General features: G+C 62.1%; 66 protein-coding genes (1 of these 66 running past the window's edge). 25 read left to right on the top strand and 41 right to left on the bottom strand.

Annotated elements, in window-relative coordinates; translation table 11 throughout:
• Positions 1-250 precede the first annotated feature (250 nt).
• From P3T20_RS30040 to P3T20_RS29995, 10 genes are all read right to left on the bottom strand, one after another.
• On the bottom strand, positions 251-811 hold the full coding sequence (locus P3T20_RS30040) for a phosphonate degradation HD-domain oxygenase (RefSeq protein WP_074268207.1): 561 nt from the start codon (positions 809-811) through the stop codon (positions 251-253).
• 4 nt (positions 812-815) lie between these two features.
• Complete coding sequence (gene phnY / locus P3T20_RS30035) at positions 816-2,267, bottom strand: phosphonoacetaldehyde dehydrogenase (protein WP_429288674.1); 1,452 nt, start codon at positions 2,265-2,267, stop codon at positions 816-818.
• Complete coding sequence (gene phnA, locus P3T20_RS30030) at positions 2,264-3,532, bottom strand: phosphonoacetate hydrolase (RefSeq protein WP_429288673.1); 1,269 nt, start codon at positions 3,530-3,532, stop codon at positions 2,264-2,266. The genes phnY and phnA overlap by 4 nt, the downstream gene beginning before the upstream one ends.
• 22 nt (positions 3,533-3,554) lie before the next feature.
• A complete protein-coding gene (locus P3T20_RS30025) occupies positions 3,555-4,301 on the bottom strand; it encodes a phosphonate utilization associated transcriptional regulator (RefSeq protein WP_429288672.1) in 747 nt (248 codons plus the stop codon).
• A gap of 78 nt (positions 4,302-4,379) precedes the next feature.
• Positions 4,380-5,243 carry a 2-aminoethylphosphonate ABC transport system, membrane component PhnV gene (gene phnV / locus P3T20_RS30020; protein WP_429288671.1) on the bottom strand — a complete coding sequence of 288 codons (864 nt, stop codon included), beginning with the start codon at positions 5,241-5,243 and terminating at the stop codon, positions 4,380-4,382.
• Positions 5,243-6,169: a 2-aminoethylphosphonate ABC transporter permease subunit gene (locus P3T20_RS30015; protein ID WP_429288670.1), complete on the bottom strand. Its 927-nt coding sequence runs from the start codon at positions 6,167-6,169 to the stop codon at positions 5,243-5,245. Before P3T20_RS30015 ends, phnV begins: the two co-directional genes overlap by 1 nt.
• Positions 6,147-7,244, bottom strand: coding sequence for a 2-aminoethylphosphonate ABC transport system ATP-binding subunit PhnT (gene phnT / locus P3T20_RS30010; protein ID WP_074269404.1), 1,098 nt, complete (start codon positions 7,242-7,244; stop codon positions 6,147-6,149). Before phnT ends, P3T20_RS30015 begins: the two co-directional genes overlap by 23 nt.
• Positions 7,245-7,359: 115 nt before the next feature.
• Positions 7,360-8,454 (bottom strand): 2-aminoethylphosphonate ABC transporter substrate-binding protein, encoded by a 1,095-nt coding sequence (gene phnS / locus P3T20_RS30005; RefSeq protein WP_429288669.1) that lies wholly within the window; start codon positions 8,452-8,454, stop codon positions 7,360-7,362.
• Between the two features lie 162 nt (positions 8,455-8,616).
• Positions 8,617-8,859, bottom strand: coding sequence for a hypothetical protein (locus P3T20_RS30000; protein ID WP_429288668.1), 243 nt, complete (start codon positions 8,857-8,859; stop codon positions 8,617-8,619).
• A gap of 148 nt (positions 8,860-9,007) precedes the next feature.
• Positions 9,008-9,763: a DeoR/GlpR family DNA-binding transcription regulator gene (locus P3T20_RS29995; RefSeq protein ID WP_429288667.1), complete on the bottom strand. Its 756-nt coding sequence runs from the start codon at positions 9,761-9,763 to the stop codon at positions 9,008-9,010.
• A gap of 156 nt (positions 9,764-9,919) precedes the next feature.
• Between P3T20_RS29995 and P3T20_RS29990 the strand changes: the two genes are divergently transcribed.
• Positions 9,920-11,479 (top strand): ABC1 kinase family protein, encoded by a 1,560-nt coding sequence (locus P3T20_RS29990; RefSeq protein WP_429288666.1) that lies wholly within the window; start codon positions 9,920-9,922, stop codon positions 11,477-11,479.
• Between the two features lie 129 nt (positions 11,480-11,608).
• Positions 11,609-12,490: a DMT family transporter gene (locus tag P3T20_RS29985; RefSeq protein WP_429288665.1), complete on the top strand. Its 882-nt coding sequence runs from the start codon at positions 11,609-11,611 to the stop codon at positions 12,488-12,490.
• 46 nt (positions 12,491-12,536) lie between these two features.
• On the opposite strand, the gene P3T20_RS29980 is transcribed toward P3T20_RS29985, so the two are convergent.
• A complete protein-coding gene (locus P3T20_RS29980; protein ID WP_429288681.1) occupies positions 12,537-13,475 on the bottom strand; it encodes a L,D-transpeptidase in 939 nt (312 codons plus the stop codon).
• 414 nt (positions 13,476-13,889) lie between these two features.
• On the opposite strand from P3T20_RS29980, the gene nadE reads away from it, so the two are divergent.
• Positions 13,890-14,741 (top strand): ammonia-dependent NAD(+) synthetase, encoded by an 852-nt coding sequence (gene nadE / locus P3T20_RS29975; RefSeq protein ID WP_429288664.1) that lies wholly within the window; start codon positions 13,890-13,892, stop codon positions 14,739-14,741.
• Positions 14,742-14,889: 148 nt separating this feature from the next.
• Here the strand turns inward: nadE and P3T20_RS29970 are convergent, their stop codons facing one another.
• The 4 genes from P3T20_RS29970 to P3T20_RS29955 all read right to left on the bottom strand — a co-directional run bounded on the left by P3T20_RS29970 (position 14,890) and on the right by P3T20_RS29955 (position 19,739).
• Positions 14,890-15,156 (bottom strand): RNA recognition motif domain-containing protein, encoded by a 267-nt coding sequence (locus tag P3T20_RS29970; protein WP_074268198.1) that lies wholly within the window; start codon positions 15,154-15,156, stop codon positions 14,890-14,892.
• 481 nt (positions 15,157-15,637) lie between these two features.
• Positions 15,638-16,252: a hypothetical protein gene (locus P3T20_RS29965; RefSeq protein WP_429288663.1), complete on the bottom strand. Its 615-nt coding sequence runs from the start codon at positions 16,250-16,252 to the stop codon at positions 15,638-15,640.
• A gap of 120 nt (positions 16,253-16,372) precedes the next feature.
• Positions 16,373-18,028, bottom strand: coding sequence for a S10 family peptidase (locus P3T20_RS29960; protein WP_429288662.1), 1,656 nt, complete (start codon positions 18,026-18,028; stop codon positions 16,373-16,375).
• A 154-nt stretch (positions 18,029-18,182) separates the two neighbouring features.
• On the bottom strand, positions 18,183-19,739 hold the full coding sequence (locus P3T20_RS29955) for a S53 family peptidase (protein ID WP_429288661.1): 1,557 nt from the start codon (positions 19,737-19,739) through the stop codon (positions 18,183-18,185).
• A gap of 307 nt (positions 19,740-20,046) precedes the next feature.
• Here P3T20_RS29955 and P3T20_RS29950 point away from each other — a divergent pair, with 307 nt between their 5' ends.
• Positions 20,047-20,553 carry a DUF1993 domain-containing protein gene (locus P3T20_RS29950; protein WP_074268195.1) on the top strand — a complete coding sequence of 169 codons (507 nt, stop codon included), beginning with the start codon at positions 20,047-20,049 and terminating at the stop codon, positions 20,551-20,553.
• Positions 20,554-20,664: 111 nt separating this feature from the next.
• On the opposite strand, the gene P3T20_RS29945 is transcribed toward P3T20_RS29950, so the two are convergent.
• On the bottom strand, positions 20,665-20,985 hold the full coding sequence (locus P3T20_RS29945; RefSeq protein WP_074268194.1) for a YnfA family protein: 321 nt from the start codon (positions 20,983-20,985) through the stop codon (positions 20,665-20,667).
• Between the two features lie 138 nt (positions 20,986-21,123).
• Entirely contained in the window at positions 21,124-21,753 is a 630-nt protein-coding gene (locus P3T20_RS29940; protein WP_429288660.1) for a LysE family translocator, read from the bottom strand.
• Between the two features lie 134 nt (positions 21,754-21,887).
• Here P3T20_RS29940 and P3T20_RS29935 point away from each other — a divergent pair, with 134 nt between their 5' ends.
• Together P3T20_RS29935 and P3T20_RS29930 are read left to right on the top strand one after the other, a co-directional pair.
• Positions 21,888-22,352, top strand: a complete 465-nt coding sequence (locus tag P3T20_RS29935; protein WP_074268192.1) for an Lrp/AsnC family transcriptional regulator — start codon at positions 21,888-21,890, stop codon at positions 22,350-22,352.
• A 95-nt stretch (positions 22,353-22,447) separates the two neighbouring features.
• Positions 22,448-22,681, top strand: coding sequence for a hypothetical protein (locus P3T20_RS29930; protein WP_074268191.1), 234 nt, complete (start codon positions 22,448-22,450; stop codon positions 22,679-22,681).
• Positions 22,682-22,985: 304 nt separating this feature from the next.
• On the opposite strand, the gene P3T20_RS29925 is transcribed toward P3T20_RS29930, so the two are convergent.
• Complete coding sequence (locus tag P3T20_RS29925; RefSeq protein ID WP_429288659.1) at positions 22,986-23,306, bottom strand: DUF4148 domain-containing protein; 321 nt, start codon at positions 23,304-23,306, stop codon at positions 22,986-22,988.
• Positions 23,307-23,569: 263 nt separating this feature from the next.
• Between P3T20_RS29925 and P3T20_RS29920 the strand changes: the two genes are divergently transcribed.
• Together P3T20_RS29920 and P3T20_RS29915 are read left to right on the top strand one after the other, a co-directional pair.
• Positions 23,570-23,872 (top strand): ArsR/SmtB family transcription factor, encoded by a 303-nt coding sequence (locus P3T20_RS29920; protein ID WP_074268189.1) that lies wholly within the window; start codon positions 23,570-23,572, stop codon positions 23,870-23,872.
• Positions 23,873-23,956: 84 nt separating this feature from the next.
• A complete protein-coding gene (locus P3T20_RS29915) occupies positions 23,957-25,018 on the top strand; it encodes an alkene reductase (protein WP_429288658.1) in 1,062 nt (353 codons plus the stop codon).
• Between the two features lie 92 nt (positions 25,019-25,110).
• Here the strand turns inward: P3T20_RS29915 and P3T20_RS29910 are convergent, their stop codons facing one another.
• Positions 25,111-25,638: a GNAT family N-acetyltransferase gene (locus tag P3T20_RS29910; RefSeq protein ID WP_429288657.1), complete on the bottom strand. Its 528-nt coding sequence runs from the start codon at positions 25,636-25,638 to the stop codon at positions 25,111-25,113.
• A 233-nt stretch (positions 25,639-25,871) separates the two neighbouring features.
• Here P3T20_RS29910 and wrbA point away from each other — a divergent pair, with 233 nt between their 5' ends.
• Complete coding sequence (gene wrbA / locus P3T20_RS29905) at positions 25,872-26,474, top strand: NAD(P)H:quinone oxidoreductase (RefSeq protein ID WP_429288656.1); 603 nt, start codon at positions 25,872-25,874, stop codon at positions 26,472-26,474.
• Between the two features lie 270 nt (positions 26,475-26,744).
• A complete protein-coding gene (locus P3T20_RS29900) occupies positions 26,745-27,185 on the top strand; it encodes a hypothetical protein (protein WP_429288655.1) in 441 nt (146 codons plus the stop codon).
• Positions 27,186-27,233: 48 nt separating this feature from the next.
• On the opposite strand, the gene P3T20_RS29895 is transcribed toward P3T20_RS29900, so the two are convergent.
• The 10 genes from P3T20_RS29895 to P3T20_RS29850 all read right to left on the bottom strand — a co-directional run bounded on the left by P3T20_RS29895 (position 27,234) and on the right by P3T20_RS29850 (position 39,717).
• Positions 27,234-28,793 (bottom strand): DHA2 family efflux MFS transporter permease subunit, encoded by a 1,560-nt coding sequence (locus P3T20_RS29895; RefSeq protein WP_429288654.1) that lies wholly within the window; start codon positions 28,791-28,793, stop codon positions 27,234-27,236.
• 103 nt (positions 28,794-28,896) lie between these two features.
• Positions 28,897-30,186, bottom strand: a complete 1,290-nt coding sequence (locus tag P3T20_RS29890) for an HlyD family efflux transporter periplasmic adaptor subunit (protein ID WP_429288653.1) — start codon at positions 30,184-30,186, stop codon at positions 28,897-28,899.
• A 44-nt stretch (positions 30,187-30,230) separates the two neighbouring features.
• Positions 30,231-31,781 (bottom strand): efflux transporter outer membrane subunit, encoded by a 1,551-nt coding sequence (locus tag P3T20_RS29885; protein WP_429288652.1) that lies wholly within the window; start codon positions 31,779-31,781, stop codon positions 30,231-30,233.
• A 39-nt stretch (positions 31,782-31,820) separates the two neighbouring features.
• The gene (locus P3T20_RS29880; RefSeq protein WP_429288651.1) at positions 31,821-32,258 is read right to left on the bottom strand and encodes a MarR family winged helix-turn-helix transcriptional regulator; all 438 of its coding nucleotides are present in this window, start codon (positions 32,256-32,258) and stop codon (positions 31,821-31,823) included.
• A gap of 309 nt (positions 32,259-32,567) precedes the next feature.
• On the bottom strand, positions 32,568-33,152 hold the full coding sequence (locus P3T20_RS29875; RefSeq protein ID WP_429288650.1) for a hypothetical protein: 585 nt from the start codon (positions 33,150-33,152) through the stop codon (positions 32,568-32,570).
• A gap of 205 nt (positions 33,153-33,357) precedes the next feature.
• Positions 33,358-34,209, bottom strand: a complete 852-nt coding sequence (locus P3T20_RS29870; RefSeq protein WP_429288649.1) for a carbohydrate ABC transporter permease — start codon at positions 34,207-34,209, stop codon at positions 33,358-33,360.
• 10 nt (positions 34,210-34,219) lie between these two features.
• On the bottom strand, positions 34,220-35,182 hold the full coding sequence (locus tag P3T20_RS29865) for a carbohydrate ABC transporter permease (RefSeq protein ID WP_074268179.1): 963 nt from the start codon (positions 35,180-35,182) through the stop codon (positions 34,220-34,222).
• Between the two features lie 73 nt (positions 35,183-35,255).
• Positions 35,256-36,509, bottom strand: coding sequence for an ABC transporter substrate-binding protein (locus tag P3T20_RS29860; RefSeq protein WP_429288648.1), 1,254 nt, complete (start codon positions 36,507-36,509; stop codon positions 35,256-35,258).
• Positions 36,510-36,543: 34 nt separating this feature from the next.
• On the bottom strand, positions 36,544-38,532 hold the full coding sequence (locus P3T20_RS29855; protein WP_429288647.1) for a beta-galactosidase: 1,989 nt from the start codon (positions 38,530-38,532) through the stop codon (positions 36,544-36,546).
• 15 nt (positions 38,533-38,547) lie between these two features.
• Positions 38,548-39,717 carry an ABC transporter ATP-binding protein gene (locus P3T20_RS29850; RefSeq protein WP_429288646.1) on the bottom strand — a complete coding sequence of 390 codons (1,170 nt, stop codon included), beginning with the start codon at positions 39,715-39,717 and terminating at the stop codon, positions 38,548-38,550.
• A 191-nt stretch (positions 39,718-39,908) separates the two neighbouring features.
• On the opposite strand from P3T20_RS29850, the gene P3T20_RS29845 reads away from it, so the two are divergent.
• Positions 39,909-40,955, top strand: coding sequence for a LacI family DNA-binding transcriptional regulator (locus P3T20_RS29845; protein WP_429288645.1), 1,047 nt, complete (start codon positions 39,909-39,911; stop codon positions 40,953-40,955).
• Here the strand turns inward: P3T20_RS29845 and P3T20_RS29840 are convergent, their stop codons facing one another.
• Positions 40,956-43,283: an EAL domain-containing protein gene (locus P3T20_RS29840; RefSeq protein WP_429288644.1), complete on the bottom strand. Its 2,328-nt coding sequence runs from the start codon at positions 43,281-43,283 to the stop codon at positions 40,956-40,958.
• Positions 43,284-43,864: 581 nt separating this feature from the next.
• Between P3T20_RS29840 and bcsD the strand changes: the two genes are divergently transcribed.
• From bcsD to P3T20_RS29805, 7 genes are all read left to right on the top strand, one after another.
• Entirely contained in the window at positions 43,865-44,320 is a 456-nt protein-coding gene (bcsD, locus tag P3T20_RS29835; RefSeq protein WP_429288643.1) for a cellulose biosynthesis protein BcsD, read from the top strand.
• A 91-nt stretch (positions 44,321-44,411) separates the two neighbouring features.
• Positions 44,412-45,386, top strand: coding sequence for a cellulose biosynthesis protein BcsP (gene bcsP / locus P3T20_RS29830; protein WP_429288642.1), 975 nt, complete (start codon positions 44,412-44,414; stop codon positions 45,384-45,386).
• Positions 45,383-46,171, top strand: a complete 789-nt coding sequence (bcsQ, locus tag P3T20_RS29825) for a cellulose biosynthesis protein BcsQ (RefSeq protein ID WP_074268171.1) — start codon at positions 45,383-45,385, stop codon at positions 46,169-46,171. Before bcsP ends, bcsQ begins: the two co-directional genes overlap by 4 nt.
• Positions 46,168-48,372, top strand: a complete 2,205-nt coding sequence (gene bcsA / locus P3T20_RS29820; protein ID WP_429288641.1) for a UDP-forming cellulose synthase catalytic subunit — start codon at positions 46,168-46,170, stop codon at positions 48,370-48,372. The genes bcsQ and bcsA overlap by 4 nt, the downstream gene beginning before the upstream one ends.
• 57 nt (positions 48,373-48,429) lie before the next feature.
• Entirely contained in the window at positions 48,430-50,892 is a 2,463-nt protein-coding gene (bcsB, locus tag P3T20_RS29815) for a cellulose biosynthesis cyclic di-GMP-binding regulatory protein BcsB (RefSeq protein WP_429288640.1), read from the top strand.
• 1 nt (position 50,893) lies between these two features.
• Complete coding sequence (gene bcsZ, locus P3T20_RS29810) at positions 50,894-52,081, top strand: cellulose synthase complex periplasmic endoglucanase BcsZ (RefSeq protein ID WP_429288639.1); 1,188 nt, start codon at positions 50,894-50,896, stop codon at positions 52,079-52,081.
• Positions 52,072-56,841, top strand: a complete 4,770-nt coding sequence (locus P3T20_RS29805; RefSeq protein ID WP_429288638.1) for a cellulose synthase subunit BcsC-related outer membrane protein — start codon at positions 52,072-52,074, stop codon at positions 56,839-56,841. Before bcsZ ends, P3T20_RS29805 begins: the two co-directional genes overlap by 10 nt.
• 195 nt (positions 56,842-57,036) lie before the next feature.
• On the opposite strand, the gene P3T20_RS29800 is transcribed toward P3T20_RS29805, so the two are convergent.
• From P3T20_RS29800 to P3T20_RS29770, 7 genes are all read right to left on the bottom strand, one after another.
• Entirely contained in the window at positions 57,037-58,287 is a 1,251-nt protein-coding gene (locus P3T20_RS29800; RefSeq protein WP_429288637.1) for an SEL1-like repeat protein, read from the bottom strand.
• 3 nt (positions 58,288-58,290) lie between these two features.
• Positions 58,291-58,539: a hypothetical protein gene (locus tag P3T20_RS29795; RefSeq protein WP_429288636.1), complete on the bottom strand. Its 249-nt coding sequence runs from the start codon at positions 58,537-58,539 to the stop codon at positions 58,291-58,293.
• 34 nt (positions 58,540-58,573) lie between these two features.
• Positions 58,574-59,779: an SEL1-like repeat protein gene (locus P3T20_RS29790; protein ID WP_429288680.1), complete on the bottom strand. Its 1,206-nt coding sequence runs from the start codon at positions 59,777-59,779 to the stop codon at positions 58,574-58,576.
• Positions 59,780-59,857: 78 nt separating this feature from the next.
• Positions 59,858-61,774, bottom strand: a complete 1,917-nt coding sequence (locus P3T20_RS29785; protein ID WP_429288635.1) for a phospholipase D-like domain-containing protein — start codon at positions 61,772-61,774, stop codon at positions 59,858-59,860.
• Between the two features lie 2 nt (positions 61,775-61,776).
• The gene (locus tag P3T20_RS29780) at positions 61,777-64,413 is read right to left on the bottom strand and encodes a type VI secretion system Vgr family protein (protein WP_429288634.1); all 2,637 of its coding nucleotides are present in this window, start codon (positions 64,411-64,413) and stop codon (positions 61,777-61,779) included.
• 563 nt (positions 64,414-64,976) lie between these two features.
• Complete coding sequence (locus P3T20_RS29775; protein WP_429288633.1) at positions 64,977-65,798, bottom strand: YkgJ family cysteine cluster protein; 822 nt, start codon at positions 65,796-65,798, stop codon at positions 64,977-64,979.
• 67 nt (positions 65,799-65,865) lie between these two features.
• Positions 65,866-67,095: a DUF2252 domain-containing protein gene (locus tag P3T20_RS29770; RefSeq protein ID WP_074268160.1), complete on the bottom strand. Its 1,230-nt coding sequence runs from the start codon at positions 67,093-67,095 to the stop codon at positions 65,866-65,868.
• Positions 67,096-67,356: 261 nt separating this feature from the next.
• On the opposite strand from P3T20_RS29770, the gene P3T20_RS29765 reads away from it, so the two are divergent.
• The 5 genes from P3T20_RS29765 to P3T20_RS29745 all read left to right on the top strand — a co-directional run bounded on the left by P3T20_RS29765 (position 67,357) and on the right by P3T20_RS29745 (position 77,695).
• Positions 67,357-69,495: a hybrid sensor histidine kinase/response regulator gene (locus tag P3T20_RS29765; RefSeq protein ID WP_074268159.1), complete on the top strand. Its 2,139-nt coding sequence runs from the start codon at positions 67,357-67,359 to the stop codon at positions 69,493-69,495.
• 90 nt (positions 69,496-69,585) lie between these two features.
• Positions 69,586-70,494 carry a DUF72 domain-containing protein gene (locus P3T20_RS29760; protein ID WP_074268158.1) on the top strand — a complete coding sequence of 303 codons (909 nt, stop codon included), beginning with the start codon at positions 69,586-69,588 and terminating at the stop codon, positions 70,492-70,494.
• Between the two features lie 144 nt (positions 70,495-70,638).
• Positions 70,639-72,180, top strand: coding sequence for a methyl-accepting chemotaxis protein (locus tag P3T20_RS29755; RefSeq protein WP_429288632.1), 1,542 nt, complete (start codon positions 70,639-70,641; stop codon positions 72,178-72,180).
• A 215-nt stretch (positions 72,181-72,395) separates the two neighbouring features.
• Complete coding sequence (gene argS / locus P3T20_RS29750) at positions 72,396-74,135, top strand: arginine--tRNA ligase (protein ID WP_429288631.1); 1,740 nt, start codon at positions 72,396-72,398, stop codon at positions 74,133-74,135.
• Between the two features lie 824 nt (positions 74,136-74,959).
• On the top strand, positions 74,960-77,695 hold the full coding sequence (locus tag P3T20_RS29745) for a TonB-dependent receptor (RefSeq protein WP_074268155.1): 2,736 nt from the start codon (positions 74,960-74,962) through the stop codon (positions 77,693-77,695).
• 114 nt (positions 77,696-77,809) lie between these two features.
• Here the strand turns inward: P3T20_RS29745 and P3T20_RS29740 are convergent, their stop codons facing one another.
• Positions 77,810-78,454: an HD domain-containing protein gene (locus P3T20_RS29740; RefSeq protein WP_074268154.1), complete on the bottom strand. Its 645-nt coding sequence runs from the start codon at positions 78,452-78,454 to the stop codon at positions 77,810-77,812.
• A gap of 70 nt (positions 78,455-78,524) precedes the next feature.
• A complete protein-coding gene (locus P3T20_RS29735; protein ID WP_074268153.1) occupies positions 78,525-78,776 on the bottom strand; it encodes a hypothetical protein in 252 nt (83 codons plus the stop codon).
• Between the two features lie 147 nt (positions 78,777-78,923).
• On the opposite strand from P3T20_RS29735, the gene P3T20_RS29730 reads away from it, so the two are divergent.
• The gene (locus P3T20_RS29730) at positions 78,924-79,757 is read left to right on the top strand and encodes an AraC family transcriptional regulator (RefSeq protein ID WP_074268152.1); all 834 of its coding nucleotides are present in this window, start codon (positions 78,924-78,926) and stop codon (positions 79,755-79,757) included.
• 229 nt (positions 79,758-79,986) lie between these two features.
• Positions 79,987-80,412, top strand: coding sequence for a PRC-barrel domain-containing protein (locus P3T20_RS29725; RefSeq protein WP_074268151.1), 426 nt, complete (start codon positions 79,987-79,989; stop codon positions 80,410-80,412).
• Between the two features lie 234 nt (positions 80,413-80,646).
• Here P3T20_RS29725 and P3T20_RS29720 read toward each other — a convergent pair whose 3' ends face one another.
• Together P3T20_RS29720 and P3T20_RS29715 are read right to left on the bottom strand one after the other, a co-directional pair.
• On the bottom strand, positions 80,647-81,156 hold the full coding sequence (locus P3T20_RS29720) for a GAF domain-containing protein (protein ID WP_074268150.1): 510 nt from the start codon (positions 81,154-81,156) through the stop codon (positions 80,647-80,649).
• 99 nt (positions 81,157-81,255) lie between these two features.
• On the bottom strand, positions 81,256-82,023 hold the 3' portion of the coding sequence (locus P3T20_RS29715; protein ID WP_083611693.1) for a DUF899 family protein. 39 nt of this gene lie beyond the right edge of the window; 768 of the gene's 807 nt are visible here — the last part of the coding sequence; the start codon falls outside the window, past its right edge; its stop codon occupies positions 81,256-81,258.

Genomic DNA, 82,023 nt, shown 5'->3' with positions numbered 1-82,023 from the left:
TCCGCTACGTCGTCAACAGGTTTTTTGCACCAGCCTGACCTGCCCAACCCGCCGAAAGCCTTGCCACTGCTGGCTCTCCCGCTCCCCGCGCTCCGGTGTCCGAAGCGCGAAAGAACGAGATTCTAGCGACACAGCACATGGCTTGCAAGCGCTATTTGCACACTAGGAAAGGGACGTGAAAACGCAGCCGCGAACGTAAGCGACGCTTACATCACAGGGCCACCATAACCACAGAAATGAAGTACCCCGATCACGCCGTAGCGTGCGTCTCCATCACCCGTTCCACGACATCCAGGTAATGATCCACATCAGGGGTCGCGCGGTTCGCCTCTTTGGCGAGATCGTCCCAGCGGCGCACGCGTAGCGCATCTTCCGCAAAGGGTTTGTTGAGAAATTCATCCGCTTCCTGCCTGCTGAAGATGCCGCCCTGCAATTCAAGACTGCGCACAGAATCAGCCGAGAGGCGTCCAAAGTACGTATCGTCGATTGCGCACAGGCAACGCTTCGCGTCGACGTGCAGACGAATCGGCTCCAACACCGCATCCGGCAATACAGGACGCAGAAACGGCAACGCAAAATACTGATGCAGATCGTCGATACCACGTGCGGTAGGCGTCTCGCCGAAGCGGTTCAGCAAATGCCCAAGATCATGCAGGAAAGCAGCAGCGACCAGTTCATCGCTTGCGCCCTCCTTTTCAGCCAGCGCCCCACTCTGCAGCGCGTGCTCCAACTGCGTCACCGGCTCGCCGCTATAGGCGACGTTGCCGTACTGCTCAAACAATGTACGAATATCATGAAGACTCAAAGCCACAACATCACTCCCAAGGTAATGAAAACGTCTTGAGGTTGGTAAAGCTCTTCATGGCTTCCTGTACCCCTTCCTTGTAACCCAGGCCCGAATCCTTGATGCCGCCGAACGGCGTCAACTCGATCCGGTATCCCGGTACTTCCCACACATTCACCGTACCGACCCGCAATTCGTTGATGAATCGCGTGATCGCATCCTGACGGTTCGTACACACGCCCGACGATAGACCGAACACCGTGTCATTGCTGATCCGAATCGCGTCGTCGAGCGTGTCGAAGGTAATGATTGGCGAAACCGGCCCGAAGGTCTCTTCGCGAACCAGAGACATAGCCGGGTCCACCCGGTCGATAACAGTCGGCGCATAAAGCGCACCCGAGCGTTGGTTGCCCGTTAGCAAACGCGCGCCTTGGGCCACCGCCGCGTTGACGCGCGCTTCGAAAAGCTGCGCTGCGGCCTCGTCGATAACGGTACCCATCTGATTCGCAAGATCGAACGGGTCACCGTAGGACCATGCACGCGTCATTTCCACCACTCGTTCGGTAAATTCCGCGGCCACGCTCTTTTGCACGAGCATGCGCTTGACAGCCGTGCAGCGTTGACCCGAATTTTTGTAGGATCCCTGAACAGCCAGCGTAGCCGCGCGGTCGAGGTCAGCGTCTTCCAGCACGATCAACGGATCGTTGCCACCTAGCTCCAGCACAACGCGTCGGTACGCTGCTTTCGCAGCAATATATTTGCCAATCGCCACGCCGCCCGTAAACGTCACCAGTTCCGCAAGCGGATGCGTAATCAGTTCATCGGCGATTTCGTGCGGGTCACCGGTCAACACCTGCAGCATAGGCTCTGGCAAACCCGCTTCATAAAGAATATCGGCCAGGTAGAAAGCCGATAGCGGCACCTTTTCCGAAGGCTTCAACAAAACACGGTTATTGGTCGCAATGGCCGGTGCAATCTTGTGCGCCACCTGGTTCATCGGGTGATTGAACGGCGTAATCGCGACGATCACGCCCGCCAGCGGTTCACGCTGCGCGAACACCCGACGCTTTTTACCGTGCGGCGTCAGATCGCATGAAAAGCTCTGGGCATCGTCACGCAACGCTTCGATCGCCGCGAACTTGAATACATCGGCCACACGTCCGATCTCGTACCGCGTGTCCTGCTTCGACAGGCCCGATTCGAGCGAGATCAGATCCGAAGCCGCCTCGGCGCGCTCACGCAGCAAAACCGCCGCACGCTCGAGAGTCTGTGAGCGCTCGTAGCGCGTGAGCTTCGACTGATATGCGCCGGCGTACTGAAACGCCGCGCGCACATCATCGACGCTTGCCAACGGCACCGTGCCGACGCGCAATCCGGTGTACGGATCGAACACGTCGAGCGTGCGTTCGCGCAAACAACGCTCGCCTTCAAGGCGCAGCGCTTCGACGCGAAACGCGGGATGGTCCGTCAGCACCGCGTTCATGATGCCGCCACGTGGTTCAACGCTAGGTCGAACACGTCGAAGTTTCGCAAGCGCTTGCCGTCCGTAAGACCCTGAAGATGCCGGTTAAAAATCAACGGCACTTCCTGCTCGGAGATGCCACCGTGTGAACGAAGCGGCACGGTGAGGCCCGAAAGATCATGCTCGTCGCGCCGCGTGCCGAGCACCACATCGCGCTTGCTGACCACGACAATGTCGCCGACGCGGTCATTCGGCAACTCGAAGCGCTCACACGCCGCGCGGTTGTCCAGCACGACCTCCACGCCATCCAGACCGCCAATCCGTTCGATCACCTGCCTCACGTTCACATCATGCGGCAGATAGATGGTTGCGAACGAGCCCAGCGCGCCGTGGTGGACCACATAGGGATCCGTGATGGGCAGAATCACCCGAGCCTTGCGTGCGCCGAGCCATTCGTCCATCACGTCCTGCAGATAGATCACATTCGGCTCGCCAGTCTGCGGATTGTGCTTCGCGTTCATGCCGTGATCGGCCGTCAAACCGATCACCCAGCCAAGCGCATCAAGCTGTGCAAGATAGCGATCCATCATCGCGTAGAAATCGTTCGCGCCCTGGGTACCCGGCGCCCACTTGTGCTGAATGTAGTCGGTGGTGGACAGATACATCAGATCGAGCTTGCGCGTTTCCGCAAGACGCACGCCCGCGGCGAAGACGAACTCGGACAACCCCGCGCTGTACACATCGGGCACTGGCAAACCGACCAGATCGAGCACATCCGCGATGCCGTTGTCTGCCAGCGTCACCGTATCCGCCTTCTCTGCCGAGAAACAGATGCCCTTCAGTTGCCAGCCAAGCAGACGACGCAACTTGTCCTTGGCCGTCACTACAGCAACCGCAGCAACCGCTTGCGCCGCCTCTGCCAGCAGCGTTCCGGCGCGTAGGTAAGCGGGATCGTTCATCATCACCTCCGCGCCCTCGCCGCCATTGGCCTGCGGGTCCCAGAAGTAGTTGCCGCAAATGCCGTGCACCGAAGGCGGCACGCCGCAAACGATCGACAGGTTATTCGGGTTGGTGAACGAAGGAATCACGCAATCGCCCTTGAGCGCGGTGCCCTCTTTCATCATCTTGCCAATAAAGGGAGCGACGCCCGCGGCAACCGCCGCCTCGAGGTAGTCGTACTCGCAACCGTCGACGCACACCACGACCACCGGTTGCGACGACGACAGCCGGTAAGCACGGCCATTCACCTCGATGCTGCGCTCGCTCTGCTCGGACTGAATAGACATCGTTTCCTTCCTTGCGCGTCGATTACGCGCGTTCTGCGTCGATTGGAACTGACGACGGCACCAGCACACTGCGTTGTCCAGCCGACTCACAGGCTTCGTGCGCGCGTTGCAACCCACCGTTGACATGCGCATGCATCAGCGCAGCAGCGCGATCGGCTTCGCGCGATGCCAGCGCCTTCAGGATGGCGCGGTGCTCGGCCAGCGAGCGCTCCATCGCGTCGGCATGCACCACCAGCGCGGCGCGCCGGAACAGACTCAACTCACCCACGAGACGCCGATACGTCTCATACAGCTTGCCATTACCCGCCGCCGCCACGATGCCGTCGTGAAACGCTACATTGGCCCGTGCGTAGGCGTCGTGATCCTGCGCGTCGAGCGCGCTGCGCATGGCGTCGATCTGCGTGCGCAAACCCGCCAGTTGCGCCGCGTCGATGCTCGACGCCAGCATCCGGCACGCCGCCTCTTCAAGCACGGCCCGCACGGCATAAATCTCGTCAGCTTCCGCGAGCGACACCACCCGCACGAACACGCCGCGATTCTTTTCGGTCGTGACGAGTCCGGCCTGCTCGAGCGCGCGGAACGCTTCGCGCACCGGCCCTCGCGAAACCTGCAGGCGTGCGGCCCAGTCGGCTTCGTTGAGCTTCGCGCCGGGCGCCAACACGCCTTCAACGATGTTGCGCTCGATCTCGTCGCGCACCAACGCGGTGAGCGAATGCCGGCGTACGACGTCAATCGGATCGGCGGATGCTGTTTCCATATTTTCGGTCATTTCGACATTTTTTGCCACATCAACGTGCGTTGAACGTCGGCTTGACGTTCAACACCGGAAGTCAGGGCAATCCGCGGGTCAGTCGGCCCGGCGGCGCGGAACCCGTGCGGCAATCAACAGCAACGCCGCGAGCGAGACAAGCAGCAGAATCAGAGAGAGGGCCGAGGCCGGCAGGTAATAGCCGCGCTCGACCTGACCGACCACGACGATCGGCACCGTCGCAAATCCCGGCGGATACACGGTCAGCGTGGCGCCCAGTTCGCCGAGCGAAAGCGCGAAACCGAGCGCGAGACTCGCGCGGATGGCCGGCACCAGTTGCGGCAGGACGACCCGGCGCAGCACCATCGACGGCGGCGCGCCGAGGCTGGCAGCCGCCTCGCGCAGGATGGTCAGTTCCGGGCGCAACGCCGCGGCGGCACACCGGTAGCAGAACGGCAGGACTAGCGCGAGCTGCACCAGCACCACAATCGCGGCCGAGCTCGACAGATCGAGCGGACGTTTGTGATAAGCAATCAGCACCGCCAGCCCGAGCACCACGCTCGGCACCCCGTTGGGCATCATCGCGATCGTATCGACGAACGCACCGAGTCCGCGCCGATCGCGCCCTTCGAGCGCCAGTGCCAGCCAGAGCCCGAGGATGGTGCCAAGCACCGCGACGCCGAAGCCGATCTCGAGACTCGTACTGAGCGCATCGAAATCGCTCGAACCGAGGCGCTCGAACCAGCGCATGCTGAAACCATCGGGCAAGATCGTGCCGGACCAGTGAGCGGCCACGCTCGATAGCGCCACCACCACCACCGGCAATACGAACAGCCAGAAGCACAGCAACGCGGCGAACGCCATGAAGGCACCGCCAGCGACCCGCGTGGCAAGGCTACGCTGCACCGGACGCGCACGCTTGTGCATGACCGGCAAGACAGTGGGATCCAGTTCGACGGCCATTACCGTGCTCCTCTAACCTTGCGGCGGTTGACCTGGCGGTACAACGCATACAGCGACAGAGACATCATCAGCATCACGACAGCGCCGGCGGCCGCGGTCGGCAGATCCAGGTCGACGGTCGCGGAACTGTAGATGGCAACCGGCAGTGTGATCAGATGCGCACTGCCTAGCACCAGCAAAATGCCGAACTCGTTCAGCGTCAGCAGAAAGCACAGGATCGTGCCGGCTGCGATGCCCGGCCATGCAAGCGGCAGGATCACCCTGAACGCCACCATCAAGCCATTCGCGCCGAGACTGCGGGCGGCTTCGATCAGGCGCATGTCGAGGGTCGCGAACGAGGCGAGCGTCGGGCGCACCACGAATGGCGCGTAGAACACCACTTCCGCGAGAATCACGCCGCCCACGCCGAACAGGAAATCGAGCGGCGGCGCCTGCAGATGAAAGAGCCGCTGCAAGCCGATGCTGACCGAGCCTTGCGAGCCGTACAAAAAGATCAACGTGAAGGCGACAAGGAACGACGGAAAGGCAACGAACAGTTCAAGAAAACGCGTGACGAGCCGCGCGCCGGGAAACGGCTTGAAGAACAGCATCGACGCGAGCGCCACACCGAGCAGCGACGCCAGACCCGCGCTTGCGAACAGGATCCAAAGCGTCGTGCCGACCACGCCGCGCGTGTCAGGATTGCTGAAAAACGCCGCGTACGCCTGAAAACCAAAGCCGCCATGCGGCCCGGTCAGACTCAGTAGAAGCAGTCGCACCAGCGGATAGATCACCAGCGGTCCGAGCACCACCACGGTGAGGAACACCAGTTGCCACTGCGCCGCACGTTCGCGGCGGCGTACCGCAGCCGCGTGCGAAGCGAAGGTGGCCGCGCGCCGAGCGTCGCCGAGCGCGTCGGGACTATCAGGGGTTGATAAGGACGACATCGTCTGCCTCATAGCGCAAGGAGATACGCGCGCCCTTCTCGGGCAGCATGCCGTGGCCGCGTTGCATCGTGACGAGCACGGGCTCGCTGGGCATCGCGTCGAGCACGACGGACACCGACAGCACCGCGCCATACCACTCGACCGAGCTGATCATGCCGTGCAGATGCCCTTCGCCGAGCGGCACGATCCGCAGCGCTTCGGGACGCAGGCAGGCCACCCGCTCACGTTCGTTGTAGCGCGAATCGCCGAGCGGAAACGCGACGTGCGGCGGCAGCAGATTGGCTGCGCCGAGATAACGCGCCACGAAGCCGTCGTTCGGTTGATCGTAGAGTTGCTGCGGTGTGCCGAGCTGCGCAATGTGACCTTCGCGCATCAGCAGCGTACGGTCGGACAACACCAGCGCGTCGTCCTGATCGTGCGTCACGCAAACAATGGTGAGATTCGGCAGACGCTCATGCAGCGCCTTCAGTTCGGAACGCACCGAGGCGCGCAGATTGGCGTCGAGTGCGGACAGCGGTTCATCGAGCAACAGCACATCCGGCTCGATCACGAGCGCACGCGCGAGCGCGACGCGCTGCTGCATGCCGCCCGACAATTGTGCCGGCATCACATGGCCCGAATCGCCAAGCTGCACGAGCTTCAACGCATCCGCCACACGGCGGGCGATCTCCTTGGACGATTCACGACGCGCGCGCAAACCGAACGCTACGTTCTCGAACACCGACAGATGAGGAAACAGCGCATAGCTCTGGAACAACAGGCCGAGATTGCGCTTGTGCGGTGGTACATGCGTGAGATCGTGACCGGCCACCGTCAAGGTGCCGGCGAGACCATCCGCTTCGATGAATCCGGCGATGAAACGCAACAACGTCGTCTTGCCGCACCCGCTACGGCCGAGCACAGTCAGCAATTCGCCGCGCTCGATGTTCAACGACAGGTCATCGAGCACCGTGCGGGTACCGAAACGCACGGTCAGATGCTCGATCTGCACGCCGCCCGGCGTGCCCGGTTGCGCCGCAGCGAGCGCCTCCGGTGAGGCGCCGAGCGCGCCAGGGGCAAGAGTTGCGGTATTCACCGGATTCATCCTCCAACTAGGGTCTTGCGGGTGAAGGCCTCGCGGCGCGCGCGGCGGGTCAGCTCAACAGCATGGGCCGGCCGTCACGCGTCCTGCGAGGCGTACTACAAGCGATTTACTGCGCCGGCTTGACGACTTCAACCTGCTTGCCGGAATCGCCGATCACGTCGTTCTTCCAACGTGCGGTCCAGTCAGCCTTCTTCGCCATGACCTGGGTCCAGTCCACCGGAATCAGCTTCACGCCGGCAATCGCCTGCTTCACCGCTTCGCCGTTCTTGCCGGCCAGCGGCACGTCAGTGCGGCCCGGAATGCCGAAGATATCCGGCACCTTGGCCTGCACGTCCTTCGACATCAGGTAGTCGATCAGCTTCTTGCCTTCAGCCTGGTTCGGGCCGTTCTTGATCAGACCGATCGCGTACGGCAACTGGAAAGTCGTCGGCTTGCCGCCAGGCGCTGCTGCCAGGAAGATCGGCTTGAGCGACAGACCGCCATTGGCCTGGTCGTCCAGATCCATCTGCAGGTCGCCGTTGGCGAGCGAGATTTCATTGCGCGAGAGCAGCACGTCGAGGTAGCCGGTGCCCTTGGTGTGGAACTTGGCGCTCGCCTCGAGCTTCTTCAGATAGTCGAACGCCTTGTCTTCACCCATCAGCGAAGTCGTGAGGATGATCACGGCCATGCCGTCGCCGGCGGTCGCCGGGTTCGAGTAAGCGATCTTGCCCGTGTAATCCGGGTGCAGCAGATCGGCGAACGTCTTCGGTTCGGTCTTCACGACATCCGGATTGACCGCGAACGAGAAGTAGTTGTTCACGAAGGTCGCCCACGTACCATTCGGCGCCTTGGCGATGGCCGGCACGTTCTTGTAGTTGGCGCTCTGGTATGCCTGCAGCAGACCAGCCTGATCCGCCTGCTGGATGAACGGCGGCAACGTGACGAGCACGTCGGCCTTCGGCGCATCCTTTTCGATGGTCGCGCGATTCACCACTTCACCGCTACCCGCCGTGACGATATTGACCTTGACGCCTTCCTGCTTTTCAAAGCCCGGCAGCACGTCCTTGTAGAGGTTCTCGAGGCCATCGGCCGTGTACAGCACGACTGCGTCCGCGGCATGGGCCGGCAGCGCAGCGCCGCCGAATGCAGCAGCCGCAACCAGTGCCGGCAAGGTTTTGCGGACAATGCTGGCCGTCGCGCGAAGGTGATTCGTCTTTTTCATGTCGCTCTCTCCGAAAGGCAAAAAACCAGACGGTCGGGATAACCCGATACCTGTTGTGATTTGACGGCGGTAGCGCCGCGCCGATTGAATTCGCCCGCAGCGGCTGTCAGGTTCGTGCGATTGCAGATTGCTGACAACCTTGCTGCTTCTTTCCAGCCAGACTTACAGCCAACCTGACACTTTGGCGCTGCCTGCCTTGCCTGAACGGGCACGGCAAGGATTGCAGGTTTGCGTGACAGCGCCGTGACCATTCTGGCAATTTCCAACAAACGACACAATTCGCCAATAATATGCAAACGGAGATTGTTCAAAGCAGTGCGTCGGGAAGCCCTGCCCGATCCATTCGACGATATCGCCGCAGTATGTCAGCGGCACGGCAAGCACCTGATTGCCGACGCGACGCATTCGCCCCTCGCATTGCCGCAAACCGGCGGGCGCACGGGGCTCCAGTGAGGCGCCCAGGCGCGCGTTTTTGAGTTTGAACGTCAGACGAAAGCGCAGCGCCCGGGTAAGTGGCACGCTGATACCGTGCGTCGCGATCAGACAAACGACGTCACGCAATCAGCAGTTCCGGCCCGCGCGTGGCGATAGCCTTGGCAAGCGTGCGGTCCGGTGCGAGTTCGGTCACCAGATAACGGGTGCTTTCGAACCCGTTGATCCGCACCGGCGTGACACGCCCGAACTTCGAATTGTCCGCTACCACCACCGCCAGGTTGGCGGCAGCGATCATCCGGCTGCGCACTTCGGCGGCCATGCGCGTGTAGTCGGTCAGCCAGGCATCTGCGGAGATGCCGCCTGCTCCGACAAAGGCGAAGTCCGCGTGATACTGCGTCAGCTGATAAACCGTGTCGAGGCCGAAAGTGGCGTCCTCGTTGTCCGAGAGCTCGCCGCCCAGCAGGGTGACCCGGTTCTCGTTGCGACGGCCAAGTAGCAGCGCGATACGCCAGTCGTTCGTATAGACGGTGAGACGGTGACGCCCCGTCAGCGCCCGCGCGACGGCCTGGGTGGTACTGCCCGAATCGATGATGAGCGATGCACCGTCCGGCACCAGATCGGCCGCGCGCTCGCCGATCGCCCGCTTCGCGCCGGCATTGGCCGCTTCGCGTACATCGAGATCGGGTTCGCGCCGGTCGCCCGACAGCGCGCCGCCGTGGGTGGTCACCACCAGGCCGCGGGCGGCCAGGGTATTCAGATCGCGGCGGATCGTTTCGCGCGACACATTCAGTTCGCGCACCAGCTCAGCCACCGACAGCGCGCCATTTTTGGTCACTTGCGCGAGGATGTACTGATGACGTTGTTCTGCAAGCATCGATAGACGGCCGGCGAGCGGCACATATAGGTTCAGGAGGCCGCGGTATTGTAGTACGCGATCGCCCTGGACGCTCCCCTATTCCCGCGCTTCCCTGCTAACCTGACGGTCCAGGTAGCGCGTCGCCCGATGCGCGCCGTGTCTTACGATCTACTCATGCCGCCATTGCTTCGCCGGTCACTGCTGCTTTTCCATGCGCTGCGCTTCGGCGCACGCCTGATCTGGCTCGCAGCGCCGCGTGAGCACAAGCTTCACTGGATGATCACGCTCGTGAAGCGTGTGCATGCAACCGAGGGGGGCCGCGATAACCTGCACAGTTTGCTGCCCACGCTCGGGCCGCTCGCCAGCACGTTCATGCAGTCACTGGCCGAACGCCCGGAACTCGCCACCGGCACCCTGCACGATGCCTTCGACGCGATCGGCCGAATGGAAGCTCCACTGCCGCCGCATGAGGTCGAGCCGGCGCTGGCCGGCGCGCTCGGACGACCGCTCACCGGGCTCTTCACACGCATCGATCTGCTGCCGGCACGCAGCGGCTTCGCCGAACAGACCCACCTCGCCCGCCTCGCCGAACCGGTGAACGGCCACCGCGATATCGCGATCAAGTTCGTGCGCGCAGCGCAGGTCGAACAGATCAGCGACGAGTTGGCGCTACTGCGCTGGGTGGCGCGCTGGCTGGAAAAGTTTTCCCGCGACGCGCGTCGCCTGCAGGTCCGCGCGCTCGCCCAGTCGTTCACCGAAGACGTGCTGCGGCGCTTCGACCTGCGCGCCGAAGCCGCCAATCTGAGCCAGACCGGTCATCATTTCGACGGTGACAAACGGCTTGTGGTGCCGGACGTGATCTGGGACTTGTGCAGCGCGCAGACCCTGGCGGTGCAGCATCTCGACACGGTGAGCGCGACCAATCTGCCAGGGTTGCTCCAGCATCGCATCAAGCTCGCGCCGCTTGCCACCCACATCGTTGAGGTCGTCACCGAGCAGGCATTCGAACACGGCTTCTTTCATGCGACTTTCGATGCCGAGCATGTGCGCGTCAGCGTCGAACCCGAGACGCTCGGGCGAATCGTGCTGGCGCAGTTTGCGGTGATGTCGAGCCTGTCCTCGCACGAACGGGAATTTTTCGTGCATGGCGCCACCGCCATGTTCGAGCAGGACTACGGCCGCCTTGCCGACCTGCATCGCGAGGCCGGCCACGTCGAGTCGACGACGCGCACGGAAGTGCTGGAAGCCGAGCTGCGACGGCGCAGCGAGGCGCATTTCGCCGCGGAACCCGAAGACCGCACGGCAGGGGCGCTGTTTCATCATCTGCTGCATGCGGTGCTGCCCTTCGAAGGCGGCACCGTCTCACCCCGGCTGGCCACCGCTCAGCGCTCGTTCCAACAGGCCGAAGCGCTGGCACGCGCGCTGCATCCCGGCGTCGATACGTGGAATGTCGCGCGCACGGTGCTGGCCGGCATCGCGCAGCGCGACATCGACCATCGCGGCTGGATCAAGCGCATCGCGCAGGAAGTGCCGCATCTCGCTCACATGCTGCCGCGCCTGCCACAGCTCGCGGTGCGCTATCTGCAACGTCAGCACGATGCGGCGGGCTCCCGGCAGCATACGCAATTGCTGCGCGAGATCGGCATCGAGTACCGGCGTACGAGGTTTTTGCTGTGGGCATGCGCCGTGTGCGGAGGCCTGCTGGGAGCGGGAGCGGTATTGCTGACACGGTAGGGCCATGCGACGGTGAGGCGGCAAAGCGCGAGTGAAACCCTCGTTGCGGCCGGAGTGCAGCCTCGAACAAGACACGCCTGACGCACCGCGCAATACTGCGAGCCTTTTACGCCGCTGCTCACGCTGTCCATGCTCGCTACCCTCATCGCTGCTGTCTTTGTCGTGCTCTGGTCGACCGGCTTCGTGGTCGCCCGCGCAATCACGCCGTTCGCCGATCCCAACCTGTTCCTGCTCGCTCGCTTTGGCGGCACTGCCCTGCTGTTCGCGCTGGCCGCGGTTCTCGCGCGCGCCGCCTGGCCGACGGGACGCGACCTCGGCAAACATCTGCTCGCCGGCGCATTGCTGCAGGGAGTCTATCTCGGCGCCGGATACTGGGCCGTCGCGCAAGGTCTGGGCGCCGGCGTGATGGCCTTGCTCGGCGCACTGCAGCCGCTACTGACTGCGGCCGTGGCGGTCCCGCTTTTTGGTGAGCGTCTGTCGCGGCGCGGCTGGGCCGGCATGGGGCTCGGACTCGCCGGCGTCGTGCTCGTGCTGCAGCCCAAACTCAGCGCGGCTGCGCCGCATGCATCTCGCATAGCGCACGGCAACGCACCGAGCTGGCTCGTGGTCGCCGTGTCGATTCTGGCGATTGGGGCAATCACGGCGGGGACGCTGTTTCAGAAGACTTCGCTCGCGCGGGCCGACATTCGCAGCGCCAGCGCCGTACAGAACTTCGGCGCCGCCGTCGTGGCGGCAATCCTCGCGCTGGCGCTGGGCGAGCATCGCTGGATCGCTGCGCCCACTCTCTGGGGGTCGCTTGCCTGGGGCATCCTGATGCTTTCCGGCATCAGCGTGACGCTGCTCGTGTGGATGGTCCGGCGCGGCGACGCCGCGCGGGCCACCGCACTGATGTTTCCGGCGCCCCCTCTTGCGGCGATCGAAGGATATATCGGCTTCGGCGAAACATTGCTGACGATGCAGATCGCCGGGTTCGTGGTCGCGCTGCTGGGGGTGTTGCTGGCCCGTTCGTAGCGCAGCTTGCGGAGCGGAGTGTGACCCGTCTTTCTGGCCGCACACCTCAGTCAGCCGTGTCCCCCGCGGCCGGCACTTTCGCACGGGCTTTACTGCCCGGCGCCGGCGACCATGCGGGGCGCGCTTTGCGCTCCGAATCGACGACGACAATGTAACGGCCCGCCCACGGCGTCACCTGACGGTCTGAATGCAGCACCCAGAGCGGCTTGCCCGACTCGACCAACGCCTCGTATTCCGCATCGAGAATACCGTAGTGGTCGAGAAACACATTGAGCGACGCGGGAATCCGCACACAACCTTTCGAATGACGGACACCCAGCAACGGTTCAAGCCTGTCTGGATCGGTCGCATGCATCTGGAATCGCATCTGCGACATGCCGCCCTTGCCCCAGCCGCGTTCGCCCTGCGCCCAGCCGAGATCGAAGATCCGCATGTCGCGTTTGCCGTAGCCGCGAATGCCGTTCTCGTTCATCGTGCCTTCAGCACGAAAATCCATATTGTCGGGGGTGTGCTCGAACACGCCCAGCGGCGTAATGAAGTGATCGAACTCGCCCGGCCGGCCGGTCGCGACCGGTGACGCACCGATCATCAGCCATTTGTCGGATGGCGTCGCACGGAAATAGATGAAGAGCGCCTGAACGTTGGCGTTCCGATCGACCAGCACGACATATTCGCCCGACAGATTGCCAAGCTGATTCTGTTCGAGCGCCGTCTGAAGACGTTGGCCGTATTCCTGTTGCGCTGCTGCGGGCACGTTCAAACGACGCGTGACATCGCGCGCGAACATTGCACGCAGCAGCAGCGCCCGATGAGGATCCACCACGCCTGCCGCGTCCGGTGCCGCGACTGCGGAGGCTGTGATATCGGCCGGCGCATCAGGCTCGCTCTTTTGCTCGCCGGCCGCGAAAGAGAAACTGTAAGTTAAAACAAATAATGCGCTGACTAATGCGGCAGCCCGCAATATGGCATTTGTCGCGACAACCAGTTTGCTACCTGATTTGGCAACCGCTGCACGGCATGTATCCCTGACATGTAACGCCCTCTCAGCGGCGTTTCGATTAATTTCTACCCAATGGATCGCGTCACTTTCCGCGGGCTGGTCGAGCCGTTTTTTTTCGTTCATCGCGTGTTTGAGCAAACCTGCTTATCATTACCCGCCAAGCGGCTCATGCAGCGTACAGATTAACAGGATACTACTCAGGACATCCGTTACTGTCGATAACAGCGCTACCCGATTTCAACAGGCGATCCATTGAATAGGCGAAATTGGCGCAACGACGCGTGAGCGTATTTAAATCCACGGTCGAAGTGAGTTTAAACGGAAAATCCGCCGTTAAACTGGCAACGGGAAGTGCGCCCGCCCGCATACTTCGAGCAATCCATTTGCAGGGGAAGAAACATGACGCAACACGATCCGGTCGAACGGCAACGGCTTATCGCCAGGGAGATGCATGTCACGGACAGTTTCGTGGCCGAAGAGGAGATCGAGCGGCGTATCGCCTTCCTCGCGCACTATCTGCGAACGAGCGGTCTGAAGACGTATGTGCTCGGCATTAGCGGCGGCGTCGATTCGACGACGGCCGGGCGTCTCGCGCAGCTTGCCGTCGAGCGCCTGCGCACAGAGCAGTACGCCGCACATTTCGTTGCGATCCGGCTGCCCTATGGTGTGCAGCAAGACGAAGCGGATGCGCAGCAGGCACTCGCCTTCATTCGCGCCGACGAAACACTGACGATCGATGTCAAGCCGGCGGCCGATGCCATGCTCGCGTCGCTGGGCACAGCGGGCGTGCCGTTCACGGACGATGCCCACAAGGATTTCGTGCATGGCAACATCAAGGCGCGGCAACGCATGATTGCGCAGTATGCAGTGGCGGGGGCACGTGGAGGCGTCGTGATCGGCACTGACCATGCGGCTGAGTCGGTGATGGGCTTCTTCACCAAGTTCGGTGATGGCGGCGCGGATATCCTGCCTCTCGCCGGCCTCAACAAACGTCGGGTGCGCGCAGTGGCCCGCGCGTTAGGCGCCCCTGATTCGCTCGCGCACAAGGTGCCGACGGCCGATCTGGAAATGTTGCGTCCGCAACGTCCTGACGAAGATGCCTATGGCATTCCGTACAACGACATTGATGATTTTCTGGAAGGCAAGCCGGTCAGCGCTGCGGCTCGCGAGACGGTGCTGCGCTTCTACGAAAACACGCGTCACAAACGCGCGTTGCCTTATACGCCGTTCGACTGGCCTAAGCAGGCGTGAACGGACGGGGGCGCGTGCGATGCGGGGCGCCGCAACCGGATGACGGTTGCGGACCTCTGGACTATCTGCCGCACACAAGCGAAGCCGCAGACGTTCCCGACACCCCAGGCGCTGGCGAAGGCCGCAACGGGTTCAAGGATCGAACCGCTCAGCCTGCGGGCGGTTCCTCTTCCCGGAACAACTCGCTGCTCACTTCCAGCGGCAACCCCGCCAGATGCTTGCCGTGCAGTTCCCGAGCGATGACCTCGCCGACGTACGGTCCATCCGTCTCCAACTCGACGGTCGCGTTCGCTTCAGGCGTCCCGATCTCATGAACCGTTACGCTTTTCGCGTAGTGCCCCAGTTCATGCTCGAGAAACTCGCGAACTTGCTGCTCGGAGCATGATTCGGCGATATTCCGGACGAACAGGTTCATGGCGGCGTTACCTCAGCGCCCGCGGCGCTCCGTGCTACGTATGCGTACCGGCTGAAGGCTCGCGCGTTTCCGGGTTTGCGCGGCAGCACTCATGATGAGGGCTGTCCCAAGTACAGCCAATGACAGATAAAAGGCAATCATTTGAAATCTCCCCTTCGAGTTTCGTCCTGTTACCAGGATAGACAGAAGCGCTCGCAAATCCAATACCACACGTTGCTATGAGCAAGTTCGATTCCCGCTATCCCGCCAGCAGTCATGCTGACCGGATCACGCTGGAAAGCGAAATAAACTGTTGACGGGTATCGGTCATTACGGACGTTGTCAAAAGCCACCAATGCACTGTACCTGAATAAACGCAAACAAAAATACCTATACACGCGCTGTTTGGCCCAACCGCAACGTTTTTGGGCCAGGCGCACAGAAGAACGAGGGAAAGCGGGAGGGAGAAGTAGCCGGCCTGACGCATCGTGCGAGCGGTGCGTCAGGGCTCGCTATCGCGAGTGCCGGTCGCGACGTTGAGACCGCTCACATCGCACGAGTCCCGGCCGAATCCCGCATACGCGGCAGACCAGTTGCCGACAATGGCGGCCTGCGCGACGCTCAGGCTCATCTTGCCTTCGCACACGCACCGTTTGAGATGCACGACGAAACGTGCCTTGCGACGCTCACCACTCGTCCCGGCCCACGGCAGCAGATCGAGATTGGCGGGCGCATCGGGCGAACCGCCAAGCAGGACCGGCACACGCCGGTCGATCGCATAGTCGGCCCCGGCGTCCGTATCGATACCGCGCTCGGCGAGCAGATGGGCCTTGTGCTGCATCATCACATCGAACGGAGGCGACACGGCGTCCGCATAGTCCGGGCGGCAGATCGTATCGGCAATCGATTGCTGGGTGACGCGCTCATCCAGCATGGTGGCGTCCTGCGCGGCCACCTCGCCCGTGCGCAGTCCCGCAAGCGCACCGAACACCACCACCGCGCCCAGACGCAATACCCAGGCGGCACGACTGTCATAGGCACCTTTCAGCGCGCGCAAAATGTGAAATTGTCTACTGCGCAGCGATCCGCCACGTCTGCCTGCCTTTCCTTGATTCATTCGGTGGCGCGCCAGGCCTTGGCGCGGAATGGTTAAATTCGCAGGGCAATTAAAGCACACTCGGTATCGCGGTGGAAAATCGGCGCTGACCGGCAAGCACCTGGTCAGCGCCGAAACCGCCTAGCTCGGCCTGCGAGCCTGCAAGTCGCGAATCCTGGCCACCGCGGCTGTGTTCGACACCGTTGCCTCATACATCTTGGCCAGATCCGCTTTCAGCGCCGTACGCGAAGCGCCGTCGAGATAGACCATGTGCCCAGAGGGATAGAAACGCGCGGACAGGTTCTGACGCACCTGCGGGCTGACGAGCGGCATCTTCTGCAGATCGATCACGGTCTGGTAAAACGGCGTGACGAAATCGAAGAAGCCGTTCGCCGACAACACCTTCAGGTCCACATTGAGCGCCATGACCGCAGCAAGATCGCCCGCGGTGTACAGAATCACGTTGCCCTTCGCGTCCACGCCCTTTTGCGCGCCGGTCGGATCGATATGGCTGAAGTCCCAGTACTGGAACGCCTGGTCGTTCAGATCCGTGAACGCCGAATTCGACGTATAGAGCAACTGCTCGTTGAGATAGACGTTCCACATGCTTGTGTAGACGCCTGTCACTGCCGTCATGGTCGGGTCGTTGCCGCCCGAGTTCGGGTCGATTTTCCCCGCGATGCCGGTTTCGATCGCGGTCACCCGGCCGTCATATTCCCCGAGCGCAAGCCCCTTCGATTTCAGCAGCGTGGTCAGAAACAGCGAGTTGCCACGGCTGTCGTAAGCCGCAATGTCGAGGCTCCATGCGAGCAGCGTCGCCTTGTCGATGCCGGTGTATTCGCTCAGCTTCTCGACTGTCGCCGCATCCGTGGCGGGCACCTTGCGCAAGGCGGCGAGATAGTCCGTGCGCGAGAACTGGGCGACCTCCTCGGCGAACGCGCCGAGATCGGTCGGAGTGGGCGCAACGCCGAGCTTCTTGTGATACCACGCATCCGCGGCGGCCGTCGGCAAGGCGCCGACCGGATTGCCGGACTGCGTGTAGTCGAGTATCGACGACTGCAGCGTAATGCCGTTCAGATCGACGCCATCTTCGTGCAGCATATAGGCCAGCACGCAGCTGCGAGCCGTACCGTACGATTCACCGTAAAGATACTTCGGCGAATTCCAGCGGTTGTTCTTCGTCAGGAAGCGCTTGATGAACTGCTTGATCGAGGTGGCATCCTGATCGACGCCCCAGAAATTGCGGTTCGTGCTGGGCGCGATTGCCGCCGAATACCCCGTGCCGATGGGATTGATAAAAACCAGATCGCTTTTGTCGAGCAGGCTATCGGGATTGTCTTCCAGCGTATAGGGTGCGGGCGGCGTGAAACTCGGCATTGCCGTCTTGATACGGCGCGGCGCAAACGAGCCGAGCAGCACGAATACCGATGACGACCCCGGGCCGCCATTGTAGAAAAAGGTAACCGGGCGCGTTTCTTCCTTCTGGTTGTCCTCCGTGAAAGCCACGTAGAACATCTTGGCGTTGGGTACCGAGCTGCTCGGATCCACTGTCACCAGGTGACCTGCCGTCGCGGTGTAGGCAATCTTGCGACCGCCGATCACAATCGAATGCTTCGTGATCGCAGCATTCTCGGTGGTATCGGTGACGGAATCGTTGGGTCCGTTGCCATAGGCAACAGGATCGAAAAACGGTTGATCTCCTGACTTGTGCGCCGCGGTCGCGGCCGCCTTGGCGGGAGCAGCATGAGAATTGTGGGACGACTGCGGACTGCCGGAAGCTGACTCGGTGTTGGTCATGATCGCTCCATCTCGTTTTACGTCATTTTCGTCATCTAGGCGTCATACGGACGCTGTCTCGAACCACGCACCACCTTCTTTGCAATAACCTTCGCAACGACAACACCGCAAGCACACGCCAGGTTCATCGGGCGCGTGCTTGCGAGACTACAGACTATAGTGCCGCAGCGATCTTCTGACCATTGGGGCTGCCAAGTCCGGTACACGCATCCCAGCCCGCCGAAGCAGCATACGAGCCGTTGTTGCCTTGCGTGATGTCGTTAAACGCGCTCGTCGCGGCATACAGCTTCGGATTGACGAAGCCGACTGGCGAACCGTTAGCCGCGTTGATGCGGGCAATCAGCGCGGCCCACAGCGGCGCCACAGCGCTCGTGCCGCCCACTACCGTTTGGGAACCATCGATCAGCACGTCATAGCCGGTCTCCGGCGACGCGTCTCCCGCTACGTCGGGCACGCCACGCCCTGTCAATGCCGTCTTCGCACCGGATGCGTTCGTGGAAGACAAACCCTCCTGCCAGCTCGGGACGGGAAATGCGGTGCTCACGCCGCCGCCGCTCGCGCCGCCCTGGCTACCGTCGTTCCACACCACCTCCTGCGAGATCTTTGTTCCCGAAGCGGTCAGCTTGGTCCCGCCGCATGCCAGCACGTACGGACTCGAGGCGGGAAAATCGACCACATTGCCGCTCGTGCCGTCGCTCGAGCCGCTATCGCCGGAGGCCACGCAAACCGTCACGCCCATGGTTGCAGCGGCTTGCAGCACGCTGTTGAACGCCTGCTGCGACTGCGCGGTCCATGACGACTCCGGACCGCCCCAACTGATCGAGATGACCGACGGTTTGTTGGTCGTGTCGTGAACCGCGTTGCTCACGGCGTCGATAAAACCGGTGTCGGTATTGGGCGTGAAATAGACCGCGATTTTCGCGCCTGGCGCGATTGCACCGACCACCTCGATATCGAGCGACACCTCGCCGTCCGGACCGCTTGCGTCGCCGGTGGGCTTGTTCTTGCCTTTGTCGACACTCACCGCGACCACGGTAGGCGCAGTCACGCCGAGATTCGAAAAATAGGTGCTCAGATCGGACGTCTCATAGCCGCCGCCAAGCTCGATAATGCCGACGCACTGGCCGCTACCGTCGCCTTGCGGGTATTGATACAGCGCCGCGACCTGCAGCGGTGTGAACGCACCCGAGGCTTGTGCATTGGCGGAACGGATCGGCGGCCGGATGCGGAAATGCGGACGCGCCTGCGGCCGGTTATCGAGCCCGAGCACGGCTGTCACGACGTTCGCAAGGTTGCCGGGCACGCTGATGACGCCGGTTCGGCCGCGATACTGGCCGATTGATTGATGCTCGTAATGATGCAACTCGACGTCGAAGGCGGCCTGAAACTGCGCAATGGTGCCGGAAAGCACAATAGTGCGGGCAGCGGGATTCTCACGCTCCACGGTCAGGCCCGATTGTGCTGCGAAGGCCTTGACCTTCTCGATATCTTCCGCCGCGGCACCGAACTCTTTGGCGAAGGCCTCGCGTGACAAAGGCTTGACACTGGAATCGCCCGCTTCGATCCTGGCGATCAACGCGTCGAATTGCTCCTGCGCGTGACGGCGCAGGACGACGTGGACTTCGATCCGTTCAGCCGGATCGCATTGCCCGATGAGTTTTGAACCTTCCGCTACCGTGCGCTCACTTCCTTGCAGGGGATGCTTGGCCATAGTTTCGATACTCCTCGGTGCGCCGCCGTGCGGCTGCGCGTTGGTCCTGGCGGGCATGCGCCTCGTGACACATTCAGGTTGCAGCGCAACCCGCGCAGGGTTCTGGTTGCATGGACATCATCAAGCCGTCCGACAGATCCATTCGAACACAGTTCCAGCGCGCGCAACAGTTGTCCGGATGGCTATGTCCTGGATGCGTCACGCGGGCCGCGCTATGATGCTGCAGCGGCGAACCAGTCGTTACGTTGTCTCGTGCGGCAATCCCGCACGTGCGTCAGAGAATCTGAGCGAATCAGGGGAAAGTTCCATGTCAATTTCGATGTATCAAGCCTCCGTGCCCGTGCTGGTGCGCGGTCTGACCTGCCTGCAAAGCATTCTCGGCAAGGCCGAGGCGCACGCGGCAGAAAAGCAGATCGACCCGTCAATTTTTGTCAGCGCCCGGCTCTTTCCGGACATGCTGCCGCTCGTGCGTCAGGTCTATATCGCGACCGACACAGCCAAGGGCTGCGCCGCACGTCTCGCTGGCGTGGAGCCGCCCAAGTACGACGACGTCGAGGTGACGTTCGAAGAGCTGCAGGCTCGTATCCAGAAAACGATTGATTACCTGAAGGAATTCAATGCGGCGCAGATCGACGGCTCGGAAGAACGCACCGTCACGCTGAAAATGCGCCACGGGCCGGTTGAGTTCACAGGCCTCAACTATCTGCTGCAGTTCGTGTTGCCGAATTTCTATTTTCACGTCACGACGACGTATGACATCCTGCGTCACAACGGCGTCGAACTCGGCAAACTCGACTATCTCGGCGCACGATAACGCCAGTTGTTAGAGTCAGCCGGTGAAGGGGCTGCCTGGGCGGAGCGTCTGGAGCGTCAGGCGTGCCGGGCAGCTACTCACACGGCATAGAAAGTCGTGCCGGCCGCGCACTCAAACACGCGGCTGGAATGCGATGATCCCCATCCCAGCCAGCGTGAACGCGACACCGGCCAGATCCCAGAGTGTTGGCCGCACCTGCTCGACGCACCACAGCCACAAGATCGCCACCGCGACGTACACACCGCCGTAAGCGGCATAAACACGGCCGGCGGCCGCGCCATGCAACGTCAACAGCCACGCAAACGCGGCAAGACTGAGCGCGCCGGGTATGAGCAGCCATGCGGAGCCGCCCTCTTTCAGCCAGCGCCACGGCAGATAGCAGCCAAGAATCTCGGCGACGGCGGTCAGGACGTACAGCAGAAAAGTCTTCATTCAACGGCAAGGTGTGATGGTGATTGGTTATGGACAGACCACGGCGCGCGAGGCGCGCTCGAGTCTATCGCCTTTATTAACACACAATCACTTCACTCACGGCACCCCGGCCATGTGTAATCAATGGCGTACGCACGGCTAGTCAAGCGACAGACGCAACGCGAAACCGATCAAGGCAGCGGAGAACGTCCAGCGCTGCAGTGTTTGCGCGAGAGGATGTGAGCGCATCCAGCCTGCAATACGCGCAGCGCCAATCGCACAGGCTATGTCGAAACATGCGCCGATAGCGACCAGGATCACGCCAAGTTCGATCATCTGCGACGCGACCGGCCCTGCTTCCGGCCGCACGAACTGCGGCAGCAGCACCGAGCAGAACAGCAGCGCTTTAGGATTCAGCAGATTGGTGAGCAGGCCTTTGACGAAAGCGGTCCGCAGCGGCCGCGGCCCACCCGTCGCGACGCCGCCCTCGGGCAACGCGAACACCGGCGAGCGGAAAATCTGTACGGCGATCCATGCGAGATAGACGGCACCGCCGTACCTCACCACCTCATAGAGCCAGGGCGCGCTGCGCAGCAGCGCCGCGACCCCGCACGCCGACAGGGTCACATGGGTCGCCCGTGCGAGGCCGAGGCCGCCCGCGGTAGCAAATCCGGTGCGTGCGCCGCGTCCGATGCTTGTCTGCAGCAAGAGCGCCATGTCCGGCCCTGGCACCGCGTAGACGATAAGCAATGCAGCGACGAAGACGATCAGAAGGTGCGCGGAAATCATAGGAGCCTCACGTTTATCAAGGCTCTATCTTGCTGTCGAAGTACGAGGGTTTTCTGGCGATTTACATAGACAAATCTCAGTACGCTGGGGGAATGCGCTAACATGCTGGAATCCAGTAGATCTTTCCCCTTTCAATGGACGACCTCGATAAAATCGACCGCGCGATCCTGGCCGCGCTGCAAAATGACGGCCGCATATCCAACGCCCGGCTGGCCGAGGTTGTCGGCCTCAGCGAGACCCCTTGCGCTCGTCGGCTAAAGCGTCTTGAGAGCGCCGGCTATATTGAGCGGTACCGGGCCATGCTGTCGCGTTCGGCGCTCGGCTTCGGCGTAGTCGCGTTCGTTTATGTTCGCTTCGCGGTGCACGATCGCGCGGTGGCGACCCGCTTCGAGCACGAAGTGCAGGCGATTCCCCGCATCCTCACGTGTCATAACGTGTCGGGCAGCGCAGATTACGTGCTGCAGGTGGTGGCGCGCGATCTCGATGACTACGGCACGTTCATGCGTGACGAACTGCGCAGCCTGCCGGGTGTGACATCCGTGGAATCTTCGCTGTCGCTACGCGAAATCAAGTCCAATGGCGGCCTGCCGTTCGTCTGATCCGTGGCATGGTGCGCGCCGCCCACCAGTCGTGGCATAGTCGCCGGTACGGCACGGCATGACGTTCTCGCCGGATGAACCACGGAGTTTTCTCGATGAATCACGAACAGGCGCGAGCCGAAGAATCGCGCGCGATGGAGCGCGTACTGACTGCCACACAACGCGTGCAGTCGGCTTTCACTTCCCTGCAGTCGCAATTTCCGCCCACCGGCGAAGGGCGCCCCTCGCAATTCGCGCTGCAGACCTTCGACGCGGCACTGCAGGAACTGGAAGATGCGCAAGCAGCGTTCGACGAATTGCTCGGAGATCTGCTTGACGGCAACCGGTGAGTGGCTTAGCTGTCGCAATCTTGCGTAGCCGCTGAGATTCGCGCGGTGGAGGAGGCTTTGGATCGCGTCCCCGCCCGCCGCGAATTCGGGTGGCGCCGGCGGGCTTGACCGTTAGTTGCGTTCATGCGCCTGCCCTACTCCCTCTAATCCGTGCTTGACGACCCGGCCATCACCTACTTGCGCGCTCGCCCTCCGTGCGCGTCATGCCGAGCGCCCGCAGGAAAAAGGGCGATTGATGAACGTGCTAAAACAGGCGTCGTTGTGAAGCACAAGTGAAGCACAACGCGCCCGCCCTTACCCGCTTTTACTGACTCGCAGCCTGACCGGCCCCCGCCTTCTTCTCCGCGTTCTGCAGGTCTGTCGGATAGTTGGGATCATTGCGCGACGGGTTATAGCCGTTCGCCTCCAGTTTCTTCAATTCGGCGTTTTTCTTCGCCCGCGCCTGCTTGCGCGCCGCCTTTCGCTGAGCCTTGGTGGTTGCCGACGCCGGGGTCGCCGGCGCAGCGGCTGCGTCGCCGCCGGAAGCGCCCCCGCTGCTTTGGGCGAACACAGGTGCAGCCGATCCGATCATGAGTGCGGCCGATGCGAGGAGGACTGCCATTTTCTTCGAAGGTGAAAAGGTCATTGTTTATCTCCAGTCGAATGCAGGATTTAAAAGCCATATCTCGTCGATGCTTCATACGATTCCCAATCAAACCTCAGCATGGGAACCGTCAATGTATCCGAATACGTGGCATCGCGCCCCTGATCTGCGGGCGTCAATCAACCTCATCAACAGTAGTGGCTTGACGCATATCGCAAATATCCGATATATAATTCGCCCGGTTGCGATGCAGATGCCGGGCCGCTTCGGCCCCTGTACCGCTGTTCATGACTGAAACCTCACTGATGACCATCGACATCGACGCGATCCACAAGGCGCTAGCCAATCCCATCCGCCGCGAGATTCTGGCGCGGCTGCGGGACCCGCAAGCGCACTTCGCCGATCAGGAGTTGCCACTCGATCACGGCGTGTGCGCCGGCAAGATCGACGCAAGTTGCGGACTGTCGCAGTCCACCGTGTCGGCGCACCTGGCCGCATTGCAGCGCGCCGGCCTCGTCACGTCGAAGCGGGTCGGCCAGTGGGTGTTTTTCAAACGCAACGAGCCCGTCATCCAGGCGTTTCTCGAGCACATGAACACGGATCTCTGACACGTGCGTCTGCCTCGCCGCGCTTCTTTCATCACGCTGTTCTTATCGTCCCGGGCCGCTGCCCGCCAGGAAAGGTGAATACTTATGCCGACGCTTTTTGACCCGCTGCAAATTGGCGATCTCACGCTGCAAAACCGCATCATCATGGCGCCGCTGACGCGTCAACGCGCGGGCGACGTCCGCGTGCCGAACGCACTGATGGCGAAGTACTACGCCGAGCGCGCCTCGGCCGGCCTGATCATCAGCGAGGCCACCTCGGTCACGCCACAGGGCGTGGGTTACGCGGCAACGCCGGGTATCTGGTCGCAGGAACAGGTTGAAGGCTGGAAGCTTGTCACCAGCGCGGTTCACGCGGCAGGCGGCAAGATCTTCCTGCAGTTGTGGCACGTCGGCCGCGTGTCGGACCCGATCTTCCTGAACGGCGACCTGCCGGTTGCGCCGAGCGCAATCGCGCCACAAGGCCACGTGAGCCACGTGCGTCCGCAGCGTCCGTTTGTGACGCCGCGCGCGCTCGATCTGGCCGAGATTCCCGCCATCGTCGAGGCTTACCGCAAGGGTGCTGAAAATGCCAAAGCCGCTGGTTTCGACGGCGTTCAGGTGCATGGCGCGAACGGCTATCTGCTCGACCAGTTCCTGCAGGACAGCACGAATCAGCGCACCGACGCATACGGTGGCCCGATCGAAAACCGCGCTCGCCTGATGCTCGAAGTGGTGGATGCGTGTATCGAAGTCTGGGGCGCGAATCGCGTCGGCATGCACCTCGCGCCGCGCGGCGACGCACACACGATGGGCGACTCGAACGCCGCAGCGACGTTCGGCTATGTCGCGCGTGAACTCGGCAAGCGCAAGATCGCGTTTATCGCCGCACGTGAAGCGCTCGGCGAGAACCGCCTCGGCCCGCAACTGAAGGCGGCGTTTGGCGGCCCGTACATTGCCAATGAAAGATTCACGAAGGAGTCCGCACAACAGGTGCTCGACGCAGGCGAAGCGGATGCCGTGGCGTGGGGTCAGCTGTTTATCGCCAATCCGGATCTGCCGCGCCGCTTCGAACTGAATGCGCCGCTGAACCAGCCGAATCCGGCGACGTTCTACGCCGAAGGCGAAGAGGGTTACACGGATTATCCGGCGCTGGAAACGGTGGAATAAGCGCAGGAACACGTGCTGCAACAGGCACTGCATCGCGCGTTGCAATGAGCGCAAGTCACGCCTGAACGTGCGGCGAACGCAACCGGAATGTGTTACCCGGTTGCGTCCGCCGCAGTCACATCGCGGTACATAAAAACCCGTTTTGTTTCGTCAAGCCCGCGCGCCACGTGCGCGGCGCGGATTGCCCGCAATTTCGCATCGAGGCGCTCGCTTTCGATCACACTAAAACCCAGTCGCCGGTAGTACGGCGCATTCCACGGCACATCGCGAAACGTCGATAGCACCAGCTGCGGCACACCCGCGCGACGGGCGAGTACGGCCACCTCGTCGATCAGCCTGGCCCCGATGCGCCGCCCCGACCATGTGGTCAGAACATCGAGTTCCTCGATATAGAAACGCTTCGCCAATCGCGCGAACATCACAAAAGCGACACAGTTCCCCGTATCGTTCACCGCTACGATGATTTCCGACGCCTCGATCTTCCGGCGCACAAAGTCCGCATTCATCGGCCGGGCGTCCGCAATGCCGGTCAAGCCGACCGTAGCAAAGCGCTGCGCGGCTTCGTACTCGATCGCCCGCACCACCTCTGCCTCATCGGGCACAGCAAAACGATAACTCATGGCAAACGGATCCAGCATAAGCGTCCGCTACAGATGACTAACAGAAGGCAGTGTCGCACACTCCAAAACCCGGCTTCACTGCAGATCAGTTACCCAACGACAACGCCGGCCAGGCGCTCCACGCGCACACAAGTTACGCCCACGCGCGCAAAAGCGGTGCTACTGTTAGATGCGCAGGCCGTTCAAACGCATCACTTCCCCGTCAGGCGCGGCCGCTCACCCCAGGAGACATCATGGCGAAAGTATTGGTTCTCTACTACTCGATGTATGGCCACATTGAAACCATGTCGGAAGCAGTGGCCGAAGGCGCCCGCTCGGTGCCAGGCACCGAGGTCACGGTCATGCGCGTGCCCGAAACCATTCCGGCCGATCAGGCGGCGGCTCACGGCGTCAAGCTCGACCAGAAGGCGCCCGTAGCCAAACCCGACGATCTGGCGAATTTCGACGCCATTATCTTCGGCACGCCGACACGCTTCGGCAATATGGCCGGCCAGATGCGCACGTTCCTCGACCAAACCGGCGGCCTGTGGATGAAAGGAGCGCTGGTCGGCAAGGTGGGCAGCGTGTTTGCTTCGACCGGCACGCAGCACGGCGGCCAGGAGACCACCATCACCTCGTTTCATAACACATTGATGCACCACGGCATGGTGGTCGTGGGCGTGCCGTACGCATGTGCAGGACTCATGAAAATGGACGAGATCACGGGCGGCACACCTTATGGCGCGACAACGATGGCAGGTGCAGACGGTAGCCGCCACCCAACGCAGAACGAACTGGAAATCGCGCGCTACCAGGGAAAACACGTTGCCGGAATCGCGGCGAAGTTGGCTAGTTAAGCGCACTGGCACGAGCGCGGCCTGAACGCAGAGGGCCGTGAATGCCAACGCGGCGCGCGACACGTGAGCAACGCGCGCGCCGACTAGTCACACTAAATGAGTGCTTCGTTGTGTCACCGCGCTGACACAGAACGTTCACCTGAGACCGCGACATAAGCCCAAAACAAAAAAACCTCCATAAAATTGGGGGGTTTAACAAAATTTAATTTGGGTTGCCGTCTTATATCAAGCAGACTGCGTAAACAGCACGGTCCGTTGACGGAGAAACTCATGAACGTTGAAGATACATGGGACGGTCACATGCGCCGCGCGCACATCGACGCCGCACACGAGCAACACATACCGGCGTCGCCTGCACAGGCCGCCCCGCTCGCGCGACGCGCGATGCTGGTTTGCATCGCATTGGTGTGTGCATGGTCGATCGTCGAAACACCCTGGGAACTGAATCCCACTGATGGCCTCACGCGCTTCCTCGCGCTGATGCTCGCCAAATGCCTGCTACTGGCCGTCGGTGCCGCGGCATTTTTCGGGGTTCGGTATGCACGCACCCTGTTTGTTTTCCTCTGCGCTTCGAGCGTGTTCGCGGTCGCCTCTACGCTACCGTTCGAATACACGATCTCGCACGAGCTGTTCACGCTCTCGTTAGTCGAATGCGTGTGCAAGGTCGCGCTCGTCGTCAGCTATGCGACCTGGTATATAAAAAGCCATTGAGCGAGCGGCGCGTAGTACCACGCGCCGCGGCAGCACGATCGGGACTGCTTAGTGCGCAGCGGCAGCCGCTGCATCCGCACTGCCCTTACCCGGTTTCGTCAACCAGATCAGCGGAATGATGGCGATAAAGATCACCGCTGAGAGCCAGAAGATGTCATTGAGGCCAAGCATGGCCGCCTGCGCGTCGAGCGAACGTTCGAAGAATGCGAGCGCCTGATGCGAACCACCGCCGAGTGTCGTTTGCACTGCATCGATCCCGGAAACAAAGGTTGGATTGTCGACGCTCGATTGTTCCGCGAGGCGAGCGTGATGCAGGATCTGGCGATTGTTCCAGCCTGTGCTCGCTAGCGAAGTCCCTACGGCGCCGGCAAACACGCGCACGAAATTCGACAGACCAGCCGCAGAGGGAATCTTCTCGGCAGGTAGTCCCGAGAGAATGATCGCGGTCAACGGCACAAAGAAAAAGCCGGTCGGGAAGCCCTGCAGCAAAGTCGGAAGCACGAGCGTGCGAGTATCGACGCCCGTCGTATAACCCGAGCGCATGAAGAACACGGCCGCAAAACCGAGGAACGCCAGGGTCGCAAGCACGCGGGCATCGGAACGCGGCAGGAGCTTCGCGATGACCGGCGAGAGCAGCACGGCGAAGATGCCGAGTGGCGCCATGACGAGACCCGCATCGACGGCGCGGTAGTTCAGATACTCTTGCATCCATTGCGGCAACAGCACGAGGTTCGAGAAAAACACGGCATACGCCACCGAAATCGCCGCGGTTCCGCCAAGAAAATTTCGTCCTGCGAACAACCGCAAGTTGACGATCGGATTTTTCTCCGTCAACTCCCAGATCAGAAAGAAAGCGAAACTGATCAACGCGAACACCGTTAGCGCGACGATGACCGGCGAGTTGAACCAGTCGAGATCCTTGCCTTTGTCGAGCATCACCTGCAGCGAGCCCACCCAGGCGATCAGCGACAGTAGACCTACCTTGTCGATGGGCAGACGTTTGGTCGGCGTTTCGCGCTCGCGATAGATGGCCCACGTCACCGCCGCGGCAAAGATGCCTACAGGAATGTTGATATAGAAGATCCATGACCATGAATAGCTGTCGGTGATCCAGCCTCCTAACACCGGGCCGGCAATCGGACCGACAGTCGCAGTCATCGCCCACAGCGCCAACGCAAGCGAGCTCCTTTCCTTTGGATAGGAGCCGAGCAGAATCGCTTGCGACAGCGGGATCAGCGGACCGGCCACCGCGCCCTGCACGATCCGCGCTGCAAGCAGCACCGGCAGGTTCGGCGCGAGGCCGCACAGCCACGACGACACCACAAACAGCAGGATCGCCCAGACAAACAGTTTGATCTGTCCGACCCGCTGCGTCAGCCACCCGGTGAGCGGAATCGAGATCGCGTTGGCGGCCGAGAACAGCGTGATCACCCAGGTCCCCTCGTCCACCGATACGCCGAGGTTACCGGCGATGGTCGGAATCGCGACGTTCGCGATCGACGAGTCCAGCACGTTCATGAAAGTGGCCAGCGCCACGGCGAGAGTCGCCAGCACGAGCTTGCCGCCGGAGAGCGGTGCGAGTGCAGCGGGATTGGTCGATTGATTCATTTCATCACCCGTCGGAAGGATCGACGGTCAGAGAGCGTGCACGTCTATCTGACCTGTCAGCTAATACGGCAAAAAAATTGGCGTCTGTGTGGGCTGTTGAAGGTCAACCGGCGTTCCGCGATGTCGCGTGACGTACGGCGATCTTCTGCGGAGTACTCTTCGATGCACCCTGGCCGAGCGGTATGTTCTGGGCGATGATCTGCTCGATCTGGGCCTCGGCTGCCGCGCCGTACTGGGCGAATACATCCGTGCGGTACGTCGTGTTGACTGCAGCGGCCAACTGGGTGCCGGACTCGTCATGTGTATTCACTTCGACCTGCATCGACAGACCGATCCGCAACGGATGCGCATCAAGTTCGTGCTGGTCCAGTTGCACGCGCACCGGCAGCCGCTGCACGACCTTTATCCAGTTGCCGGTGGCGTTCTGCGCCGGCAATACATCGAAGGCCGCGCCAGTGCCGGCCGAAAAGCCCACCACCTTGCCGTGATACTGGACATTCGATCCGTAGACATCAGCCGTCAATGTGACGGGTTGACCGATGCGCATGTGCCGCAGTTGCCCTTCCTTGAAGTTCGCATCAACCCACACCCCGTCGAGCGGTACGATCGCCATCAGCGGTGTGCCTGGGGCAACACGTTGGCCGACCTGCACCGAGCGACGCGCGACATAGCCGGTCACCGGCGCGGGCAAGGTATTGCGTGCGTAGTCTAGGTAAGCGTTGCGCACCTTCGACGCCGCGGCCTGGACATCCGGATGCTGGCCAATCGTGGTACGGTCGGTCAGCGCGTGATTTGCTTCGGCTTGCTGACGCGCTGCCTCGAGCGACGCCTCTGCGGACCTGACGGAGTCCTGAGCATGCGAAATATCCTCTCCCGACACGGCCCCCGTTCCGGCCACGGCTTCACGACGCTTCAGATCGTCATTCGCGCGCGCCAGGTCCGACTCGCGCTGGGCGATGTTTGCCGCGTAGAAGTCGTTGTTCACATAGAGACCGCTGACTTGCCGCACGGTCTGGCCGAGCGTCGCCTCGGCGTTCAGGAGTGCGACCCTTGCGTCGGCGCCGTCCAGCGTGACCACCGGATCACCCTGCTTGACGATCTGCGTGTCGTCCGCGTTGACGGCAACCACAGTACCGCTGACCTGCGGGGTCAACTGCACGAGATTGCCGCTTACATAGGCGTCGTCGGTAGATTGCTCGAAGCGCCCAATCGTGTAGTAGTACCCACCGTAGGCAGCGCCGGCCACCGCGACAGTGGCGGCCAGCAGTATCAGCATAAGCTTGCGCTTGCCGGGATTCTGCGTGTCGCCCTGGCCAGCCTGCTCGGGCTGTCCGGTCTGCTCGGGTTGTCCGGCTTGGGCCGGCGCGCGCTCGATAGTGGTTGTATCGCTCATTTCAATGACTCCAGGCAAAGAATGAAGGTGTCGCAAAACGCGCCTTAGCGTGCGGCGACGACAGGGTTGGGTCGAGCCGCGGATGCATCCGGCTGGCTGCTTGTGTTGGACCGTTCACCAGTGCCTGCGTTGGCCTCTGCACTGGCACCGGCGTCCTCCGTGTAACCGCCGCCGAGCGCTTGCGCGAGCGCAATCTGCTGATCGCGGCGATTCATCTTCAGATTGGCGACCGACTCGTCGGCAGCGAGTGCATTGGTGTCGGCATTCAGCACCGTGAGCTGATTCGTCAGCCCCGCCTGGTATTGGGTTAGCGCCAACTGGTAAGCGCTGCGCGCGGCGTCCTGGGCAGCCTCGGCGTCGCCGAGCTGGGTGTCGGTGGAACGGATCTGCGCGAGCTGCGTGGCGACTTCCGAGAGCGCCGTAACGAGCGTCTGGTTGTAGCCCGCGACGGCATCGTCAAAATCGGCGTAGCGCCCTTTCAGTTGCGCGCGCAGTTCGCCGCCGTCGAAAATCGGCAGATGGACCGCCGGCCCCGCGTTGGCGGTGCGGCTTGCTGCGGTCAGGAAACGGCCGAAGCCGAACGCATCCAGACCGACAGCCGCGCTCAGGTTGATGTCGGGGTAAAACTCAGCCTTGGCTTCCTTGACGTCGTGCGTCAGCGCATCGACGCGCCAGCGGGCCGCCACCAGATCCGGGCGACGGCTGACGAGATCGGCCGGGAGGTTATCGGGCAAACGCACCTCATCGCCAATGCCGAGCGTGGGCCTCGCAATCGACAGGCCGCGATCGGGACCTGCGCCGAGTAAAGCAGCCAGTTGATAGCGCGTGGTGACGATGCTGCCGTCGAACGAGGCCAGCGTGGCGCGACTGGTGGCGAGATTGGCCTGCGCCGTTTTGCGCTCGACTTCGGTATCTAGTCCGTTGGCAATGCGACCCGCCGTGATACGGTCGATCTGCTCGCGCTGCTCGACCTCCTGTTGCGCGATGTCGTGCAATGCGTACAGCCGGGCCAGCTGGTTGTAGTTGCGCGCGATCGCCGAGGTCAAGGTCAGCTTGACGACCTCCGCATCCGCTTCGCTTGCCTGGAGTTGCGACATCGAAGCCTTGAGCGCCTCGCGATTCTTGCCCCACAGATCGAGGTCGTACGAAGCTGTCAGCAAGCCCTCGTTTTCCGATTGCCAGCTGCCGGCATAAGGTGGCGGGATCAACGCGGTACTCGAGTACTGCTCGCGAGTGAACGAGTAGCTCGCGCCTACCTTGGGCAGCGTGCTCGACTTCGCCGTTTCGGTATATGCCGCGGCAGTGGCGATACGGGCGCGAGCCTGCGCGAGTGTCGGACTGCCCTGCAGTGCTTCGGCCAGCAGTGCCTTGAGTTGCGCGTCGCCGAACTGATCGGCCCAATCCGTTGCCGGCCAGCGGCCCTGATCCGATGGGATGCTCTGCTGGGTCGCGAAGCTCTGCGGCTGCGCCATCTCCTTGTCGCTGGAGATGCCCGCATAGTTGGCGCACGCCGACAGCACCGCCGCGCAGATCACGGTTACGCTGGCCTTCGCGAGCCGCAAACCCACGATCTTTCCATTTAACTGTGACTTCATTCTCTGACCTGTCAGATATATGGGTAAAAAAAATGCCTCTCAGCTTTCAAGGAATTTCTTGAGCAGGCGGCCGAACTCTTTGAACTCTTCTTTGGTAAAGCTTTTGACGCGCCGATTCAGTACCGTTGGTGCGATGTCGGGAATCTGATTCGCGACATCGAGCCCCTTCTTCGTGAGTGTCAGGTTGACCACCCGCCGGTCTTCGAGGCTACGCGAGCGCTCCAGCAGGCCTTTGGACTCGAGCTTGTCGAGCATTCGGGTCATCAGGCCGGTGTCGATACCGAGGAACTTCGACAACTCGAACGGCGTGGTCGCAACGCCGCGCTGCATAGACAGCAGAATGCCCATTTGCTGGCTGGTGATCTCCAGGTCCTTCAGCGCGTTGTCCAACTCCGCGATCAGGAGGTTGCGGGCCTTGTTGATGAAAAAGCCGATGCTTTCCTCCGACTGAAACCGTTCTTTCGTGTAGTGATCCATCGCTGACTCCGTGATCGTTGCAATGCAGATTATCTGACATGTCAAATACTGTCAAGCGAGATTTTTAGGGGGTGAGGAGCCCCCGCTCGCCGTATCAGACGATTCTCGTTGCACCGCAGGCCGAGTTCCCTTGACCAGAAAGCTCATCGCGGATAGCATGGTCGCCTGAAAACTACGTACAAGCGGGTGCGAAAAACGTAGCGCCGCCCGGGCAACCGGGTCCCACCAGGAGTGGGAGTTTTGTCGAAAGACAGATAGAGAACCCCGCATGCGGCGGCCACCGAAAGGTGGCCGTTTGTCTTTGTATCCTCAGCCGCGAACCCTCTTGCCGAGGTAGGTAGAGCGTAACAGCGTCTCAAACGCAATCTTCCCGCCTTTCACCTGGCGGTTCGTCAGCCCGCTGTCCAGCAGATATGCTGACTGTATGCGCAGTACAAGGCGACACCTGCGACTCTTATCCTTTTTCACCTCGAAAAAGACAGCATAGAGCGAGGCCGTTCCGTCCGCATTCACATTCTCGATAGTGACAAAGTTCGGCATCTTCTCGTTGGCGATCGTGATCCGCCGGTTAGAAAGATTGGAGACCATGTCCGGCAGGAACCGGCGGGAGAGTTCGTATCGCTGCGGGTTCAAAATCCGATGCTCCCTGCCATCGAAGTAGACCTCGTGAGCAGGTATCGCATCACGCGGACGTTTATCCCACTGGATGCTATGCGAGAAGCAATGGCACGAGTAGAGCACGAGGACTGTAATGTCAGTACCGAGTCCGAGATCCACCCTGAACGCAAACGGATCGAGATGACTCAAGTCCCACTGGATTCCGCGATAGGCAATGTCAGAAAAGCGGTGGGCGACTTCTGTTGGTGAATCGATGGTCGGAAGTTCGAGTTGCAACGTTGCCTGAATTTTTTCGAAGAACTGACCATTCTATGTAGCGCGTTCATCCATAGCCATATCGTCCAAATGGCTAACGCCAACAGCGAGCGTGGGACAGGTTCCCACCGCGTCGCGCAAAAAAAAGCCCGCATCAGCGGGCAACCCTCTCGGAGGAGAACACGGAACATCGCTTCGAACTCAGCGCATCACATTACCTCGGCCGTCACCCTTTCGTCGCGCCAAACGTCAGCCCCGCGACGAAATGCTTTTGCATCGCAAAGAACATCACCACGGACGGCAACGCCGCCATAATCGACCCCGCCGATACCAGGTTCCACGCCGTCGTCCACTGCCCCTTCAGCGCGGCCACGCCGACGGTGATCGGCGCCGCCTCATCCCCCTGCGTCAGACACAGCGCCCAGAAGTAGTCGTTCCACACGAACGTGAACACGAGAATGGCGAGCGCCGCGAGCGCTGGGCGGATCAGCGGCAGGACAATCCTGAAGAACACGGTCCATTCGTTGGCGCCTTCAATCCGCGCCGCCTCAACCAGCTCGAACGGCAACTGCTTGATGAAATTGCGCAGGAACAGCGCACAAAAGCCCGTCTGGAACGACACATGAAACAGGATCAACGCGCCGACGGTATTGAACAGCCCAAGCTTCAAGGACAGATCCCGCACCGGAATCATCAACACCTGCACCGGCACGAAATTGCCCGCCACGAAAGTGGCGAACAACGTACTGTTGCCGCGAAAACGGTAGATAGCCAGTGCAAAACCCGCCATCGCCGCCAGCGTGATAGACCCGGCCACCGCGGGCACCGTAATCAGCACGCTGTTCCAGAAGTAATGCAGCATCGGCGAGGTGGTCAGCGCGTCGCGATAGTTGTCCCACATCGCAAAGTGCTTCGGCCAGCCCCAATAGTTGCCTTCGCTTAGCTCATCGGATGAGCGCACCGAGGTGACCAGTACAGCGATCATCGGCAGCAGCCAGATCAGCAGCGCCACCGGCAGCGAGAGCTTGTATAACCGCCGTGAGGTCGGCCGCCATTTGTCGATCGGCATCGGATACATATCGGGCTCCTTATTGCTCGGCGCGCAGCATCCGCCGCAGGTGATAAACGATGTAGACCAGCATGATCGCGAACAACACTACGGCGACGGCCGCGGAATACCCCACCCGGTAATACTTGATCGCCTGGTCGTACATGTAATACGCCAGCACGGTGGAGCTCTCGAACGGCCCACCGCCCGTCATCACCGAGATCAGGTCGAAGCTGCGCAACGCGCCGATCACCGTGACCACAATCGCCATGAAGGTGGTAGGCCGCAGTTGCGGCAGGATCACATGCCATAGCATCGACCAGCCCTGAGCACCTTCCATGCGAGCCGCCTCCACCTGCTCGCTGTTCAGCGAGGTCAGTCCCGTCAGATACAGGATCATGCAGTAGGCGGTTTGCGGCCACAGCGCCGCGAAGATGATGCCCGGCGTCGCATAACGCGCATCGCCAAGCACCGGTACGCCGTGCCCGAGTATCAGCGCGAGCAGGCCGAAGGTCGGATCGTAGAACCACGAGAAGATCAGCCCGACCACCACGCCTGAAAGCACGAACGGCGCAAAGAACAGTGACTTGACGACGCGAATGCCGGCCACAGCCTGGTTCAGATACAGCGCGACAGCAAGCCCCATGGGCGGCGCCAGCAGAAACAGCAATAACCAGATCAGATTGTTCTTTAGCGCGGTGTAGAAAGCGCGCGTATGAAACAGCTCCAGATAGTTCGCTATCCCGACGAAACTGGGATCGGTCATCCCATCCCAGTTGAAAAAGCTGATGCGGATCGTCGAGAGAATCGGCCAGATGACGTAGATCGCCACCATCACGCAAGCGGGCGCGAGGAAAACAAACGCCGCACGCTGTTGCCGGCGCGCCGTAGGCGATGGACCGCGCTGCTGCTTCGCCGCACGCGGCAAGGCGCTGCCAGAGGAGCCCGAAGCTCCCGGCCCGGCATTGCCGGTGATGGATTGACGGCTGACGGAGTGAACCACGGCGAGTCTCCTGCTCGATCTCGATCAAGCGCAGGCGGCGCAAAGCCGCCCGCGCTCACTTCTCGTACTTTCCTTACTTCTTGTAGATACGCTGCCGCGTCTGCTCAAGCTGCGCCAGCACGTCGTCGAGCTTCGAAGGATCGGAGATAAACTGCTGCATCCCCTTCATGCCCTCGTCGGCCATCTCCTTGGTCATGTCACGATCGTAGAACTGCGCAATGCCGCCCTTCGTGTTGGCGAGAATCTGGAAGCCGATTTTCGAAATCGGATCTTCCGGTTCCGGCGACTTGCTGTTCGCGGACAACGACCCCAGCCCCGTCGCAAGCTGTGCGCCGATTTCCGGCGTTTCGACGAAGGCCAGGAATGCATGCGCATCCGCCTTGTTCTTCGCCTTCGACGGAATATGCAGCGACTCGACCGGGCCATCCTCGGCGGTCGGCACCTTCGAATCGATGATCGGGAACTGGAAGTAGCCCATTTCCGGCTTCACGTTTGCCGGAAAACCGCCGGTGATGAACGTCCCCATCAGCATCATCGCGGCCTTGCCCTGGAACAGGAACGGCTGCGCCGCGTCCAGATCGTAGGAGAGCGAATTGTCGATAAAGTAGCCGTCGTCGATCAGTTGCTTCCACGTCGTGTACACCTTCTTCACGCGCGGATCGGTGTACGGCACTTCCCCGGCCATCAGCTTCTGATGGAACGCGTTGCCGTTCAGGCGCAGATCCAGATAGTCGAACCAGCCGGCCAGCGTCCAGGCATCGCGGCCACCCACGGCGATCGGCGTAATCCCGGCCGCTTTCAACTTCTTGCAGGCGTCGAGAAACTCGTCCCACGTTTTCGGCTCGCTCGCGATCCCCACCTTCTGGAACAGATCCTTGCGATAGAACATGCCCCACGAGTAGTAGACGGTCGGTGCCGCGTACTGCTTGCCCTTATACGACGAGGCTTCCTTCGTCGAGGCGTAGGTATTGTTCCAGCCGTTCTTGCTCCAGTCTCCACTCAGGTCTTCGAACAGGCCGCGCTGTGCGTAATACGCCATCCGCTCACCGTCGTGCCAGTTCACGATGTCGGGTGAGACCGTCGACAGCCAGCCAGGCAATTGCACCTTGTAGGCTTCCTCATCGATAAACGACACGTTGACGTCCGTGCCCGGATGGGCCTTCTTGAACTCGTCGATCACCTGCTGCCAGACCGCCCGTTGACTGGCGCCCTTGAACGCGATGTTGATCGCGAGCGTGCCTGCCTGCGCGCTGCCGGCCATCGATGCCGCTGCGGTGGCCGCCGTCAGCGCGACGGCAACCAGAACCTTCCGAAGTTTGAATTGCATGCCTGTCTCCTTGGTTTTTACGTCGTTTTAAGCTCTAACTGGTCCGATAAACTGCCACGCCCTGCGGCCCGATTTCACGCGAGCCGATTACAAATGCATCGTCCGCGACATCCGCGAGCGTATGAGGCTGCTCGCCGTAATTCAACACGTACGCCAACCCACCGCGCCGGCTGATACGCAAACCGTCGCCGAGCGCCGTCACATCAAGTCCTGCTTCCCGCGCGACGCCTGCAAACAGTCGCGTCGTCAGGACCTCGTCGAAGATGCTCGCCAGGTAGTGAATCGAACCGCTCCGAACATACGCGGGATGACCGTCGGCGAAACGGCCGCGAATCTCGAGCGCTGCCGCGCTGGCCGACTCCGACGTTTCGATCAGATCGCGCCAATGCCGCCCTACCCCGTCATCGAGGCTTGCGCTGCCCGCGAGCCTGACCGGTTCAGCCACATTGGGCCGTAGCGACTCGACGCGCCACACGCGCATCGGCAATACCGAGGCCAGCGACCCCGGCGGCAACCCTGCGGGAATCTGCAGATCGTCCGTCTTCGAGCCGGTGCGCGGCCCGAGCACGACCTGCGCACCCGAACGGGCCAGACGCTGCGCGAAGTCCGCGGGCACCACCGGCAACGGCGGCACGACAATCATCCTGTAGCCATCGAGCGGCGCATCGACCGGCACCACGTCGACATCGAGACCCAATCCGCGCAGTGTCGAGTAATACTCGAACGCAAAGCGCGGATAGTGGAAGTCCGCACCCTGCGGATGAATTTCGAACAACCACTTCGCCTCGTAGTCGTAGACGAGCGCGACCTTCGAGCGCACGTTCGCATTCGCGTCGGCGTCCGCGGCCAGCACCTTGTGAATCTCCTTGGCCACCTGGGCCGCCTCACTGCCGCCAAGATCCAGCAGGTTATCGGGCGTATTCAAACCCGCGTGCATCTGCTCCTGGGCAAACGGCGCCTGACGCCAGCGGAAATACGACACGCAGCCCGCCCCGTGCGCAAACGCCTCCCAGCTCCACAGACGCACCATGCCAGGCAGCGGCGCCGGATTCCAGTGCGCCCAGTTGACCGGCCCCGGCTGCTGCTCCATCACCCAGAACGGCAGCTTCGACATGCCACGATAGACATCGTGATTGAACGATGCGAAATCCGGATGACCGGTGCGCAGCCATTTCGCCTTGAGTTCGGGCGCAAACCACTGCTCTTCGAGCGCACCGAGCGGATAGCTATCCCATGTGGCGACATCCAGATCGGCAGCGACCTTGTAGTGATCGAATTCGGTAAACAACTGCATGAAGTTGTGCGCAACCGGCCGGCCCGGCGAGTGCGCACGGATGATCTCGACCTGCATGCGGTTGTAGCGCGCGACTTCATCCGATGCGAAGCGCCGGTAGTCGAGCCGGTGCGACGGATGCGCCTCGGTCACGGTCGCCACGGGGGCGTCGATCTCGTCGAAGCTGCGGTACTCCATGCTCCAGAACACCGTGCCCCACGCGCGGTTCAGCGCATCGATCGTCTGATAGCGCGCCTTCAGCCACTCGCGAAACCGTAGCACCGCTGCCCGCGAATAGCTGACCACCGTCTGATGGCAACCGAACTCGTTATCGGTCTGCCAGTACGCAACGGCCGGATGCTTGCCGTAACGTTCGGCCACTGCGGTGCAGATACGTTCTGAAGCAGCAAAATACGAAGGCGACGAGAAATCGTAGTGACGACGCGAACCGAAGGCCCGCGGACGGCCGTCGACGCCAACCGGCAGAATGTCTGGATGACGGTCGATCAGCCATTTCGGCGGCGTCGCGGTCGGCGTGCACATCACCACTTGCAGGCCAGCCGCACCGAGCACGTCGACGGCGCGATCAAGCCAGGCCCAGTCGTATTCGCCAGGCGTTGGCTCCATCCGGCTCCAGGCAAATTCAGCAATCCGAACCTGTTCGATGCCGAGCGCTTTCATGCGGCGGGCGTCGTCTTCCCACATCGACTCCGGCCAGTGTTCCGGGTAGTAACAGACTCCAAGGCGCATCCGAGTGCCCTTCCTTTATGCGTAGTGTTCGACGGATTCGAGCGAAGCAACGGCGAAGCCGTCTTCGGTGAACAAATGACAGACCGGTGCAGGCGCCCGAAAGGCAGCCTGATCGCCCTGCTTCAGGCGCGTGTCTCCAGGCGCCTTGGCGATCAATACGATGCCCTCGCCTTCTTCAAGGTGGACATAGCTGTGCTCACCGAGCTGCTCGACGAGCGAGACCGCGCGGGTCAGCAACGAAGATTCATGGGCGGTGCCGGCAGAGGCTTCCTGAACCCCTTCGACCATTTCCAGATGCTCAGGCCGCACGCCGAACGTCACAGGCTGCCCAACACCGAGCGCTGCCCCGTCGACGCTCACACGCACGGTCTCGCCGCTGCCATCGAGCTTCACGCTCACGCCGCGGGCGTCGATCGAGGCAACCTTTCCTGGCAGAAAATTCATCCGGGGCGAGCCGATGAAACCGGCCACAAAGCGGCTCTTCGGACGGTGATACAGCTCGAGCGGCGCGCCGATCTGGGCAATGCTGCCGTAGCGCTCGGTGTCCTTGCCGGCGTGCAGCAGCACGATCTTGTCGGCGAGCGTCATGGCTTCGATCTGGTCGTGCGTCACGTAGACGACGCTCGCCTTGGCAAACTGCTTGTGCAGCCGGGCGATTTCGACGCGGGTCTGACCGCGCAAGGTGGCATCGAGATTGGAGAGCGGTTCGTCGAACAGAAACACGCCGGGTTGGCGCACGATGGCGCGGCCGATCGCCACGCGCTGCCGCTGTCCACCCGACAAAGCCTTGGGACGCCGGTCCAGCAGCGCTTCGAGTTGCAGGACGCGCGCCGCTTCCCGCACCTTGCGGTCGATTTCGTCCTTGGGCGTTTTGGCGAGCTTCAGGCCGAAGGCCATGTTCTCGAACACGGTCATATGCGGGAACAGCGCGTAGCTCTGGAACACCATCGCTACACCACGCTGGGCCGAAGGCACGGCATTGACGAGCTGACCGCCGATAAAGAGATCACCGTCGCTCACATCTTCGAGACCGGCGATCATGCGCAACAAGGTGGACTTGCCGCAACCGGACGGGCCGAGAAACACGCAGAACTCGTTCTCGCCGATCTCGAGATCGACATCGCGAATGACGGGTGCACCATCACCGTACGATTTTTGGACGCCTCTTAACGAAATGCTCGCCATTGCTCCGTCTCCGTGATTTAATCGGCTCGAAGTCGGAGATTAAGCGCTTAATCTGTTCGGCCGAAAAAAATTGACCGAGTGCGATCAATGGCCCGCAGCGTCTCCGAAATCTTGCTGTCTGTGCGATTAATGGTGCCGCGCCTTCATGCCGGACGCAAATTTTGAGAAACAGTCCCACATACTGAACAACCATGCCAACACTGAGCGAAGTCGCACGCCGCGCCGGTTGCACCCCCGCCACGGTGTCGAACGTGCTGCGCAATCGCGGCCGGGTCGGCGCGCAGACCCGGCAACGGGTGCTCGATGCCGTCGAAGCGCTCGGCTATCAGCCGCATCTCGCGGCACGAGCACTCGCCGAGGGCCGTGCGCCAACCATTGCATTGATGGTCTCGAGCATCGCCAACCCGTTCTATCCCGAGTTTGCGCTGGCGGTCGAGCGTGCGGCGCGCAGCAGCGGGCACTTTCTGATCATCTGCAATACGAACGAAGATCCGCTGACGGGCCGCGCGTATCTGGAACAGATCGCCGGCACGCTCTCCGAAGGCGTGCTGGTCATGAACGCGAATCTCGACTTCGCCGATCTGCACAAGACCGAGGCGCGCGGCGCGCCGGTCGTGCTGTGCATGTGGGAACGTCCGAACGAGCCGCCCGGCCTGCCCTGCGTGGCGGTCGATTTCAGGCTCGCCGGGCAACTGGCTGGGCAGCATCTGCTTGAACTGGGGCATCGGCGTATCGGCGCCATCGTCGGCAGCAAGGTGGCCGGCATCCATGCAGCACGTTACGAAGGATTCCTCGACGCGCTGCGCACTGCCGGTCTCGATGTCACGAATTCGCCCGTGCGCTACGCGCCGGACACGACCCAGGGCGGTTATCGCGCGACCCGCGAATTGCTCGAAGCGGATCCCCGTCTGACCGCGATCCTCGCAACCAACGACCTGCCCGCGCTCGGCGCCCTGCATGCAGCCGCCGATCTCGGTTTGCAGGTGCCACATGATCTCTCCGTGGTCGGCATCACCGACATCCGGCTCGCCCAGGAATCGCGGCCTGCGCTGACCACTGTCGCCGTGCCGACTGTCGAAGCGGCCGAACTGGCGGTGTCCTTGCTGCGTGAACTGATCGAGGCATCGCCGCGTGGCGCGCGCGCTAACGGCGACGCGCCGCGGATGTGTGTCACGTCGGAGCCAAAGCTCGTCGTGCGTGGCTCGACACGCGCGCCTCGCACCGCTCAGGGTTCCTGACTATTCGCTGGCCGGCCAGGGCAGATGCGGCGCGGACCAGTCGAGTTCCGTGCCGACCACCGAGCGCATTTGCGGCGACTGGATCGCCACCGTCACCGCGACGCAAGGCCGTCCGCTCGCAAGCGACAGATAAGGATTACTGGCTACCGGCACGCCCGGCAGCAGCACCGCGTTGCGGAAATACGGGCGATGGTCCCAGCGCGCATCGCGCGGATCGGAGACCGGCTGCAACGTGCCGGCAAGGCTCGTGCTCGCGACGCCAGCCACTTCGGGCCCAATCTGACGCCCCCGGTCATCGAGGATGAAGCAGCTGATGCAGAGGTCGTGCTGCGACAGATCGGCAAACGCATCCTCCATGGCGATGCCGCTCAGCAATGCATCGGCGGCGCTGCGCAAAGCGAACCGGTACGGCTCGACCTTGTTCTCGAACAGCGCATGCAGATGTGCGCGGCCCTGCGCAATCACATCGAACGAGCGGTCGATCATCCGGTTGACCGCGTCCGGCGGCGCGATTCTGGCAGCCGGCCGGCCCAGCAGATAACCCTGCGCGAAATCGACATTCGACTCGACGGCCAGAATCAGTTCCTCGGTCGTCTCGACACCCTCGACCACCACCAGCATGCCCGCCTGATGCAGCAAGGAAACGAGTTTGGGCAGGATCGAATGCTGGGTGTCCGGAATCGTCGCGCGAATCAGCTCGCCGTCCAGCTTGACGAAGTCCGGACGGATGCGGAACAGCCGGTCCAGGTTCGATTGACCCGCGCCGAAGTCGTCCACGGCAATCAGAAAGCCGTGCTGACGATAACGCGCCGCGGCACGCGACATCTCGTCGACGCTGCCGCCATGCGACTCGAGAATTTCGAGGACGATCTTCTCCGGCTCGAGTGCGGCCGAGCGCACGATCGCGGCAAGCTGGTCGGCATACCCATCTGCGACGAAAGTGGCCGGCAGGATGTTGAGAAAGATCCACGCTTCGTCGGGTATCAGCCGTTGCGCGTTGCCAAGGTGCACCACGTGGCTGGCGCGATCGAGCTCGCCTTCGTCGCTGAGCGGCCGGGGCGCAAACAGTACCGCGGGCGGCACCAGTGAACCATCGCTCTGCTCGCCGCGCAGCAGCGCCTCGAAGCCGACCTGCTTCTGATGCGACAAGCTATAGAGGGGCTGAAAGTGCGACGTCAGGTAGTAGTCTTCCCATTTAGGCCGTGCGCTTCCCGACGGGTCCGCCGGGTCGCCGGCAAACAGTAGCTGCAGCGGATCGAACGGACTCGAACGCTCGGCACAGACGCGATTTCTGCCGGACTGTTTGGCGCGCAACAGCGCTTCGTCGGCGCGGTCGAGCAAGGCCATGATGCTCTCTCCCGTGCGATGCTCGGCCACGCCGAAGCTTGCAGTCACGTAACCATCCGGGCGAGCGATACGGGAGACCGCGCCGCGCAAACGTTCAGCCAGTTCAAGCGCGGACGCCAGCCCCTCGCGCCGCAAGATCGCGAACTCCTCCCCGCCGATACGGCTCACGCTGTCCTGTGCGATGGTCTGATCCATCAGCACCTGGGCGACTTCATAAAGCGTCTGGTCGCCGGCAGCATGGCCGAACTGGTCGTTCAACGACTTGAAATAGTCGATGTCGACAAAAATCGCGCAGACCTTGACGCCTTCAGCGAGCGTCGAGAGGCGCCGCTCGGCCTGCTCCATGAACGAACGGCGGTTTTGCAGTCCGGTCAGCGGATCGGTCGCAGCCAGCTCGGCAAGGCGGTTCTCCAGCAGGAAGTGATCGCGCCGGAACCAGTAGAAGCCGAAATGGAACACCGACGCAGTCGGCACGCCAATCGCCACCCATAGCAACGTCACGACGTTCACATCGTGCGTATACCCTTGCCTGAACAGCAGCGGTAAACCGCTTGCGTAGAACACGACTGTGCCGGCAAAGAAGTGCGTCGGCGTGAGCCAGAGCGGCGCCGCGCAGATCGGAATCACCAGCAAGGCCGGCAGCGCCCACAGTAACGGCTCATTCAGGCCATTGACGTTCAGCGCGATCAGGATCACCAGCACCAGCGTAAACCCAACCCCGAGAGCGCCAAAGATTCCGGTGGTGCGTGCCTTGCGCACGCCCGCCACCAGCAGCGCCAGCATCGCGACACAGGCGAGCCGGTAAGAAATCGAAATGGTGGGGCCGGCCACGAGGCTGCGTGCCAGCACGAACAACAGGGCAGCCACGACCGTAGACGCCATCGTGATCGTCGAAAGCGGGCGCTGCTGGTCAAGCGAACGTCGATGAAAGCGGTCACGCAAATGGGCATCGGTCATGTGTTGCGCGTGGATGGGGAGCATGTTGATAGAAGTCAGCCTCGTTCCGTCACTCTGCCGCTGGTTAACGGCATATGTCTGACAAATATTAATGCCTCATCAAAAACAAATTTCCGCGGCGAGCGACGCCGCTCGAGCCACGCCGCTGGGCGGCGCGCAGGTCACTCTTACCGCAAGCAAAGCGTCGGCTAGCAGAGCACTTATTCGCGGCGCGGCAGATGCGTCAATGATGCAACCGCACAACAGTCCTATGCGTCGATCAACGGGCTCAAACCGTTTCAATTCGAGGTCGTGCGTTTTCGTCCTCGCCCTGTACGCCTTCATGCGTAACGGATCGGAAAAAAATTCGCGCAAAGTTTGCTTCTGTTATTGCGCAGTGTGCGCAAGGCTATATAACTTCACGCCGGACGGTGGTAGCGAAATATTTATCTCTTAAGTAGACTGCAGATAAAGAGGCGCCGATCAACATACAGCACGCAGCACAGGTAAAAACAACCGTCGGCACGTGCCACGCACGCCTTACCAAAAATCACTTTCAGATGTCCGGCTTCAGACACCCGTTTTAACGACGGATAAACAGCAGACGGTCATCCTTTTCGGAAAACATGGTCCCTATTCTCGACTACCTGCTCGACCGCCAGATCTCCCCTCAATGGCGCGGCTTGCTCACTGCATTGGCAGAAGAGTTCGAAGCGCAGATCGGGCAAGGCGAACTGCGTCAGTTGATGTATCGCGTCGGTTGCCGTTTTGCAGCGGCCCATCCCTTGCCGCCCTGCAGCTCGACTGCCGATCTCGCCGAGGCGTTCAACGCGCGCTGGCAGGAAGCGGATTGGGGTTACGTGGATCTTTCCGACGAACCGGATTACCTGCGCATCGCTCACTCGTGCGCGCCGTTGCATGCTTTCGGCTCCGCCGCGCTCGGCTGGACGCCCGCCTTCCTCGAAGGCGTCTATCAGACCTGGCTCAGCGCACTCGGTGCAGAGGGTCTGTCGGTCGCGCAAGCGAGCGAGTTCGATGAGCACGCAACGATCGAATTCAGGCTTGGCCGCCAGCCGGCATGAGCCCAGTCAGGGGATGGACTTCTGCTGGCTGTGACGGCCAGTGGAAACGGGCAACGCAAGACAAGACAGACATGAACAACATGGCGGCGACATGAGTCCTTCGAGCGATATCGAAACCCTCTTCGGGCATTTCGGCGGGAATGCCAGCGACTATCAGGAGATCGGTCGCGAGAACGAGGCCAGCACGGCGCGCACGCGCTGGCCGCTGCTCGTCACGCTGGATCTGACGCAACCGTCGATTCCGGCGATCGTGCAACGCCGCGATGCCGCTTCGAAACAGGCCGACGACGCCGCCCAGGCGCAGGCCGCTGCAGACGACAAGCCCGAGGCATCCGTCTCCGCCGACACGCCGCTGACCGGGCCGGCACTGATGCGCAGCAAGGCGCCGTTGTTTGCGCGGCCGCATCGTCGCAACATTCCGCCGGTTGCCAATGTCGTGAAAGCGGACGGACCGCGCGGTGCAGAACGCTTTTCGGCGTTGCCGCAGGTTGCCGATCCGCAGGTCGCCGCAAGCCAGACCGCCGCGCCGGTAGCAGCGGCCGCGGCCGTTGCACCGGCTGCGTCGATTCCGACGGTCCCACCCATCCCGCCGGTCGTGGCATCGACAGCTCCCGGTTTTGCTTCTATCGCTCATATGGGCAACGTGCCGCCGGTAGTGGCTCCGGCCACTGCGCATGCTGTTCCCTCGCAACCGTCGTCGGTTGCGCCCGCTCTGCGCGCCTTCGCACCACCCGCCGCGCCGCTGTTTTCCGCAAAGTTCGCGGGGGCCGGTGTCTCGCGCGTCCCGACCACCTCGTCCAGCTTTACCGCCGGGACGCCGCGTGCAGCAGTAGCGGCACCCGCACCCACACCCGCCCCGGCAGTCGCCACAGCACAGCCTGGGTCGATCCTCGGCAAGCTGTTCAAGCCGGCCGCGCACAACCCGGCTTCAGCTACCGCAACACCCGCGCCTCAAAACACAGCGGCACCGCTCGCTTCAGTATTCGATCGTTTGCGCGGCGAGGCACCCGCCGCGGCAACGCCTGCTCCTCACTCGTGGCTGACCAACGGCCCACGTCGCTCATGAAAGTCATTGCGGTCGTATCGGCGAAGGGTGGGGTCGGCAAGACCACCCTTGCTGCCAACCTGGCTTCCGTTCTCGCCACCAGCGGCCGGCGTGTGATCGCGCTCGACCTCGACCCGCAAAACGCGCTGCGCCTGCATTTCGGTGTGCCGCTCGACAGCATCGACGGCCTCTCGCGCGCCACCCTGAGCGGCGACGCGTGGCAGAGCGTCATGTTCGACGGCGTCGATGGCGTCACGGTGCTGCCCTACGGCGCCGTTCTCGAAGACGACCGCCGCCGCTTCGAAGCGCACATCGATCACGATCCGCTGTGGCTCGCGCATGCGCTCGCCACGCTACGGCTCGAAGCCTCCGACATCGTGGTCATCGACACACCGCCAGGCTCGTCGGTGTATACGCGCACAGCCCTGTGCGCGGCGACCTTCGCGCTGAACGTGGTGCTAGCGGACGCCGCCTCCTACGCGGCGATTCCGCAGATGGAGCGGATGATCGAAACCTATGCCTCGCCGCGTCCGGAGTTCGGCGGAGTCGGCTACGTGATCAATCAGGTCGACCAGTCGCGCCAGTTGACCAAAGACGTCCTCAAGGTGCTGCGCCATCTGCTCGGCGACAAGCTCTTCCCTGGAGTCATCCATCAGGACGAAGGCGTCAGCGAGTCGCTTGCCTGCGACACCACGCTGATTCACTACGATCCGCTTAGCCAGGCAGCCGTCGATTTTCGCTCCTGCGGCCAGTGGCTGATGTCGCGAATCGACGCGATCGCTGTTTCGCCGAGGAGTGTTGCATGAGCACACCGCAATCAGAGGGCATCGATACCGCCGCGCCACCTTCGCGGCTCGAGCGCATCGTCGACGCGCGCCTGTGGGGCAGCACGGTCGTCTCCGTCTGCCTGACGCTGTTTGCGCTGGTGATCCTGTACTTCGTGTTCACCGTGCCGCTGGCGTTCTACGAGCAACTGACCTTCGCGACCTGCTGCTTTATCTGCGCGCTGCTGTTTCGCCGACTGCAGGGACGCTATGCGACGCTCGTCATGATCATGCTGTCGGTGGTCGCGTCGGGCCGCTATATGTTCTGGCGGCTGACGGCCACCACCTACTGGGAGCATCCGCTCGACGCCGTCTGGGGTCTGCTGCTGGTATCGGCCGAGGTCTATTCGACCATCGTGATGATGCTCGGCTACTTCCAGACCGCCTGGCCGCTCAAGCGCGAGCCGATGCCCTTGCCGGCCGACCGCAACGCATGGCCGACCGTCGACGTGTTCATCCCCACGTACAACGAGCCACTGTCGGTCGTCAAACCGACCATCTACGCAGCGCTCGCGCTCGACTATCCGGCCGACAAGCTGTCCATCCACGTACTCGACGACGGCCGCCGTCCCGAGTTCAAGGCGTTCTGCGAGGAAGTCGGCGTGCACTGGACGATCCGCACGCACAACCGCCACGCGAAGGCCGGCAACATCAACGAAGCACTGAAGATCACCAGCGGCGAGTACCTCGCGATCTTCGACTGCGATCACATCCCCACCCGCTCGTTCCTGCAGATCGGCCTCGGCTGGTTCCTGCGCGACAAGCTGCTGTCGATGCTGCAGACGCCGCACCATTTCTTCTCGGCCGATCCGTTCGAGCGCAACCTCGGCACTTTCCGCAAGGTGCCGAACGAAGGTGAACTGTTCTACGGCCTCGTGCAGGACGGCAACGACCTGTGGAACGCGACCTTCTTCTGCGGTTCGTGTGCGTTGCTGCGCCGCTCGATGGTGGAAGAGATCGGCGGCATCGCAGTCGAGACCGTTACGGAAGATGCGCACACTGCGTTGAAGCTGCACCGCCTCGGCTACACCACCGCGTATCTGGCGATTGCCCAGGCGGCGGGGCTCGCCACCGAAAGTCTCTCGGGCCACATCGGCCAGCGGATCCGCTGGGCGCGCGGCATGACGCAGATCTTCCGGATCGACAATCCGTTGACCGGCAAAGGCCTGAAAATCGGCCAGCGGCTGTGCTACCTGAACGCGATGATGCACTTCTTCTACGGTGTGCCGCGCCTCGTGTTCCTGACTGCACCGCTGTCGTTCCTGTTCTTCGGCGCCCACGTGATCGAAGCCGCGGCCGGCACGATCGCAATCTACGCGCTGCCGCACATGATGCATGCGAGTATCACCAACTCGCGCATGCAGCGTCTGTTCCGCCATTCGTTCTGGGCGGAAGTCTATGAATCGGTGCTGGCCTCGTACATCACCGCGCCAACGCTGCTCGCGCTGATCAACCCGAAGCTCGGCAAATTCAACGTGACGGCCAAGGGCGGCCAGATCGAAAAGAACTATTTCGACTGGGCGATCTCGCGTCCCTACCTGTTCCTGCTGCTGTTGAACCTGCTCGGCTTTATCGTCGGACTCGTGCATATCTACCTGCGGTGGGACGTGTCCAGCGAAGTCAAAACCACCGTGCTCAATCTGGGATGGACCGGCTATAACATGCTGATCCTCGGCGCGAGCGTGGCCGCGGCAAGCGAGCGCCGGCAGATTCGCGCCGTGCACCGCGTCGCCATGAAGATGCCGGTGATGCTGAAGTTTTCGACCGGCCGCACGCTGGCTTGCCAGACTATCGACTACTCCGAAGGCGGCGTCGGCGTCGAGCTGCCGAACGGCATCCAGGTGCCAATGCACGAGCGCGTCACCGTGTCGCTGTTCCGCGGCGATGAGGAATACGCGTTCCCGGCCACGGTCGGCTTCACGGCACCCGGACGGGTCGGCTTGCGCTTCGATGCCATGTCGCGCGAGCAGGAATACGAGTTCGTGAAGTCGACGTTCGCGCGCGCCGATGCCTGGATGGGCTGGGCCGAAGGCCGTCCAACGGACACCCCGTTGCGCGGACTCTCACACGTCCTGCTGGTCGGCGTACGCGGCATCGCCGGCCTGTTCGAACACCTCTATGAAGATCTGCGCGGCTCGATGCGTAGCCGCCCTATCGATGTCAAAAAGCTGGAAAAAGACTGACTTATGGGCCATGGGATTGCGCGGACATACCAACAAAACTTGCAAGGCGAGCACGGCATGACAGGATGGGCATTGCGCTTGCGCTCTAGCCGCCTCGTTCGCGGACTTGCCTTATGGCTGGCTTTTCAGACCGCGTTCGCGGTGCCGCTGGCGTCGGCTGCGGAGCTCGTCGCCGGTGCGCCGCATGGCGCCACCGCGCCGCCCGGCACGCCCGACGCCACTGGCGTGGGAAACGTGCCCGCGCCAAGCGCCGCAGTACCGCTCGATCCGAATGCGATCACCCAGCCCGCACTGGCAACGCCGACTCCGGCGCTCGCGGCGTCCTCGGTGAAAGCGCTCGGCATCAAGACGCCGACCACCGCGGAACCCGGCACGCTGGTATCGGGCGGACGTCGCCAGACGCTCACCTTTGCCGACTTCGGCGCGCTCGATCCGCTGCAGTTGCGCGGCACCGAAGGCCAGAACGGTATCGCCTTCTCGGTGCGTAACGACGAAGTGGTGACCGGCGCGATCCTGCATCTGATCTACAGCTACTCGCCGGCTCTGCTGCCGAGCATCTCGCAACTGAAGGTGCTGATCAACGGCGAAGTCGCGGCAACGCTGCCGGTGCCGCACGAGCAGGCCGGCCTGCTGGTGGCGCGCGACGTGTCGATCGATCCGCGCTTCATCACCGAGTTCAACCACCTCAACGTGCAGTTGATCGGCCACTACACCGAACGGTGCGAGGACCCGGCGAACTCGTCGCTGTGGGCCACCGTCAGCAATGCGAGCTCGCTCGACCTGACCTACGCGTCGCTCACCAGCAAGCCCGATCTCGCAGCGCTGCCGCAGCCGTTCTTCGATCGCCGCGATGTGCGGCGCCTCGAGCTGCCGTTCGTGTTCCCGGCCAAGCCTGGCGCCGAAACGCTGGAAGCGGCGGGTATCGTGGCGTCGTGGTTCGGTGCGCTGGCTGGCTATCGCGGCGCGCTGTTCCCTGCCCAGGTCGACGAAGTGCCGCTGTCGGGCAATGCCGTGATATTCGCCACTGCCGACCAACGGCCCGCCGGCGTGACGATTCCCGCGATCTCCGGACCGACCATTGCGGTGGTGGACCGCGAAGCTCCAGCGCGCGGCAAACTGCTGCTGGTGCTCGGGCGTAACGAAGCCGAACTGAAAACCGCCGCGAAAGCACTCGGTGTCGGCCAGAGCGTGCTCTCGGGCGAAAGCGCGACGATCACACAACTGAACGAACTCGCCCCACGCGCTCCGTACGACGCGCCGAACTGGCTGCCCACCAACCGGCCGGTACGTTTTGGCGAACTGGCCGATGCCCGCGACCTGACCGTCTCCGGCTACGATGCCGACGCCGTGCGCGTCAACCTGCGCGTGCCGCCCGATCTGTTCATGTGGCACACCAAGGGCGCCCCGATCGACTTGCGCTACCGCTATACCGTGCGGCCGACGCCGGACCGCTCGTCGCTGAACATCAGCATCAACGACGGCTTCGTACAGGCGCTGCCGATTCCGGCGCGGCCCGCCTCGGTGTTCGAGCTCGGCCACTATTTCAACAACATCCTGCCGGATAACACCGCTGACGCGCGGCGCACTGTCTATATTCCGCCGCTGCTGCTGACGCCGCGGGCACAGTTGCGGCTTCATTTCTACTACGACATTCCGAACACCGGCGAATGTCACGGCCGCTTGCTCGACAACGTGGTGGGCTCGATCGATCCGAACTCGAGCATCGACCTGTCGTCGTTCCCGCATTACATGGCGTTGCCCGATCTGGCCGCGTTCGCAAACAGCGGCTTCCCGTTCACGCGGATGGCCGACCTCTCCGAAACCGCCGTGGTCTTGCCAAACGATGCCGACTCGAGCGACTACAGCCTGTACCTGCTCGAGATGGGCCGCATGGGTGCCTCGACCGGCTACCCCTCTACGGGCGTGACCGTCACGAGCGCCGACCAGGTCGACCAGAACGCCAACAAGGACCTGCTGATTTTCGGCTCTCCCGACCGTCAGCCGCTATTGCAGCGCTGGGCCAAATCGATGCCGTTCTCGAGCGATGGCGACTCGCGCACGTTCGAGCTCTCCGACATCGTCTTCAAGCTGGAAGACTGGTGGCATGGCGAACGCGGCGTGGAACGCGCGCCGGCGCGTGCGGACCTGTCGCTCGTCAGCTCGAACGGCGCGGCCCTGCTGACCGGCTTCGAATCGCCGTTGCAGAAGGACCGTAGCGCCGTCGCGTTTGTCAGCGCCGCGGGCCAGTCGGATGCGGACCTGAGCTCGGCCCTGCTCGACGCCGACGTGTTGCCGCAGATCCAGGGCGCGATGGCCGTGATCCATGGCCGCAGCGTCACGATCACCTCGAACGGCGTGGCTTACTACATCGGCCATCTGTCGCCGCAGGAATATATGCGCTGGGCGCTGTCGTCGCACCCGCTCCTGCTGCTGCTCGGCGGCGTCCTCGCCGCGCTGATCATCGCCGCGCTGTTCTACCGTGCGCTGCGCTCGATCGCCGCGCGCCGCCTGAAGGATTGATATGGCGGTCAAACTCAACACGGCGCCCGTGGCACTTGCATTCGGTCTCGTTGCGTCCATGACGTCAGCGGCCGTCCCGACTGCGGCCGCCGCGGCTACGGCCCCGGCTTCGACTTCCGCGCAGTGCGACTGGCCAGCGTATCGCACCTTCGTCGAGCACTTCGTGCAGGCCGACGGGCGCGTGATCGACTATTCGACGCCGACCCAGCAAACCACGTCCGAAGGCCAGTCGTACGGCATGTTCTTCGCGCTGGTCGCGAACGATCGCGCCACCTTCGACCGGCTGCTCGACTGGACTCGCACCAACCTCGCCGGCAACCAGTTCGACGCGCAGAACCTGCGTCTGCCGGCATGGCAATGGGGCAGGAAGCCGGATGGCTCGTTCGGCGTGCTCGATCCGAATTCTGCTTCGGACTCCGATCTGTGGATCGCCTACGATCTGCTGCAAGCGGGCCGTTTGTGGCGCGACACGGACTATACGAAACTCGGCGAAGCACTCGCCGCGCAGATCGTGAGCAAGGAGGTGACCAGCCTGCCCGGCCTCGGTCCCATGCTGCTGCCCGGCCCGCAGGGCTTTCAGGCCGGCGGCGTGACACGCCTGAATCCCAGCTACCTGCCGTTGCCCGTGCTGCGTGCGCTCGCCAAAGCGCAGCCGGGCGGCCCGTGGAACAAACTCGCCGACAACGCGTACCAGCTCGTCAAAACAACGTCGCCGCAAGGTTTCGTGCCCGACTGGGCGGCATGGCGCGCCGGCCAGTTCGTGGTCGATCCGAAGAACGGCGACACCGGCAGCTACGACGCGATCCGCGTGTATCTCTGGGCCGGCATGACGGCTTCTGCCGATCCGCTCGCCAAGCCCTGGCTCGCCGCCCTCGGCGGCATGCGCAATCAGGTCGCCCAGGCGGGCTTCCCGCCCGAGAAGGTCGCGGCAACCACCGGCAGCGCCAGCGGCGAAGGACCGCTCAGCTATTGGGGCGCACTTGCGCCTTATTTCAAGGCGCTCGGCGACGAGCGCGGTCTCGGACTCGCACGTACCCACCTGGCTGCGCTCGACAACCCCGTCGCAGGTCACGAACCAGTCTATTACGATCGTGTGCTGGGCTTGTTCGGCACCGGATTCATCGATGGCCGCTATCGCTTCGACGATGCCGGCCGCCTCGTGCCGAGTTGGAGAAACGCATGCGATTGAGCGCCCTCGCGCTGGCGCTGAGCCTCGCTAGCGTCGCTGCGGCGACGTTGCCCACCACCGCTTTTGCTCAGGCTTCGTCTGATCCGCTCAACGTGCTGATCGATCAGGGCAAGTACTGGCAAGCGCACCACCGCGGCGACCTCGCCGAGCAGGCGTGGCAGAAAGTGCTGCGCATCGATCCCAAGCAGCCCGACGCCCTGTTCGGCATGGGCATGGTGCTCGCCGACCGCAAGGACGGCAGCGGCGCGCAGCAATATCTGGCGCGCCTGCGGGCAGTCGCGCCGAACTATCCGACCATCGACGATCTCGGCCGGCGCCTTGGCGAAAGCAGCGTGCGCGACCAGACCGTCAACGACGCACGGCGCCTGCAGCAAAGCGGCCAGGCGGCAAGCGCCGTGCAGGAATATCAGCGCGCGCTGCAAGGCAAACCCGCTACGCCCGAGTTGCAGCTCGAGTACTACCAGGCACTCGCGGCCACGCCGCAGGGCTGGGACCAGGCACGCCGCGGACTGCAGCAGCTCGCACAACAGAATCCGGACGATCCGCGCTACGCGCTCGCATACGCCCAGCATCTGACGTATCGCGACGTCACGCGTCGGGAAGGTATCGGCCAGCTCGAGAAGCTCTCCGGTGACAACACGGTGGGTCCGGCCGCACGCAAGAGCTGGCGGCAAGCGTTGCTATGGCTCGATGCACGCGCCCCCGACGCCCCGCTCTATCAGAGTTACCTGCAACTTACACCCGATGATGCCGCAGTCAAGGCGCGCTTCGATTCGATGGTGCAACAGGACAGCGCGGCGCGCGCACGCGCCCAGCAGAACGCTGCCGTCGATGCACGCGGCCGCACGATCGCCGAAGGCTTCGCTGCGCTCGACCGCAGCGACCTTACCACGGCGCGCGCCAAATTCTCCTCAGTGCTGGCGAGTAGTCCGAGCGATAGCGACGCGCTCGGCGGCATGGGTATTGCCGCACTCAAGCAGGAACACTTCTCCGAGGCGCGCGACGACCTGGAGCGGGCCTCGCGCAGCGGCAACCCGGCACGCTGGAAAGACGCGTTGCTGAGCGCGACCTACTGGACCTATACCAGCGACGCGATCGGCGCCCGCAGCAACGGGGAATTCGCCAAGGCCAAGTCGCTATTCGAGCGCGCCATTGCGATCAACCCGTCCGATGTCACTGCGCAGGTGCTGCTCGGCGAAATGCTGCTGAACAACGGCGATCCGGCCGGTGCGGAACAGGCATACCGGATGGCGTTGCGTCGCCAGGCGGACAACCCCGACGCGATTCGCGGCCTCGTCGGCGCACTTGCTGCGCAAGGACGCGGCGACGAAGCGCTGCAGTTTGCCAATCAGCTCAATGCCGAACAGCAATCGAAGGCAGGCGGTATCGATCGGCTGCGCGGCGAAGCGCAGGCCGCCCAGGCGCGCGCCGCTGAAGCGCGCGGCGATCTGGGCGCGGCTCGCAGCCTGTTCGAAGACGCGCTGCTCAGCAATCCTGACGATCCGTGGATGCGCCTCGACCTCGCGCGCATTTACGTGCGCCAGGGTGCGATCGGCAACGCACGCAGCATGATGGACGGACTTCTCGCAGCCCATCCCGACATGACCGATGCGCTCTATGCGAGTGCGTTGCTGTCGGCGGAAACCGAGGACTGGTCCACCGGCCTCTCGCAACTGGACCGGATTCCGCCGGCCCAGCGCACCGACGCCATGACGACGTTGCAGCACCGCCTGTGGGTACATCAACAGGCGAGCCTCGCGATCCAGATGGCGAAGCACGGCCAGACCCAGCAGGCCTTCGCGACACTCGCCGCCGCGGAACCCGTGGCAGCCGGCAATCCGGAACTGATCGGCGTGGTGGCGTCGGCCTATCAGCAGGCAGGCGATTCGAACCGCGCGCTGTGGCTCGTGCGCAGCGCCATGAGCGCCGCGCCCGGCAATACGGATCTGCTGTTGCAATACGCCGGCATCCTGCTCGCGACTCATCAGGATGCCGAACTGGGCACGGTGATGCGCCAGCTCGCCGGGATGCAGTTGACGCCGCAGCAACGCACCGATTTCGGCAACCTGAATCTGACGATCGTCGTACGGCAATGCGATGCCGTGCGGCAGCGTGGCGACCTCGCAAGCGCTTACGACGTGATCGCGCCGTGGCTCGCGGCGATGCCTGACAATCCGGATCTGCAGGCTGCGCTTGGACGCCTTTATGGGTCGGCAGGCGATGACCGAAATGCGCTCGCCAGTTACCGTGTGGCACTCACGCGCCGCCCCGATGATCTGAGCCTGATGCTGGCGGCCATCCCTGCCGCTACAGGCGCGAAGGATTTCCGTTATGCAGAGACGCTTGCCACCCAGGCACTGAATGCTGCGCCGGACGACCCCGGCGTGCTGGCAGCCGTTGGCCGCATGTATCGCGCCGAGGGCAAGCTGACGCTTGCGGCCACGTATCTGCAACGCTCGCTGGTCGCGGCCAACACACCCGTGGGTTTGGCCGCGCCGCGCGCCGGCTCGGCGAGCAATGTGCCGCGCGGCTGGGAAGTGGCCATGCGCCGGATCGGCGCGACGCCGCTGCCCGGCACCAATCCGTTCGAAGGAAAAACCGCCGTCGATGTGCCGGCCGATGCCGCCGGCTCGAGTGGTACCTCCAGCGCAGGTGCTGGCTTCAACGTCGGCGCACGGGCACCGGCGTATGCCGCGCCCAGCGCGTCCCCGTATTCGCAGTCTTCCTATCAGACGCAGACCGTGCCGACCTATCCGCCGCCTTCACAGCCCGCACCGTACGTAGCGCCCTATGTGGCGCCCACGGCGCCTGTCGCGCCTGTGGTCCCGTACACGACGCCTTATGGCGCGCCGTCCAGTGCGCCGAGTTCGAGTAACGCAGCGGGCGGCTACGGTCCCGATGACTCCGGTTCGTCCCAGGCGGGCGCACCCGGCGCCGTGCCCTTGCAACCGTATCCGGGCCAGGGACAGGCGCCAATGCAACAGGCGCCGCTGCCGTATAACGCGCCTTATCCTGCGCAAGCGGCGACCCCGTATGGGGCGCCTGCGCCCTACGTGTCGACGCCGTGGCCGATGTCGCCTGCGGCACGCGAGGCGCAGGCCAATGTAGCGGCACAGCAGACTCAGGGCGGCTATGCGCCGCTTCCTGCGAATCAGAGCAAGTCTAGCAAGAAGCAGAAGACGGCCCGCAATCAGGCCACCACGCGCAAGGCGAACGGCGCGGGACAGGCGTACGCGCAAGCGCCGTATGGTCAGCAACAGGGTTATGGGCAGCAGCCGTATTACGGTCCGCAACCGTATCCGCAACAGCAGGGATATACGCAGCCTTACCCGCAACAACAGCAAGGGTATGCGCCGCAGCCGTATCCGCAGCAGGGGTATGGGCAACCGGCGTATCCTCAGCAGCCCTATGCGAATCAGGGAGCCTACGCGCAGCAGCAGCCGTATATTCCGCAACCGCCGGCGGGTTATGCGCAGCCGTATTATCCGCAGGCTCCCGCTGCGCAAGCTGCGCCGGCTAGCGGCGGCAGCTATGCGCCATCGCCGGTCAATGCTGCCAATTCGCAAACGCTTGGTGTTGCAGAGGAACTGGCGCAGGTCAATCGAGAGCAGACGAGTACGGTTTCCGGCGGAATTGTGTTCCGCAATCGTGCAGGCGAAAACGGTCTGTCGGACGTGACCGATATCGAAGCGCCGGTACAGGGACGCATTCAGGCAGGCAACGGTCATATCGTCGTTACAGCGACGCCGGTGACTCTGGATGCTGGGACGGCGGACAACGCGGCAACGACGCTCTCACGCTTCGGTTCGGGCATCGCTAGCAATTCCAGCGAATACGGTTCGCAGACTGCAAACGGCGTAGGCCTCTCTCTCGGCTATGAGAGCAGCAGCCTGAACGGTGACGTTGGCGTAACCCCTCTTGGCTTTCGCGAGACCAATATCGTTGGTGGCCTGCAATACAACAGCACCGTAACCGACAAGGTATCGTATTCGCTCGCTGTCGCCCGGCGTGCTGTCACCGACAGCCTGCTGTCATACGCCGGCACACGCGATCAGCTTGGAAACCTGGAATGGGGGGGCGTGACTTCCAGTGGAGCGCTCGCGACGCTTGCCTGGGATGACGGCACGAGCGGTCTATATGCAAACGCGGAGTATCAGTTTCTAGACGGCTACAACGTCGCGGCCAATAGCGCCATCAAAGGTGGCGGGGGCGTTTACACGCGTTTGCTGAAAGACGCGGACCAGACGCTCACGATCGGCCTGAATACGACGCTAATGGGCTATAACCGGAACCTCTCCTACTTTACGTACGGCCAGGGCGGTTACTTCAGTCCACAGCAATATGTGATTTTGAACCTGCCTGTGGAATGGACTGGGCGCAATGGTCCCTTTACTTATGACGTGAAGGGGTCGATTGGTGTTCAGCACTACCGCCAGGATGCATCGGACTACTTCCCTCTTGGCGACAATACTTCCGCCGCGTTGAGAAGCGCACTGATTACGGCAGGCACGGCACCGGATTCGGGGGCCATCTATCCGGCCCAGAGCAAGACGGGCGTTGCCTATTCGTTTAGCGCGGTGGGCGAATATCAACTCGCACCGCAACTCGCGGTGGGTGCTACGGCGTCGCTTGGCAATGCGTATCAGTATCGTGAATGGCTGGGGGCGGTCTACGTGCGTTATAGCTTTACCAAGCAGATGGGGCTGCAACCTTTCCCGCCGACGCCTTTGACTTCGCCTTATGTTTCGTTGTCTAACTAGCAGATGAAGTGGCGATGGGTGACGGGGGGGATATGGATTTCCCGTGACGGACGTCGCATGTGCCGGCCGGATAGCAGATGTCGGTCGAACATGCCACCCGTCTGCTCATACCAAGCGGGGGTACCGGCCGGAAACGTTGCGCCAGCTACAGTTAGCGGAGAGTGCGTGACTTCTTTCACCTGGTCGGTATGCTCATCAAACAATTCCTCCTTGAGCAAAACCGTTGCCCCCAGTAGAACGGGAGAAAAGAAAAACAGGGCTGTCGCGCCGGTTCTCAGGATTCCCCTCAGGCGGCAGAAGGCTCCGCGTCGCGTCGTAGCGGACCGAAGCCCAATGCTTGCCGCACCACACACCACTCCGTGGGCAGACTTCACCCGTACGCGCGACAGTACCCAAAGGCGCGCGCTCATCCTTCGCGCTTTTGGCGGGAGCTACAGGAAGCCCTGTTGCGGGGTCCAGGTTCTTCTCACGCGCAAGACGCTCAACAAGCTTCTCCTCGGGTCTCTGCGGTGGGTTCGCGGCGTCCTGCTCCTTCTGCCACTGGAACGTGCTGTCCCACGCCGGCAGCTTCGCGGGCGGCAGCGGCACGATCTGGTCAATGTCCGGGATCTTCGGATTGAGGCCATCGTGGTCGTTGAGGAACTTCCAGATCAGTCCGTACCGGCGTGAACGCTCAGGGTCTTGATTCTCCCCGATGAAGTACAGCTTATCCGATGGCTTTGCGTCGAAGCCGTATTGCAGAAACGACGCCGATTGCGCATCACCCGCTACCACACCCTTTTGAAATGCTTGGACAGCCTGTGAGTATTGGTTATCTGTCATCAGGTCTACAGCGAGATAACTAGCTGCCTTTCCGTATCCCTGGTCAGTTGCGCACTCCATCATCTGCCGTGAAGTTTCCGGAGCGCGATCTTTGCCCGAAAGTAAATCACCCACGTAATACTGCCCTTCCGGACTTCCCAGGTCCGCAGCCTTGCGGGAATAAATCCGCGCCGTCCTCTCGTCCTGCTTCACGCCGTAACCGAGTTCGAGGTAGTGACCCATGTCGTAGTAGCCACCAGGGATGCCCGCAGCGATCAACTGTTCGGCCAGGTCAACCGTTTCCGTGGCCGCGTGGGGAGACGATGCCTGCCCGGTGGAGACCAGCAGTTGCAGGTTGTGGTTAGCCTTGTAATGACCATATGCCGCGGCAATCCGATAATAGCGGGCGGCCGCATCGTAGTCTTTCGGGCCGGGTTTCTTTTCGAGGAACAGGGCATATTTGAACAGCGTATCAGCCTGCAGGTTGAGCGGCGGCAGGTGGTCCACCTCGTGGACGCAGGTGAAGGCCAGTTTCGCGCGCACGGCGCTCCATTCGGCTTGCGTGGGCATCGGATTATCCTTGTTCGAACAGGCGCTGAGCGCAAGCGCCAGACAGATCGCAATTGATGTGCTTCGTTTCTTCATCGTTCAGTCCAACCGCAAATGGCTCGCGGCCGTCCACATTAAGCCGACGTGCGACACAAGCGGCGTCTCACCGCTTTTCTGCTTTCCGGCGTTCCGACTGATGACGTACTCCCACGCCGGGGCCGCGCGCTTCGGGTCGTCCGACGCGCCGTCTTCAATGCTATTGATATGGATATTCCACAAGTGCCTGCGCAACGGCTGCGTCACATCCATGCGCTCATGCCAGATGTTCGGTTCGCTGTCCACCTCCATGCTGCACCGGTTGACGTTGGTCGAACCGGGTGTCCTACGCCTCGTCGCTGTAGGCAACCAGGCTCCACGTCACATCGGTATGGTGCTGGCGCATCCCAAGCAACGCGTCGAGTCCCGGTATGGCACGCGGCTGGGTTATGGTGAGGCGCGGCATGATTTCTCCCTTGCCGATACGCTGTGTCGCGTCCGGACTGAGACCCGCCCATTGTTTCGCGCACCAGACGCCATCCTGCGGGCAGAACTCGTTGGTGCGAGCCGTGGCGCCAAGCGGCAAACGGTTGTCCTTTTTTGCCGGCGTGAGAGGCAGGCCCGTCGCAGGGTCGAGGTTTTTCTCACGGGCCAGCTTTGTAACCAGCGACTCGGCAGGCTTCTGCGGTGGCTGGGCGGCGTCCTGCTCCTTCTGCCACTGGAACGTACCATCCCACTCCGGTAGCTTCGCGGGAGGCAGCGGCACGATCCGGTCGATGTCCGGCACCTTCGGATTGAGACCGTCGTGACTGTCCAGGAACTTCCAGATCAGCTCATAACGACGCGAGCGTTCGGCGTCCTTGGACTCCCCAATGTAAGAAGCGATATTCGACGGATCACTGGTATTGAAGCCGTATTGCAGAACAAATGCCGATTGGACGTCGCCCGCCTGTGCCCCCTTCTGGAACACTTTGATTGCTTCTGCGTAGAATTTGCTGTCCATCAGGTCGATACCCAGATAGCTGCCAGCCACGCCATATCCCTGATCGATCGCACATTCCATCATCTGCCGCGAAATGTCCGGCGCGCGATCCTTTGGGGAAAGCAGGTCGCCGACATAGTATTGCCCTTCGGGGCTACCGAGATCTGCGGCCTTGCGGAAATAGATCCTCGCCTTCCTCTCGTCCTGCTTCACTCCATAGCCGAGTTCGAGGTAGTGGCCCATGTCGTAGTAGCCGCCCGGGATACCCGCAGCAATCAACTGTTCGGCCAGGTCAATCGTTTCCGTGGCCGCGTGGGGCGACGATGCCTGTCCGGTGGACACTAGCAGTTGCAGGTTGTGGTTGGCCTTGTAATGACCATACGCGGCGGCAATCCGGTAATAGCGGGCGGCCGCATCGTAGTCTTTCGGGCCGGGTTTCTTTTCGAGGAACAGGGCATATTTGAACAGCGTATCAGCCCGCGGATCGAGAGGCGGAAGGTGGTCCGCCTCGTGGGCACAGGTAAAGGCCAGTTTCGCGCGCACGGCGCTCCATTCGGCTTGAGTGGGCATCGGATTATCCTTGTTCGAACAGGCGCTGAGCGCAAGCGCCAGACAGGTCGCAATTGATGTGCTTCGTTTCTTCATCGTTCAGTCCAGCCGCAAACGGCTCTTGCCCGTCCACATGAAACCGACAAGTGACGCAAGCGGTACATCACCGCTTTTCTCTCGCCTTGCATTCCGACTGATGATGTACTCCCAACCCTGAGCAGCCGTTTCAATTGAGTCCGATACCGCGCCTTGAAGCCCCTTGGTATGGATATTCCACAGGTGCCTTCGCAGCGGCTGCGTCACGTCCATCCGTTCGTGGCAGATGTTTAGCTCGCTATCCACCTCCATGCTGCGCCGGTTGATGTTGGCCGAACCATGCGTGAGAAACACGTCGTCAACGATCATGATCTTGCTGTGAACGTAAACTGGCGTCCACGCACTACCAGGCGGCGAGTCGGGCGCGACCAGCGAACAGACGTGAACCTTGAGACCCGGAATCGGCTGCGGCAGAACCTCCTTACCTGCGTTGAGGTTGTCGTCATACTGCTGTTGCAGCTTCGCCTGCCCGGCTTGCGCTGCGTCAATCGCGCGTTGTGCGTCGGCCCGTTCCCGCGGGCTGCTCGCGTTGCGCATCTGCGTGTTCGCCGCCGTAACCTCTTTCCGGACATCCTGCAATGCGGAGCCGAGCGCGTCACTGCGCTCTTCCTTCGCGATGACCGGAATGGTGTCCGCGCGGCCAAGACTATTGAGCATGTCATAGGTCGTTCCAGGCCCCTGCCCGATACCGTCCCTGTTCGCGTTGGTCACAACAAAAAGATGAACCGGCTTTGCAGGATCACGTCCGGCGCAGATCTGCGCCTGTACCGCGCTCTTGATCTTTTCCGCAAGAGCCGGCCAGCGGAAGTACTGGTTCTCGATATAGATGAATTTCGTTGCGTTATTGACCGCCTGAAGGTAAAGCGCCCTGATGTTACGCACACCTTCCTGCGACTGCGTGCGGCTGATCTGCGCCATGACGCGTGTACCGATCCTGTCGCGCGGTTCTAACTGCGCCGCAAATCCACTACGCTTTGCGAGCAGGTCTTCCTTCGCATCACGTTGCCACGCCCAGCAGAAATTGTCGTTCAGATGTTCGAGAATCGGCCCCGCGACGATGGCCGACATATCCTGCCGTGGTGTATCACCATTGCGCCCCTGGCCCGGCGCTTTCTTCGCGTAGCTGTGACGGTCATCGTCCCAATAGGCATCCAGCGTGTTATGTCCCATCACGAAGCCCACAGCAACTTCCGGCGCTTCATAGTCGATCAGCACCATTTTCTGGTGATGGGAGGGTTCCGCACCGTATGCACCAATAGTCCCGGATGTTGGGCCATCGCCGCTTCCCCGCATGAGTTTTTCCCGATACATGATCTCCTCGCGGTCATGCAGCGAGAAGTCACGCGTCACCAGTTCGATGCCGATATCCCTGAAGGACTGCGAACCGAACATCTGGTACGGGTCCTGTCTGAGTGCGGTATACATCTGCGATCCGGCAGGCGCTGCACCCGAAGGTTTGCCGCCTGCCGGCAACCGGGCATTGTGATACCAGTTCCGGTCGTAGGCGATCTGATATGCATCCTCGTTCTGTGTCATGAACCGCGCACCCTCGGTCCACCCCGGTACCTCCTGTTCGCCGATCTGCGCGACCCAGGCGGAATCGAGCCAGCACAGGATGCGAACCTTGACACCCGCTTTGGCCTTCCTGATGAGCAGATCGCCAATACGCAGCGATTTGCCACCGTCCCGTTTGAAATACATCGACGGCTGGAAACCCCAGCAGATGTAATCAATGGTACGCGTCGCCTTGTCAATGGCGTCATAGAGTGCTCCGAACGCCTCTTGGCCGTTCACAAGCGGCGTGTAGTTGGCAGCCTTTGGGCGATATTCCGTCTTCTGCACGAACCACGGCAGGGTTATCACCGCGCTCCGCGTGCACGACAGCGCGATGGGTACGGTAATCGGTGGTTGCTGGGTCATGGTCAGGCGTCCGTATCAAGCAGTTCGTCATAGTCGGCGCGGTGTTGGGCGCGATCAACCGCGCCAGCATTCGTACGGCTTTGCCCCTCGTAGAAGTGAAAACCCTCATTGGCAAGCGCACCGTTATCCGCGTTGCCCCGATATTGATCGGCCACGGGAATCGTGTAGCTCGCGCCATTGGCAAGCTTGAGCGTGTATTGCTGAGTGGTGGGGTGGTGTTCGACCTGAAGCAGACCGGTTTCGTCCATGACGCTCTGCTTGACCAGCGTACCGCCCGCGAACAGGCTGTACGGCATGTTCGCGGGAATCGCCGCGCGAGAGGCCGGCGACGCACCCGCGTAGAACGTCAATGGCGTGGTCGGCATGCCGGCGAGCGCTGGGTGGTTCAGGTCCAGCGGCATGTTCAGTGTCGCCTTACCCTGCTTCTGCACCGTGATCGTCTTGATGAACAGGTCGAACGGGCCACCGAGCGTGATGCTGCCGTCCTTCATCTGGATGAACGCGCCACCCGACTCAAGCGTCAGTTCCTTCTTCGCACAGATGCGCACCGTGCCGTTGACGCTCGACACCGTCAGATCCTGGTCCGCGATCAGCGACATGGCATCGGTCTGCGCCTGAATTTCGACCGGACCTTTGGCTGCAAAAATCCTGATGCCAAGTTTCTGCGCGAACAGAGACAGCTTTTCGCCCGCCGCCACCGTAAAGCGTTTGAGCACGCTCCAGTCGACGTTCTTCCCGGCAACCGCCGAGATGTCGCCCTGCGCCGCAAACTGCACGTCCTGGGCCGCCACGAGCGCCGCCGAAGCGGGTGTACTCATGAGCAGCCCCGGCTTCTTCAGGCCATCCAGATCCTCCCTCATCTGCTGCTGCGCATCAGTATCGGCAGGCTCGGCCTTGGCGCTGCTGGCCGATGCCGCCAACGCCTTCGCCGTCGCCAACGCGCTCTCAAGCTGGGCGATGGTCTCCTGCATGTCGAGCTGCCTGCCGGTCGCGCCGGGGCGGTCGTAGGTCGTGACCATTACCCCCTTGCCCGCGCGAAGCGCCCCCCAGCCCGCAGTCCTAAGCTCGTAGCCTTCGCCCCGGTACTCCAGCCTGCTGTTGACGAGATAGCCGAGATTCAGTTGCGACTTGCCCGAGTGTTCCGTGCTGACCTTGATGCCTTCCTGGCCTGCCCAGTCCTCCATACGCAACTTGTTATTCGATTGCGTGCGGATCATGTTGCGCGAGAGCCATCGACGGTCGTTCGTGACGAGGTCGCGGGCCTGGCTGTGGTGATGGAAGGCGACGATTTCGGGCTTGTCCGGGTCGCCGTCACGACAAACGATCACGGCTTCGGCATCGTCCATCGCGGGGAAGTGGAAACCGGTCTGCAACTTTCCGGCGAACGGCTTCGCCAGGCGTAGCGGTACGCTCTCGCCGCCATTGGGCCACGTTTCGAAGTCCGCATCGAAGCGAACCGTATAGTGTCCGCTTGCGGTTATGTAGGCATATTTGTAGGAGTCCGGGCTGGTGACGCGCGCTGAAAGGGTGCCGGTCACTTTGGCCCAGGTTTCCGGTTCGAGTCTGAGACGGAAACGGCGGTCGGCAGGAATCGCCTTGTAGCTATTCGCATAGGGCTTGTCGCGTGCGCCGCTGTGCGTCACCTCGACAATCACCTGGCCTTTCGGCGCATCGGGCAAGGTGGTGTCCATCTCAAGCACGCTCGCGCACTGCAAAGCCAGCACGTTGCTCTCGCCCTCATACACGACCTGCCAGGCAATGGCCGCTTCGTGCCGAAGCTGCGCCTCCCACTTCGCGCCTGCCTGGTCGAGGTGGTGCGTGCCGTAGATATACGTCTGACCGTAGGTAGTTTCGTCTTGCGGCGCGACGTTGGCTTCATCCCTGAATCGCTCCCAAGCCTGGGCCGGGTTGTAATCCGCTACGACGAACGATTGCGGCACCGTCTCGGTATGGGTTTTGATCGCCGTCACTGCCTCGACGCCGCCCGCTTCAAGTCCCGCCGCCTCGCGGTACGGCACAATCCGTTGCGGCTCGTCGTAAATGTAATGGTCTACGTCGTCTCCAAAGACCACCTGATCGCCGTATTCCGTCTCCACAATGAAGTAGTAGATTCCGGCCTTTTCCGCCAGCATGTGGATATAGGCACTGTCGCTCATCTGGTGCTGCATGCGGAACAGATGCTTGCGGTATTGCCCGCGCAACCGGAATGAAAACTGGTGCTCCCTGAGCCCATGGCTGCGCAGGATCGCCGCGATAATGTCGGGCGTGCTGGCATGCTGGAAGACTTTCCTGCGGGTCACGGTCTCCAGCCGCGCCAGATGCGACTTCAGCACGACCTCGTACTTGACATGGTCCTTCGTGGTCTGGATCGTGGAGAAGCGCGCGATGAAGCCCGAGAATTTGCGTGGCGACTCATCGTCAGGCACGATAGAGAACCTCGCATCGAGGTTCAGGTAATCAGCGCGCGCAAGCTGCAACGGATGGGTCAGCACGATGCGCACCTCGGTGGGCTCGCCCATCTTTTCGGTCGCTTCGAACGATACGACCGAGAGCGCAGCTGCGCTGTCCGTGCCAGGTACATCGAGGAAATACGCCTGCCGTCCTGTTAGCAGGTTTGCAACCGGATCGAATTCCGCCATACACGAGTCCCTGTTTTCTTGTTGTTGTTCCGCGCTGCGCCGGCCGCTGCACACCCGGCGATCGGACTCATCTGGAAACCGCCCATACCAGTAAGTGCCAATGCGATCTTTAGCGCGTTCTGAAAATCAAACGCGCTAATGTTCGACAAAACGGGGCCTCGGAAAGACACCCTTCCGGATAAATGTGCGGCGAACGACGAGCAACGTCCGGCATGGTAAAACGGTTTGTCATCCTAAAAAAGGGAGGAAAACCGGGGAATGAAACGAGGGGGACTCAAGCTCGAAAAAATGCTTAGCTTCGAAGACAAAGCAGAGGGGTCATCAGCATGACCGATACGCGCCGGTGGCCCGGCTTCCTGAGTCTGTTGCCAGAACAGATCTCTGCGCCTACAACCAGGTCGCCAAACTCAAACAGACCGGATGCCTGCTCGACTGCTATACCTTCAGAAAAACTTGTCCACAGAAACCGTTCATAAGGCTGTGGACAACCCGTCTGAACGCGCCGCAAGTACCTGACGCAGAACACTTAACGCTCTGCGTCCTCCGCGCGGGCAGAACGCTCGCTAAGCAGTGGCCGCGGGAAAAAAGCCGAGATATTCAAAGGCCTCCGGACGATCGGCATCAACCCAGGCACTGAGCGCCCCCACCGACTCAAGCGTGTTTACGGTTGCCCGGCGATTCGACACAAATCGCCAACTCGGCAACGCGCCAGACTCCGACTCAGCAGCAACTGCCTCCACGCCCTGCGCAACACCCAAACCATCCGCCTGCGCCCCCACCCGCTCAAGCGCCGCAAGCAACGCCTCACGCTTCGGCGTATGCACCACAAACCCCTCATTAGCCAACGCAGCCACATCGACACCAAGCAACGCACACAGCCTTTGCTTCGCCACCGCATCCCGAGCATCGGCCGCCCGCGATTGCTGAATCAGTTCAACCGTCGTCGCATCCACCAGTTGCCCCCCACGCATCAGCGGCGCAAGCCCAGGCGTCCACGCCTCCGGCGGACAGCCCTTGGCCGCCGGCTCCAACTGGATAAACGGATTGATTTCAGCCGGATAGATGCGGCAGACCAACGGCCGCTCCTCATAGATACCGCAGCGCATATCAGCCTGCAGGTTCGGACACGGCCCGGCAAACGCGCCAGTCAGGATCACCACGATCCGCGTGGGCAAGCTGCCGCTCATGGCCGCAAACGAACGGCGGCGTTTATGAGCCGCCTGCAGATTGTCCGCGGCGGGCTCTTCGGGCCAGGGCAAAGCCTCGCAGAGAATCTGCACTTCGTTACCGCGCCCAAGCCAGGCGAGTGCTTCTGCGACTGTCAACGGCAAACGCAGATCGTGGCAGCACTTGCCGCACATCGTGCATTCGAAATCGATATCCATGCTCATGCTCAATCAGCGTTCCATCGCGCGTTGCGGGGCCGGCCGGCGGCAGGCTGGCCGCACTCTATCACGCGCCGGCTTCGAGCGAGTAACGCCGGCAGTGTTCAAGATAGCCCGCCTCGTGACCGCTCATCAGTTCCACAATACTCTTCCAGAGCCACGGCGGCGCATCGATGGTTTTGCTGCGGCTGCGCCGCAGTTCACCCAGCCACGCCTTGCGCTCCGTGTCGTCCATCTGGCTCGCATGGGCCTTGCCGACAACAAGCGCGAGAAAGCGTGCCGCCTTCATCGCTTCATCGCGCGTCAGTTGTTCAATCGTAAGCTTCATGTCTTGCGGCAACAGTTCACGAATCACCACCGCTCGCTCGGCGAGACGAGCAGCGCGCATCCGGTCGCCAAGAAACGGCGCGAGATGGCGTGCGCCCTCCACCACCCGCTGCGCATTGTCACGTGGCATGCGCGCGCCGGCGTAGCGTGGCGCCGCCGCTTGCGCCGCCTCCTTGATGTCGATCAGGCAAAGATCGTCACCGTCGATCGAGGCACCGTCGACGTCGAGCAGCACGGCATAACGCAAACGCCCTAGCGAACTGCAGCCCTTGACCCAATAGGCTGCATCGAGCACGGTGACTTTCGCCGCTTCGTTCTCCGAACGTAACTCTGTGGCCAGACGCGCAAGCGTGCGCTTTTCGAACAGCGCCGCAATCTCGCTGCGCTCGCTTTTCGACAGCGGCCAGAAACGCTTGCCGAGTGGAATTTCCGGCTCGACATCTTCGATGCGCTCTTCGGCGAGGTGCTGCCACGAGCGACGCAGCGCTTCCCTCATGACCACCCGCACCGCCTCGGGTTTTTCGGCCTGGATGTCCGTGTGATCCGAGGCGTCGTCGAAGGCGCGTTCGTAACCGTCCGCGAGCGCTTCCATCATGCGTACGGTAATGACGCCGGACAGATCCGAGCCGCGTGCTGCCGTTGCGAGCGACAAGCCGAGCCGGATCAGATCGTGTGCCGGATTGCCGATTACCGTCTGATCCAGATCGCGAATCTGGATTTCCACACGGCCCTGCGCATTCGCCACCGGCCCGATATTGCCGGCGTGGCAATCACCGCAGATCCACACGGCAGGGCCTTGAGGCAACGCGTCACTTTCCATGCCGTCGAGCCACTCGTAAAACTTGCTGGTGCTGCCTCGCACATAGGCGTCGGCTGAACGCGCCATTTTGGCGTTGCGGCGGGCGGCCAGCAGTTCCATTCGGGCATCGGGCTTGGGAAGCGCAGCGCGGGCGGGATTTTTCTTTGGCATTGTGGAGACGTCCAGAGGCTGTCGATCGATTTGTCAGTCGTCCACCATGCCACAGCGCGACCGCGCGAACAACCCGACGAGGTGCTCCTGTCAGGGCTGCCGCCGCACGCAGCCTTTCGGGAACATTTCGGGAACGCGGATTGCTACCCGCATTCTGGATGCACTCGCCTGGCAAGTGCCCCGATCCAGTCCGCCGAACCCGCGACGCGGCACCTGCTGGTGTGAACGCGCGCATCTATGTGACAACTGTGGAGCAGAACAATGCCACTCACGGCAGACGACCATGGCTGCCCCGGCTGGAAAGGGGAAATGGCCGAACGGATCCGCGGATTCGACTGGACGGCAACCGAACTGGGTCCCATCGACCAGTGGCAGCAAAGTCTCGTCGCTGCCGTGCAATTTGTACTTGGCTCGCCGTTGCCGATCGTGATGTTATGGGGCAAGCAGGGCTACATGGTCTACAACGATGCCTACGCGGTGTTCGCCGGCGGTCGTCATCCCTACCTGCTCGGCTGTCCCGTCGAGCTGGGCTGGCCGGAAGTGGCGTCGTTCAACCGCAATGTGATGGCCACCTGTCTCGCGGGCGGCACGCTGTCGTACGTGGACAAGGAACTCGTGCTGCTACGCAACGGCCAGCCCGAAGACGTATGGATGGATCTGTACTACAGCCCGGTGGCCGACGACAGCGGTGCGCCGGCGGGCGTGATCGCCGTGGTCGTGGAAACAACGGGGCGCGTGCTCACCGAACGCTCGCGGCAGCACGCCGAAACTGCGCTGCGCCTGCTCACCGAGACGCTCGAGCAACGCGTCACCGACGCTGTCGCCGCGCGAGCGCTGGCCGAAGAGCAATTGCGCCAGGCTCAGAAGATGGAGGCAATCGGCAGCCTCACGGGCGGCGTCGCGCACGACTTCAACAACGTGCTGCAAGTGATCAACGGCAACCTGCAGATGCTGGCCGCCGACGCGAGCGACCATCCGGCCAGCCAGCGCCGTATCGCCGCCGCCACGCAAGCCGTCAAACGAGGCGCGCAACTGGCCGCTCATCTGCTTGCCTTCGCACGCCGCCAGCCACTCTCCCCCGCAGTACTGAATCCGCGGCGGCTGCTCGACGGCATGAGCGAGATGCTGCACCGCGCGCTCGGCGAAACGATCCGGGTCGACACCGTGCTCGGCCCCGATCTGTGGAACGTGCTGGCCGATCGCAACCAGCTTGAAAATGCCCTGCTCAATCTGTCGATCAACAGCCGCGATGCCATGCATGGCGAAGGCACGCTCACGATTCGCGCCGAGAATCTCGTTGTCGCCGAGCGCGACGATCCAGGCTACGCCGATCTGACTGCTGGGGAGTACCTGGTATTTTCGATCGCCGACACCGGCATCGGCATGCCCGCCGAAGTGCTCACGCGTGCAGTCGAACCGTTTTTCACAACCAAGCCCAATGGGCACGGCACCGGTCTGGGCCTCAGCATGGTGTTCGGCTTCGTCAAGCAAAGCGGCGGCCACACCGTGATCGACAGCGTGGTCGGCAAAGGCACCACGGTGCAGCTCTTTTTCCCGCGCTGCCGCGAAGCCGAGACCGCCGAGATCGCAGAGCAGAACGAGGCGCCGGTCGGCGGGCGCGAGACGATTCTCGTGGTCGAAGACGACGCCGAGGTGCGCCTGACCGCGGTCGAAATGCTGATGCAACTCGGCTACAAGGTATTGACCGCCGCAGACGGCGACGCGGCGCTCGAATTCGTCGACAGCGACCTGCAGATCGATCTGCTCTTTACCGACGTAGTGATGCCCGGCACCGTCAAAAGCGTCGAGCTGGCGCAGCGCGCCGCGTTGCGCTCGCCTGCCATTCCAGTACTCTTCACCTCCGGCTACACGCGCGACGAAATCTTTCACCACGGCAAGCTAGACGCCGGCGTGACGCTGCTGAGCAAGCCGTATCGGCGCGACGACCTTGCCAGCAAGGTGCGCGGCGTGCTGAATGCGCACCGCGCGAAGCTTGCAAATGCCGTGACAGACACACCGTATGCTGTGGCGTCGCCCTGTGTACTACTGGTCGAAGACGATCTGCCTTCGCGTGAAGCGATGGGTGAGCTGCTCGAATCGTTCGGACTGCAATACACTGCGGTGGCCAACGCCGAAGAAGCCCTCAAGCTTGCATCGACGCAACGATACGATATCCTCTTGAGCGACATCAGCCTGCCGGGACTATCCGGGGACACGCTGGCGCGAGCGCTGCGAAGTGCGCAGCCGGACCTGCGGATTCTGCTAATGTCGGGCTACGGCGAAAGTGCTGAAATCGGTCAGGCGATACCCGGCGCACGAATGCTCGCCAAGCCCGTAGATATCGAACTGTTGCGGCGTGAACTGGCTGCGTGCACCGCGCACGCCGAGCCGGCAACGTAGGAAGACTGCGCTCCTGCGCGGCGCAGCAGACCAATGCGAAGCAAACCGGGGCGGCCCGGGCAAAGCACTCAAAGCGACAGAATGGAGACCATGAACATCCAATGCGGCACCGCCGGCTGGACCGACAAAACACTAATCGCCTGCAAGCGTTTCTATCCGCGCGGCTGCAGTACGGCCGAAGCGCGGCTGCGTTTCTACGCAAGCCAGTTTCCCCTCGTCGAAGTCGACTCCGCGTACTACGGGATGCCGTCGGCGTCCAATTCGCAGCTGTGGGCCGAACGCACCCCCGACGGCTTTACCTTCAACTTCAAGGCTTTCCGTATCTTCACGGGACACCAGACCTCGCCCGACGTGCTGCCGAAGGACATCGCAATGGCCTTGAGCACACCCGCCCTAAGCGCGCGCAAGAAAAATCTTTACTACCGCGATTTACCGCCGGAGATTCGCGACGAGCTGTGGCGGCGCTACCTCGAAGCGCTAGAACCGTTACGGCAAACACAACGGCTCGGCGCGGTGCTGTTCCAGTTTGCGCCATGGATCACGAGCGCTCCGCAGGACCTCGCCCACGTCGATGAATGCGCCGCTCGCATGGCCGGTTATACGATGGCGGTCGAGTTTCGCAACCAGTCCTGGCTGGACGAAAACCACGCGCCCAACACGCTCGCGTTTCTGCGTGAGCGGGCCCTCGTGCACGTGATCGTCGATGCGCCCCCGGATGTGAAAAACCGCGTGCATACCGTGTGGGAAGTCACGAATCCGCAACTTGCGATGGTACGTATGCATGGCCGCAACACGGAGAGCTGGAGCCCCGGCGTCGGCGCGTCGGCGTCGGACCGTTTCAACTACGACTACAACGACGCCGAGCTGGGCGAGCTGGCCGCTTCGATTCGGGCGATTTCCACGCGGGCTGCGAAAACCCACGTGATTTTCAATAACTGCTTCGAAGATCAAGGGCAGCGCAACGCGCTGACCATGACTGCGATACTCGTCGATGCATAGAAAAATGTCGAAAGGCGGTACCCGCACAAGCCCCAGCGCTGTTTCGCCCGTCACGTATAAAGTTTTTGCACCCAGCGGCCGATAACGACAATAGGACCGGACTCCTCATCCGGACGTCAAATCTGCTGGAGCCCCCTCCTCGTCATGTTTTCCCGACTCTCGATCAAACTCCGTATCTGGGCGACGGTAGGATGCCTTGTCGTACTTTTGCTGCTCCTCGGCCTGGTGGGCCAATTCAGCACCGGATCCGGCCAGACCGCCTTGCGTGAGACGTACTCCGTGCAACTTGCTTCCGCGGTGGCGATGGGCGACAGCAAATACAACCTCGCCATTGCCCGCGTGACCATGGACCGTGCGATCCTGCACCCCGAATCGCCCGATCTGCCGACGCTGATCGGCAAGACGCACGGCTATCTCAACACCTCGAAGCAGGCGCTCGCCCGCTACCTCGCCCAGCCGCACGACGCCGATGAGCAACGCCTCGCCGATGTCGTCTCAAGCAACTTCGACAAGCTGCTCAACGAAGCGATCGAACCGGCATTGCAGGCACTGCAGCACGGCGATGCAAAGAGCGCCGACAAGATCGTGATGACGACGATGCCGGTCCTCTCGCTCGCACTGACCAAAAGCACCGATCAGTTGAACGCTTACCTGCTCAAACGCGGCGCCGACAACTACGACGGCTTTCAGCAGACGCTCAAAACCATGAGCATAGTGTCGGCCGCGCTGATGCTGCTGGGTATCGCCATCGCCGCACTGTGCGCGATAGGCTTGCAAAAAGCGATTTCGCGGCCGCTTGCGAACGCATTGCGCGCCTGCTCGGCCATCTCGAAGGGGGATCTTACCGACCCGATTGAAGTGGGCGGACACGATGAAATGGGCAAACTGATTGGCGCACTCTCGGCGATGCGCGACGGCCTGTCAGGCACCGTCTCGTCGGTACGTGACGGCAGCGCGACCATGGCGACCGCCACCCAGGAAATTGCCGCCGGCAATGCAGACCTGTCGCGGCGCACCGAATCGCAAGCCGCGGCCCTCCAGCAGACCGCCGCCAGCATGGAGCAACTCACAGCAACCGTGCGGCAGAACAACGCCAACGCGAGCCATGCGAGCCAGCTCGCGAAAGAGGCCTCCGAGATCGCAGCAAACGGCGGCGGTGTGATGGACCGCGTCGTGGGCACGATGGCCGATATCAACGAGCAGTCGGAAAAGATGTCGGCAATCATCGGCGCCATCGAAAGCATTGCATTCCAGACCAACATCCTTGCCCTGAACGCCGCAGTCGAAGCCGCGCGGGCCGGCGAAGAAGGCCGGGGCTTCGCCGTGGTCGCGGGCGAAGTGCGCACCCTGGCGCAACGTTCGGCCGCGGCAGCCAAGGAGATCAAGGGATTGATCCAGACCGCGGCGAGCCGCGTCGGCGATGGCACGGGTCTGGTCCAGACCGCAGGCAACACGATGGCGCAGATCGTGGAATCGATCCGGCGTGTCAGCGAGATCATGACCGAAGTCGCCGCGGCATCCGGCGAGCAGAGCGATGGCATCGAACAGGTAAACCGGGCCGTGGCGCAAATGGACGAGGTCACGCAGCAAAATGCGGCACTCGTCGAACAGACGACGGCCGCGGCGCTGTCGCTCGACGAACAGGCGAAGGCCTTGCAACTCGCGGTATCGCGGTTCAGGGTTTAACGGAAGTCTTGCCGCGCGAACGGCGCTCCCCCGCCCAGGCGCTCGCCTGCGCCATGTAGAATCGCTGGAAGGACAAGGCGCCTGCCCGCCGGTCGCCTTGTCCACCAGAAGCAAAACTCAAGCTCCAGCGACCGCGTTTCTGCCCGACCTCCCCTTCCGGGGCTACGTCAGCCCTGCCTGGTCGCATCCTCCAAAAACATTCAACGCACTGATCGATGCCGAATCAAACCCTGCTCCAACTTCTCAACGCGCGTGTACAGGATGCCCTCGCGGCCGCAGGCTGCGCGGATGCCAGTGCCAACGTCCAACCTGCCGGCCGTCCCGAGCATGGGGACTATCAGGCGAACGGGATCATGGCGGCAGCGAAATCGCGCAAACTCAATCCGCGCCAGTTGGCCCAGACGGTGGTGGAGCACCTTGATCTCGAAGGCATTGTCAGCCATGTCGAGATCGCCGGACCCGGCTTTATCAACATGACGATCGCACCGGAGTATCTCGCGCGCTGGGTGACGCAGGCGCTAAACGACAACGGTGGCCTCGCAGTGCCGCGCATGACCGGGGATGCCGTGCAATGTGTCGTGATCGACTACTCGTCGCCGAATCTCGCCAAGGAAATGCACGTGGGCCATCTGCGCTCTACCGTGATCGGCGACGCGTTGGCGCGGGTTTTGCGTTTCGTCGGTCACAAGGTGGTCGCGCAGAATCACGTCGGCGATTGGGGCACGCAATTCGGCATGCTGACCGCATCCATGGACGAAGCCGGCACAGATGACGCTTCGAACGTCGCCCTTGCCGATCTCGAAGTATTCTATCGGAATGCGAAGAAACGCTTCGACGAAGATCCGGCATTCGCCAATCGGGCGCGCGACTACGTGGTCAAACTGCAAGGCGGCGACCCGCGCGTGCTCGAACTTTGGAAGCGCTTTCTCGATGTTTCGATGAATCATTGCGAGGAGATTTATCGTCAGCTGAACGTGGGCCTGACACGGGCCGATGTGCACGGCGAAAGTGCCTATAACGACGACTTGCCGGTGGTCGTCGCCGACCTTCAGGCAAAGGGCCTCGCCGTCACGAGTGACGGTGCACAGGTGGTCTTTCTCAGCGAATTCAGCGGCAAGGACGGCGAGCCCGCGGCCTATATCGTGCAAAAACAGGACGGCGGCTACCTCTACTCCACGACCGATCTGGCCGCGACCCGCTACCGCGTCGGCACGCTAAAGGCGGACCGTGCGCTCTACGTGGTCGACGCCCGGCAGAAGCTGCATTTCCAGCAGGTGTTTTCCGTGGCGCGCCAGGCCGGTTACGTACCGCCCGAGGTCCAGCTTGAACACGTTGGATTCGGCGTGGTGCTCGGCGACGACGGCAAGCCGTTCAAAACGCGCAGCGGCGACACGGTCAAACTCGCGGAGCTGCTGGCGGAAGCGACGCAACGGGCCTTCAATCTGGTCAGCGAAAAAAGTCCCGAGTTGCCGGAAGCCGACCGGCGTGCGATTGCGCAGGTCGTCGGCATTGGCGCCATCAAGTACTTCGACCTGGCCAGGAACCGCAGCACGGATTACGTTTTCGATTGGGCCAGCATGCTGTCCTTCGAAGGCAACACTGCGCCGTACCTTCAATATGCCTACACGCGTGTCCAGAGCGTGTTGCGCCGCGCAAATGCATCGGACGTGGACGCCGCCGTAAGCCTCGTGGAACCGGCCGAGCGGCAACTTGCGCTGCAGCTGGCGCGCTTTTCCGATGCCGTGCTGGCCGTGGCGCAAGACGCGTTGCCGAATTATCTGTGCGCCTACCTGTACGATCTGGCTGCAGTCCTGATGCGCTTTTACGAAGCGTGCCCGGTGCTCAGCGCAACCGGCGAGACACGAACCAGCCGTCTGCAGTTATGCCGTTTGACTGCCGACACGCTGCGCACAGGCCTCGGGCTACTCGGGATCGATGTGCTTGAGGCGATGTGAAAAAGCCAACTCGCGGAGCGGCACGCCACAGGCACACTCCGGCAGCGGGCCGCAACGGTCCGCACAATTACAAATCGTAATTTCACAGATCGAGCGCTCGGGGGTCAGCGTGCGCCGCACGCCCGACGGCGCCTCAGAACGATTCAGTCGCGCCTCAGACGTAAACACTTCCGACCGGCTAAGAGCACTCGCCTGGCGACGGCGAGCAAGTCGGCCATGATTAGACGAAGCACTCTAGACGCCCCGGCTGGGCGTGCAGACCGGCACAGCAAATAAATCGACGAGAAAACAACAAGATTTATTTGTATCAAACTAATTTTGACTAGGCGATTGTGTCTTGGTAGTGTTTTGCAACCGTTCGTAAGACATGTGTCAACACAGCCCGTCGACCGGTAAAAATGGCCTCGGCAACATCTTGCGAATGCAAGCAACAGGCCCGCTTTGAGTTCTCGACAAGTGAGATGTGAAACGCATTAACCAGCGATCATGTAAAGCATTTAGTAAGGAATGCATAAGGTTAATGTGTGCTTGATTTAAAGATGAGAGTGTCAGCAGCAGGAAATCACAGGAGCTGACCGACACCCGCCTGGCAAGACAAAAACGCTGCGCAATCCGGCAATAGAACATTAGTGCTACTAAATACAAAGTAGCCCCCCACCGGTTTGGCCGTGCCTCGTGCATGGCAAGTCGTGGTGCGTGATGACACACGTGGGGCGGCTTGTGACGGAATACGGCGAATCTTTGCCGTGCAGAGGGTGGAGAGGTCCAAAAGGCCTCTCTTCGCACAACAGCGTCTGGCCTTACTGACAAGTGTGAGGGGAATGATGAAACAAAGGGCATTAGCAATCGCCATCAGAAGAATAATCTGGGCTGAGCTGGCATTCTCAGCTGCGATCGCCGTTCCGGCGTTTGCGCAAAGCCAGCCGGCTGCGACGGGGGCAACACCCGCAACACCTATAACAACAGCACAAAACGATGCAACGCCGGGCACGACACCAACGCCAGCGCCGGCACCCAGCGGCACGTCAGGCACCACCGGCACGGGCAGCGGCCAGGTGAAGCAGCTGCAAACCTTCCAGGTGACCGGTTCGCTGATCCGCAGTTCGGACAAGGTCGGTTTCAACCAGGTTCAGACGGTTACCCAGAAAGACATCCAGGACAGCGGGGCAACGACCGTTTCCGACTTCCTGCGGCAGACGTCGGCGAACTCGGCCGATAGCTGGAGCGAAGGCCAAACCTCGAATTTCGCTGCGGGCGCCGCCGGTATTGCCCTGCGTGGTCTCAGCGAAAAATACACCCTCGTCCTGCTCGACGGCCAGCGTGTCGCGCCGTTTGCGTTCTTTTCGAACAGCGTCGACTCGTTCTTCGACCTGAACTCGCTTCCGCTGAACGACATCGACCGCATCGAAATCGTGAAGACCGGGGCCGTTTCGCAATACGGCTCGGACGCCGTCGCCGGCGTGGTCAACATCATCACGAAGCACGACTTTCAGGGCCTGCAACTCGACGGCAGCCTGGGCACTTCGGTGAGCAACAGCGCGGGCAATGGTACGTACAAGTTTGGCGTGCTGGCTGGCTTTGGCGATCTGAATTCGGACCGCTTCAACGTCACCGTAGCGGCGAGCGCTTACAAGGACAACGGTTCCACGCTGGCCGACCGCGACTCGACGCGTAACCAGGACTTCACCGGTCAGCCGGGCGGTTATTCGTTGCTCGCGCCGTCATACTGGAACATGGCCGATGGCAGCGCGCAGGCTGTGGGCGGATGCCTCGGCGGCGGCACAACCCATCCGGCGTCCACCAACTCGCTGAGCGCGGGCTCGGCAGGTACGGTCTGCAGTTTCAACACGGCGAACGACACGTCCATCGCGCCGATGATGGAGCGCTACAACGCCAAGATTCACGCTGACTTCAAGATCAACGACACCACGACGGCGTACGCGGACTTGCTGGAAAGCTACAACCAGACCACGCAGAACGACGGTGTGCCGGTTGTCGGGAATCCGCAGGCCCCTACGCTGATCTGGAATCCGGCGACGAAGCTGCTCACGCCATTCAACTTCACGGTGCCGGCGAGCAACCCCTATAACCCGTTTGGAGTGGACACGCCGCTTACGTATGCTTTCCCGAGGGCTGTAGCGGAAACAACGGATGCCAACTATTACCGCGCATCGACAGGCATTAAGGGTTCGTTCAGCCTGCCGTACGGTGACTGGGACTGGGCAACGTCGATCAGCCATTCGCAAAGCACGGTGTCGAACACGTACAGCAACCAGTTGAACGCGAGCGCGCTGGCCAACATCTACCAGAACGGCGTGTTCAACTTCGGCAATCCCGCGTCAACGCCGAACGGACTGAACGGTCTGTTCCAGAACGCGAACAATCTGGGTATCTCGAAGCTCGATACGGTTGACGCGACGATTTCGACGCCAAACCTGTTCCATTTGCCTGCGGGCGACGTGGGTGTGGGTTTCGGCGCGCAGTTTACGCACCAGAGCGAAACCCTCACGCCGGGTTACGAGTATGAGCAGGGCATCGTCACCAGTCCGGACCTCCAGACGGTGGATGGCCAGCGTAACGTGGCGGCCGTGTACTACCAGATCGACATTCCGATCGTGAAGAACCTGACGTTCAGCCAGTCGGGACGTTACGACCACTACAGCGATGTCGGCGGCGCGTTCTCGCCACGCTTTGCCTTGCGTTATCAACCGGTGCAGGCACTGACGATGTATACGTCGTACAGCCGCGGCTTCCGTGCACCGACGTTCGTTGAAAACAGCGCATCGCAAACGCTGGGGCTTCAGGTGAATCAGGCGACCGGCCAGAACTACACCTCGATTACAGAGGGTAATCCGAATCTGGCGCCTGAGCATACGAAGAACTTCAACATCGGCTTCGAACTGTCGCCAACGCGGACCACCGACGTCGGCCTCGACTGGTACAAGATTCGCGTCGACAACGTGATCGGCCAGGGTGCGCCTTCGCAGGTTGTTACCGACGCCAACGGCAACCTCCTGTACGAAGTCATCCCCTATCAGAACCTGGGCTACCTCGACACGAACGGCTTTGAAGGCACGCTGCGTCAGGCGCTGCCGACGAAGGTCGGTACCTTCACTCTCGCGGCTGACTGGGCTTACGTGAACAGCTTCAAGCTCGGCACCCCAGGTCAGGCGCCGATCAATGGTGCAGGCAACAACTACACCATCACGCAACCGTTCGGCGGCAGCTTCCCGCGCTGGAAGGGCAACACCTCGATCGACTGGAATTACCAGAAGTGGGACGCTCAGTTGACGTGGGAGTTTACGGGCCCGTACGCGCAGAATCTCTTGCCGGCCCCCGCTCCGGGCAAGGTTGGCTCGTATAGCCAGTTCAACCTGATGGTGCAGTACACGGGCTTCAAGCACTGGACGCTCTACGGCGGTGTCGACAACATCTTCAACCGCACGCCTCCGTACGATCCGATCTTTGCGAACGGCACGCTGGACCAGAGCGGTTACGACACGTCGATTTATAACTACCTTGGCGTATTCGCGCAGATTGGCGCAACGTACAAGTTCTAAGGACGTAGCGCGACTAGTAGTAGCTCTTCAGACCGCTCCGGCTCTCCTTGCGAGAACCGGAGCGCTAGTATGAGCAGGACACCTGATCTCTTTTGCGGTTACCCACACTAACGCTCAGATTTCGTCCGCGAATTCGTCGAGAAAGCGCTGCAGGCGTTCATGGCGGAGCTGTGCCAAACAGGCGCCCGTTTCAGTCTGGAAACCCGAAGCGAGTTTAAGAAGCTTCGCGCGGAAATGATCGAGCGCGAATCTTCGGTCATCCAGAGGCCGCTCCGATGCATGCGGATCGACCGGGTCATACAGCGCGCTGCCCATGCGGCCGGCGACATAAAAACACCGCGCCACGCCGAGCATGCCGATTGCATCCAAACGATCCGCGTCTTGCAGCGTCTTCGCCTCAACCGTCAGCGGCGCAACGCCAGCTGAAAAACTGTGTGCAGCGACGGCGTGCGCGACGGCTTCAACCTTGGCGGGTGGCCAGTCGAGCGCGAGCAGCACATGTGCGGCCTTGTCGGCGGAAAGACGCGACGCCTGACTGCGCAGCGGCGAGTCTTTCTCGGTCGGGACACAGTCGTGCAGCAGCGTCGCGGCGAACAGCACTTGCGCATCGCCGCCTTCCTTCGCCTGAATCGCCGCCGCATTTTTCCACACACGCTGCAAATGCGAGGTGTCATGCGAGCCGTCGCCGCCCGTGTCGCCCGTTTGCGGCAGCAAGGTGTTGGCCAGATCCTGGAAGGGGAAAAATGCAGGGTGCGTCATGAGGGTGATGGCAATCGCCAGTTGGGTAAGCCGGCGATTATCGCCTGGGACACCCTGACTCGCGGATTATTCAGTTCGCCTCGACCATCGACCGCAGCGCTACATCGCGGATCTCCAGCACCTCGAAGATCCCTAAAGCCCGCAGTGCCGGCAGGGCGTCGACGATATCGCGCTCTGCGTCAGCCCTTCCCTGCGCAGACGAACGGCGGTCCGTCCAGATTCTCGCGTTGGCGAGAAACGCACCCACGGTTCCCTTGCGCACCACAACCCCATTGATATCCCCCTGATTCAGATGGTCGGGTAACAGATCTTGTGCTTTCATCTTTAGCTTCCTTCATTGGTGATTTGAACCGGCCGCAGGTAGGCCACGCATCCGCCCATCAAGCCACGCCGCCGGAAAGATTCCACTGTAGATGGACGAGTCCAGCACGTCTCCGGTATAAAGGCCATTCAATACGTCGTTCCGGCCATGTCAGATCCTTTGATTTCCGTGCACGAGGCGGAATCCGCCAGCGGGCCTTTCCTGATCGCTGTCGAACGCAGCGGTGCTGAAACGCGCATCACGCCCACGCATCAGCACGCCCGCGGCCAGTTGCTCGGCGCGTTGCACGGCTTGCTGTCGGTCGGGATCGCTAACCAGCAGTGGGTCGTGCCCGCCGTGCACGCGGTCTGGATTCCACCGCATCGGACGCATTCGCTGCGCTCGCACGGATCGTATTCTGGCTGGAGCGTCTATATCGACGAAGCGGCGTGTGCGGAGCTGCCCGCCGAACCCTGCACGATCAGGATGTCGGCGCTGCTGCGGGAAGCCGTCAAGCGTGCTGCGAGCTGGCGCGCGGCGGTGCTCGATACGGCGCAGTTGCGCGTGGCAGGCGTGATCGTCGACGAAATCCAGAGCTTGCCGCGCGAGCGTCTGGGCTTGCCGATGCCCCTCGACAGCCGCTTGCAGCGCGTCGCCCATGCGCTCACCGAAGACCTCGCGGACAACCGCCGGCTGGAACAGTGGGCCGCGTGGGCGGCGATGTCGCCGCGTACCTTGAGCCGCCGCTTTGTCGACGAGACCGGCTTCAGCTTTGCCGAATGGCGGCAACAAGCGCGCCTCTTGCGCGCACTCGAAATGCTGGCCACGCAGACGCCAGTCACGAGCGTGGCGCTCGAGCTCGGCTACGACAACGTGAGCGCTTTCATTGCGATGTTCAAGCGCGCCATGGGCACCACGCCAAGCCGCTATTTCCATTCATACGACGGAATTTCCGCGCGAGCGCCCTCTTCGGCAGGCAGCGAAGAAGAAGATGCCACGTAGCGCTCGCGATTGCCGTTGGCCTGGCACCGCGAGGCTGGCGCGACTACGGGCTTCTCACCGGTGGGCACAGTTAAAGTGCAGTGGTACGTGTTGAAAGGTATGATGGTTCCCCGCGCGCCCTGCCACGCCGGCAGCGCGCGACCCGCGGTTGCGGCGAAGCCTGGCCGGCGTCGCAACCGCGCGCACGAAGTACGTGCCCGAAACCGAATCTAACCACGGAGTGAACGATATGGCTTTGCACAAGGCAGTTTTGGTAGCAGTGGCACTCGCAGCATGTATCGACGCGCACGCACAGGTCGCCGGCACGCAGCCTCTGAGCGTCACGGTCGAGCAATCGCAGGCGCTTCTGCAAGGCTGGAGCGTGAAGAAGAGCGTGCTGGGCAAATCGGTCTATAACGACCAGAACGAAAAAATCGGCTCAGTCAAAGACCTGATCGTGGCACCGGACGGCTCCGTTTCGGCGGCTATCCTCGCAGCAGGCGGATTCCTCGGCGTCGCCACGCATGACGTCGCGGTGCCCATCGCCGCGCTCGACATTCGTGGCGGCAATCTGTATCTGCCGGGCGCGACCAAGGACGCACTGAAGGCAACGCCTGAGTTCCAGTACGCAAAGGTGCAAACACCGCCCAAGCCCAAGAAGGTTCAGGCGCAGTGACCCTGCAGTAGACCGCAGTGATCTGTTATCAGCAGTCCTGAGCTGAGGTTGTTGCGGCTGGCAGGGTCAGCCGCAACTCAACCGCAAGCGCAGCGCACCGGTTCGAGCCTTGCACTCGAATGAAAAGGATTCTCGCGATCGGCAAAGCTGTCGTGGCGGATCCACGCAAAATGCGCGACGTCGATAAAACCTTCTGTCTGGCGTCCCGCTGGATCACGATGCCTGCGTGCATCGCTACTTTGCCGCGGCACGCCCCCACGCGAGTTCGACGAACACCCGGCACAACGCCTCCATTCCCCTAGCGTCCTCGTCGTCGAAGCGCGCAATCAGCGGACTGTCGACGTCCCAGACGCCGATCAACGAGCCGTCGGCGGCAATCAGCGGTACGACGATTTCCGACTGCGATGCCGAATCGCAGGCGATATGCCCGGGAAACTCATGAACGTCACGCACGACCTGGGTCGCACGGGTCTGCGCCGCAGTCCCGCACACGCCCTTGCCGAGCGCGATACGCACACAGGCCGGCTTGCCCTGAAACGGCCCGACCACCAGTTCGACGCCGTCGAAGAAATAAAATCCCGCCCAGTTCAAGCCTTCGAGCGAGTTGAACACGAGCGACGAGAAATTCGCCGCGTTGGCGATACGATCGGTCTCGTCAGCGAGCAGCGAGCGCGCCTGGGCGATCAGCTCTTCATACTGGGCAGCCCTGGAAAGTTCGGTTGAAGCGGTAGAAACCTGAAACATGATGCCGTCCGTTGCGGATACCAAAGAAGCGGAGCGGCCACCGGCCTTGCGCGCCGGCCAGGCCGCTCCTGCGTTATGCGAACGCGTATCTTACGCCCGTCACGTCGGCTCGGCATGGGTGCCGCCATCGGTGGCCGGGTTCGTGTCGTCATGACAGCACGATCCAGCGCGGCCGGCGACCGCCGCCGGCGCGTCGTACTCCAGCTTCGGATACCAGTCCTTGCCACGGCCAGCCGGCGTCATGTCGAGCAAGGTCCAAAGCGGCATGATATCGGGGGCGCCGCGCGGATCCTGACCGGGATCGGCGGTCTGCGGTCCCATCTCCTCGCCCCAGAAATGCCGCAGCACGCCACCGGTGCGCGTGAAGACGTTGAACGCCGGGGTGTCGTCGCCGTCCGGGTCCTCATTGGCGTAATCGCGATTGAAGCTGTTGCCGCCCGACGAATACAGCCTCAGGTGGCGCCAACCCCGCTCGTTTTTGAACGCTACCAACCGCTCGATAGGTGATCGCGCAACCACCGCGAACGCCACCCGTTGCAGAATATCGGGCATCTGGCCGTCGAGGGCGCTCAGACACGACGTGCACATCGGACATGAGCGTGCAGTCTTCGGACCGTACATCCAGTTGTAGACGATCAGGGTATCGTGGGTACCGAACATCTCCGCGAGCGTCGCCGGCCCGTGTTCGCCGTCGAAGCGGTACTCCTGTGGCACCTTCCCGCCTGTCGGCAGCGCGCGACGCAGGGCGGCCACCCGCTCGATATGGCGACGCAGTTCGATTTCTTCCGCCAGCAGCGCATTGCGGGCCTCGCGATAGCGCGCGTCTTCGCCCGGGAATCGCCGCGGCGACTGCGCCAGCACCCGGGC

It is taken from the genome of Paraburkholderia sp. GAS206C (assembly GCF_050435645.1).
GTDB lineage: Bacteria > Pseudomonadota > Gammaproteobacteria > Burkholderiales > Burkholderiaceae > Paraburkholderia > Paraburkholderia phenazinium_B.
Note: the sequence above shows the minus strand (reverse complement) of the source record. Positions and strands in the feature narration are given on the sequence as shown.

Coding starts and splice junctions, on each gene's coding strand:
- P3T20_RS29985 (WP_429288665.1), top strand. CDS start 11,609: ATGCTCGCTACCCTCATCGCTGCTGTCTTTGTCGTGCTCTGGTCGACC.
- P3T20_RS29960 (WP_429288662.1), bottom strand. CDS start 18,028: ATGACCAACACCGAGTCAGCTTCCGGCAGTCCGCAGTCGTCCCACAAT.
- bcsA (WP_429288641.1), top strand. CDS start 46,168: ATGAGCACACCGCAATCAGAGGGCATCGATACCGCCGCGCCACCTTCG.
- phnA (WP_429288673.1), bottom strand. CDS start 3,532: ATGTCTATTCAGTCCGAGCAGAGCGAGCGCAGCATCGAGGTGAATGGC.
- P3T20_RS29970 (WP_074268198.1), bottom strand. CDS start 15,156: ATGAACCTGTTCGTCCGGAATATCGCCGAATCATGCTCCGAGCAGCAA.
- P3T20_RS29870 (WP_429288649.1), bottom strand. CDS start 34,209: ATGTATCCGATGCCGATCGACAAATGGCGGCCGACCTCACGGCGGTTA.
- P3T20_RS29740 (WP_074268154.1), bottom strand. CDS start 78,454: ATGACGCACCCTGCATTTTTCCCCTTCCAGGATCTGGCCAACACCTTG.
- phnV (WP_429288671.1), bottom strand. CDS start 5,243: ATGGCCGTCGAACTGGATCCCACTGTCTTGCCGGTCATGCACAAGCGT.
- P3T20_RS29770 (WP_074268160.1), bottom strand. CDS start 67,095: ATGCCAAAGAAAAATCCCGCCCGCGCTGCGCTTCCCAAGCCCGATGCC.
- phnS (WP_429288669.1), bottom strand. CDS start 8,454: ATGAAAAAGACGAATCACCTTCGCGCGACGGCCAGCATTGTCCGCAAA.
- P3T20_RS29965 (WP_429288663.1), bottom strand. CDS start 16,252: ATGAATCAAGGAAAGGCAGGCAGACGTGGCGGATCGCTGCGCAGTAGA.
- P3T20_RS29760 (WP_074268158.1), top strand. CDS start 69,586: ATGAACATCCAATGCGGCACCGCCGGCTGGACCGACAAAACACTAATC.
- P3T20_RS29910 (WP_429288657.1), bottom strand. CDS start 25,638: ATGAGTTATCGTTTTGCTGTGCCCGATGAGGCAGAGGTGGTGCGGGCG.
- P3T20_RS29915 (WP_429288658.1), top strand. CDS start 23,957: ATGCCGACGCTTTTTGACCCGCTGCAAATTGGCGATCTCACGCTGCAA.
- P3T20_RS29785 (WP_429288635.1), bottom strand. CDS start 61,774: ATGACCCAGCAACCACCGATTACCGTACCCATCGCGCTGTCGTGCACG.
- P3T20_RS30025 (WP_429288672.1), bottom strand. CDS start 4,301: ATGACCGAAAATATGGAAACAGCATCCGCCGATCCGATTGACGTCGTA.
- P3T20_RS29745 (WP_074268155.1), top strand. CDS start 74,960: ATGAAACAAAGGGCATTAGCAATCGCCATCAGAAGAATAATCTGGGCT.
- P3T20_RS29940 (WP_429288660.1), bottom strand. CDS start 21,753: ATGATTTCCGCGCACCTTCTGATCGTCTTCGTCGCTGCATTGCTTATC.
- P3T20_RS29880 (WP_429288651.1), bottom strand. CDS start 32,258: ATGGATCACTACACGAAAGAACGGTTTCAGTCGGAGGAAAGCATCGGC.
- nadE (WP_429288664.1), top strand. CDS start 13,890: ATGACGCAACACGATCCGGTCGAACGGCAACGGCTTATCGCCAGGGAG.
- P3T20_RS29990 (WP_429288666.1), top strand. CDS start 9,920: ATGCCGCCATTGCTTCGCCGGTCACTGCTGCTTTTCCATGCGCTGCGC.
- P3T20_RS29895 (WP_429288654.1), bottom strand. CDS start 28,793: ATGAATCAATCGACCAATCCCGCTGCACTCGCACCGCTCTCCGGCGGC.
- P3T20_RS29855 (WP_429288647.1), bottom strand. CDS start 38,532: ATGCGCCTTGGAGTCTGTTACTACCCGGAACACTGGCCGGAGTCGATG.
- P3T20_RS29730 (WP_074268152.1), top strand. CDS start 78,924: ATGTCAGATCCTTTGATTTCCGTGCACGAGGCGGAATCCGCCAGCGGG.
- P3T20_RS29800 (WP_429288637.1), bottom strand. CDS start 58,287: ATGAAGAAACGAAGCACATCAATTGCGATCTGTCTGGCGCTTGCGCTC.
- P3T20_RS29955 (WP_429288661.1), bottom strand. CDS start 19,739: ATGGCCAAGCATCCCCTGCAAGGAAGTGAGCGCACGGTAGCGGAAGGT.
- P3T20_RS29845 (WP_429288645.1), top strand. CDS start 39,909: ATGCCAACACTGAGCGAAGTCGCACGCCGCGCCGGTTGCACCCCCGCC.
- bcsB (WP_429288640.1), top strand. CDS start 48,430: ATGACAGGATGGGCATTGCGCTTGCGCTCTAGCCGCCTCGTTCGCGGA.
- P3T20_RS29780 (WP_429288634.1), bottom strand. CDS start 64,413: ATGGCGGAATTCGATCCGGTTGCAAACCTGCTAACAGGACGGCAGGCG.
- P3T20_RS29930 (WP_074268191.1), top strand. CDS start 22,448: ATGAATCACGAACAGGCGCGAGCCGAAGAATCGCGCGCGATGGAGCGC.
- P3T20_RS29925 (WP_429288659.1), bottom strand. CDS start 23,306: ATGACCTTTTCACCTTCGAAGAAAATGGCAGTCCTCCTCGCATCGGCC.
- P3T20_RS29850 (WP_429288646.1), bottom strand. CDS start 39,717: ATGGCGAGCATTTCGTTAAGAGGCGTCCAAAAATCGTACGGTGATGGT.
- P3T20_RS29900 (WP_429288655.1), top strand. CDS start 26,745: ATGAACGTTGAAGATACATGGGACGGTCACATGCGCCGCGCGCACATC.
- P3T20_RS29725 (WP_074268151.1), top strand. CDS start 79,987: ATGGCTTTGCACAAGGCAGTTTTGGTAGCAGTGGCACTCGCAGCATGT.
- P3T20_RS29795 (WP_429288636.1), bottom strand. CDS start 58,539: ATGGAGGTGGACAGCGAACCGAACATCTGGCATGAGCGCATGGATGTG.
- P3T20_RS29945 (WP_074268194.1), bottom strand. CDS start 20,985: ATGAAGACTTTTCTGCTGTACGTCCTGACCGCCGTCGCCGAGATTCTT.
- phnY (WP_429288674.1), bottom strand. CDS start 2,267: ATGAACGCGGTGCTGACGGACCATCCCGCGTTTCGCGTCGAAGCGCTG.
- P3T20_RS30015 (WP_429288670.1), bottom strand. CDS start 6,169: ATGTCGTCCTTATCAACCCCTGATAGTCCCGACGCGCTCGGCGACGCT.
- P3T20_RS29775 (WP_429288633.1), bottom strand. CDS start 65,798: ATGGATATCGATTTCGAATGCACGATGTGCGGCAAGTGCTGCCACGAT.
- P3T20_RS29935 (WP_074268192.1), top strand. CDS start 21,888: ATGGACGACCTCGATAAAATCGACCGCGCGATCCTGGCCGCGCTGCAA.
- P3T20_RS29790 (WP_429288680.1), bottom strand. CDS start 59,779: ATGCCCACTCAAGCCGAATGGAGCGCCGTGCGCGCGAAACTGGCCTTT.
- P3T20_RS29920 (WP_074268189.1), top strand. CDS start 23,570: ATGACCATCGACATCGACGCGATCCACAAGGCGCTAGCCAATCCCATC.
- P3T20_RS29755 (WP_429288632.1), top strand. CDS start 70,639: ATGTTTTCCCGACTCTCGATCAAACTCCGTATCTGGGCGACGGTAGGA.
- P3T20_RS29765 (WP_074268159.1), top strand. CDS start 67,357: ATGCCACTCACGGCAGACGACCATGGCTGCCCCGGCTGGAAAGGGGAA.
- argS (WP_429288631.1), top strand. CDS start 72,396: ATGCCGAATCAAACCCTGCTCCAACTTCTCAACGCGCGTGTACAGGAT.
- P3T20_RS29840 (WP_429288644.1), bottom strand. CDS start 43,283: ATGCTCCCCATCCACGCGCAACACATGACCGATGCCCATTTGCGTGAC.
- bcsD (WP_429288643.1), top strand. CDS start 43,865: ATGGTCCCTATTCTCGACTACCTGCTCGACCGCCAGATCTCCCCTCAA.
- P3T20_RS29860 (WP_429288648.1), bottom strand. CDS start 36,509: ATGCAATTCAAACTTCGGAAGGTTCTGGTTGCCGTCGCGCTGACGGCG.
- P3T20_RS30000 (WP_429288668.1), bottom strand. CDS start 8,859: ATGCGTCGCGTCGGCAATCAGGTGCTTGCCGTGCCGCTGACATACTGC.
- wrbA (WP_429288656.1), top strand. CDS start 25,872: ATGGCGAAAGTATTGGTTCTCTACTACTCGATGTATGGCCACATTGAA.
- P3T20_RS29735 (WP_074268153.1), bottom strand. CDS start 78,776: ATGAAAGCACAAGATCTGTTACCCGACCATCTGAATCAGGGGGATATC.
- P3T20_RS29995 (WP_429288667.1), bottom strand. CDS start 9,763: ATGCTTGCAGAACAACGTCATCAGTACATCCTCGCGCAAGTGACCAAA.
- P3T20_RS29720 (WP_074268150.1), bottom strand. CDS start 81,156: ATGTTTCAGGTTTCTACCGCTTCAACCGAACTTTCCAGGGCTGCCCAG.
- P3T20_RS29805 (WP_429288638.1), top strand. CDS start 52,072: ATGCGATTGAGCGCCCTCGCGCTGGCGCTGAGCCTCGCTAGCGTCGCT.
- P3T20_RS29890 (WP_429288653.1), bottom strand. CDS start 30,186: ATGAGCGATACAACCACTATCGAGCGCGCGCCGGCCCAAGCCGGACAA.
- P3T20_RS29950 (WP_074268195.1), top strand. CDS start 20,047: ATGTCAATTTCGATGTATCAAGCCTCCGTGCCCGTGCTGGTGCGCGGT.
- bcsZ (WP_429288639.1), top strand. CDS start 50,894: ATGGCGGTCAAACTCAACACGGCGCCCGTGGCACTTGCATTCGGTCTC.
- P3T20_RS29885 (WP_429288652.1), bottom strand. CDS start 31,781: ATGAAGTCACAGTTAAATGGAAAGATCGTGGGTTTGCGGCTCGCGAAG.
- bcsQ (WP_074268171.1), top strand. CDS start 45,383: ATGAAAGTCATTGCGGTCGTATCGGCGAAGGGTGGGGTCGGCAAGACC.
- bcsP (WP_429288642.1), top strand. CDS start 44,412: ATGAGTCCTTCGAGCGATATCGAAACCCTCTTCGGGCATTTCGGCGGG.